General features: G+C 72.4%; 91 protein-coding genes, 1 pseudogene and 1 riboswitch (2 of these 93 cut by a window edge). Of the genes and pseudogenes, 55 read left to right on the top strand and 37 right to left on the bottom strand.

Annotation, left to right across the window (positions count from 1 at the left end):
• The 4 genes from ABZ842_RS15515 to ABZ842_RS15500 all read left to right on the top strand — a co-directional run.
• A protein-coding gene (locus ABZ842_RS15515) for a tetratricopeptide repeat protein (protein WP_361537169.1) crosses the window boundary here: on the top strand, nt 1-528 show its 3' portion. The gene continues 450 nt to the left of window position 1, outside the view; only the last 528 of its 978 coding nucleotides appear in the window; its start codon lies beyond the left edge, outside the window; it ends in the stop codon at nt 526-528.
• A 579-nt stretch (nt 529-1,107) separates the two neighbouring features.
• A complete protein-coding gene (locus ABZ842_RS15510) occupies nt 1,108-1,761 on the top strand; it encodes a DUF6230 family protein (RefSeq protein ID WP_361537168.1) in 654 nt (217 codons plus the stop codon).
• Nucleotides 1,762-1,889: 128 nt separating this feature from the next.
• Nucleotides 1,890-2,438: a DUF6114 domain-containing protein gene (locus ABZ842_RS15505; protein ID WP_361537167.1), complete on the top strand. Its 549-nt coding sequence runs from the start codon at nt 1,890-1,892 to the stop codon at nt 2,436-2,438.
• Nucleotides 2,428-3,897, top strand: a complete 1,470-nt coding sequence (locus tag ABZ842_RS15500) for a hypothetical protein (protein WP_361537166.1) — start codon at nt 2,428-2,430, stop codon at nt 3,895-3,897. The genes ABZ842_RS15505 and ABZ842_RS15500 overlap by 11 nt, the downstream gene beginning before the upstream one ends.
• 72 nt (nt 3,898-3,969) lie before the next feature.
• Here ABZ842_RS15500 and pyk read toward each other — a convergent pair whose 3' ends face one another.
• The 3 genes from pyk to pta form a co-directional block, all read right to left on the bottom strand.
• Nucleotides 3,970-5,394 carry a pyruvate kinase gene (pyk, locus tag ABZ842_RS15495; protein WP_361537165.1) on the bottom strand — a complete coding sequence of 475 codons (1,425 nt, stop codon included), beginning with the start codon at nt 5,392-5,394 and terminating at the stop codon, nt 3,970-3,972.
• Between the two features lie 74 nt (nt 5,395-5,468).
• Nucleotides 5,469-6,701, bottom strand: a complete 1,233-nt coding sequence (locus ABZ842_RS15490) for an acetate kinase (RefSeq protein ID WP_361537164.1) — start codon at nt 6,699-6,701, stop codon at nt 5,469-5,471.
• An 80-nt stretch (nt 6,702-6,781) separates the two neighbouring features.
• On the bottom strand, nt 6,782-8,926 hold the full coding sequence (pta, locus tag ABZ842_RS15485; RefSeq protein WP_361537163.1) for a phosphate acetyltransferase: 2,145 nt from the start codon (nt 8,924-8,926) through the stop codon (nt 6,782-6,784).
• A gap of 469 nt (nt 8,927-9,395) precedes the next feature.
• On the opposite strand from pta, the gene ABZ842_RS15480 reads away from it, so the two are divergent.
• Nucleotides 9,396-10,421: a 6-phosphofructokinase gene (locus ABZ842_RS15480; RefSeq protein ID WP_361537162.1), complete on the top strand. Its 1,026-nt coding sequence runs from the start codon at nt 9,396-9,398 to the stop codon at nt 10,419-10,421.
• Nucleotides 10,422-10,528: 107 nt separating this feature from the next.
• Here ABZ842_RS15480 and ABZ842_RS15475 read toward each other — a convergent pair whose 3' ends face one another.
• From ABZ842_RS15475 to ABZ842_RS15455, 5 genes are all read right to left on the bottom strand, one after another.
• Nucleotides 10,529-11,608, bottom strand: coding sequence for an NlpC/P60 family protein (locus tag ABZ842_RS15475; protein WP_361537161.1), 1,080 nt, complete (start codon nt 11,606-11,608; stop codon nt 10,529-10,531).
• A gap of 31 nt (nt 11,609-11,639) precedes the next feature.
• Nucleotides 11,640-12,122, bottom strand: coding sequence for a poly-gamma-glutamate biosynthesis protein PgsC/CapC (locus ABZ842_RS15470; RefSeq protein WP_361537160.1), 483 nt, complete (start codon nt 12,120-12,122; stop codon nt 11,640-11,642).
• Nucleotides 12,123-12,194: 72 nt separating this feature from the next.
• On the bottom strand, nt 12,195-13,838 hold the full coding sequence (gene pgsB / locus ABZ842_RS15465) for a poly-gamma-glutamate synthase PgsB (protein WP_361537159.1): 1,644 nt from the start codon (nt 13,836-13,838) through the stop codon (nt 12,195-12,197).
• A 6-nt stretch (nt 13,839-13,844) separates the two neighbouring features.
• A complete protein-coding gene (locus tag ABZ842_RS15460; protein WP_361537241.1) occupies nt 13,845-16,106 on the bottom strand; it encodes a HAMP domain-containing protein in 2,262 nt (753 codons plus the stop codon).
• Nucleotides 16,107-16,373: 267 nt separating this feature from the next.
• The gene (locus tag ABZ842_RS15455) at nt 16,374-17,498 is read right to left on the bottom strand and encodes a CapA family protein (RefSeq protein ID WP_361537158.1); all 1,125 of its coding nucleotides are present in this window, start codon (nt 17,496-17,498) and stop codon (nt 16,374-16,376) included.
• Between the two features lie 71 nt (nt 17,499-17,569).
• Here ABZ842_RS15455 and ABZ842_RS15450 point away from each other — a divergent pair, with 71 nt between their 5' ends.
• Nucleotides 17,570-18,580 (top strand): hypothetical protein, encoded by a 1,011-nt coding sequence (locus tag ABZ842_RS15450; protein WP_361537157.1) that lies wholly within the window; start codon nt 17,570-17,572, stop codon nt 18,578-18,580.
• Nucleotides 18,581-18,789: 209 nt separating this feature from the next.
• Complete coding sequence (locus ABZ842_RS15445; RefSeq protein ID WP_361537156.1) at nt 18,790-20,985, top strand: VCBS repeat-containing protein; 2,196 nt, start codon at nt 18,790-18,792, stop codon at nt 20,983-20,985.
• 183 nt (nt 20,986-21,168) lie between these two features.
• Here ABZ842_RS15445 and ABZ842_RS15440 read toward each other — a convergent pair whose 3' ends face one another.
• Nucleotides 21,169-22,074 (bottom strand): S1 family peptidase, encoded by a 906-nt coding sequence (locus tag ABZ842_RS15440; RefSeq protein WP_361537240.1) that lies wholly within the window; start codon nt 22,072-22,074, stop codon nt 21,169-21,171.
• Nucleotides 22,075-23,388: 1,314 nt separating this feature from the next.
• Here ABZ842_RS15440 and ABZ842_RS15435 point away from each other — a divergent pair.
• The 3 genes from ABZ842_RS15435 to ABZ842_RS15425 all read left to right on the top strand — a co-directional run bounded on the left by ABZ842_RS15435 (nt 23,389) and on the right by ABZ842_RS15425 (nt 26,927).
• Nucleotides 23,389-24,576, top strand: coding sequence for a helix-turn-helix domain-containing protein (locus ABZ842_RS15435; protein ID WP_361537155.1), 1,188 nt, complete (start codon nt 23,389-23,391; stop codon nt 24,574-24,576).
• A gap of 99 nt (nt 24,577-24,675) precedes the next feature.
• Nucleotides 24,676-25,875 (top strand): hypothetical protein, encoded by a 1,200-nt coding sequence (locus tag ABZ842_RS15430; protein WP_361537154.1) that lies wholly within the window; start codon nt 24,676-24,678, stop codon nt 25,873-25,875.
• Complete coding sequence (locus tag ABZ842_RS15425; protein ID WP_361537153.1) at nt 25,872-26,927, top strand: hypothetical protein; 1,056 nt, start codon at nt 25,872-25,874, stop codon at nt 26,925-26,927. Before ABZ842_RS15430 ends, ABZ842_RS15425 begins: the two co-directional genes overlap by 4 nt.
• Nucleotides 26,928-27,362: 435 nt before the next feature.
• Here the strand turns inward: ABZ842_RS15425 and aac(3) are convergent, their stop codons facing one another.
• The 3 genes from aac(3) to ABZ842_RS15410 all read right to left on the bottom strand — a co-directional run bounded on the left by aac(3) (nt 27,363) and on the right by ABZ842_RS15410 (nt 30,752).
• On the bottom strand, nt 27,363-28,217 hold the full coding sequence (gene aac(3) / locus ABZ842_RS15420; RefSeq protein WP_361537152.1) for an aminoglycoside 3-N-acetyltransferase: 855 nt from the start codon (nt 28,215-28,217) through the stop codon (nt 27,363-27,365).
• Between the two features lie 53 nt (nt 28,218-28,270).
• Nucleotides 28,271-28,966, bottom strand: coding sequence for a response regulator (locus ABZ842_RS15415; protein ID WP_361537151.1), 696 nt, complete (start codon nt 28,964-28,966; stop codon nt 28,271-28,273).
• Nucleotides 28,967-29,057: 91 nt separating this feature from the next.
• Complete coding sequence (locus tag ABZ842_RS15410) at nt 29,058-30,752, bottom strand: ATP-binding protein (protein ID WP_361537149.1); 1,695 nt, start codon at nt 30,750-30,752, stop codon at nt 29,058-29,060.
• A 186-nt stretch (nt 30,753-30,938) separates the two neighbouring features.
• Here ABZ842_RS15410 and ABZ842_RS15405 point away from each other — a divergent pair, with 186 nt between their 5' ends.
• Complete coding sequence (locus ABZ842_RS15405) at nt 30,939-32,324, top strand: cation:dicarboxylase symporter family transporter (protein ID WP_361537147.1); 1,386 nt, start codon at nt 30,939-30,941, stop codon at nt 32,322-32,324.
• A 128-nt stretch (nt 32,325-32,452) separates the two neighbouring features.
• Here the strand turns inward: ABZ842_RS15405 and ABZ842_RS15400 are convergent, their stop codons facing one another.
• A complete protein-coding gene (locus tag ABZ842_RS15400) occupies nt 32,453-33,025 on the bottom strand; it encodes a DUF4240 domain-containing protein (RefSeq protein WP_361537145.1) in 573 nt (190 codons plus the stop codon).
• 201 nt (nt 33,026-33,226) lie between these two features.
• On the opposite strand from ABZ842_RS15400, the gene ABZ842_RS15395 reads away from it, so the two are divergent.
• From ABZ842_RS15395 to trxA, 3 genes are all read left to right on the top strand, one after another.
• Nucleotides 33,227-34,129, top strand: coding sequence for an NAD(P)-binding domain-containing protein (locus ABZ842_RS15395; protein WP_361537143.1), 903 nt, complete (start codon nt 33,227-33,229; stop codon nt 34,127-34,129).
• A gap of 61 nt (nt 34,130-34,190) precedes the next feature.
• On the top strand, nt 34,191-34,598 hold the full coding sequence (locus ABZ842_RS15390) for a MerR family transcriptional regulator (protein ID WP_361537141.1): 408 nt from the start codon (nt 34,191-34,193) through the stop codon (nt 34,596-34,598).
• The gene (gene trxA, locus ABZ842_RS15385; protein ID WP_361537139.1) at nt 34,595-34,930 is read left to right on the top strand and encodes a thioredoxin; all 336 of its coding nucleotides are present in this window, start codon (nt 34,595-34,597) and stop codon (nt 34,928-34,930) included. Before ABZ842_RS15390 ends, trxA begins: the two co-directional genes overlap by 4 nt.
• A 26-nt stretch (nt 34,931-34,956) precedes the next feature.
• On the opposite strand, the gene ABZ842_RS15380 is transcribed toward trxA, so the two are convergent.
• Nucleotides 34,957-35,736 carry a leucine-rich repeat domain-containing protein gene (locus ABZ842_RS15380; protein ID WP_361537137.1) on the bottom strand — a complete coding sequence of 260 codons (780 nt, stop codon included), beginning with the start codon at nt 35,734-35,736 and terminating at the stop codon, nt 34,957-34,959.
• 223 nt (nt 35,737-35,959) lie between these two features.
• On the opposite strand from ABZ842_RS15380, the gene ABZ842_RS15375 reads away from it, so the two are divergent.
• Entirely contained in the window at nt 35,960-38,221 is a 2,262-nt protein-coding gene (locus ABZ842_RS15375; RefSeq protein WP_361537135.1) for a UvrD-helicase domain-containing protein, read from the top strand.
• A 308-nt stretch (nt 38,222-38,529) separates the two neighbouring features.
• Here ABZ842_RS15375 and glgB read toward each other — a convergent pair whose 3' ends face one another.
• The 6 genes from glgB to ABZ842_RS15345 form a co-directional block, all read right to left on the bottom strand.
• Nucleotides 38,530-40,947 (bottom strand): 1,4-alpha-glucan branching enzyme, encoded by a 2,418-nt coding sequence (gene glgB, locus ABZ842_RS15370; RefSeq protein WP_361537133.1) that lies wholly within the window; start codon nt 40,945-40,947, stop codon nt 38,530-38,532.
• A gap of 53 nt (nt 40,948-41,000) precedes the next feature.
• Nucleotides 41,001-42,389, bottom strand: a complete 1,389-nt coding sequence (locus ABZ842_RS15365; RefSeq protein WP_361537131.1) for a maltokinase — start codon at nt 42,387-42,389, stop codon at nt 41,001-41,003.
• A gap of 182 nt (nt 42,390-42,571) precedes the next feature.
• Complete coding sequence (gene treS, locus ABZ842_RS15360) at nt 42,572-44,278, bottom strand: maltose alpha-D-glucosyltransferase (protein ID WP_361537129.1); 1,707 nt, start codon at nt 44,276-44,278, stop codon at nt 42,572-42,574.
• Entirely contained in the window at nt 44,275-46,263 is a 1,989-nt protein-coding gene (locus tag ABZ842_RS15355; protein WP_361537127.1) for an alpha-1,4-glucan--maltose-1-phosphate maltosyltransferase, read from the bottom strand. The genes treS and ABZ842_RS15355 overlap by 4 nt, the downstream gene beginning before the upstream one ends.
• Nucleotides 46,264-46,514: 251 nt before the next feature.
• A complete protein-coding gene (locus ABZ842_RS15350; protein WP_361537124.1) occupies nt 46,515-46,637 on the bottom strand; it encodes a hypothetical protein in 123 nt (40 codons plus the stop codon).
• Nucleotides 46,634-47,563 carry an NmrA family NAD(P)-binding protein gene (locus ABZ842_RS15345; protein ID WP_361537121.1) on the bottom strand — a complete coding sequence of 310 codons (930 nt, stop codon included), beginning with the start codon at nt 47,561-47,563 and terminating at the stop codon, nt 46,634-46,636. Before ABZ842_RS15345 ends, ABZ842_RS15350 begins: the two co-directional genes overlap by 4 nt.
• Before the next feature lie 120 nt (nt 47,564-47,683).
• Here ABZ842_RS15345 and ABZ842_RS15340 point away from each other — a divergent pair, with 120 nt between their 5' ends.
• From ABZ842_RS15340 to glgP, 6 genes are all read left to right on the top strand, one after another.
• Nucleotides 47,684-48,664, top strand: a complete 981-nt coding sequence (locus ABZ842_RS15340; RefSeq protein ID WP_361537119.1) for an AraC family transcriptional regulator — start codon at nt 47,684-47,686, stop codon at nt 48,662-48,664.
• An 88-nt stretch (nt 48,665-48,752) separates the two neighbouring features.
• Nucleotides 48,753-50,189 carry a 4-hydroxyphenylacetate 3-hydroxylase N-terminal domain-containing protein gene (locus ABZ842_RS15335; RefSeq protein WP_361537117.1) on the top strand — a complete coding sequence of 479 codons (1,437 nt, stop codon included), beginning with the start codon at nt 48,753-48,755 and terminating at the stop codon, nt 50,187-50,189.
• Entirely contained in the window at nt 50,186-52,009 is a 1,824-nt protein-coding gene (locus ABZ842_RS15330; RefSeq protein ID WP_361537115.1) for an MFS transporter, read from the top strand. Before ABZ842_RS15335 ends, ABZ842_RS15330 begins: the two co-directional genes overlap by 4 nt.
• A gap of 126 nt (nt 52,010-52,135) precedes the next feature.
• Nucleotides 52,136-53,398, top strand: coding sequence for a monodechloroaminopyrrolnitrin synthase PrnB family protein (locus ABZ842_RS15325; RefSeq protein WP_361537113.1), 1,263 nt, complete (start codon nt 52,136-52,138; stop codon nt 53,396-53,398).
• Nucleotides 53,395-54,690 (top strand): FAD-dependent monooxygenase, encoded by a 1,296-nt coding sequence (locus ABZ842_RS15320; protein WP_361537111.1) that lies wholly within the window; start codon nt 53,395-53,397, stop codon nt 54,688-54,690. Before ABZ842_RS15325 ends, ABZ842_RS15320 begins: the two co-directional genes overlap by 4 nt.
• A gap of 532 nt (nt 54,691-55,222) precedes the next feature.
• A complete protein-coding gene (gene glgP, locus ABZ842_RS15315; protein WP_361537109.1) occupies nt 55,223-57,862 on the top strand; it encodes an alpha-glucan family phosphorylase in 2,640 nt (879 codons plus the stop codon).
• Between the two features lie 91 nt (nt 57,863-57,953).
• Here glgP and ABZ842_RS15310 read toward each other — a convergent pair whose 3' ends face one another.
• Together ABZ842_RS15310 and ABZ842_RS15305 are read right to left on the bottom strand one after the other, a co-directional pair.
• Nucleotides 57,954-59,543, bottom strand: coding sequence for a histidine kinase (locus ABZ842_RS15310; RefSeq protein ID WP_361537107.1), 1,590 nt, complete (start codon nt 59,541-59,543; stop codon nt 57,954-57,956).
• Between the two features lie 31 nt (nt 59,544-59,574).
• Nucleotides 59,575-60,273, bottom strand: a complete 699-nt coding sequence (locus ABZ842_RS15305; RefSeq protein WP_361537105.1) for a response regulator transcription factor — start codon at nt 60,271-60,273, stop codon at nt 59,575-59,577.
• Nucleotides 60,274-60,832: 559 nt separating this feature from the next.
• Here ABZ842_RS15305 and ABZ842_RS15300 point away from each other — a divergent pair.
• The gene (locus ABZ842_RS15300; protein ID WP_361537103.1) at nt 60,833-61,222 is read left to right on the top strand and encodes a class I SAM-dependent methyltransferase; all 390 of its coding nucleotides are present in this window, start codon (nt 60,833-60,835) and stop codon (nt 61,220-61,222) included.
• On the opposite strand, the gene ABZ842_RS15295 is transcribed toward ABZ842_RS15300, so the two are convergent.
• The 5 genes from ABZ842_RS15295 to ABZ842_RS15275 form a co-directional block, all read right to left on the bottom strand.
• Complete coding sequence (locus ABZ842_RS15295) at nt 61,132-62,565, bottom strand: pentapeptide repeat-containing protein (RefSeq protein WP_361537101.1); 1,434 nt, start codon at nt 62,563-62,565, stop codon at nt 61,132-61,134. The genes ABZ842_RS15300 and ABZ842_RS15295 overlap by 91 nt on opposite strands.
• 91 nt (nt 62,566-62,656) lie before the next feature.
• Nucleotides 62,657-64,690, bottom strand: a complete 2,034-nt coding sequence (locus tag ABZ842_RS15290) for a M4 family metallopeptidase (protein ID WP_361537099.1) — start codon at nt 64,688-64,690, stop codon at nt 62,657-62,659.
• Between the two features lie 731 nt (nt 64,691-65,421).
• Complete coding sequence (locus ABZ842_RS15285; RefSeq protein ID WP_361537097.1) at nt 65,422-66,375, bottom strand: sugar phosphate isomerase/epimerase family protein; 954 nt, start codon at nt 66,373-66,375, stop codon at nt 65,422-65,424.
• Nucleotides 66,372-67,664, bottom strand: coding sequence for a hypothetical protein (locus ABZ842_RS15280; RefSeq protein ID WP_361537095.1), 1,293 nt, complete (start codon nt 67,662-67,664; stop codon nt 66,372-66,374). Before ABZ842_RS15280 ends, ABZ842_RS15285 begins: the two co-directional genes overlap by 4 nt.
• Nucleotides 67,661-68,002: a helix-turn-helix transcriptional regulator gene (locus tag ABZ842_RS15275; RefSeq protein ID WP_361537093.1), complete on the bottom strand. Its 342-nt coding sequence runs from the start codon at nt 68,000-68,002 to the stop codon at nt 67,661-67,663. The genes ABZ842_RS15280 and ABZ842_RS15275 overlap by 4 nt, the downstream gene beginning before the upstream one ends.
• Before the next feature lie 124 nt (nt 68,003-68,126).
• Between ABZ842_RS15275 and ABZ842_RS15270 the strand changes: the two genes are divergently transcribed.
• Nucleotides 68,127-68,936 carry an aminoglycoside phosphotransferase family protein gene (locus ABZ842_RS15270; protein ID WP_361537091.1) on the top strand — a complete coding sequence of 270 codons (810 nt, stop codon included), beginning with the start codon at nt 68,127-68,129 and terminating at the stop codon, nt 68,934-68,936.
• Between the two features lie 40 nt (nt 68,937-68,976).
• Here ABZ842_RS15270 and ABZ842_RS15265 read toward each other — a convergent pair whose 3' ends face one another.
• On the bottom strand, nt 68,977-70,839 hold the full coding sequence (locus ABZ842_RS15265) for an ABC transporter ATP-binding protein (RefSeq protein WP_361537089.1): 1,863 nt from the start codon (nt 70,837-70,839) through the stop codon (nt 68,977-68,979).
• On the bottom strand, nt 70,836-72,656 hold the full coding sequence (locus ABZ842_RS15260) for an ABC transporter ATP-binding protein (protein WP_361537087.1): 1,821 nt from the start codon (nt 72,654-72,656) through the stop codon (nt 70,836-70,838). Before ABZ842_RS15260 ends, ABZ842_RS15265 begins: the two co-directional genes overlap by 4 nt.
• Before the next feature lie 195 nt (nt 72,657-72,851).
• Between ABZ842_RS15260 and ABZ842_RS15255 the strand changes: the two genes are divergently transcribed.
• The 13 genes and pseudogenes from ABZ842_RS15255 to ABZ842_RS15195 form a co-directional block, all read left to right on the top strand.
• Nucleotides 72,852-73,790, top strand: coding sequence for an ABC transporter ATP-binding protein (locus ABZ842_RS15255; protein WP_361537085.1), 939 nt, complete (start codon nt 72,852-72,854; stop codon nt 73,788-73,790).
• Entirely contained in the window at nt 73,787-74,551 is a 765-nt protein-coding gene (locus ABZ842_RS15250; RefSeq protein WP_361537083.1) for an ABC transporter permease, read from the top strand. The genes ABZ842_RS15255 and ABZ842_RS15250 overlap by 4 nt, the downstream gene beginning before the upstream one ends.
• Nucleotides 74,552-74,589: 38 nt before the next feature.
• Entirely contained in the window at nt 74,590-75,987 is a 1,398-nt protein-coding gene (locus ABZ842_RS15245) for a sensor histidine kinase (RefSeq protein ID WP_361537081.1), read from the top strand.
• Nucleotides 75,980-76,624, top strand: a complete 645-nt coding sequence (locus ABZ842_RS15240) for a response regulator transcription factor (protein WP_361537079.1) — start codon at nt 75,980-75,982, stop codon at nt 76,622-76,624. The genes ABZ842_RS15245 and ABZ842_RS15240 overlap by 8 nt, the downstream gene beginning before the upstream one ends.
• 196 nt (nt 76,625-76,820) lie before the next feature.
• The gene (locus ABZ842_RS15235; protein ID WP_361537077.1) at nt 76,821-78,083 is read left to right on the top strand and encodes an Ig-like domain-containing protein; all 1,263 of its coding nucleotides are present in this window, start codon (nt 76,821-76,823) and stop codon (nt 78,081-78,083) included.
• A gap of 340 nt (nt 78,084-78,423) precedes the next feature.
• The gene (locus ABZ842_RS15230) at nt 78,424-79,554 is read left to right on the top strand and encodes an Ig-like domain-containing protein (protein ID WP_361537239.1); all 1,131 of its coding nucleotides are present in this window, start codon (nt 78,424-78,426) and stop codon (nt 79,552-79,554) included.
• A gap of 196 nt (nt 79,555-79,750) precedes the next feature.
• Nucleotides 79,751-80,512, top strand: a complete 762-nt coding sequence (locus tag ABZ842_RS15225) for an enoyl-CoA hydratase-related protein (protein WP_361537238.1) — start codon at nt 79,751-79,753, stop codon at nt 80,510-80,512.
• 356 nt (nt 80,513-80,868) lie between these two features.
• Entirely contained in the window at nt 80,869-81,387 is a 519-nt protein-coding gene (locus ABZ842_RS15220; protein WP_361537075.1) for an ATP-binding protein, read from the top strand.
• A gap of 422 nt (nt 81,388-81,809) precedes the next feature.
• A complete protein-coding gene (locus ABZ842_RS15215; protein ID WP_361537073.1) occupies nt 81,810-82,601 on the top strand; it encodes a polysaccharide deacetylase family protein in 792 nt (263 codons plus the stop codon).
• A gap of 122 nt (nt 82,602-82,723) precedes the next feature.
• On the top strand, nt 82,724-83,860 hold the full coding sequence (locus ABZ842_RS15210; RefSeq protein WP_361537237.1) for a hypothetical protein: 1,137 nt from the start codon (nt 82,724-82,726) through the stop codon (nt 83,858-83,860).
• A gap of 143 nt (nt 83,861-84,003) precedes the next feature.
• Nucleotides 84,004-84,711, top strand: coding sequence for an ADP-ribosyltransferase (locus ABZ842_RS15205; protein WP_361537071.1), 708 nt, complete (start codon nt 84,004-84,006; stop codon nt 84,709-84,711).
• A gap of 111 nt (nt 84,712-84,822) precedes the next feature.
• A complete protein-coding gene (locus tag ABZ842_RS15200) occupies nt 84,823-85,038 on the top strand; it encodes an EF-hand domain-containing protein (RefSeq protein ID WP_361537069.1) in 216 nt (71 codons plus the stop codon).
• Between the two features lie 95 nt (nt 85,039-85,133).
• Nucleotides 85,134-86,068, top strand: a pseudogene (locus ABZ842_RS15195) (MFS transporter); the annotation flags it as partial.
• Nucleotides 86,069-86,128: 60 nt separating this feature from the next.
• On the opposite strand, the gene ABZ842_RS15190 reads toward ABZ842_RS15195, so the two are convergent.
• Entirely contained in the window at nt 86,129-86,947 is an 819-nt protein-coding gene (locus ABZ842_RS15190; RefSeq protein WP_361537067.1) for an alpha/beta fold hydrolase, read from the bottom strand.
• 137 nt (nt 86,948-87,084) lie between these two features.
• On the opposite strand from ABZ842_RS15190, the gene tsaD reads away from it, so the two are divergent.
• Together tsaD and ABZ842_RS15180 are read left to right on the top strand one after the other, a co-directional pair.
• Nucleotides 87,085-88,155, top strand: a complete 1,071-nt coding sequence (gene tsaD / locus ABZ842_RS15185; RefSeq protein ID WP_361537065.1) for a tRNA (adenosine(37)-N6)-threonylcarbamoyltransferase complex transferase subunit TsaD — start codon at nt 87,085-87,087, stop codon at nt 88,153-88,155.
• Nucleotides 88,156-88,474: 319 nt separating this feature from the next.
• Entirely contained in the window at nt 88,475-90,172 is a 1,698-nt protein-coding gene (locus ABZ842_RS15180) for a helix-turn-helix domain-containing protein (protein ID WP_361537063.1), read from the top strand.
• Here ABZ842_RS15180 and ABZ842_RS15175 read toward each other — a convergent pair.
• Entirely contained in the window at nt 90,169-90,666 is a 498-nt protein-coding gene (locus ABZ842_RS15175; protein ID WP_361537061.1) for a hypothetical protein, read from the bottom strand. The two genes, ABZ842_RS15180 and ABZ842_RS15175, sit on opposite strands and share 4 nt — an antisense overlap.
• Nucleotides 90,667-91,063: 397 nt before the next feature.
• On the opposite strand from ABZ842_RS15175, the gene ABZ842_RS15170 reads away from it, so the two are divergent.
• A complete protein-coding gene (locus ABZ842_RS15170) occupies nt 91,064-91,297 on the top strand; it encodes a hypothetical protein (protein ID WP_361537059.1) in 234 nt (77 codons plus the stop codon).
• A 71-nt stretch (nt 91,298-91,368) separates the two neighbouring features.
• On the opposite strand, the gene ABZ842_RS15165 is transcribed toward ABZ842_RS15170, so the two are convergent.
• From ABZ842_RS15165 to gcvT, 4 genes are all read right to left on the bottom strand, one after another.
• A complete protein-coding gene (locus tag ABZ842_RS15165; protein ID WP_361537057.1) occupies nt 91,369-92,736 on the bottom strand; it encodes an L-serine ammonia-lyase in 1,368 nt (455 codons plus the stop codon).
• A 181-nt stretch (nt 92,737-92,917) separates the two neighbouring features.
• A complete protein-coding gene (gene glyA, locus ABZ842_RS15160) occupies nt 92,918-94,177 on the bottom strand; it encodes a serine hydroxymethyltransferase (protein WP_361537055.1) in 1,260 nt (419 codons plus the stop codon).
• 61 nt (nt 94,178-94,238) lie between these two features.
• Nucleotides 94,239-94,616 carry a glycine cleavage system protein GcvH gene (gene gcvH, locus ABZ842_RS15155; RefSeq protein WP_361537053.1) on the bottom strand — a complete coding sequence of 126 codons (378 nt, stop codon included), beginning with the start codon at nt 94,614-94,616 and terminating at the stop codon, nt 94,239-94,241.
• Between the two features lie 159 nt (nt 94,617-94,775).
• On the bottom strand, nt 94,776-95,903 hold the full coding sequence (gene gcvT / locus ABZ842_RS15150) for a glycine cleavage system aminomethyltransferase GcvT (RefSeq protein ID WP_361537051.1): 1,128 nt from the start codon (nt 95,901-95,903) through the stop codon (nt 94,776-94,778).
• A 168-nt stretch (nt 95,904-96,071) separates the two neighbouring features.
• Nucleotides 96,072-96,165: riboswitch (glycine riboswitch) on the bottom strand.
• 233 nt (nt 96,166-96,398) lie between these two features.
• Here gcvT and ABZ842_RS15145 point away from each other — a divergent pair.
• From ABZ842_RS15145 to ABZ842_RS15090, 12 genes are all read left to right on the top strand, one after another.
• Entirely contained in the window at nt 96,399-97,178 is a 780-nt protein-coding gene (locus ABZ842_RS15145; RefSeq protein WP_361537049.1) for an AAA family ATPase, read from the top strand.
• Between the two features lie 55 nt (nt 97,179-97,233).
• Nucleotides 97,234-98,022, top strand: a complete 789-nt coding sequence (locus tag ABZ842_RS15140; protein WP_361537047.1) for an enhanced serine sensitivity protein SseB — start codon at nt 97,234-97,236, stop codon at nt 98,020-98,022.
• Nucleotides 98,023-98,267: 245 nt separating this feature from the next.
• Nucleotides 98,268-99,062, top strand: coding sequence for an enhanced serine sensitivity protein SseB C-terminal domain-containing protein (locus ABZ842_RS15135; RefSeq protein WP_361537045.1), 795 nt, complete (start codon nt 98,268-98,270; stop codon nt 99,060-99,062).
• A gap of 486 nt (nt 99,063-99,548) precedes the next feature.
• Nucleotides 99,549-100,553, top strand: a complete 1,005-nt coding sequence (locus ABZ842_RS15130) for an ABC transporter permease (protein WP_361537043.1) — start codon at nt 99,549-99,551, stop codon at nt 100,551-100,553.
• A gap of 122 nt (nt 100,554-100,675) precedes the next feature.
• The gene (locus tag ABZ842_RS15125; protein WP_361537041.1) at nt 100,676-102,454 is read left to right on the top strand and encodes an ABC transporter substrate-binding protein; all 1,779 of its coding nucleotides are present in this window, start codon (nt 100,676-100,678) and stop codon (nt 102,452-102,454) included.
• Between the two features lie 176 nt (nt 102,455-102,630).
• Nucleotides 102,631-103,629, top strand: coding sequence for an ABC transporter permease (locus ABZ842_RS15120; RefSeq protein WP_361537039.1), 999 nt, complete (start codon nt 102,631-102,633; stop codon nt 103,627-103,629).
• Complete coding sequence (locus tag ABZ842_RS15115; RefSeq protein WP_361537037.1) at nt 103,626-104,744, top strand: ABC transporter ATP-binding protein; 1,119 nt, start codon at nt 103,626-103,628, stop codon at nt 104,742-104,744. The genes ABZ842_RS15120 and ABZ842_RS15115 overlap by 4 nt, the downstream gene beginning before the upstream one ends.
• An 8-nt stretch (nt 104,745-104,752) precedes the next feature.
• Entirely contained in the window at nt 104,753-105,970 is a 1,218-nt protein-coding gene (locus ABZ842_RS15110) for a dipeptide ABC transporter ATP-binding protein (RefSeq protein ID WP_361537035.1), read from the top strand.
• Between the two features lie 43 nt (nt 105,971-106,013).
• Nucleotides 106,014-106,673 (top strand): trimeric intracellular cation channel family protein, encoded by a 660-nt coding sequence (locus tag ABZ842_RS15105; RefSeq protein WP_361537033.1) that lies wholly within the window; start codon nt 106,014-106,016, stop codon nt 106,671-106,673.
• A 46-nt stretch (nt 106,674-106,719) separates the two neighbouring features.
• Nucleotides 106,720-107,565 carry a thioesterase family protein gene (locus tag ABZ842_RS15100; RefSeq protein ID WP_361537031.1) on the top strand — a complete coding sequence of 282 codons (846 nt, stop codon included), beginning with the start codon at nt 106,720-106,722 and terminating at the stop codon, nt 107,563-107,565.
• A 15-nt stretch (nt 107,566-107,580) separates the two neighbouring features.
• Nucleotides 107,581-108,618: a YafY family protein gene (locus tag ABZ842_RS15095; RefSeq protein ID WP_361537029.1), complete on the top strand. Its 1,038-nt coding sequence runs from the start codon at nt 107,581-107,583 to the stop codon at nt 108,616-108,618.
• Nucleotides 108,619-108,754: 136 nt separating this feature from the next.
• Entirely contained in the window at nt 108,755-109,918 is a 1,164-nt protein-coding gene (locus ABZ842_RS15090) for a cysteine desulfurase family protein (RefSeq protein ID WP_361537027.1), read from the top strand.
• 199 nt (nt 109,919-110,117) lie between these two features.
• On the opposite strand, the gene ABZ842_RS15085 is transcribed toward ABZ842_RS15090, so the two are convergent.
• A complete protein-coding gene (locus ABZ842_RS15085) occupies nt 110,118-110,852 on the bottom strand; it encodes an N-acetylmuramoyl-L-alanine amidase (RefSeq protein WP_361537025.1) in 735 nt (244 codons plus the stop codon).
• 60 nt (nt 110,853-110,912) lie between these two features.
• Between ABZ842_RS15085 and mnmA the strand changes: the two genes are divergently transcribed.
• Nucleotides 110,913-112,037 (top strand): tRNA 2-thiouridine(34) synthase MnmA, encoded by a 1,125-nt coding sequence (gene mnmA / locus ABZ842_RS15080; protein WP_361537023.1) that lies wholly within the window; start codon nt 110,913-110,915, stop codon nt 112,035-112,037.
• A 212-nt stretch (nt 112,038-112,249) separates the two neighbouring features.
• Here mnmA and ABZ842_RS15075 read toward each other — a convergent pair whose 3' ends face one another.
• On the bottom strand, nt 112,250-113,047 hold the full coding sequence (locus ABZ842_RS15075) for an alpha/beta fold hydrolase (RefSeq protein WP_361537021.1): 798 nt from the start codon (nt 113,045-113,047) through the stop codon (nt 112,250-112,252).
• Nucleotides 113,048-113,250: 203 nt separating this feature from the next.
• On the opposite strand from ABZ842_RS15075, the gene ABZ842_RS15070 reads away from it, so the two are divergent.
• The 3 genes from ABZ842_RS15070 to ABZ842_RS15060 form a co-directional block, all read left to right on the top strand.
• Complete coding sequence (locus ABZ842_RS15070; protein WP_361537019.1) at nt 113,251-113,790, top strand: TIGR00730 family Rossman fold protein; 540 nt, start codon at nt 113,251-113,253, stop codon at nt 113,788-113,790.
• A 110-nt stretch (nt 113,791-113,900) separates the two neighbouring features.
• Entirely contained in the window at nt 113,901-114,590 is a 690-nt protein-coding gene (locus tag ABZ842_RS15065; RefSeq protein WP_361537017.1) for an SDR family oxidoreductase, read from the top strand.
• An 82-nt stretch (nt 114,591-114,672) separates the two neighbouring features.
• On the top strand, nt 114,673-115,343 hold the 5' portion of the coding sequence (locus ABZ842_RS15060) for a methionine synthase (RefSeq protein WP_361537015.1). Its footprint extends 328 nt past the window's final position; the window shows 671 of its 999 coding nt (coding positions 1-671); the start codon lies at nt 114,673-114,675; its stop codon lies off the right edge, out of view.

The following is a 115,343-nucleotide window of genomic DNA, read 5'->3' as shown; positions in this document are numbered from 1 at the left end:
GACCAGCTCATCCAGGTCGCCGAGCAGCGCTTCGGCCTGACCGGCATCGCGGTCGCCGCGGAGGGCGGCGAGGGCGAAGGTCCCGCCGCCCCGGCCCCCGAGCCGGTCGGACCGTACGACGCGGCGCTGGCCGCGGCCGTGCAGGCGCTGGACGCGGGCGACTTCGCCGGCGCGGTGCAGGCGTACAAGAACGTGCTGTCGGAGGACCCCGGGAACACCGAGGCGAAGCTGGGGCTCGCCCAGGCCGAACTGCTCGGCCGGGTCAAGGACTTGGACCCGAACGAGGTGCGACAGGACGCGGCGGCCCGGCCGGACGACGTGGCCGCCCAGGTCGCCGCGGCCGATCTGGACCTGGTCGGCGGGCACGTGGAGGACGCCTTCGGGCGGCTGGTCGAGACCGTGCGCCGGACCCGCGGTGAGGACCGGGACGCGGCGCGCGTACGGCTGTTGGAGCTCTTCGAGGTGGTCGGGGCCGACGACCCCCGGGTGACCGCGGCCCGTTCGGCGCTGGCCCGCGCGCTGTACTGAGTACCGTAGGAGTGCGCCGTTTTTTGGCGCAGTGACGAAGCACCGCCCCTCTTTGTCAAATCTTGGCAAAGAGGGGTGCTGTTACTCGCAGTAAATCAACTCGCTCCGGCTGTCCGCCTTTTGGTGCTCTTGCCCCGCTATGCCGTGGAGAGCCGGTGCACCCTGTGTGCCTGCGCGGGAACACGTGGCCGGTGTGTGGTTATCGGGTCGTTACTCGTCAGTAATGAAGCCCCTTGTGTCGAGGCCGTGAATGGACCACGATCGGCGACGCTCGGTCCAATACTGCACCGGCCCGGCTCCCCGGCCGTGCCCGCGGTCCTGGGTCCCCACCGGGCCGGCCGGCACACCGCCGGACGCGGACAGGGGGGTTCCTGCCGAACGGCAGGGCCTGTCCGACCCGAGGTTGCGCATGACGCGTCAGGCGCGATCAGTGGTTGTCGCTCGGGGGTGATCGCCGGTGTTTCGGTCGCGGTACGCGCCTGGACTCGCGGGCGCTCTTCTTCCCGGGGACGTAGCGCTTCTCCCACCTCGTGACGGACGGGTCCGTCTCGGGGTGTACGTCCGAGAAGGAGGAAAGTCATGGAGTCGATGACTCGTGGCGGAACCAGATGGAAGCGGTTCGCCCTAGTCATGGTGCCGAGCGTGGCGGCCACGGCCGCCATAGGCATCGGGCTGGCACAGGGGGCGCTCGCCGCGTCCTTCGCGGTGTCCGGCCAGGAGTTCAAGGTCACGGCAGGCAAGCTCGACGGCACCGGGTTCGCGCAGTACGGCGGCCTGGACATGGGCTACAAGAAGATGGACGGCGACGAGAAGACCCAGCACCCGGTCGCCATCTCGACGTTCCAGTCGGCGACCATCAAGAACATGTGCCAGTCGGTCGTCACCGACGTGCCGTTGTTGGGGAAGATCACGCTCCAGCTCCGTGCGGGCGAGGGGAAGAAGACGGTCGAGGCGGAGAACCTCTACCTCGACATCTCCGAGCTCGACGGCGACGCCAAGTTCACCAACATTGACATCGGTGTCGCGGCGAAGGACACCGACTCGCGCAAGGGCGGCAAGGGCCCGATCGTGAAGGACAAGGTCCTGCCCAACAGCTTTGCGCAGCAGGCCGATCGAGCCGTGCTGACCGGCGTCAAGCAGAAGGCGTGGGCGACCACCGCCGGCACCTTCAAGCTGGGCGGCCTGAAGATGCGTCTGCACAAGGGCGACGGCCCGAAGGTCGAGTGTTACTGACGGTCGACCGCCCGGGCGGGCGGTGACGCCTCAGGGGGCTTTTGAAAGATCCGTCAGAAACCCCCTCACGGCGCCGGCCGCCCGCCCACTCTCCACCCAGCGACACCAGTTCCAGGGAGCTGTTTTCCATGAGCGCCGACTCCATGGCCACGGGGCGAAACGAGCACTACACCCGGACCCTCTGGCGAAGGTTCCGCGACTGGCGGGGCCAACGGCCGTTCTGGGCGGGGCTGTTCACTCTCATCGGCGGCATCCCGATCGCCTACTTCCCCTACGCGAGCCTGAAGTTGGGGCATCTGACGCTCTCCATGTCGACGACCGCGGGCGCGGGCTCGCTGATCATCGGCGTGCTGTTGGTCACCCTGGGGCTCACGATGTGGTTCCACCACATCGTGCGGGTGTTCGCCGGGGTGGCCGCCATCCTGCTCGCCCTGATCTCGATCCCGGTCGCCAATCTGGGCGGCTTCGTGATCGGCTTCGTCTTCGCACTGCTCGGCGGTGCGCTCTCCGTCTCCTGGGTGCCCGGGAAGCCGATCGTGCACGAGGCGGAGCCCGTCGCGCCCCCGGAGCGGGCCGAGACGCCCCCGGCCGCGCTGGCGCCGATGAGCGCGGAGCCGGTCGACCCGCACGAGAAGACGACCATCGACCCCCACGGCGGGAGGAACAGTGCAGGGTGACGTCACACCGCTGACCGGGGCCGGGACGGGTGCCGACGGCGATGGGGCGCGGGGCAAGAAGGGCCCTCGGCACGCCGCCCCGAAGAAGTCGCTGTTGAGCAAGCTCCAGCGGCCGGCCGGGAAGGCGATAGCCCTGGCGGCCATGCCGACCGCCGTCTTCGTCGGAATGGGCCTCACCCCCAAGGCGGCCCTCGCCGACAACAAGGACATCCCCTTCGCGCCGGGGCCGTGCGTGACCCGGTCGGACGAGCCGCACGCAACCGAGAAGCCGGAAGAGTCCAAGAAGTCGACGAAGCCCGGGGAAAGCGCGTCCCCGAAGCCGTCGGAGAGCGCGAAGCCTTCGGACGGGCCGGAGCGGGAGCCGGATCCGGCGCCGGGGGAGTCCGCCGCCGCTGACCCGGACGGGGACGACGGGCGGGACGGGCAGGACGGGCACGCGGGGGACGACGGGCGGGACGACGCGAAGCCCGGCGAGCTGCCCTCGGCGGCGCAGGCCGCGCAGGACGCCACGGCGACCGGCGCCGGAGCCAACTCGTCGTCGCCGCCACCGAAGGCCACGCCCGGCGAGACCAAGGCCCGCGACCCCTGGGACCCGTTGGGGGTCGGGGACGCGTTGCGGGACTTCTTCGGCGTGGGCGACAAGGGCAAGCAGACGCCGCCGCCGACGACCCCGCCGCCGAAGCCCCCGCCGAAGGCGACCCCGCCCCCGGCGGCCGACCCGAAGCCGTCCACCGAGCCCCCGAAGAAGCCGGACGCCGCACGGCCCGCCGAGCCCGACACCGTACGGGAGCCGGCCGACGAGGACGAGGACTCGGTCGCCGCCGGCGCCGACGGGACCGAGGAGGCCATCCGCAAGGCCGCCGAGGAGGCCGGGGCCGAGGTCGAGGAGCTGGCCGAGGACGCCAAGGGGCTCGAACCGAAGAAGGACGGGGACATACCCGACGGGGCCAAACCCCGCTTCCCGTGCCCCACCCCCGACCCCGAGGCGCTGGCGGAAGCCGAGTTGGAGCCGGGCATCCCCGACCTCCCCGACAAGCCGTGGATCCTCAAGAGCACCAAGCTCACGCTGGCGGGCCTGGACTACAAAGGCATCGTCGAAGTGCGGACCGGTGGCGGCACGGTCAAACCGGTGCTGAAGTTCACCGCGAGCAGCATCGACATCAGGGACCTGCACCAGCTGGTGGACGGCCCCGGAAACACGACGATGCACGTGGCGGCGGACGAGGGGTCCACCTCCACCATCCGCAACGGCACCGTGACGATGTACACCGAGGAGCTGAAGGGCGACCTCTTCGGGATCATCCCGGTCACCTTCAGCCCCGAGAAGCCGCCGCCGCTGAACGTACCGCTGGCGATCTTCACGGACGTGACGGTCCGCCAGGCCGGCCAGTTCGGCGGCACGCTGACGGTGCCCGGCCTGCACAACTATTTCACACCGGGCGACTACGACGCCACGTAGCTGCACGTGATACGGCGGTGCCCCGGTCCGCACCGGACCGGGGCACCGCCGTGAATGCCTTCGGGCCGGCCGTCAGGCCTTGGAGCCCAGGTGGTGCACCCGCACCATGTTCGTGGTGCCCGGGACGCCGGGCGGCGAGCCGGCCGTGATGATCATGGTGTCGCCGTCGTTGTAGCGCTGGAGCTTGGACAGCTCCGCGTCCACCAGGTCCACCATCGCGTCGGTGTTGTCGACGTGCGGCACGACGAAGGACTCCACGCCCCAGCTCAGCGTGAGCTGGTTGCGGGTGGACTCCTCGGTGGTGAAGGCCAGGATCGGCTGGCAGACGCGGTAGCGGGACAGCCGTCGCGCCGTGTCGCCGGACTGGGTGAAGGCGATCAGCGCCTTGCCGTCCAGGAAGTCCGCGATCTCACAGGCGGCGCGGGCCACCGAACCGCCCTGGGTGCGCGGCTTCTTGCCCGGCACCAGCGGCTGCAGGCCCTTGGAGAGCAGTTCGCCCTCCGCCGCGGTGACGATCTTCGACATCGTCTTGACGGTCTCCAGCGGGTAGGCGCCCACCGAGGACTCCGCGGAGAGCATCACCGCGTCCGCGCCGTCCAGGATCGCGTTGGCGACGTCGGACGCCTCCGCGCGCGTCGGCCGCGAGTTGGTGATCATCGACTCCATCATCTGGGTCGCCACGATCACCGGCTTGGCGTTGCGGCGGCACAGCTCGATGAGGCGCTTCTGCACCATCGGGACCTTTTCGAGCGGATACTCGACGGCCAGGTCCCCGCGGGCCACCATGACGCCGTCGAAGGCCATCACGACGTCCTGCATGTTCTCCACGGCCTGCGGCTTCTCGACCTTGGCGATCACCGGAACGCGCCGGCCGACCTCGTCCATCACCTTGTGGACGTCCCGGACGTCACCGGCGTCCCGGACGAAGGAGAGCGCGACCAGGTCGCAGCCCATCTCCAGACCGAAGCGCAGGTCCTCCACGTCCTTGTCGGAGAGCGCGGGCACGTTGACCGCGGCGCCGGGGAGGTTGATGCCCTTGTGGTCCGAGATCACGCCGCCCTCGACGACGATGGTCTTCACCCGCTGGCCGTCGACCTCCACGACCCGCAGTTCGACGTTGCCGTCGTTGATGAGGACCTGGTCGCCCTTCGCGACGTCCCCGGGCAGGCCCTTGTAGGTGGTGCCGCAGATGGTGCGGTCGCCGGGCACGTCCTCGGTGGTGATGGTGAACTCGTCACCGCGCACCAGCTCGACGGGTCCCTCGGCGAAGGTCTCCAGACGGATCTTGGGGCCCTGGAGGTCGATGAGCACGCCGATCGCCCGGCCGGTGTCCGCGGAAGCCCGCCGTAGGCGCTCGTAGCGGCCCTGGTGGTCGGCGTGGTTGCCGTGGCTCATGTTGAAGCGGGCCACGTTCATCCCGGCCTCGATGAGCGCTTTCAGCTGCTCGTACGAGTCGACGGCGGGGCCCAGTGTGCAGACGATTTTGGAACGGCGCATAAGGCGGATCCTATCGGTTTGTTTCGACTCGGAATATTCCGTCTAGCGGAAGATACAAATGGGCGGACATTCGCTCAGGCGAGTGAATTGGCGGAGACCAGATCGAATGTCTGACGTGCGATCTCCAACTCCTCGTCCGTGGGGACGACCGCCACCGCGACCCGGGCGTACACCGGCGAGACGATCCGCGCCCGCGACGACCGCTCGGCGTTCAGCTCCCCGTCGACGACCAGTCCCAACTCTTCGAGGCCCGCGATCGCAGCCTCCCGCACGAAGGCCGCGTTCTCGCCGACGCCGGCCGTGAACGCGACCGCGTCCACCCGGCCGAGCACCGCGTAGTACGCCCCGATGTACTTCTTCAGCCGGTGCACGTAGATCTCGAACGCCAGCCGCGCCCGCTCGTCGCCCTCGTCGATGCGCCGGCGGATCTCCCGCATGTCGTTGTCGCCGCACAACCCCACGAGCCCGCTCTTCTTGTTCAGCAGCACGTCGATCTCGTCCGTCGACATGCCCGCCACCCGCTTGAGGTGGAAGGTGACCGCCGGGTCCACGTCGCCCGAACGGGTGCCCATCACCAGGCCCTCCAACGGAGTGAGCCCCATCGAGGTGTCCACGCACCGGCCGCCGGCCACCGCGGACGCGGACGCGCCGTTGCCCAGGTGCAGCACGATCACGTTCACCTCCGCCGGGTCCTTGCCCAGCAGCTTCGCCGTCTCGCGCGAGACGTACGCGTGCGAGGTGCCGTGGAAGCCGTAGCGGCGGATCCGGTGTGCGTCCGCCGTCTCCACGTCGATGGCGTACCGGGCCGCCGACTCCGGCATGGTGGTGTGGAACGCGGTGTCGAAGACCGCGACCTGCGGCAGGTCGGGGCGGAGCGCCCGCGCGGTGCGGATGCCGACGACGTTCGCCGGGTTGTGCAGCGGGGCCACCGGCACCAGCCGCTCGATCTCCGCCAGCACCTCGTCGTCGACGACGGTCGGCGCGGTGAACTTCAGCCCGCCGTGCACCACCCGGTGGCCGATCGCCGCCAGCTCGGGCGAGTCCAGCCCCAGGCCGTCCGCCGCCAGCTCCTCGGCGACCGCCTTCAGCGCGGCCTCGTGGTCGGCGATCGGTTCGGTGCGCTCGCGCGGCTCCCCGCCGTCGCCCGGGGTGTGCACCAGTCGGGACGTCCGCTCGCCGATCCGCTCCACGAGCCCGACCGCGAGCCGGGCGCCGTCCCCCATGTCGAGCAGCTGGTACTTGACCGAGGAGGAGCCGGAGTTCAGGACGAGGACGCGGGAGGGAACGGGGGCGGGGGGCGTGGTCACGGTCGTGGGGCCTTCTGTCGGGGGCGGGTTTCGGGGCTTCGGGGTCTTCGAGGCGTACGGGACGGGGTACGGCTGCGGGCCTACGCCGGCGCGGCGGCCGACGACCGGGCCGGGCGCGCGGGCTGCTCGGCCCCCGGCTCCGGCTGCGCCTGGATCGCGGTGATCGCGACCGTGTTCACGATGTCGCCGACCAGGGCGCCGCGCGACAGGTCGTTCACCGGCTTGCGCAGCCCCTGGAGCACGGGGCCGACCGCCACCGCGCCCGCCGAGCGCTGCACGGCCTTGTACGTGTTGTTGCCGGTGTTCAGATCGGGGAAGATCAGCACCGTCGCCCGGCCGGCGACCTCGGAGTCCGGCAGCTTGGTCGCGGCTACGGTCGGCTCCACGGCCGCGTCGTACTGGATCGGCCCCTCGATCCGCAGGTCCGGGCGGGCCCGGCGGACCAGCTCGGTGGCCTCCCGCACCTTGTCCACGTCCGCGCCGGAGCCGGAGGTTCCGGTGGAGTACGACAGCATCGCGATGCGCGGTTCGACGCCGAAGCGGGCGGCGGTCGCGGCGGACTGGACGGCGATGTCCGCGAGCTGCTCGGCGTTTGGGTCCGGATTGACCGCGCAGTCCCCGTACACCAGCACCTCGTCCGCCAGGCACATGAAGAACACGGAGGAGACGATCGAGGCGCCCGCGCCGGAGCCGTCGGCCGCCTTCCGGGTCTTGATGATCTCGAACGCCGGGCGGATGGTGGCCGCGGTCGAGTGGACCGAGCCGGAGACCATGCCGTCGGCCAGGCCCTCCTCCACCATGAGGGTGCCGAAGTAGTTCACGTCGGCCACCACGTCGTACGCCAGCTCCACCGAGACGCCCTTGTGGGCGCGCAGCTCGGCGTACCGCTCGGCGAAGGGCTGGCGCAGCTCCGAGGTGTGCGGGTCGATCAGCTGGACGGCGGACAGGTCGATGCCGAGGTCGGCGGCCTTCTTGCGGATCGCGTCCGGGTCGCCGAGCAGGGTCAGGTCGCACACGTCGCGGCGCACCAGCACGTCGGCGGCGCGCAGCACCCGCTCCTCGGTGCCCTCCGGCAGCACGACGCGGCGCCGGTCGGCGCGGGCCTGCTCCAGCAGCTCGTGCTCGAACATCATCGGGGTGACCCGGCCGCTGCGGGCCACCGCCAGCCGGTCCAGCAGCTCGGCGGAGTCGACGTGCCGCTCGAAGAGTCCGAGGGCGGTCTCCGCCTTGCGCGGGGTTGCGGCGCTCAACTTGCCCTCCAGACCGAACAGCTCGGTCGCGGTGGGGAAGCTGGTGGCGGCGACCGAGACCACCGGGGTGCCGGGGGCCAGCCGGGACGCCAGGGTCAGCACCTCGTCCCGGGGCCGCTCGTCGAGGGTGAGCAGCACGCCGGCGATGGGCGGGGTGCCGGCGGAGTGCGCGGCGAGTGCGCCGACGACCAGATCGGCCCGGTCGCCGGGGGTGACGACCATGCAGCCGGGGGTCAGCGCGGTGAGGAAGTTCGGCAGGGTCGCGCCGCCGAAGACGAAGTCGAGGGCGTCGCGCGCGAGGCCGGAGTCGTCGCCGAGCAGCACCGTGCCGTTCAGGGCGTGGGTGATCTGGGAGACGGTGGGCGCGGAGAGCGCGGGCTCGTCGGGCAGGACGTAGCAGGGCACGGGGAGGCGGGCCGCCAGCCGCTCGGCTATCTCCGTGCGGTCGGCGGGCGCCACGCGGTTGACCGTCATGGCGAGGATGTCGCAGCCCAGCGCCTCGTACGCGCGGAAGGCGTTGCGGGCCTCGGCGCGCACCGACTCCGCGCTCTGGCCCCGGCCGCCCACCACGGGGACCACGGAGGCGCCGAACTCATTGGCGAGCCGGGCGTTCAGCGCCAGCTCGTCGGGGAGCTGGGTGGCGGCGAAGTCGGTGCCGAGCACGAGGACGACCTCGTACTCGCGGGCCACCCGGTGGAAGCGGTCCACCAGGTGGGAGACGAGCTCGTCGGTGCCCCGCTCGGCCTGGAGCGCGGACGCCTCGTGATAGTCCATGCCGTACACGGACGCGGGGTCCTGGGCGAGCCGGTAGCGGGCCCGCAGCAGCTCGAACAGCCGGTCCGGCCCGTCGTGCACCAGGGGCCGGAAGACCCCCACCCGGTCCACCTGGCGGGTCAGCAGCTCCATGACCCCCAGCTCGACGACCTGGCGGCCGTCCCCCCGGTCGATTCCGGTCACGTACACGCTGCGCGTCACGTGCGCCCTCCGTCCGCCCGTCGTCACTCGACGTTGCAGTCACTCGATGTGGCAAAAACCGAAGAAAAACCGCTGGCGCGCGGCTTTCCCCCTTGACAATACCTCTCGAAGTGGACTAGGGCGTGCGTCGGGGGTCGGCCCGGGTGAGCACGATCGCCCTTGCGCCCCGCGGTCCCGCCGTGCGGCGAGCTGCGCTACGGCGTCTGCGACCCGTCTGTGGCTGTTCGCGCAGTTCCCCGCGCCCCTGTTTCGCTTCCCCGGTCGGTTGCCTGCGCGACCAGCCACACTCATCCGCAGAGAACACAGCACCCGCAGGGACACGGCGAGGTCTGGGGCGCAAGGGGACGGGCGAGCCCGCCAGAACCGGGCCGCAGACGAGGTGACAGAGCTCGCCGCACGGCGAGACCGTGGGCGTGGAACAATTGATTCTCGGCTCAGACGCCCCACTACGAGCAGGAGACACAGCGCGATGCGTATCGGAGTGCTGACCGCCGGGGGCGACTGCCCCGGTCTCAACGCGGTGATCCGCTCGGTCGTCCACCGGGCCATCACCGGGCACGGCGACGAGGTCATCGGCTTCGAGGACGGCTTCAAGGGCCTCCTCGACGGGCATCACCGGCCCCTCGACCTCAACGCCGTCAGCGGCATCCTGGCCCGCGGCGGCACGATCCTCGGCTCCGCGCGCCTGGAGCGCAGCAGGCTGCGGGAGGCCGCGGAGAACTGCGGCGAGATCCAGCGGCAGTACGGCATCGACGTGCTGATCCCCATCGGCGGCGAGGGCACCCTCACCGCGTCCCGGATGCTCGCGGACGCCGGCATGCCCGTCGTCGGCGTCCCGAAGACCATCGACAACGACATCTCCGCCACCGACCGCACCTTCGGCTTCGACACCGCCGTCACGGTCGCCACCGAAGCCATCGACCGGCTGAAGACCACCGCGGAGTCGCACCAGCGCGTGATGGTCGTCGAGGTGATGGGCCGGCATGCGGGGTGGATCGCCCTGGAGTCGGGCATGGCGGGCGGCGCGCACGGCATCTGTCTGCCCGAGCGGCCCTTCGAGGTCCAGGACCTGGTCAAGATGGTCGAGGAGCGGTTCGCCCGCGGCAAGAAGTTCGCCGTCATCTGCGTCGCGGAGGGCGCGCACCCCGCGGAGGGCTCGATGGAGTACCGCAAGGGCGAGATCGACCAGTTCGGGCACGAGCGCTTCCTCGGCATCGGCAACCGCCTCGCGGTCGAGTTGGAGCGCCGCCTGGGCAAGGAGGCCAAGCCGGTGATCCTCGGCCACGTGCAGCGCGGCGGAGTGCCCACCGCGTACGACCGGGTGCTCGCCACCCGCTTCGGCTGGCACGCGGTGGAGGCCGCGCACCGCGGCGACTTCGGCAAGATGACCTCGCTGCGCGGCACGGACGTGGTGATGGCGCCGCTGGCGGACGCGGTGAAGAAGCTGAAGATGGTCCCCGAGGACCGGATGAACGAGGCGGAGTCCGTCTTCTGACGCGGCCCGCTGGACGCACAAGGGGCGGGACCATCCCTTCAGATGGTCCCGCCCCATTTTTGTGCGCCCGGCGCCCGGCGCCCGGCAATCGGTGACCGGGCGTCAGGTCACAGGCGCTTCGCGCTGCGCAGCGTCTTCGCGTAGTAGCCGTTGCCGTCCAGTCGGGAGACCCCGCCGACGTCGCCGATGGTGGGTCCGTTGACCTCCTCGCGGCTGGAGACGAAGATCAGATGGCCCTCGGTGTCGTGGCCGAGGACGATGCCGACGTGGTCCAGCCGCTCCTTGGTGCGGGCGTCCAGCTTGAAGAACACCAGGTCACCGGGTTGCAGTTGATCGATCGCGGTCGGGCGGTCCGCGGGCGTGATGCCCTTCAGCGGCAGCACGTCCACACCCACCTTGGACCGCGCCATGCCGTTCGCGGTGCGCGGCAGGCCGTCGCCGGAGCTGTCCGAGGACATCAACGGATAGCGCCCGCGGAAGCCGATCACCATCCGTATGTAGCCCGAGCAGTCCAGGGACCGGGCGCGCATGGACTCCGGCGTGCCGCTCTTGCCGTCCCGGAACGGGTAGGACTTGCCGAGGTAGTCGTAGAAGTCGGACTGCTCAAGTCGCAGATCGCCGTCCTCCGCGCCGGTGGTGTTCAGCGGGCCGAAGTTCGCGTCGCCCGCCACCAGTCGGCCCTGGTCGTCCTTCTTGTCCGGGGCGCCCTGCACGTACTGGAAGGCGTACGCGAAGAGGTCGTCCTCCTTGCTGTCCGCGTACTGGGCGTACCACTCCTTGAACCACTTCTCCTTCTCCGCGCCCTCGACCCAGGGCTTGGGCAGCAGCCGCACCCAGTCCGTGGTGGAGACCTTGGAGCCGGTGGAGGCCGGTTCGGCGAAGGTGCGCGCCGGGCCGGTCAGCTTCGCCGTCTGCGCGCCGTCGGTCAGCACCGCCTTCACCCGGCCGTCGCCGCCGCGCAGCACGCTGCGGGCCGGGTTCTCCAGCCGGGTCCAGCCCTCCTCGCCCTTGGCGTCGGAGGCGCCGGTGGTGCCCTTCATCCCGTTCAGGACGCCGACGTTGCGGATCTCGGTGATCCCGTCGTCCTCCTGCTTGCGCAACTCCAGCGTGAGGTAACCGGACGCCCCGACGAGCCCGAGGACCGCGAGGACCGGCAGTACCCGGCGCGACTTCTTCTTCAGTGCCATCGAACTTCCTCGATTCTTCGGGTCTTCGGGCTCAGACGGCGGGCATGACGCCGAGCAGCAGGCCGGCCGCGACGACGATGTACGCCATCATCGAGACGGAGGCCGTCGCGAGCAGCGTCGGCACCTTCGGCTGGCGCACCAACTGGTAGGCGATCAGGCCGGGGACGATGAAGCCGAGCGTCTCGTTCCCGTACAGCAGCGGGAACTCGATGGACAGCACGATCATCACCGTCGACTGCAGCAGCACCCCGAGCAGGACCACCGCGGCGAACAGCCGCTTCCCGTACAGGATCATGACCCGCTGCATCAGCTTGGTGCCGGCGTAGGTCAGTGCGGTGACCCCGACGACCATGGCCGCGCGCTGGAGGTCCTCGATGAGGGTCAGCGCGAGCCACCCCGGCGTGATCATTCCGCCGGGGGAGAGGTTGGTGGTGAGGTAGCACAGCAGGGAGAAGAACAGACCTATGGCGATGCCCAGGGCAGCCATCTCGGGGGTCAGGGCGGCAGTGGTCAACTGGGGCTCCGGGCGGGTGTTGCGAGGCAGGGCGGACGGGACGTGCGACGGCGGCCGGCGGCCGTCCGCTGGTCAGGTGCGGTGGTGCGGAGGCAGTTGATCGCTCTCGTAGCTCTCGTAGCCCTCGTGGGGCCCGTGGCTCTCATAGCTCTCGTGGGCCTGCTGGGCCTGGTGGGTCGGACGCTGGCGGTGGCCGAAGGGGTCGAAGGGCTCTTCGGCCCGCGCTTCGGGGCGCTCGTCGGCCGTCTGCCACGCCCGCCCGTCCCACGAGCCGCCGGCGGTGGGCGGCGGCGGCACCGGCTCCAACCGGTGCTCGTCGGTCGGCTGGGTCGGGATCCGCACCACCGGGATCTCCTGGGTCTGGGACGCCTGGTAGCGCTCCTCGTACGCCACCGGGTACGGGGCGTAGGGGTCCAGCCGCGCGGGTTGGGCGGCGACGACCGGAGCGGGCTGCTGCTGCTCGTGCTGCCCCTGCTCCTGCCCCTGCCCCTGCGCCGGCTCCGCACCGGGCCCGGCGCCGGGCGTCGCGCCGCTCTCGTCGGCGGGGAGTTCGGCCAGGTACTCCAGCAGCTCCTCGCCCTGGCCGTGGATGTTGCCGATGGCGACGAGCGAGGAGCCGTCGGGCATCTTGTCGAGCATGGCCGGCATGAACTCCTCGGCCGCCCGGCGCTCGCCGCCGAGGTCGACCGCCCGGTCCCGCCACTCGGCGGGGACGGCGTCGATCGCGCTCTTGGCGGGGTGTCCGATGACGAAGACGTGGTCCGGCTTGAGGTCGGGGATCAACTCGCCCATCTGCCCGTTGCGCTCGACGCGGTCGGGCCGACAGTTGATCACCACGTTCAGCGGACGGTTGATGGCGCCGAGGTCCAGTAGCTGGTTGACGTTCATCAGCGTCGACTCGGGGTCGTTGGCCGCGAAGACGTTGGCGAACGCCAGCCGCTTGCCCTCGGGCGTGACGTAGCGCTCCACGGAGAGCACGCCCGGGTCCGGCGGGGCGTCGTACATGCCCTGGAGGGCCACCTGGCGCTCCACGCCGAGCAGTTCCGCGACGGTGAGCGCGATCGCCACGTTCTCCTTGAACGTGAACCAGCTGAAGCCGCGCAGCTCCTCGTCGCTGACCGTGTCGGGATCGGCGTAGATCAGCTGGCAGTTACGGGCGTCCGCCTCCTCCTGGAGGATGTCGAAGCGGTCCTTCTCGGCCGTGACGCAGATGCCGTCCTGCGGCATCGAGCGGCACAGCGAGCGGGCGACGTCGTCCAGGGTGGGGCCCATCTCGGCGAGGTGGTCCTCGCGCACGTTGCACAGCACGCCGATGGTGGAGCGGATCAGCTTGCTCTGGTTGACCTCCTGGAGCGCCGGCATGACCGCCATGCACTCGATGACCAGGGCGTGCGGCCGGTAGGTGGCGGCCCGGCGCACGATGCCGATCTGCTCCACCACGTTGGCGATGCCGAACTTCCGGTAGACCGGCTCCTCGGTCGCGTCGGGGTGGATGAAGCGCGCGGCGGTGCCCGTCGTCTTCGCGACGGTGACCAGGTCACCGCCGCGCAGCGCCCCCGCGCACAGCCGGGTGATGGACGACTTGCCGCGGATGCCGTTGACCAGCACCCGGCTGGGGATGGAGTGCAGGGCGGCGTAGTGCCTGCGCTGCTCCACGATCCCCGCTATGAGCAGGAACACCGCACCGGTCAGCAGGACGAAGTAGAGGTAGAGCACGGCCGGTCACCTTCCGCCGGCGCCGGGCTGGACCTCCGCGGTCCGGCGCGCCTGGTTGTGTCTGTGGGCCTGCGCCTGCTGACGCAGTAGTTCGAGGCTGCGGACGACCGCGCCCACCTCGTCCGCGTAGCGCGGGTAGAGCACGGTCTTCAGGTCGCCGTCGGCGAGCTTCTCCGCGCTGGTGGCCAGGGCCCGCAGCGGTCGTACGACCACCAGGTAGATCCAGCCGAGGCAGAAGACGATCGCGGCCAGGCCGAGCATGCCGGCGAGCACGCTGCGGTCCTCGCGCTCGTACGGGGCGATCTGGAAGCGCTCGGCGTTCTGCCAGCTGACCACGGTCCAGCCGATGTCGGCGGTGATGCCGCCGCCGGAGAACGGGGCGGCGGCGGCCACGGTGACCTTGTCGCCGTCGCGCAGCAGCAGACCGGTCTCGACCGGGTCCGCGCCCACTCGTACGCCGGCCGCGTGCACGACGTCGGTCAGCGCTTCGCGGGGCAGCTTCTCGAACGCCAGGAAGCCGTCGCTGCCGGCGATGGTCAGGCCCTCGGTGTCCACCACCCGGACCTCGCCCAGGCCCGGCCTGGTCAGCAGGGAGTTGAGGAACTCCACCCGGATCTCGCCGACCAGGGTGGCGCCCTTGCGTTCCGACACCGGTGCCGCGGCCTGGACCACGGGCTCCTTGCCGCCCTTGCCCGTCACCCGGACCAGCGGCTGGTCCTTGTCGGTGCTCCAGTCGGCCGGGTCGCCGCCGACCCGCGCGCTCACCTCGCCGTCGGCGTCGACGACGTACAGGGCCCGGTAGCGGGTGTGCTTCTCCAGGGCCTTCTGGAGGGTGCGGGTGGTGGCGGACGCGTCGTCCGCACCGATCAGATGGGAGGTGGAGACGAGGTCGGCCTGTGCTTCGTTGAGCGCCCTGCGGACCCGGTCGGCGATCAGGTCCGTACGGTCGCGCTGGTCGTTCACCATGGTCATCGGCACGCTGACCGATCCGTCGGTGCGGTTGAGCAGCAGTCCGACGGGCACGCACCACACCAGCAGCAGGGCCAGCGTCAGGGCGAGCGGTCCGCGGCTGCCGATGCGGATCTTCTTGCGGCGCGGTGCGTCGCCGGCGCCCGCGGCGGCAGCGTTTTCGTTTTCGCTGTCGAGCTGTTGGCGCAGCCGCTCCAGGGCGGCGCCGATCCGGGCGGCCTCGCCCCAGCGGGGCACCGTGACGGGCCGGGTCCGATCGCCCCGGGCGAGCCGGCGGGACTCCAGGAACAGCCGCAGCAGGGGCCGTTGGACGGTGGTCCACAGCACGGCCGCGGCGAGCAGCCCGAGCGCGACGAGGATGCCGGCCGCGATCAGCCCGTACAACTCGCGGTCGGACTCCCCGGTCTCCTCCTGCACGACGGGCAGCAGGGAGACGACGGTCAGGCCGAGGCCGGCGGCGACGCTCTTCTTCTCCTCGGGGTTCGACGAGGCGAGCGAGGCGTAGCCGGCGAGGGCGACGCGGCCGTTGTACTCGTTGCCGACGAGCGTGCCGCTGACGCCGGGGTAACCCCCGGAGCCGGGCTCCTTGGCGCGCACGGGGTGCTTCTCGGTCCGTACGGCCGCCTTGTCCGAGAGCTGGCTCATCTGCTTCTGGAGGAACGCGAGTTCCTTGCGCTCCTGGTCCGAATTGAGCGCTTCGGCCCGCTCGAAGCCAGCGGTGGCCAGCACCTCGCCTTCCTCGGAGACGACCGCCATGGTGCGGAACTGGCCGAGGTTGATGGCGGGCACCGACAGACTGCTGGAGGCGAGCAGCAGCTGCTGCGGCCGGTCCTTCCAGTCCAGCACCGCCATGATCATCAGGCGCACGTCACCGGTCTCCAGGCGCACCATCCGCGGGGTGAGGGCCCGCTTTCCGGTGAGGACGTCCTTGTCCAGCCAGGCGAGCGGGATCGTCTCCCCGCGCGCGGCGAGCACTTCGCCGCTCTCCACGTCCAGCACCGTGGTGCCGGTCCACTTCTGGTACGTGCGGCCCAGGTCCGACAGGATGCGCTCGGGCTTCACCGGCTCGCCGGCGCTCAGCGCCTTCGCGGTCCGGTCCAGGTCCGCGACCCGCTCGTCGACCGAGGCGCGCATGGCGATGGCGCCGTCCTCCGCGAAGTGCTGCTGCGAGGAGAGCACCGCCTTCGGGGCCACCGCGTCCTTGCTGGGACCGAGGACCTTCGCCGTCAGCGCGGCGAGGGCCAGGATCAGTACGCACAGCACCGCGATCGGCGGACGGATGCCGCCGAGCAGGGGCATGTCCGCGCGCTTGCGGCTGCGGCGCCGGCCTCCCCGTACGGCGTACGCGGCATTGCTCGGTTTCACTGGTGCTCTTTCCTGGTTCCTACGGGCTGCGGCTCGGGTGCCTGCGGATGCCGGCGCGCGGCTGTCCGCCTGCGCGCACGTGGGGCGCCGCCGGAGGGCGTCGGTCCTGCGTCAGTCCTGCGCTGGCCCTGCGCTGGCCTTTGTGGCGGCCTCGCGCTGGCCTTGCGCCGGGTCCGACGCCGACCCTTCGTCGGTCCTTCGTCAGTCCTTCAAGGAGAGTTCGGCCAGGCCGTCGCCGCCCGGTGCCCCCCGGTTGAAGAGGAAGCCGCGGGTGCGGTCGATGGCGAGGCGGTAGCGGGCGAGCCGGGCCTCGTTGAGCTCGCCCGGGTTGTCGAGCACCCCTCGGACGTCGACGAGTCGGTGGGCGTCGACGGCCCCTTCGGGCGCCTTCTCGCCCACCTCCACCTCGGGCGGGATGTCCACCAGCGTGGTGCGGTAGCGGGCGGCGACGTCCCAGCCGGACGTCGTCTCCTTGAACTCGAACCAGCCGATCGCGCCTTCCTCCGTCATCCCGGTGGGGGAGGAGTGCCGGGCGATCTGGTTGCCGAGGCTGTAGGCGACCCAGGTGCCGTTCAGCTTCTGTATCGGCTGCACCACGTGCGCGTGGTGCCCGATGATCAGGTCGATCCCGGTCTCCGTGGTGATGCGCTCGGCGAGCTCCAACTGCGGGACGCTCGGTTCGTTGTAGTGCTCAAGCCCCCAGTGCACCGAGAGGATCACCACTTCGGCGCCCTGCTTGCGGGCCTTCTCCTCGGCCTGCTTGATCTCCTTGGTGCTGATCCGGTTGAAGGCCCAGCGTTCCTTCTCGGGGGTCGGGTTGAGGAAGGACTCCCACGAGTAGGAGAGGTGCGCGACCTTGACGCCCTTCACCGTTCGGATGTTTATCTTCTCGGACTCTTCACGAGTGCGGGACGAGCCGGCGTAGCCGAGCCCCACCTCGTCCATGGTGTCCAGGGTGCGGCGGATGGCCTTCAGGCCGTGGTCGTACGTGTGGTTCGAGGCGGTCGAGCAGGTGTCGTAGCCCACGTCCTTGAGGGCCGTGAGGATCTGCGGCGGCACCAGGAACTCCGGGTACCCCTCGAAGGGCCCCTTCGGCGTGGCGACGGGCGTCTCCATGTGGCAGATGCCGAGGTCGGCCTTGCTGATCACGGGCTCCACGCCGGCGAGCATGGGGCGGAAGTCGAGCCCTTCCTCGCCCTTGCCGGTCTTCTTCGCATCCGTGGCCGCCTGCTCGACCAGCTCGGGGTGGATGAGAACATCACCCGCGGCGGCAACGGTGAACGAGCGACCGCCCGGCTTGCTCTGCGACTCCGAGGAGGTCGACATACAGCCGGTGGTGAGTACGGCGAGGGCCGCCGTCACTGCCAGCGCACGACCTATAGGGAGAGAATCACAGAATGTCACCGGCAGATTTTCCCATGCCGCCGAAGATCGACTGTCCGCCGGGCATCACAAGATCATCACTTTCTGTTCGACTGATCGTTGTTGCGGGGGCCGTCGGGACGGCCCTGGCGCTGGTCGGCTGCCAGGCGGAACCGAGCGATGAGAAGGCCGACAAGTCGGGGTCGCGGGAGCTGGTGGACGTCAACGATCGGATCGTCAGGTACGCAGGCCAGGCGGAAAGTCGGGACTCCTACAAGCCGCCGGGCGACAAGGACCGGGAGCGCATCGCGCGCGGCGTCGGACACCTCCTCGACGGCGACCGGAAGAAGGCCGAACAAGTCCTCGACGACGCGGGCTTCCGTGTGACGAGACTCACTGACGCCGTGTCCGGGAAGCGATACGACGAGGTTTCAGCCAGTAAGTCCGGAAATAGCGCCCGGTGGGGACGGCTCTACCTCAACGCCGACGCCAAGGTCCGCTGGAGCGTGCAGGTGCCCCACCCGGTGGCCGACCGCGACACCGAATCCCTCGGCGCGCACCTCATGGAGAACACCCCCGGCGGCGCGCTCGTCGTCGCCGGCGCGCACCGCGACGCCGGCAAGGGGGGCGCGGCGGACGTGGCGCACCGCACGGACAGCGTCTTTCACTCGATCGTGACCGAATTGCAAAAGCGCCGAATTCCGGGAATCCAATTGCACGGCTTCGCAGAATCGTCGAAACGCCCCTATGAGGCGATCCTCTCCACCGGCGCCGTGCCGACGGTGACGCAGGACGTCACGGACTTGGCCGACCTCCTCGCCGACAAGGGCTTGCGGGTCTGCCGCGGCTGGTCCGACCGGTGCGAGTTGGAGGGGACCACGAACGTCCAGGGGAAGGCGGCGAAGCGGCACGGGGCGACGTTCCTCCACGTCGAACTCGCCCCGAAGGCGCGGGGCAAGGGCAAGGACGCGAAGGAGGCGCAGGAGGCGCTGTCCGCGGTGCTCGCGGGTTGGTCCGGTACGAAGGAGCCTGACCCGAAGAAGTAGGGCCGGCCGTCGCGACGGCATCACGGAGCTTTGTTGCGTCGGATAAATCACCCGGGACAGTTGTCAGTTGCTGCTGTTACTGTCCGGGAACACTCTTCGTGGGGGGGAGCGCGGCTCGGGGTCAATCCGGGTGCTGTTGCGTCGACGTGCCGTGGTGCCGTCGTGCTGTCGTCTTCCGCCACGACCGCAGCCGGACCATCGGAGGAACTTTGAGACGTACCCCTCAGCCCCAGCGCGCGACCGTACGCCGCATCCTCGGCGCCTCGCTCGCACCCGTACTCGCGCTGGGCGCGGTGACCGTCGCAGGGGTCGGCGCTGCGCCGGCCGCGGTGGCGGCGCCGAACGCCGTGACGCCCAAGGGCGTCGCCGGCCCGTGGAGCGACCCCGTCGCACTGACCGGCACCACCGACGTCGTGGACGTCGTCGACGTGAAGACCAGGGGCAACGGCGACGTCGTGGCCGTCTACTACCGGGAGATCGCCGGTACGTGGGACCACGAACTGCGGGTGGCGGTGCGGCCGGCCGACAGCGCCACTTGGGGCGAGGCGACGGTCCTGGACACCATGGACAAGGGCCGAAACGGCATCCAACTGCTGCCGGCGCCGGACGGCTCCATCACGCTCACCTGGGTGAAGAAGACCAGTACCAACACCATTCGGACCTCGACGCTGCCCGCGGGCGGCACGAGCTGGTCGGCTCCGGTCGACGTCGTCCAAGGAGTGGACACGCACGGGGCCTTCCTGGCCTTCGGCCCTTCGGGCCGGGCCGCGCTGGCCTGGACCCGGTCCCAAGACCGGTCCATCGAGGTCCTCGTTTCGGAGCGCGCCACCCCGGGCGGGGAGTGGGGACCGGCCCGGCGCGTCGACGCCACACCCGTCGGCATGGGCGGGTCAACACCGCAAGTGCTCTTCGCCGCCGACGGATCGCTGACCGTCGCCTGGTCCGAGACCGGCCCGGACGACGGCACCGTCGTGATCGCCGAGAAGGCGGCCGGCGCCACGGAGTGGGCCGCGCCCCGCACTCTTGCCGGGTCCCTGACCTACCTCGGATGGGTTCGTGCGGGTCTGGGGCCCGACGGCACGGCCGTCCTCACGTGGAACAGGTCCGTGGACGGCACCCGGGTGGCGGAAGCGGTCGTGCGCCGTGCCGGCAGCGACCAGTGGGGTCCGGTCGAAAGGATCGGGCCGGCCGAAGCGCCCGTGGAATCGCAGCCGCTCGTCGCGTCCAACGGCGAGATCACGCTCGTCTGGGTCGACATGCGCGACGGCAGCGGTTACGGCACGCGCACCTCCACCCGTTCGACCGGTGGTGTCTGGTCTCCCGTCCAGACGCTCTCCACGGAGTACGTGCCCGAGCAGTTCGACGCCGAGATCGGCCCCGACGGCACCGTGCACGCGGGCTGGGTCCAGGAGGCGGCGGACGGCACCGGCCGGATCTTCCAGCACGCCGCGCGGGTCAACGGCGCGTGGACGACGCCGAAGACGCTCAGCAGGAAGCCGTCGGGCGTGGCCATCGGTCAGGTCGTCGGCGGTCCCGAGGGCCGTACCACCGCGGTGTGGCACGAGTCGACCGGTGACTTCACCGGCCAGTTGTGGGCCGCGGGGACCGGGCTGCCCGGGGGCGAGCCGCCCGTGACGCCCGCCGTGCGCCGGGACCACGTCGGAGACGACGGCTTGGTCGACGTCTTCGCGCAGACCTCCGCCGGTGCGCTCACCGTGTACCGGGGGAACGCCACGGGCGGCTACAACGCCAAGGTCCAGGGCGGCACCTGGCCCACCACCTCCACGCTGGTCCCGTACGGGGACCTGGACGGCGACGGGGCCAACGAGGTCCTGGTGCGCGACGCGGCCGGCGGGCTGAAGGCGTACCGCCCCGCGCGCGGTGCCGTCGTCACCCCCAACAGCCCGTCCGTGACGGTCGGTTCGGGTTGGGGCGGCTTCGACGCGCTGGTGGCCTCCGGTGACTTCACCAAGGACGGGCGCCCGGACCTGGTCGCCCGCGACGCGGCCACCGGCGACATGTACCTGTTCGCCGCCACCGACAAGGGCGGGTTCAGCCGCGTCGGGCGGATCGGCACCAACTGGAAGGCGCTGACGGTCGTGGGCGCCGGTGACCTGAACGGGGACGGGCAGGCGGACCTGCTGGCCCGGGACGCCGCGGGCGCCCTGTGGCGGTACGACGGCACCGGCGCCGGCACCATCCGCCCGGGCGTGAAGATCGGCACCGGCTGGGGCGGCTTCACCGCCATCGTCGGCGCCGGGGACCTGACGAAGGACGGCAAGGACGACGTGGTGGGCCGCAACGCGGCCGGCGAGCTGTGGCGGTACGACGGCACGGGCGCCGGCACGGTCCGCAACGGCGTGAAGATCGGCACCGGCTGGAACGGCTTCAGCAAGGTCTTCTGACCCGACCTGATCCGTGGTCGACCGCGGTTGACCACGGATGACCGTGGTCGACCGCGGTTGAATCCGGCACCGCCCCCGGCGCGGCCCGTACGCCGCGCCGGGGGCGGTCACCGAGGTCGGACGATCGGTGACTGCTGCCCGGGGGGCCGGGAGGGCGAGTCACCGTATTGCGACCGCGGGGGCCTAGAAGACGCTGAGGCCGTACAGGCCCAGCGGCCGGGTGACCGGCTCGTAGAACGTGGTGCCGCCGACGGAGCAGTTGCCGCTGCCGCCGGAGAGCAGGCCGTACGCGGTGTTGCCGGCGAAGAGCGGGCCGCCGCTGTCACCGGGCTGGGCGCAGGCGTTGGTCTGGATCGTGTTGTACACCAGCTGGCCGCCGCCGTAGTTGACGGTGGCGTTCAGGCCGGTGACGGTGCCGGTGCGGTAGCCGGTGGTGCTGCCGGAGCGCTCGATGCGCTGGCCGAGGCCGGGGGAGCCGGCGTTGATGATGTCGCGGTAGGTGCCGTTGTAGAGATAGACCCGGCCGTCGGCGGCGGCGGGGTTGCCGTGCTGGATGACCCCGTGGTCGTACACCGGGAAGACGGTCTGGCCCGGCACGGCGGTGCCGATGTTCCAGCTGGGCCGCCCACTGGTGCAGTGGCCCGCGGTGAGCGCGTAGAACTGGCGCGCCGAGTTGACGACGTTGAAGCCCAGGGAGCAGCGGACGCCGGCCGCCGTGATGGCCTCGCCGCCGGCGATCAACCGGCTGAACTTGCCGGCGGTGCGCTTGATCTCCAGCGCCCCGGCCTGCGCGCCGGCCGCCTTCTTGATCTTGGCTATCTCCGCTGCGGACACGGTGCTGTCGGCAGTGACGACGACCTTCCCCGACGCCTTGTCGGTGAACCACGCGGTGCCGCCGACGTCGGCGCCGAGCACCGCGTCGCTGGCCTGGGCGAGCTGGGTCGCGGTGGCCTTCGCGCCCGAAGGCGCCTGGGCCGCCACGGCGGTGGGGGCCACCAGCGCGGACACGGTCGCCAGGCTGGCGACGACGGTGGCGGCACGGGCTCTGCGGGCGAAGGAGCCCGTGGACAGGAGCGTCTTGACCTTCACATGTCCTCCGATGAGGGGGTTCTGGGCCCGTACGCATCGGGCCCACGTCACGTGATCGGCAGGCCCACGGACCGTGCGGGAGTCCTGGGGCTGCGTCATCGATGTGGGGATCCTCTGCGTGACCGGTCCCTGCCAACAAGTTCGGCTTTCGGACGCTCTGGCAAGGGGCTTCTGGCACATGACGCGGGTTGGCAGGAAGGCGCTCTTGCCGGGAGCGGAGTTCGGCGCGGGGGCGTGCGTCGGCGTGACGGTCCCTCAGGTTCGACGTGTCAGCGCCCTACGGATTCCGGTGCGCCCCCGCGCGGCGTGCGTTCGGGTGATTCGCGCCACCCGTGGTGATCTCTGGTGATCCTTGATGATCTCTGGCGATATCAGGGATGGGTAAAGGTGTGACTGCTCAGAGTCGGGTCGGCGTCATGTCGACGTCGTGTCGGCGTCGGCCGTGGTGGCCGCCCGTCCGCCCCGTCGGGGTGCATGGCTGATTCGTGAAGACGGCGTGGAGCATTCCGGTACGTCGTGTGGTGTGGTGGTGGAGTTAGGGCCGACGGTGCGCGAGTCGTCGATCGCGGGCGGGAAGTCCGTCGAAAGGTCGGAGCGCTTCGTGTGCCTGGCGGCGGGAAATGTACGCAGTGGGCCGGACGCCGTCGAGTTCGTATGGGGCGGATTGCCCTCCTTGTCGCATCGGCTCCCATGTCCGGTTCGGCGCCCTCGTCGGCGGGGGCGCCGCTTCCGCGTTTGCCGGAAGGAATGCGCCCTGATGCTGACGGGGCGTCAGTGGCGGCTGGCCTCACCTGTGGCTTCACCCTAGACCTCGCTTGTGGCCTCACGTGGGGTCACGCCGGACCAGCGGCGAACTGGTGCCGAATCGGCGGTGAGCCGGCGGCGCACCGGCGCCCGAGCCGCGCCCCGGCAGCGTTCGCGGGGAGTCCGTGAGCGGCCGTCCGGCGCCCCCGCTCCGTGGGTGCCGCGGGGACGAAGGGCTGCGGCCGGGCCCGTACGGACCGCGCCCCAGCCACTCGCCCCCGCATTCCCCCGTTCCCCCGTGTCCCCGTGACGCCGTCCCTCTTCTTCCCGGAAGGTCGGATGCGTGCGACCGGCGATCGACGCTTCCCGGCCCGCGGTCGGCGGGATGGCGCAGATCACTCTTGAGCCGCACCGGCCACATGACAAGGGTGGAGCCCGTCCGGGACACTTCTGGGACATGTCCCGATGCTGTCCCGGCTGGTCAGCGCAAGGACAGAGATCGGAGGACGGATGGATGCCGGCCGACGGAGCGCTCCCGATCCGGAAGACGCCCGCACAGCTGCGGAGTTCGTGGCCAGGCTCCACGCGCTCAAGGAGTGGTCCGGTCTGACCTACCGCGAACTCGCCCAGCGGGCGGGCGCGGTGGGCGACGTGCTGCCGCGCTCGACCGTCGCGAACATGCTCAGCCGCTCCACCCTGCCGCGCGAAGAACTGGTGGTCGCCTTCGTCCGGGCCTGCGGCAGCGGCCCCGACGGCATCGACTCCTGGCTGCGGGTGCGCAAGGAACTGGCCCGCCGGGAGCGCCAGTCGACGGAGGTCCCCGAGTACGGGGCGGGTGGCGCCCTCGCGGCCGGTGGCACCGTCGCCGTGGACGAGCCCGCCGAGCCCGACAACGCTGTCCGGGGCGCGGCCGAGGGGCAGAGCTCCGACGGCGAACCGGCTGGCTCTGGCCCCGGGGGCGGTGCGGCCCCCGCTGCGGCCGACACATCGGACCTCGTCCCGGACGCCGTGGCCGAAAGGGTCGTCGAAGGCGCGCCGGGCGACGACGCCCGTGGCGCGGACGGCGCCGCCGGGGGCGCCGTCGATCGGAACGGGCCGGCCGAGGAGTCTCCATCCGTACGCACTGGGCCCACCCGGCTTGCCAAGCCCTCCAGACGGACCCTCTTACTCGTCGTCTCGGCCGTCGTCGCCATCGGGGCCGTCCTCGCGACGCTCGTGTACGTGATGCGCGACTCCGGTGGCGACGCCCCCGGCCCACCCCAAAACGGCGCGGTCCGACCCTCGTTCTCGATGGGCGCCGCGATGCTCGAACCGGCCCCCGGCAAGGTGTTCATCCGCCCCGCCGGCTCGCGCTGGTGCCTGGGCGAGCGGAGCGACGACAGCGGCCAGATTTTCCAAGTCTCCTGCGAGAGCAAGATCCTCCCCGACTTCCGCATCGAGCTTAGCCCGAGCGGCTGGTGGCGGATCGAGAACTACCACCCCGTCCACGGCGAACGCTGCACCGGCATCACGGGCCGAAGACCGGAGAGCGGCTCCGTCTTCACCAACCAGAAGTGCAACCAACGCGGCGACGGAGAGCTCTTCCGCATCGAGCCGGTCACCGAAGCCGGCCCGGGCGTCTACACCATCCGCCCCGCGCACCCCGGCGCCTGCATGACCCTGGAGACCGCACCCGACGGGATCAGCGCCCACGTCGTGCTGCGCCCGTGCCGCGAGGGGCGCACGGGACAGCGGTTCGTGCTGGAACGCAGATCCTGAGCCGTGGCATCACGTGATCCCGGCTCCGGCGGCGCGGACCCGTTGATAGCCTCCCGTCCCGATGTCGGACGCGACGGCCGGACGTCAGGGAGGAACACCGTGCGAGGCGCGGACGGCGGGCCGCTCGCCGAACGGCGACAGTGGCGCCCCCGCACCTGGGGCGCGCTCGCGCTCGCCGCGCTGGTGCTCGTCGGCGCCGGCACGTATGCCGTACGGGCGCACACCGCACGCCAACAACTCGCCGACAACCGCACACAGTTGGCGGACGCGTGCCTCGGTCTGCTACCGGCGGAGCACTTGAGGCCGCACCTCCCCAACGACAGCGCGGGCCGCCTCGTCGAGTACGGCACCCTGCTGCACCCCGCCCAGGAGAGCGGGGCGCTGTTGGACTGCCGGCTGTCCTGGGGCGGGGTGACCGCACAGGTGCGGGCCACCGCGCCGCTGCGGCCGGGGTCCGACGCCCCCGACTCCGCGCAGCCGCCCGACGCGGCCTTCCCGCTGGCGCTCCCGGCGAACGCGCTCGGCAGCGCCGACGGCGACGACGACACGGCCGCCGCCGTCCTGGTCGTCACCTGCCCCAACGGCCTCGCCCGACGCACCGGGCGCAGCACCGACCTCCAGGTGCGGGTGAGCCTGCCGCTGGCGCGACCGGGCGAGCCCGAAGCCGCCGACGGGCCCACCCGTACCCAAGCGGCCCGTACCGCCGCAGCCGTCGCCGACCGGATCGCCGCACGCGAGGACTGCGGCGGCACTCCGCTCGGCGAACTGCGCACCGCACCGGCACGGGCGGACGCGTCCCTGTGCGGTTGGCTGGACTCCGACGCCCTCGGGCTGGCCGGCACCTGGACGCCACGGCCGACCGGACCGTACGCCACCCGCACGGGTCGCTGCGCACTGCGCGCCGAGCCCGCGCCGCAGCGCGCCGGCGACCTCGTCGCGGTCGAGGCCACCAGCGCGTCCGGCACGTGGTCCCGCGACCTCGCGGAGCACCGGCAGGGCGCCGCGGAACTCCAGTTGGGCAAGGACGGTTCGCTGCTGTGGCGCGGCGGCGACGCTCCGCCCCGCTTCGTGGCGTGGGCGACCGCGCGCTGCGGTGGCGCCCCCACCTTCCACCGGGTGGTCCTACGACCGCACTTACCGCGCAGCGAGGGCGCGGTGGACGTCCGGCTGCCGCGCGAGCGGGTCGCCGAGCACCGCCGGCTGGCGCGCGCCGTCCTCGACCGCTACCTGACGGCGGAGGGGGCGTGGCCGGACCGCGCCGGCTGTCGCGACACCCAAGTGCTGGGGGAGACCCGGTGATCGTCCTCGACGACCCGGGTGAGGAGGTCCGTCCGACCGCCCCGGAGCCGGCGCGGCGACGGCCCGCGGGCCGTTCCCGTACGGCCGTCCTCGGTGCGCTCGCCGGCCTGCTGGCGCTGCTCACCGCCTGGTTGACGCTCGGCGACGGCCTCGATCGGTGGCGGGGCGAGCCGGTCCTGGAGTCCGCCTGCGACGGACTGCTGCCGGTGGCGGCGGCGCGGGCCGTCCTCGGCGGCGGCCGGCTCGCCGAGCGGCGCGACCTGCCGTCCGCCACGGACGGCGCCCGGGCGGACCTGCGGTGCGTGGTCGCCCGCACCGGCGAGGGCGGGAGCCGGGTGGACGTCGCCGTGCACCGCCCGGCGCGGGGCGCGGACACGGTCGGGACGCCGGCGTACCCGGGGGCCGAGGCCCGGTGGCCCGTACCGCTCGGGCCCGGCTGGGACGGCTTCTTCGCCGGCAGCACGCGAACGGAACCGCGGGCGCTCGCCGCGACGGTCGCCGTGCTGGTCGCGTGTCCGCGCCGCGCCGCGGACCTGCTGGTGACGGTGGAGGGCGTCCTCGTCGACGGCGCCGTCGACAACCCGGCCGACCGTCTGCGGCTGGCCCGCCTCGCCACCGGCACGGCGCGCGCGTCCGCGGACCGCTTCGACTGCGGGGCGCGCCTGGGCGCGGACCCCGCGGCCATCGCGCTGCCGCCCGGGCCGGACGAGGACGTCGCCCCGTCCGAGGCCCGCGGCGCCTGCGCCGGCGTCCCTCCCCCGAGCGGTACGGCCCGGGCCCGCGAGACCGGCCCCGGCGTCGCGCTCCGCGAGCACTGCGAGCTGACTCCACCGGGCGCGGACCACCTGCGGTACGAGTTGGACGCGTATTACGGCCCGTACGCGGAGGCGGCGCGGGAGGGCGCGCGGGAGGGCGAGTTGGTCGCGGAGGCGGGGTGCGCGGTGTACGTGCTCCGCTCGCTGGAGTCAGGTGCGGACGGGGATTACGCGCGCCGAGCGCTGGACGCGTTCGCCACCCGATCGCCGCCCCGCGCGTGCGCCCCGCGCCCCTAGCAACCCGCCGTTCCCCTGCGGGAGCGTTGCCGTCTGCGGCCCGGTGGGGCTTGTTCGCGCAGTTCCGCCCCCTACGCCCAGAGGGCGTGGGGGCACCCCCACCTACGCCCAGAGGGCGCGGGGGCCCAGGCCCTGAGCGCCGTCTTCCTACCGGAAGTAATGCCACCTGCGGCCCGGTGGTGGGCTTGTCGCGCAGTTCCGCCCCCTCGGCCCCAGAGGGCCTGGGGGGACCCCCAGCGCCACCTGATTCGCTCGGCCCGTCGCATATCTGCGGGTATACGGGTCAAGCCCACCCACGGCCCGCAGGTGAGTGGCGGGGGCAGTGAAACAGGTGGCGCTGGGGGTCCCCCCACGCCCTCTGGGCGTAGGGGGCGGAACTGCGCGATCAACCACCCACCGGGCCGCAGACGGCAACGCGCGGGCGGCCCGAGCCTGCTACGGCTTGAGGCGGAGGCGGGTTTCGAGCCAGGGGACCGCGAAGGCCATGAGGGCCGGCGCGTCGAAGACGTAGCTTTGCGCGGCGCCCACCAAGCCCCCGCTCCCAACCCCCGCTCCCAGCATCTCCCGCGCGATCACCTCGAACGGCCACGTCCCCTCCGGCACCACCGACGAGTAGTCGAACGCGGCGTCCTCCGAGTCGATGTCGCGAAAGCGCCGCCAGACGCGCTCGCCGTCCACGAGGATCGGCTGCTCGTACTCCACGAAGCGCTTGCCGGGGGCGTCGGCCAGGGCCTCCGCGTGGTGCAGGATCGTGAGGGAGTCCAGGGGCGCGCCCAGCAGGAGGACCCGGCCGCCGCGGGCGACGAGGCGGGCGAGCGGGCTGTCGGGGCCGTGCGGGTCGTCCCAGGGGTGGTCGGACATCAGCTCCGCCGCCGCCGCACCCACCGCGGCGAAGCTGGCGTCGGGGTGCCGGCTGCGCACCGCGCCCGGCCAGTGGCGCAGCGCCTCCGGGAGCCGGCCGTTGTTGTGGTCCGCCTCGCTGAGGTCCGGGTCGTACGCGGGGTGCTCGGCCCGCAGGGCGTCCTGCCAGGCCGCCGGCCAGTCGGTGAAGTCGTAGGGCGGGGCGTCGTTCCAGCCGCAGGTCACCATCAGGGTGCCCCGCTCGCCCACGACGTCCAGGAGCGCGTTGATCACCGTCGAGGTGCCGCCCGCCACGTAGCCGATGGCGGACATCTGAGTGTGGAACATGACGGTGTCGCCGTCGGAGAGGCCGAGCGCTGACAGGTCGCGGCGGAGCCGACTGCGGGTGACCGGACCGTCGGAGCGCTTGAGCAGTTCCAGTTCGTCCATGGATGGGACGCTATCCGTCGCACGGGGAGCGACGACAACGGATTACGGCGTCGTCAGCCACCGGTACTGGAGAGCCACCGGTACTGGAGCTCCGGGCGCCCGATCTGGCCGTACTGGGGACTGCGCGCCGCCCGCCCCTGGGTGACCAGGTGTTCCAGGTACCGGCGCGCCGTGATGCGGGAGATGCCCACGGCCACGCCCGCCTCCGCCGCCGTCAGCCCGCCCGGCGCCTGACGCAGGCTGCGGGTGACCGCCGTCAGCGTCGGACCGCTCAACCCCTTCGGGAGCGCGCCGCCCTCCGGCGCCCGCAGCGTCGCCAGCGCGCGGTCCACCTCCTCCTGGCCGCTCGCCTCGCCCGCCGATGCGCGGAAGTCGGCGTACCGGCTCAGCCGGTCGCGGAGCGTGGCGAAGGTGAAGGGCTTGAGGACGTACTGCACCACGCCCAGCGACACGCCCTCCCGGACGATCGTCAGGTCCCGCGCCGAGGTCACCGCGATCACGTCCGCCGAGTGGCCAGCGGCCCGCAGCGAGCGCACCAGCGCGAGACCGTGGCCGTCCGGCAGGTAGAGGTCGAGCAGCAGCAGGTCGACCCGGGTGCGCTCCAGCACCCGCACCGCCTCGGAGCGGGAGTGCGCGACGCCGGCGACGCGGAAGCCGCTGACCCGGCCGACGTACAGCGCGTGCGCGTCCGCGGCGACGGGGTCGTCCTCGACGACCAGGACGCTGATGGGCTCGTCGCTCGCGCTCATGGGTGGTGCACCTCCGCGGTGGGCAGCGGCGATCGTACGACACGGCACCGGGCGCCCCCGGAGCCCGTCCCCGCCGGTCGGGACCGCCCCGTCACGCCGACACCCGCGATCCCAGCGGCAGCCGTACGGTGAACTCCGCGCCGCCGTCCGGGCCTTCGGCCAGCGTGACGGTGCCGTGCGCCCGGTGGACCGCCTGGCGGACCAGCGCGAGACCGAGGCCGCGGCCCGGGCCGTGGGTGGACCAGCCCCGGTCGAAGACGTCGTCCGTACGGGCGGGGTCGATCCCGGCGCCCGTGTCGTGCACCCGCACCAGCAGCTCGTCGGCCTCGGCGTACGCGGTGACGGTGACGCGGGCCCTCAGGGCTCCGGGGCGGTCGGGGCGGTCGGGGCGGTCGGGACGGTCGGGGGAGGCGGCCGGGAGCCCGCCGGCCGCCGCCTCGGACGCGGCGTCGACGGCGTTGTCGATGAGGTTGCCGAGGATCGTCACCAGGTCCCGGGCGGACAACGCGGTCGGCAGGACCCCGTCGTCGATCCGGCTGTCCGGGGCCAGCACCAGCTCCACGCCCCGCTCGTTCGCCTGCGCCGCCTTGCCCAGCAGGAGGGCCGCGAGGACCGGTTCGCCCACCGCGCCGACGACCCGGTCGGTGAGCACCTGGGCGAGTTCGAGCTCCGCGGTGGCGAAGGCGACGGCCTCCTCCGCCCGGCCGAGTTCGATCAGGGAGACCACGGTGTGCAGCCGGTTGGCGGCCTCGTGGGCCTGGGAGCGCAGGGCCTGGGTGAAGCCGCGCTCGGAGTCCAGCTCGCCCAGCAGCGACTGGAGCTCGGTGTGGTCGCGCAGGGTCACCACCGTGCCGCGGCGCTCGCCGCCGACCACCGGGCTGGTGTTGACGACCACGACCCGGTCCGCGGTGAGGTGCACCTCGTCGACGCGGGGCTCCGCGGCCAGCAGCGCCCCGGTCAGCCCCGGCGGCAGGCCCAGCTCCGTCACGGGCCGGCCCACCGCGTCCCCGTCGAGGCCGAGGAGTTCGCGGGCGCCGTCGTTGACGAGGGCGATGCGGCGCCGCCCGTCGAGCATCAGCAGTCCCTCGCGCACCGCGTGCAACGTGGCCTGGTGGTAGTCGTGCATCCGGCTCAGTTCGGCCGCGTTCATGCCGTGGGTGTGCCGGCGCAGCCGGGCGTTGGTCACGTACGTGCCGACGCCGCCGAGCGCGAGGGCGCCGCCCGCGACGACGAGCAGCCCGAAGACCTGCTCGCGGACCTGCTCGCTGATGGAGTGGATGGTGATGCCGGCGCTGACGAGGCCGATGACGCGCCGGTCGCCCGCGTCCTGCCCGTCCTCGTCCTGCCCGTACCCGTACACGGGGACGACCGTGCGGATGGAGGAGCCGAGCACTCCCGCGTACTTCTCGCTGTACACCTCGCCGCGCAGGGCCTGCTCCGTGTGGCCGAGGTAGGTGCGGCCGATCTGGGCGGGCTCGGGGTGGGTCCAGCGGGTGCCGTCGGGCGCCATGATCGTGATGAAGTCGACGCCCGCGTCCCGGCGGACCCGCTCCGCGTACGGCTGGAGCGTCGCGGTGGGCTGCGCGGTGCCGATCGCGGCGGCGACGGAGGGGGAGCCGGCGACGGCCGCCGCGGTGGCGGTGGACTGGCGGCGGGCGGTGTCCTCCGCCTGGGAGCGGTCGGTCACGTAGGCGAACAGCGCGCAGCCCGCGACGATCACCGCGACGAGGACGACCTGCATCGCGAAGAGCTGGCCCGCGAGGCTGCGGGGGCGGGGTATGCGCATGGAGACAGTCTGCCCTTCGAATCATGACTTTTGATATGGGGTGCCAGATTCGTCACCCGGCTCGTTTGGGCGTGGGCGGGCTCGGTCGTGAACGAAATGCACGCAACGGTGACCCGGGTCACAGCGTGATGGATATTCGCCGAAATCCATACGGGACATGGAACGGCACACATTCGAGGAGGACCCGTGGCTGCAGCAGCAGGCAGAAGGGACCGCACGCACTACCTGTACATCGCTGTGATCGTCGCCGTGGTGCTCGGCATCACCGTCGGTTTCGCGGCCCCGGGAGTCGCCGTCGAGCTGAAGCCGATCGGCACGGGCTTCGTCAACCTGATCAAGATGATGATCTCGCCGGTGATCTTCTGCACGATCGTGCTGGGCATCGGGTCGGTCCGCAAGGCGGCCAAGGTCGGCGCGGTCGGCGGGCTCGCGCTGGGCTACTTCGTCGTCATGTCGATCGCCGCGCTGGCGATCGGTCTGCTCGTCGGCAACGTGCTGGACCCGGGCAACGGCCTCCAGATCACCGAGGAGGCGAAGGAGGCCGGCGGCAAGGCGGCCGAGGGCGGCGGCGAGTCGACCGCCGACTTCCTGCTGGGGATCATCCCGACGACGCTGGTCTCCGCCTTCACCGAGGGCAAGGTCCTGCAGACCCTGCTGGTCGCGCTGCTGGCCGGCTTCGCCCTCCAGGCCATGGGCAAGTCGGGCGAGCCGGTGCTGCGCGGCATCGGGCACATCCAGCGGCTGGTCTTCCGCATCCTGGCGATGATCATGTGGGCGGCTCCGGTCGGCGCGTTCGGCGCGATCGCGGCCGTGGTCGGCGAGACCGGCGTGGACGCCCTGAAGTCGCTGGCCGTGATCATGATCGGCTTCTACATCACCTGTGGACTCTTCGTCTTCGTGGTCCTCGGCGCCCTGCTGAAGCTGATCGCCGGGGTCAACCTGTGGTCGCTGATGAAGTACCTGGGCCGGGAGTTCCTGCTGATCGTCTCCACCTCGTCGTCCGAGTCGGCGCTGCCGCGGCTGATTGCGAAGATGGAGCACATGGGCGTCAGCAAGCCCGTGGTCGGCATCACCGTGCCCACCGGCTACTCCTTCAACCTCGACGGCACGATGATCTACCTGACGATGGCCTCGCTGTTCATCGCCAACGCGATGGGCGACCCGCTGAGCGTCTCGGAGCAGATCTCGCTCCTGGTCTTCATGTTCATCGCGTCCAAGGGTGCCGCCGGCGTCACCGGCGCGGGCCTGGCGACCCTCGCCGGCGGCCTCCAGTCGCACCGCCCCGAACTGGTCGACGGCGTCGGCCTGATCGTCGGCATCGACCGCTTCATGAGCGAGGCGCGGGCGTTGACGAACTTCGCGGGCAACGCGGTCGCGACCGTGCTCGTCGGCACCTGGACGAAGGAGATCGACAAGGAGCGGGTGGAGGCGGTGCTCGCCGGCCGCATCCCGTTCGACGAGAAGACCCTCCTCGACGACGGGCACGGCGCCCCGCCCGCGGACGACGACGCCTCGGCCGCCTCGGACGTCCCGGAGCCGCGCGAGGAGAAGGGCGTCCCCGCGAAGGTCTGACCCCGTCGGCCCGGGAGCCCCACCCCTTCCCCTCCCGCGCCGCTTCCCACCCGCGCCCACTCTCCGGCTTCCCCCATGGCGGAGGGTGGGCGCGGGCGCGTTCGACACCGGGCCGGAACGCCGGCCGCTCAGGCTTCGTCGTCGTCGAGGAACAGCGCCGAGAGGCGCGGGAAGCGGCGGTGCATCTCCGCCTCGTCGTCGAAGTCGAACTCCTCGCCCATGTCGACGGGCGCCGGCCGCTGCTCGCCGCCGGCGGCCCGGCGGCGGGTGCACGCCTCGTAGAAGTCCTCCCCGCCGGTGACGCGCTCGTACGCGGCGCGCGGCGCGTAGTTCACGCCCTCGAAGAAGATGTAGTCGACGCCGCCCACGGTGGCTTCCCCTGCGACGACGGGGTGTTCGGCGAGCGCGTCGGGGCCGGCCGCCGCCTTCTCGTACCACTCGCGGCCGAGCGCGACCAGGCCGGCCCGGAAGTCCATGAAGCTGTCGTCGGAGCAGCCGCCGCCGATGAGGTAGGCCGCGGCCCACACGTCCCACCGGTAGACCGCCGCAGTCATCTCCTCGAAGCGGTCCTCGAAGTCGAGGACGTCCGAAGCGGGCCGGGCGGCGAGGGTGTCGACCAGGGCGGCGTCGAAGGGCTCGCCCGCCGCCGCGGCGGTCGACCGGGCGGTTTCGACGACGTGCCAGAACTCCGTGAGATCCATGGGGCGGAACTCTGCCACCCGGGTCTGACAACCACCCCTGACAGCCGTTCTGACAGCCGTTCTGACAGCCGTGCTGACGACCGCCCCTGACCGCCTCCCCGCCCGCCGCGGACGGCTGACCTCGATGATTACCCCGGGGTGCGTTGCGCACTTCCAAGTCAGTACTTGTCCGGGCCGAAGACCGCGCCAACGATGGCGACCATGAGCACCGAAGGGAACCACAGCACCGCACGGCAGGAAGCCGTCACCGTCATCGGCCTCGGCGGCATGGGCCGCGCGCTCGCCGGCGCGTTCCTCGCCGCCGGACACCCCACCACCGTGTGGAACCGCACCCCCGGCAAGGAGGGCGACCTCGTCGAGCGGGGCGCCGTCGTCGCCGCCAGCGCCGAGGAGGCGGTACGGGCCGGCGGGCTGACCGTGGTGTGCCTCCTCGACTACGACGCGTCCGACGCGGTCCTCGAACCGCTGGCCGACGCCCTTGCCGGCCGCACCCTCGTCAACGTCACCTCCGACGTGCCCGAGCGCTCCCGACGCACGGCCGCCTGGGCCGAGCGGCACGGCATCGCGTACCTGGACGGCGCCGTGATGGTGCCCGTCGACATCGTCGGCACGGAACACGGGCTGCTGTTCCACGCCGGCCCGCGCGAGGTGTTCGAGCGCCACGAGGACACCCTGCGGGCTCTCGGCGGCCGGACCGAGCACGTCGGCGCTGACCACGGCCGGGCCGCCGCCTTCGACCTCGCGCTGCTGAACTTCTTCTACGCGTCCATCAGCGGCATGATCAACGCCTACGCGCTGGCCAAGGAGGAGGGCGTGGACGCGGCCGACGTCGCCCCGTACATGGACACCATCGCCGCGATCCTGCCGCCCATGCTGCCGGCGAACGCCGCCGCGGTCGACAGCCGCACCTACGGGGCCGGGGGCGGCGGCCTCGGGATGATGGCCGCGGCCGTCGATCACGTCGCCCACCTGACGCACAGCCACAAGCTGGACCCCGCACAGATCGACGCAGTCAAGCGGATGACGGACCGGGCCAAGGAACTCGGGCACGGGGACCACATCTGGGCGGCGACGTACGAGGCACTGCTCGCCCCGCGACGCTGAGCGCCCCTCGCCGCCTCGCCCCCTTGCCTTGACGTCGGCGTCAAAGTCTAGGTTCGCCCACATGAGAATCGGCGAACTGGCCGAGCGCGCCGGGACCACCACCCGCACGCTCCGCTACTACGAGAAGCGCGGACTGCTGCCCGCGCGGCGCGCGCACAACGGCTACCGCGCCTACGACGAGAGCGATCTGCGCCTCCTCCAGGAGATCAAGACGCTCCGGGACTTCGGGTTCGAACTGGAGGAGACCCGGCCCTTCGTGGAGTGCCTGCGGGCGGGCCACCCCGCCGGCGACTCCTGCCCCGCCTCCCTCGCCGTCTACCGGGCCAAGATCAGCGAACTGGACGGGCTGATCGAACGGCTCCGGTCGGTGCGGGAGCGGGTGGGCTCCCAACTGGCACTGGCCGAAGCGGAAACGCTCGACTGCCCGACGCCCCGCTGCGCCTGGGGCTTCGACGAGGGGGCGCTGTGACGCGGACGACGGGCGTGCCGGACGTGACGGACGCCGACTTCACGACGCAGGTGCTTCAGTCCCCGATTCCGGTGCTGGTGCAGTTCACCGCGGTCTGGTGCGGGCCGTGCCGGATGCTGAAGCCCGTCCTCGCGGACATCGCCCGCGAGCAGACGGGGCGGCTCAAGGTGGTGCAGATCGACGTGGACGCCAACCAGCAGACGACCCATCGCTACACCGTGCTCGCCACGCCGACCCTGATGGTCTTCCGCGACGGCGAGCCGGTGCTGTCGACCGTGGGGGCCAAGCCCAAGGCCCGTTTGCTACGGGAACTGGCCGACGTCCTCGACTGACCCGCCCGCAAGCCGCGCCCCACGCCCTAGCTGAGCAGCACCACGCACCCCCGCCGCTCCAACTCCGCGACGATTCCCGGATCCGGCGCCCCGCCCTCCCAACGGTCGTTCCACCGCAGGTCCAACTTCTCCAGTGCGGGCATGCGGGCCACCCAGGAGGGCAGGGCGCGCAGCCGGTTCGCCCGCAGGTCGAGCGAGCGCAGCAGCGGGAGGGACGCCAGCGCCGGGGGGAGCTCGACCAGTGCGTTCTCCCGCAGCTCCAGCTGGCGCAACTCCCGCAGCCGCGCCGCCGAGTCCGGCAGCCCCGTCAGCGCGTTGCCGCGCAACCACAGCTCGCGCAGCGCCGTCAGACGCCCGAGCCCGGACGGAAGCTCCGTGAGGGAGCAGTGCTGCGCCCGCAGTTCGACCAGCGCCGCCATCGCCCCGATCTCCTCGGGGAGCGCGGTGAGCGGGTTCTCGCCGACGTTGAGGTAGCGCAGCTCGGTTAGCCGGCCCAGCGACGCCGGCAGCTCGGACAGCCGGTTGTCGTGGAGGTAGAGGAAGCGGCTGAGCGAGCGCAGCGCGCCGATCTCCACCGGGAGCGAGACGAGCGCGTTGTGGCCCAGGTCCAGGGTGCGCAGCCGCCGCAGCTCGCCGATGCGCGGGGACAGTTCGGTCAGACCGTTGTCGGCGAGGATCAGCACCTGGAGGTCGGTGCGGTCCCAGACGGAGTCCGGCGCACGGCCGAGGTCCCGTCGCCAGAGGTTCAGCTCGTGGAGCGGTGCGCGTTCGCGGACGGGGCGTTCGCCGTCGGATTCAGAGGACACGGCACCCTTTGTAACAAAAAATCCCCCGCCGATTCGGCCGAGGGTTTTCGTGACTGCTTTGCTCTGCGTATATTGGTTGTTTGCCTGTTCTTCCGCCGTCATCTCGATCGACTCGATGGAGAGAAGCGGAAATGTTGCGAACAGGTGACACCATATCGCGTCAGGAGCTGAATTGTCAAACGGGGAATGCGAGAAAGACCGGCACGCAGCGGACAGTGCGGAATTGGCGCAGGAGCAGCAATTCCTTTCCACCGTCTACACCCGCCTCGAAGAGCTCCGCCGCGAGGCCGAGGACACCGTACGGGCTTCCCTGGCCCAACTCGGCACCGGCCGGCAGGCGCGCGTCGAACGCGACGTGCGCACCTTCGAGCGCTCCGCCCACCTCGCCGCGTTGAACGCCGTGGAGTCCGGACTCTGCTTCGGCCGGCTCGACTTCAAGGACGGCACGGTCCGCCACATCGGCCGCATCGGCATCCGTACGGCCGGCCCCGACCTCACCCCCCTGCTCGTCGACTGGCGCGCCCCCGTCGCCCGCCCCTTCTACCTCGCGACCGGGTACGAGCCCATGGGGCTGCGCCGCCGCCGGCACATCAGCACCCACGAGCGCACCGTCACCGCGCTGCACGACGAGGTCCTGGACCTGAGGGAGACCGGCCGCACCGGCTACGAGGACCACGACGCCGACTCCGTGCTGCTCGCCGCGGTCTCCGCCGCCCGCACCGGTCGCATGGCGGACATCGTGCAGACCATCCAGGCCGAACAGGACCGCATCATCCGCGCCCCGCGCCAGGGCGTGCTCGTCGTCGAGGGCGGCCCCGGCACCGGGAAGACCGCGGTCGCGCTGCACCGCGCCGCGTACCTCCTGTACGCCGAGCGCGAGCAACTCGCCCGCCGGGCCGTGCTGATCGTCGGCCCCAACCCGGCCTTCCTCGGCTACATCGGCGAGGTGCTGCCGTCCCTCGGCGAGACCGGCGTCCTGCTGTCCACCATGGGCGAACTCTTCCCCGGCGTGCACGCCACCGGCGTCGAGCCGCCGGCCGCCGCCGAGGTCAAGGGGCGCGTCGAGATGGCCGCGGTGCTGGAGCGGGTGGTGCGCGACCGCCAGCGGCTGCCCGAGACCATCCCGGGCGCGCCCGGCGCGGACCACGAGTCGCAGGGCACCATCCCGGAGCCCGCCCTGCTCGTCGACCACGAGCAGTACGGCACGCTGCGCCTGCACCGCGAGATGGCGTACGAAGCGCGGGACCGCGCCCGGGCCACCGGGCTGCCGCACAACCTGGCCCGGCCGCACTTCGCGTTCCGGATCATCGACGCGCTCACCGCGGAGCTCGTCGACCGGCTCGGCGCCGACCCGTACGGCGGGCCGAACCTCCTCGGCCCCGACGACGCCGCCCAGATCGGCAAGGAGGTCGCCACCAGCGCGGAGGTCCACGCCGCCATCGACGAACTGTGGCCGGTGCTCACCCCCGAGCAGGTCGTCACGGACTTCCTCGCCGACCCCGAGGGCTACCTGACCGACGACGACGCGCTGCTGCTGCGGCGCGAGGGCGGCCCCTGGACCCCGGCCGACGTGCCGCTCCTCGACGAGGCCGCGGAGCTGATCGGCGTCGACGACAGCGCCGAACGCGCCGCTCAGGAGGCCGCGCGGCAGCAGCGGATCGCCTACGCACAGGGCGTGCTGGACCTGTCGGCGGGCTCGGAGACGTACGAGTTCGAGGACGAGGAGTCCGAAGTCCTGGCCGCGCACGACGTCATCGACGCGGAACGGATGGCCGAGCGGCACGAGGAGGCCGACCACCGCAGCGCCGCGGAGCGCGCCGCGGCGGACCGCACCTGGGCCTTCGGGCACATCATCGTGGACGAGGCGCAGGAGCTGTCGCCGATGGCCTGGCGGCTGCTGATGCGGCGCTGCCCGACGCGTTCGATGACCCTGGTCGGCGATCTCGCCCAGACCGCGGAGCGCTCCGGCGCCGGCACCTGGCAGCAGATCCTCGGGCCGTACGTGGGCGACCGCTGGACCCTCGCCCGGCTCGGCGTCAACTACCGCACCCCCGCGGAGGTCATGGCGCTCGCCGCGGCGGCGCGCAGGGCCACGCACCCCGACTTCGAGCCGCCGCGCTCGGTGCGGTCGACGGGCGTCGAGCCGTGGCGCGAGCGGGTCGCCGCGGACGGCCTCGCCGCGGCGGTGGCGGCGGCGGTGCGCCGCGAGACCCCGGACGAGGGCCGGCTCGCGGTGATCGCCCCGGCCGACCTGCACCCGCTGCTCGCCGGGGCGGACCCGGCGCTCGCGGGCGGCGCGGTCGACCTCACCCGGCGGGTGGTGCTGCTGGAGCCCCGCGCGGCGAAGGGCCTGGAGTTCGACGCGGTGGTCCTCGTCGAGCCGTCCCGCTTCGACGACAGCGACCTGTACGTGTCGATGACCCGAGCAACCCAGCGACTGGGCCTGCTGCACGTGTCCCCGCTCCCCCCGGGCCTGACCCCCTGACGACTCCGCCGTTGCGGCGACGGAAGCGTTGGTCTCCGCGGCCCGGTGGTGGGCTGTTCGCGCAGTTCCCCGCGCCCCTAAACTCCTTGCCCCTGCCCCGCAGATACATGACGGGGGGAGCGAAACAGGGGCGCTGGGGGTCCCCCCAGGCCCTCTGGGGCCCGAGGGGGCGGAACTGCGCGACAAGCCACAGACGGGCCGCAGACGCCATTGGTGCGCACTCGCTACGGCGGGACCGCGCCCGTTTGGCAACGGCCTCGCAGGGGCCAGGCTCGGCGCTCGGTGGGGCAGCCCGCGTGAGGAGGGGGCTACGACGGGCGGAGCCAGAGCGTGGCGAGGGGCGGCAACGTCAGCAGCACACTGGAGCCGCGGCCGTGGGACGGCGTCGGCTCCGGGAGCACCGTCCAGCGCTCGCCCGACCCGTTGCGGATGCCGGCACCCCCGTACCGCGACTCGTCCGTGTTCACGCACTCCTCCCACGCCGGGATCCACTCCGGCACCCCCAGCCGGTACCCCTCCCGCACCACCGGTGAGAAGTTGCTGACCGCGACGAGCGGATTGCGGGCCGCGTCGAAGCGGACGTACGCGAAGACGTTGTCCTCCGCCGCGTCCGCGTCGATCCACGCGAAGCCCTCGGGCGCCGAGTCCCGCTCCCACAGCGCGGGCGTGGCCCCGTACACCGCGTTCAGGTCGCGCACCAGGTGCCGCACCCCGCGGTGGTCGGGCTCGGCCGCGTACGAGGGGTCGAGCAGCCACCAGTCGGGGCCGTGCGACTCCGACCACTCCGCGCCCTGGGCGAACTCCTGGCCCATGAAGAGCAGTTGCTTGCCCGGGTGGGACCACATGAAGCCCAGGTAGGCGCGGTGGTTGGCGCGCTGCTGCCACCAGTCGCCCGGCATCTTGCCGACCAGCGACCGCTTGCCGTGCACGACCTCGTCGTGCGAGATCGGCAGGACGTAGTTCTCGCTGTACGCGTACACCATCGCGAAGGTCATCTCGTTGTGGTGGAACTTGCGGTGCACCGGCTCGCGGACCATGTACTCCAGCGAGTCGTGCATCCAGCCCATGTTCCACTTCAGGCCGAAGCCGAGGCCGCCGCCGTCGGTGGGGCGGGTCACCCCGTCCCAGGCGGTGGACTCCTCCGCGATGGTGACCACCCCCGGACAGCGCCGGTAGACGGTGGCGTTCATCTCCTTGAGGAAGGCGACCGCGTCCAGGTCCTCCCGGCCGCCGTGCGCGTTCGGCGTCCACTCGCCCTCCTCGCGGGAGTAGTCGAGGTAGAGCATCGAGGCGACCGCGTCCACCCGCAGCCCGTCGATGTGGAACTCCTCGCACCAGTACACCGCGTTCGCGACGAGGAAGTTGCGGACCTCCTTGCGGCCGTAGTCGAACTCCAGCGTGCCCCAGTCCGGGTGCGCGGCCCGCGCCGGGTCGGCGTGCTCGTACAGCGGGCGCCCGTCGAAGTCGGCCAGCGCCCACTCGTCGCGCGGGAAGTGCGCCGGCACCCAGTCCATGATCACGCCGATCCCGGCCCCGTGCAGCGCGTCGATCAGCCGGCGGAAGTCGTCGGGGGAGCCCATGCGGGAGGTCGGCGCGTAGAAGCCGGTGACCTGGTAGCCCCACGAGCCGCCGAAGGGGTGCTCCGCCAGCGGCATCAGCTCCACGTGCGTGAAGCCCAGGTCCTTGACGTAGGAGGGGAGCTGCTGGGCGAGCTGGCGGTAGGTCAGCCCGGGCCGCCAGGACGCCAGGTGGACCTCGTACACCGACATCGGGCCCTCGTGCACCGGACGCTCGGATCTGCGGGCCAGCCACTCGGCGTCCTGCCAGACGTGGTGCGAGGCCGTCACCACCGAGGCGTTCGCGGGCGGCACCTCGGTGTGCCGGGCCATCGGGTCGGCGCGCAGGGTGTGCGTGCCGTCCGGGCGCATGATCTCGAACTTGTACAGCGCGCCCTCGCCGATGCCGGGGACGAACAGCTCCCACACCCCCGACGAGCCCAGCGACCGCATCGGGTAGCCGCCGCCGTCCCAGTAGTTGAAGTCGCCGGCGATCCGCACGCCCCGTGCGTTGGGCGCCCACAGCGTGAACCGGGTGCCGGCCACGCCCTGGTGGACCAGCGGATGCGCGCCCAGCGCCCGCCACAGCTCCTCGTGCCGCCCCTCGCCGATCAGGTGCAGGTCGAGCTCGCCGAGAGAGGGCAGCAGCCGGTACGGGTCGTGCGTCTCGACCTCGTGGACGCCCCGCCCGTCCGGGGTGTCGTACGTGATCAGCAGCCGGTGATCGGGCACCGTGCGGCCCGGCAGCAGCGTGCCGAACAGCCCGTCGCCGTCGTCGTGCAGCGGCACCCGTGACCCGTCGGGGGCGAGCAGGGCGACCCCGCGCGCGTACGGGCGCAGTACGCGCACCTCGACGCCGTCGGGCCCGACGTGCGCCCCGAGCACGGCGTGCGGGTCGTGGTGCCCGCCGCCGAGCAGCCGGGCGCGCTCCTCGGGCGCGAGGGGCGGCGCCGCGGGCACGCCCGGCCGGGGGGCGGCCTGTTGCCGCGCCGCGCGGGCGGGCGCCTTCCGTACCGGCGGCGCCGGGCGCGCCGGCTTCGCCGCGCCCGAGCGGGCCGGCCGCGCGGCGGCGGCCTGCTGGACCGTCGGCCTGGGCACGGACGTGGGCGCCGGGGCGCTCGCCGCCTCGGTGTCGGGGGTGTCGTGGTACGGGGGGCGTGCGGGGGTCACGGGTACGGGCCTCCTTGGAACACAACGGGGGAAGAGGGGTGCGGGGCGGGGCTTCAGGCGAAGGCGGCCAGCCGGTCGATCGCCGCCATCGGCACCGGGAGCCAGTCGGGGCGGTGCCGGGCCTCGTACACCACCTCGTACACCGCCTTGTCGGTCTCGTACGCGCGCAGCAACTCGGGCTCGGCCCGCGGGTCGACGCCCGCGGCCTCGGCGTAGCCCTCGCAGTACGCCACCCGGCAGCGCTCCGCCCACGCCGGGTTCCACGGGCGGTGCGTGCGGGCCGCGTAGTCGAAGGAGCGCAGTATCCCGGCGACGTCCCGCACCGGCGGTTGGGGGCGGCGGCGCTCGGCCAGCGGGCGCGCCGGCTCGCCCTCGAAGTCGATCACCGACCAGTCCCGGTCCGCGTACAGCGCCTGGCCGAGGTGGAGGTCGCCGTGGACGCGCTGGACGCGCCAGCGGCGCCCGGCGTCCCCGAGGTCCGCCAGCGCGTCGAAGGCGGTGCGCAGCCGGGGCGCGTACGGCAGCAGTCCGGGCACCGCCCGCACGGCCTCGTCCAGCCGGCGGGCCATCGCATCGGCCAGCCGTCCGGCCCGGGCGCGGTCGAGGGCGAGCGTCGGCAACTCGGCCGCCAGCGCGGTGTGCACCTCGGCGGTGACCCGGCCCAGGGCCCTGGCCTCCGCGGTGAAGGGACGGCCGGTGGCCAGCGCCTCCAGGGCGAGCTGCCAGCCGTCCTTGGAGCCGCGCAGATACGGCTGGAGCACTCCGAGCGCGTACGGGCGGGGCGCGGCCGTCTCGTACCAGGCGACCGGTACCGGCACCCGCGGGCAGCCGGCGCGGGCCAGCGCCAACGGCAGCTCCAGGTCGGGGTGGGGGCCCGGTTGGACGCGCCGCAGCACCTTGAGGACGTACTCGTCGCCGTACACCAGCGACGAGTTGGACTGCTCGGCGTCGAGCGGGCGCGCGGCCAGCCCGCCCGGTACGGCGGGGGCGTCCTCGAACTGCTCGAAGCGCAGCGGTCCGAGGGTGCCGGGGGTGCGCAGCCGCTCCAGGACCAGCTCCGCAAGGCGCGCGTCAAGGAGCCCTTCGTACACCGTGCGGTCGGCGAGCGGGCCGGCGGCGGGGCGGCCGATCAGCGCGGGGGCGAGGTGCGGCGGCAGAACGTCCCGTACGCCCAGCAGGAGCTGGTAGCAGTCGTCCGGGGTCGAGGACGCCCCCTGGTGCACCGTCACCAGCAGGTGCAGCAGCCCCGGTCCCGCGTCCGCGCCGGTCACCGGCAGCAGCTCGGTCGCCGACACCAGCGAGAAGCCGGTGATCGACCGGCCCTTGCCGGCGAACCAGCGTTGGCGGGGCAGCCAGGACCGCAGCAGCGGGGCGAGCGAGGGGAGCAGCGGTACCAGCGGGAGTCGGCCTACGGGAGTGCGGGTGGCAGCAGTCTCCGACATGGCATCGCGTCCTTTCCCCGAAATATACCCTTTTGTCACATATGCGGAGAGTGTCGCGGATCATGGCGTCCACTGTCCGGCGGCGCGCGGGGCGGGCGCTCAGAGTGCCCGGTGCGGGGGTGGGGCGTGCGGGTGCGGACGCCCGGCCGTGGTCGAGACCGCCCGGCCGGGCGTCGTGCGGATCAGCCGGCGGCCCGGTCCTGGCGCAGCCGGAACCAGTAGAAGCCGTGTCCCGCGAGGGTGAGCAGGTACGGCCACTGGCCGATCGCCGGGAAGCGGACCTGGCCGATGAGCTCGACGGGCCGCCGACCGGCGAACTCCCGCAGGTCCAGCTCGGTGGGCTGGGCGAAGCGGGAGAAGTTGTTGACGCACAGCACCAGGTCGTCCTGGTACTCCCGGGTGAAGGCGAGCACCGCGGGGTTGGAGGAGGGCAGCTCGGTGTAGGCGCCGAGGCCGAAGGCCGGGTTCTGCTTGCGGATCTCGATCATCCGCCGGGTCCAGTGCAGCAGCGACGACGGACTGCTCATGGCCGCCTCGACGTTGGTGACCTGGTAGCCGTAGACCGGGTCCATGATGGTCGGCAGGTACAGCCGCCCCGGGTCGCAGGAGGAGAAGCCGGCGTTCCGGTCCGGCGTCCACTGCATCGGGGTGCGCACCGCGTCCCGGTCGCCGAGCCAGATGTTGTCGCCCATGCCGATCTCGTCGCCGTAGTAGAGGATCGGCGAGCCGGGCAGCGACAGCAGCAGGGCGGTGAACAGCTCGATCTGGTTGCGGTCGTTGTCCAGCAGCGACGCGAGGCGGCGGCGGATGCCGATGTTGGCCCGCATCCGCGGGTCCTTGGCGTACTCCGCGTACATGTAGTCGCGCTCTTCGTCCGTGACCATTTCGAGGGTCAGCTCGTCGTGGTTGCGCAGGAAGATGCCCCACTGGCAGTTCTTCGGGATCGCCGGGGTCTTGGCGAGGACTTCCGAGACCGGGTAGCGCGACTCCCGGCGCACCGCCATGAAGATCCGCGGCATCACCGGGAAGTGGAAGGCCATGTGGCACTCGTCGCCGCCCGCCGCGTAGTCGCCGAAGTAGTCGACGACGTCCTCCGGCCACTGGTTGGCCTCGGCCAGCAGCACGGTGTCGGGGTAGTGGGCGTCGATCTCCTTGCGCACCCGCTTGAGGAACTCGTGGGTGCGCGGCAGGTTCTCGCAGTTGGTGCCCTCCTCCTGGTACAGGTACGGCACCGCGTCCAGCCGGAAGCCGTCGATGCCCAGGTCCAGCCAGAACCGCAGGGCTGAGACGATCTCCTCCTGCACCGCCGGGTTCTCGTAGTTGAGGTCCGGCTGGTGGGAGAAGAAGCGGTGCCAGTAGTACTGCTTGCGGACCGGGTCGAAGGTCCAGTTCGACGACTCGGTGTCGACGAAGATGATCCGGGCCTCCGGGTACTGCTTGTCGTCGTCGGCCCAGACGTAGTAGTCGCCGTACGGCCCGTTCGGGTCGGTGCGGGACTGCTGGAACCACTCGTGCTGGTCGCTGGTGTGGTTCACCACGAAGTCGATGATGACGCGCATGCCGCGCTGGTGGGCGGCGTCCACGAACTCGACGAAGTCGGCCAGGTCGCCGAACTCCGGCAGGACGGAGGTGTAGTCGGAGACGTCGTAGCCGCCGTCCCGCAGCGGCGACTTGAAGAACGGCGGCAGCCAGAGGCAGTCGACGCCCAGCCACTGCAGGTAGTCGAGCTTGGCGGTGAGGCCCTTGAGGTCGCCGACGCCGTCGCCGTTGCTGTCCTGGAAGGAGCGCACCAGGACTTCGTAGAAAACGGCCCGCTTGAACCAGTCGGGGTCGCGGTCCTTCTCGGGGGTGTCCTCGAACAGGTCGTGGACGGGTTCATTGACGATCATGATGTGGGTGACCCTCCGATCGGCGGGGACGGTCGCAGAGCCACGACGTGCGCGGGCGTGCTGCCCGGCTCAAGGCGCACATAGGCGGCTCTGCCCCAGTGATAGGTCTCACCGGTGAGCAGATCGCGCACCGGGGCGGTCTCGTGCCATGCGAGCCCGAGTCGCGGCATGTCCAACGAGACCGTGGCCTCCTGGGTGTGGTGGGGGTCGAGGTTGGCGACGACGAGCACGGTGTCCTGGCCCGCCCGCTTGGAGTACGCGATCACCGAGGGGTTGTCGGTCGCGTGGAAGTGCAGGTTCCGCAGCTGTTGGAGCGCGGGGTGGCGCCTCCTGATCCGGTTGAGGGCCGTGATCAGGGGGGTGATGGTGCGCCCCGAGCGCTCCGCCGCCGCCCAGTCGCGGGGCCGCAGCTCGTACTTCTCGGAGCGCCGGTACTCCTCGCTGCCCTCCCGCAGCGCGGTGTTCTCGCACAGTTCGAAGCCGGCGTACACGCCCCAGGAGGGGGAGAGGGTGGCGGCCAGCACCGCCCGCACCTCGAAGGCCGGACGTCCGCCGCGCTGGAGGTAGGCGTGCAGGATGTCGGGGGTGTTCACGAAGAAGTTGGGGCGCAGGTAGGCGGAGGTCTCCTCGGACAGCTCGGTCAGGTACTCCGTCAGCTCCTGCTTGGTGGTGCGCCAGGTGAAGTACGTGTACGACTGCTGGAAGCCGACCGCGGCCAGCGTGCGCACCATCGCGGGGCGGGTGAACGCCTCCGCGAGGAAGATCACGTCGGGGTCGGTGCGGTTGACCTCCGCGATGACCTGCTCCCAGAAGACGACGGGTTTGGTGTGCGGGTTGTCGACCCGGAAGATCCGCACCCCGCGACCCATCCACAGCCGCAGCACCCGCAGCGTCTCCTCGACCAGGCCGCGCAGGTCCGCGTCGAAGGCGATCGGGTAGATGTCCTGGTACTTCTTCGGCGGGTTCTCCGCGTACGCGATGCTGCCGTCGGCCCGGTGGGCGAACCACTCGGGGTGCTCGGCGACCCAGGGGTGGTCCGGGGAGCACTGGAGCGCGAAGTCGAGGGCGACCTCCAGGCGCAGGGCGCGCGCGGTCTGCACGAAGTGCGCGAAGTCCGCGGGGGTGCCGAGGTCGGGGTGGAGCGCGTCGTGGCCGCCGTCGGGCGAGCCGATCGCCCACGGCACGCCGACGTCGTGGGGGCCGGCGGTCAGGGAGTTGTCCGGGCCCTTGCGGTGGCTGGTGCCGATGGGGTGCACCGGCGGCAGGTAGACGACGTCGAAGCCCATCGCGGCGATCGCCGGCAGCCGCTCGGCGGCGGTGCGGAAGGTGCCGGAGACCGGGGGGCGGCCGGGGGTGACCACAGCGCCCTCGGAGCGCGGGAAGAACTCGTACCAGGAGCCGAAGAGCGCCCGGCGGCGCTCCACCAGGAGCGGCAGGGGGCGGGAGATGGTGACCAGTTCGCGCAGCGGGTGGCGGGCGAGCGCCCGGCGGGCGTCCGAAGCGAGCGCGGCGGCGAGCCGGGTCTCGGGCTCCTCGGTGTCGTCGCGCAGCGCGTCGACGACGGCGAGCACCGCCTCGCGGCCGTCCCGCTTCGGCACGCCGCCGGCGGCGCGTTCGTACAGCCGCGCGCCCTCTTCCAGCACGAGCGCGGTGTCGATGCCCGCGGGCACCTTCACCTCGGCCTCGTGCAGCCAGTCGGCGAGCGGGTCGCTCCACGACTCCACCGCGTAGCTCCAGCGGCCCTCGACGTCCGGGGTGACGTCCGCGCCCCAGCGGTCCGAGCCGGGGGCGAGTTCGCGCATCGGGGTCCAGGGGCCCGGGCGACCGCCGGGGCCGCGCAGTACGACGTTGGCTCCGACGGCGCCGTGGCCTTCGCGGAAGACCGTGGCGCCGATCCGGAAGGTTTCGCCGACGACGGCTTTGGCGGGCCTCCTCCCGCAGTCGACCAGGGGACTGACGTCCAGGACGGGGATGCGACCGATCATGAGCTCACCTGTGCGGGCTGTGCGGGCGGGGACGGGTGACCGGCTGAGGAGGTGTCGGAAATGTAGTGATGTGCCGGTTTTGTTGAAGTCTCCTGATATTTGTAACGTTCCGGTAGGAGGCTCACGGGCCGGGTCCTCGGGTGCCCCCGTCCGCGTTCACTCGGTGGGCGCAAGGAACCGGCCGGGACGGGCGCACACGCCCGAGGGCCCCGACGCACGATGCGTCGGGGCCCTCGGGCAGGTGTGTCTGATTAAGCCTGCGTCAATTCCCAGCTCGGCTCCTTGGGGCCGATGGCGAGCGCGCCGGCCGTACGGGTCGCGCCGGGCGCGCCGGTCGTACGGGCCGCGCCGGTCCGGTCGAACGCGTCGGTCATGCCATCTCCTCGATCCACATGTGCCACGGCTGGCGGTCCACCCACTCCTCGACGGCCGCGGGCTTCACGGACAGGGCCGTCGACGAAGCGCCGCCGTCGCCGGCCATCAAGTTCGGCTCCAGGCCCGAGGCCATGTAGTGGTACAGCCCGGACACCCCGGCCGCCGCCTCCGGCCCGAGGATCTGCGACAGCCCCTGCTCGAAGACCTCCGGCGCCAGCGGCACGTACCGCACCTCGCGGCCCAGGCCGCGGGAGAACGCCGCCGCCAACTCGCCGCCCGTCAGCGACACCGCGCCGCCGATGTCGAAGGTGCGGCCCGCGATGCCGTCCACCGTCAGCGCCGCGAACACCGCCTCCGCGAGGTCGCGGTGCGAGATCCACGCCGTCGGCGCGGCCTCGGGCAGCGGATACGCCAGCACGCCCTCGGACAGCAGCGCCGGCCCGTTCCACGGACTGAACAAATTGTCGAGGTACACGGGCGGACGGACCACGACCAGTTCCACGCCGCTCTGCGCCAGCCCCTCGCGGAGCACGGTTTCGGCCAGTCGACGCGTCTCGAAGGCGACCACGTTCGTGGTCCGGTCCGGCACGCGCGTGTTGGCGTTGTAGACCAGCCGCAGCACCCCGGACTCCCGCGCCGCCTTCGCGATGTGCTGCGCGTACCGCATGACCGTCTCCGCCTGGTACACCAGGGGCATCACGACCGCCGCGTGGGTCGCGCCCTCGAAGAGCTGGCGCACGTCCTCGTACCGTCCGAGGTCGCCCTCGCCGAACGAGACCCCGGGCAGTTCCGGACGGTCCGCTTCGGCCTTGCGGCTGAGGGTACGGACCTGGTGGCCCCGCTCCACGAGCAGCCGCGCTGTCGCACCTCCTTGGAAGCCGGTCGCCCCCACGACCGCCACGCGCATCGGAATGTGATCGGACATGTGTCTGAAGAGCCCTTCGATAAGGTTGAGGTCGCTGCCGGGTACGGCTCTTTCCAGGCTCGCGGCGGCGGCTTCGGCCGATCAATTAACAAACCGGGTCGGAGGTTGAAGGATCGTCCAATGGACTCAGTTGAGACTGCCGCGACCGAAGGCGACGACCTTCTCAGCGAGCTGATGAAGCCCCTGCGCCTCACGGGCGTGTTCGACAGCCGCTGGAACGTCCGCGCTCCGTGGGCCATCGAGGGCGACGCGGAGGAGAGCTGTGCCGTCCTGCACTTCATCACCGAGGGCGCCTGCTGGATCACCGCGGACGGACGCACCCCGTTCCGGCTGCACGAGGGCGATCTGGCGGTCTTCCCGACCGGCACCGCGCACCGGCTCTCCGACCACCCCGAGCGGCGCGGCGGCGTCGCGCTCGGCAGCATGCTGCCCGAACGCGAACCGGGCACGTCCGGGGAGATCAGGATCGACGGCGACGGGCCGGTCAGCCGGCTGCTGTGCGCCGGACTGCACTACGACGAGTACGCGGCCACCGGCCTGTACCAGGCGCTGCCCTGGGCGCTGGTGATGGACTGCTCCCAGGTCGACCAGGAACCGCTGCTGCGCGACACGCTGCGGCTGCTGGCCGCCACGGACCGGCCGGTGGGCCCGGGGGACCGGCTGGTGACCCTGCGCGCCTTCGAGATGGCGCTGGTCCTCGCGCTCCGCCCGCTGCTGCGGGAGCTCGCCGACAACCCCTCGGCGCTGCCCGTGCTGCGCCACCCCGGCATCAGCAAGGCCATGGTGATCATCGCCACTCGGTTCGCCGAGCCCTGGACGATCGAATCGCTGGCCAGGGAGGTCGGAATGTCCCGATCCGCCTTCACCGCCGCCTTTCGGGAGCTGGTCGGCGAGGCGCCCGCCCGGCACCTGACCGGCCGCCGGATGCAGGAGGCGGCGAGACTGCTCGGGGAGACGTCCGCACCGCAGTCCACGGTCCCGCAACGCGTCGGGTACCAAAGCGCGGTCGGATTCCACTTGGCGTTCCGGAAGTGGTTCGGCATGACGCCGGGCGAGTATCGAGCGGGGCGCCCCTCATCTGCGCGCCTGGCCGGTTCTTAATCACCGCTGGACGGTCGTTCATTGCTCACTGTCCCCGGCGGGAGCCAGGCTCGGTTTTGTCGGGGGACGGTCCGTTTGAGGAGAAACGTTGATCAGGTCTGGCCGGCACTACCTCGATGCCCTGCGCGACGGGCGAGAGGTCTGGCTCGACGGCGAGCGCGTCAAGGACGTGCCGAGCCATCCCGCCTTCCGCAACACTGCTGCGTCCATCGCCGGGCTCTACGACCTGGCCCACGACTCCGCCCACAGCTCCGTGCTGACCAGCGACGGAGTCCACCGCGCGTACGTCGTCCCCCGGACGCAGGCGGACCTGGTCGCACGGCGCGCGGCGTACAAGGTGTGGGCCGAGGCCAGCTACGGCTTCCTGGGGCGTACGCCCGACTACATGGCGAGCGGCGCCGCCGGCTTCGCCGCGCTGCCCGCGCTGTTCACCACCGACTCCTTCGACGGCGCCGCCAACGTCCTCGCCTACCACCGAAGACTCGCCGAGAACGACCTGTACTGCGCCTTCACCATCACCAACCCCCGCTCCGGCACGGGCCCGGACGACCTGCTGGTGAAGGCGGTGGCGGAGCGGGACGACGGCATCGTGGTCAGCGGGGCGAAGACGATCGGCTCCGGCGCCGTCTTCTCCGACGAGGTCATCGTCGGCACGATCGAACCGCTCGCGCCGGACGCCGTCGACCAGGCGCTCTGCTTCAGCGTGCCCACCGACACCCCGGGCCTGAAGTTCGTCTCCCGCACCTCCTACGAGGCACAGGCCCGCAGCACCTTCGACAACCCGCTGTCGTCCCGCTACGACGAGAACGACGCGCTGCTGGTGTGCGAGAACGTCTTCGTGCCGTGGGAGCGGGTGCTGACCTACCGCAACGTGGCGGCCACCGCCGCGATGTGGTGGCAGACGCCCGCGTACCTCAACTTCGTCCACCAGGCCGCCACCCGGTTCTGGACCAAGCTGGAATTCCTCACCGGGCTCGCGATCCTGGTGACCCGCTCCAACGGCACGTACGAACTGCCGGCCGTCACCCAGGCCGTCGGCCGGCTGCTGGGCATGGTCGCCCAGGCCAAGGCGTTCGTGCTGGCGGCGGAGGCCGACCACGAGCCCGTTGACGGCGGCGCCGGCGGAGTGGCGCCGGGCCGGGAGATCTCCCACGCCCAGCGCATCATGGCCGGCGAGCTCTACCCGCGCGCAGTCCAGGAGGTGAAGGGGCTGCTCGGCGGCTCGGTCTTCCAACTCCCGGCGTCCGGGGACGACCTGCTGCACCCCGAGTTGGGCCCGGTCGTCGAGCGCTATCTGCGTGCCCCCGGCACGCCCGCCAAAGACCGGGTCAAGCTGCTCAAGCTGGCCTGGGACGCCCTCGGGTCGGAGTTCGCCGCGCGCCACGAGCAGTACGAGCGCTTCTACCACGGCGCGCCCCACGTCTCCCTGACGATGCAGACGTGGGCGGGCGGCGCCGAGAACAGCGAGCGGCTGGCCCGGGCCTGCCTGGACGGATACGACCTGGGCGCCGGGGCCGGCACGTGACCCCTGACACCCCTCACGGCGACCCCGTCGACCCCGTCGACCCCGCCGGGACCGCCCCGGGCGGACGTCCGCCCGGCCGGGTCAACGGCAGCCGGGTGCCGCACGGCGGGGACCGGGTCGGGCGGACGTCCGACGGGGCACCGCCCGAAGCGGCCACGGGCACCGCGGACGGGCGGCCCGGTGACGCCGGGGGGCGCCACCGAGCCGCCGCTCAACACGAGGCCGACGCGGCACGGGGTAGCGCCGCACCAGAGGGAGACGCCTCAGCGGAGAGCGCCACACCGGAGAGCGCCGCCCGCGCCGGACGCCGGACCAGGGCCGCCCTGGCGCTGCTGGCCTCCACACAGCTGCTGCTGATCATGGACACCGCGATCATCAACGTCGCCCTGCCGTCCGTCGGCAAGGACCTCGGCGCGGACTCGGCGGCGCTGTCGTGGGTGGCGAACGCCTTCCTGATCACCTTCGGCGGCCTGCTGCTGCTCGCCGGCCGCACCGCCGACCTGCTCGGCCACCGACGGCTGTACCTGACCGGGCTCGGAGTGCTCACGGGTGCCTCGGTCGTCGGTGCGCTGGCCGGCAGCACGGAGCTGCTGATCGCGGCCCGCGCGGTGCAGGGCGTCGGCGCGGCCTTCGCCGCCGCCGCCGCCTTCGCGCTGCTGCTGAACCTCTTCCCGCACGGCCCCGCGCGCCACCAGGCGCTCGGGGCGTTCGCCGCGATGGGCGGACTCGGCGGCGTCGCCGGCACGGTGCTCGGCGGCGTGCTCACCGACATCCTCGGCTGGCGCGCCACCTTCTGGCTCAACGTCGCCGTCGCCCTCCTGCTCGCCGTCGCCGCGCTGCGACTGCTCGACGAGGGCGGACGCACCGGCGCCCGCGGCTTCGACCCCGTGGGCGCCTTCGCCGCCACCGCCGGGCTCGGCCTCGTCGCGTACGCCCTCGTCGGCGCCGGCGACGCGGGCTGGACCAGCGCCCGCACCCTGGTCGCCGGGGGCGCGGGACTCGCCCTGCTCGGCGCGTTCGCCCTCGTCGAGTGCAAGATCGCACACCCGCTGGTGCCGCCCGCCGTGCTGCGGCGGCCCGTGCTGCGCCGGGCGAACGTGCTGTCAGCGCTGGCACAGATGGCGCTGTTCCCGATGTTCTTCCTGGTCAGCCTCTACCTCCAGAGCGTGCTCGGGCAGTCGCCGCTGGTGGGGGGATTGGGGCTGCTGCCGCTGTCCCTGGTCGTCGTCGCCGTCGCCCCGCAGGTGGGCGCGGTGATCGGCCGCATCGGGCTCGGCGCCACCATGACCGTCGGCTTCGCCCTGCTGGGCGCCGGACTGGTCTGGCTGGCGCTGGCGCTCAGACCTGACGGAACGTTCTTCTCCACGGTGTTCGCACCCAGCCTGGTCCTCGGAGTGGCCCTGCCGCTGGTCATGGTCACCACCAACGTGGCGGCCACCGCGGACGCCGCGCCCAAGGAGACGGGACTGGCGTCCGGTCTGATCAACACCAGCCAGCAGTTCGGCTCGGTCCTCGGGCTCGCGGTCCTGGTCGCCGTCGCCACGGCGGGCACCGCCGGAACCGACGCACCCGTACCGACGTCCGGCTTCCGCAACGCGCTCCTGGTGGGCGCGGGCATCGCCGCGCTTGCCGTGCTGCTGGCGCTGCGTCTGCGCAGCTCCACAGCGGGTACCCGGCCGTCCGGAGCGGTGCGCTCCGCGGCCGGCCCGTCTCCCGCAGCCGAATCCGGGGCCCGGACCAGCCCCGGCCGCGCGCCCTTAGCCGGGCCCGCCACCGATCCCGCGGTCCACCCGGACCGCGTCGGCGGAGCCCCGGAGTAACGGCGCACGGAAGGACGTGCGGCGCGCACCACGAAGGACGGCGGGGGGCCGTCCGGTGTGCGTCCCGTCCACGTTCCGTCACGGCGTCCCCGGGGCGCCGTGCATGTCATTCCATCCGGTTTCTCGATGTACATCGACGTGTCCGAGGGGGGACTCCCGATGGCCCTGTACGACCTTGTCGCACCCGATCTCGCATTGCGCGGCGAGCCGTACTACCGCATTGCCGAGATACGCGGCGCCGATCCGCTCGACGCCGACGAACTGCTCGCCCGCGTCCCGCAGATGAACGCGGCACGCGACGTGCCGGCGCTCACCCGCGCGCTACGCACCCTGGTGCCCGAGCCCGAACGGGTGGCGCGCTACGGCGTCCCCGAATCCCTCGCCGCCATGCGCGACCTCGGTATGCTCCTCGGCTCGCTCAAACGACACGGGGTGCAGCCGGTCGCGGCCGTGCCCCAGGTCCTGCCCGTGCTGCAACGGCTCGGCAAACTCACCTCGATGGTGCCGCGCGACACCGTGCACCACTACACGACCTGGAACCCGCTCGGCGTACGCCAGCGCACCTACACCGGCCACCGCATGGAGACCGACCTGCAGGCGGCGGTCCGCATGGTCTTCCCCGGGCTCGTCGCCTCCCTCGACTCCTGTGCCGCACTGGCCCGACTGGAGCCGTACGACCCCGGTTTCGCCATCGCGCTGGACCGCACCGCGCACCACGTGCAGTCGATGGTCGACTCCATCGACTTCACCGTCACCAACGTCTCCCCGGTCTTCTTCGCCACCGAGATGCGGCCCTACTTCGAGGAGATCGACGTCGACGGCGTCGACTTCCTCGGCCCGGCCGCGGCCCAGGTGCCGCTCTGGCTGGTCGACCTGACGCTGTGGCAGTGCGACCGCAGCGACCGGGCGTACGACGACTTCCTCGCCGACTCCGTCCGCTACAGCCTGCCGGCCTGGCGCGACCACTACCACGCCCACCGCGGCGCCACCTCCGCCGTCTCCAAGCTGTCCGCCGCCTTCAGCTGGGAGGGCGGCGACCGCATCCCGGCCCAGCTCGCCCGCTCGGCGCACGCCCTCGCGCGGGTGCTGCGCATCCTCAAGGCGTTCCGGGCCCGCCACATCACCATCGCCCGCAAGGCGTACGCGGAGGAGGTGCGCCAGTACGACATGGGCAGCGGCGGCGCGCCCATCGCGCTGCTGCGCACGGTGCTCGACCTCACCCGGGACAACGAGACCCTGGTGCGCCGTGCCGCGGAGCCGGAGCGCGGCCCGGAGGTCCCGGACGGCGAGGAACGCCCGGTCTCCGACGGACGCCCGCGGTTGGACGGACGTCCGGGGTCTGACGGACGTCCGGAGTTCGACGACGCACCACAGGAGCCGACCCCATGACCCACTTCATGATCGCCGGCGGTGGCATAGCCGGCCTCACCGCGGCCCTCGCGCTGCACCGCGTCGGCTACGAACGGATCACCGTCGTCGAGTCCGCCCGGGAGATCCTCCCGGTCGGCGCGGGCCTGAACATCATGCCGAACGCGGTCCGCGAACTCGACGGACTCGGCCTCCTGCCGGAGCTGGAACGGCGCTGTCTGCCCACCCGCGAACTGCGCTACTACCACAGCAGCGGCGGCCTGGTCTCCCGCGAGCCGCGCGGACGCGGCGCCGGCTACCACTGGCCGCAGCTCTCCATCGCCCGCGGCGAACTCCAGGCCGTCCTCGCCGACGCCGTCCGCGAACGGCTCGGCCCCGGCGCGCTCGTCGGCGGCGTCCGGGTCACCGCCGTCGAACAGCCCGAGAGCGGTCGCCCCCGGGTGCGGATCGAGCACCGCGACGGCACCCGCCGCGGCAGCGCGTCCCTCGGACCCGACGTGCTGATCGGCGCCGACGGCATCCGCTCCACCGTGCGCGGCTGCCTCCACCCCGAGGAGGGCGAGCCGCCGTGGAACGGCGTCCTCGTCTGGCGCGGCACCTCCCGGGTGCCGGCCGCGAGCATCGGCACGTTCATGTTCATCGCGGGCGACGACGCCCGCAAAGCGGTGGTCTACCCGATGACGGAGGTCGACCCGGTGACGGACACCGTCCTGGTCAACTGGGCCCTCGCGATGCCTGCGGCGCTCGCGGACGGGCCGGCCGCGGATCCCCGGGGCGCGTACCGCGGGGACTGGAACCGGCCCGTCCCCGTCGAACGGTTCCGCCACCACTACCGGGGCTGGGAGTTCGACGGCGTCAGCGTCGAGGAGGTGCTGGGGCACGCCGTCGGCGCGTACGAGTACCCCATGGTCGACCGGGAGCCCCTGCCGCGCTGGTCGTACGGCCGCACCACGCTGATCGGGGACGCGGCCCACGCGATGTACCCCATCGGCTCCAACGGCGCGACCCAGTCCGTCATCGACGCGCTGGCCCTCGCGCACGCGCTGTCGCAGCACGCGGACCCGGCGGACGCGCTCACCGCGTACGACGCGGACCGGCGTCCCGCGATGACCGCGCTGCAACGGGCCAACCGGGAGCTCGGGCCCGAGGTCGTGATCAACCTCGCGCACCAGCGGGCGCCGGGCGGTTTCACCGACATCGACGACGTGGTCCCGGCGGAGGAGCGGGCGGAGATCGCGGCGAAGTACGCGCGTGCGGGCGCGTTCGACCCCGCGACGGTAAACCAGGGCTCCCCGTACGCCCCAACCCCCTGAACCCCGGGCCCCCGCGGACACCTGCGCCGTTCCGCCTGCGGCGTGCGCTGGTCCGTACAGGTCGTCTGTGGTTGCTCGCGCAGTTCCGCCCCCTGTGCCCTGCGGGCACGGGGGGCACCCCCGCCTACGCCCAGGGGGCGTGGGGGACCCCAGCGTCCCTGCGGACACCTACGCCGTTCCCCTGCGGGCTGCGTTGGTCTCCGCGCCCCGGTGGGTGGCTTGTCGCGCAGTTCCCCGCGCCCCTAAAAGCCCTTGCCTCAGCCCGCACACGGATGGCGGGGAAAGCGAATCAGGGGCGCGGGGAACTGCGCGAACAGCCCACCACCGGGCCGAGGTGACCAACGCAGCCCGCTGGGGAAACGGCGAGGGCGTCTCGGGCGCGGGCAACTACGCGCGGCCCGCACACAGCCAACGCACGCCGCAGGCGAAGGCGCGGCCACACGGGTGAAACCGTCGCGCGAGGCGCCGGCACGTGGCGCGGGGACCGTCGTGCGTCCGCTGGGATGCGGGTCCACCCTGCGAGGGTGGACCCGTGAAGGCCATTCGTCGGTTCACCGTCCGCCCCGTCCTGCCCGCCCCGCTGCGCCCCCTCAGCGACCTCGCCCGCAACCTGCGCTGGTCCTGGCACACCGAGACGCGCGAGCTCTTCCAGGCCGTCGACCCCGACGGATGGCGCAGGGTCGGCGGCGACCCGGTGCGGCTGCTGGGGTCCGTCTCCGCCGCCCGCCTCGCCGAACTCGCCGGCGACCGGCGCTTCCTGCGCCGCCTCACCGCCGCGGCCGGTGACCTGGACGACTACCTGCACGGCCGCAGGTGGTACCAGACCAACGACCGGGCCGCCGAGTTCCCCGCCGCCATCGCGTACTTCTCGCCCGAGTTCGGCGTCACCGCCGCCCTCCCGCAGTACTCCGGCGGCCTCGGCATCCTCGCCGGCGACCACCTCAAGGCCGCCAGCGACCTCGGTGCCCCGCTGATCGGCGTCGGGCTGCTCTACCGGCACGGCTACTTCCGCCAGTCGCTCTCCCGCGACGGCTGGCAGCAGGAGCACTACCCCGTCCTCGACCCGAACGAACTGCCCCTCACCCTGCTGCGGGAGCCGGACGGCACCCCCGCGCAGATCGCCCTGACCCTGCCCGCCGGCCGCTCGCTGCGCGCCCACGTCTGGGTCGCGCACGTCGGCCGGGTGCCGCTGCTGATGCTGGACTCCGGCGTCGAGGAGAACGGCCCCGGCGAACGCGACGTCACCGACCGGCTGTACGGCGGCGGCAGCGAGCACCGGCTGCTCCAGGAGATGCTCCTCGGCATCGGCGGGGTGCGCGCCGTACGCGCGTACTGCCGCCTCACCGAACACCCCGAGCCGGAGGTCTTCCACACCAACGAGGGCCACGCCGGCTTCCTCGGCCTGGAGCGCATCCGCGAACTCGGCGGCGCCGGGCTCGACTTCGACGCCGCGCTGGAAGCCGTCCGCGCCGGCACCGTCTTCACCACCCACACCCCCGTGCCCGCCGGCATCGACCGCTTCGACCGCGACCTGGTCGCCCGGCACCTCGGCGAGTCCGGGGCGCTGCCCGGCGTCCCCGTCGACCGGGTGCTGCGGCTGGGCACCGAGACCTACCCCGACGGCGACCCGCGGGTCTTCAACATGGCCGTGATGGGCCTGCGGCTGGCGCAGCGCGCCAACGGCGTCTCCACCCTGCACGGCGCCGTCAGCCGCGGCATGTTCGCCGGCCTGTGGCCCGGCTTCGACGCCGACGAAGTGCCGATCCGCTCCATCACCAACGGCGTCCACGCCCCCACCTGGGTCGCCCCCGAGGTGTTCCGGCTCGGCGCCCGCCAGATCGGCGCCGGCCGCGCCGAGGACGCCCTCACGGTCGGCGGCTCCGACCTGTGGAACGCGGTCGTCGACATCCCCGACGCCGAGATCTGGGAGCTCCGCCGCGAACTGCGGGAGCAACTGGTCATCGAGGTCCGCAGCCGGCTGCGGACCTCCTGGCGCCAGCGCGGCGCCGGGGCGGCCGAACTCGGCTGGGTCGACGGCGTCCTGGACCCGGACGTCCTCACCATCGGCTTCGCCCGCCGCGTCCCCTCGTACAAGCGCCTCACGCTGATGCTGCGCGACCGCGACCGGCTGCGGGCGCTGCTGCTGCACCCCGAACGCCCCGTCCAGATCGTCGTCGCCGGCAAGGCGCACCCCGCCGACGACGGCGGCAAAAGGCTCGTCCAGGAGCTGGTGCGGTTCGCCGACGACGCCCGCGTACGGCACCGGATCGTCTTCCTGCCCGACTACGGCATGGCGATGGCGCAGAAGCTCTACCCCGGCTGCGACGTCTGGCTGAACAATCCGCTGCGCCCCCTGGAGGCGTGCGGCACCAGCGGCATGAAGGCCGCGCTCAACGGCTGCCTCAACCTCTCCGTCCTGGACGGCTGGTGGGACGAGTGGTACGAACCGGACTTCGGCTGGGCGATCCCCACCGCCGACGGCTCCGCCGCCACGGACGAGGAGCGCCGCGACGACCTGGAGGCCGCGGCGCTCTACGAACTCGTCGAGAACCGGATCGCGCCCCGCTTCTACGACCGCGGGCCGAACGACCTGCCGCAGCGCTGGATCGAGATGGTCCGCCGCACCCTCGCCACCCTCGGCCCCAAGGTGCTGGCGGGGCGGATGGTCCGGGAGTACGTGGAGCGGCTCTACACCCCCGCGGCCCGCGCCCACCGCGCCCTCGACGCACCCGCCGCGGGCGAGGTGGCCGCCTGGAAGACGCGGCTGCGTTCGGCCTGGCCGAAGGTGGCCGTCGACCACGTCGAGGCCGTCGAGCACGCGCCCAGCGGCAGCGCGGAACTGGGCGCCACCCTCGCCCTTCGGGTGCGGGTCGCCCTCGGCCCGCTGCGGCCGGACGACGTGGAGGTCCAGGCCGTCGCCGGCCGGGTCGACGCGGACGACGCGATCGCGGACGCCCGGCACTTCCCGCTGAAGCCCACCGGCGGCCCCGACCTGGAGGACCGCTGGATCTACGAGGGCCCGCTCGCCCTGGACCGCACCGGCCCCTTCGGCTACACCGTCCGCGTGCTGCCCGCCCACCCCCTGCTGGCGTCCCCCGCGGACCTGGGCCTGGTCACCCTCCCCGCGGACACCCCGGGCACGGTGGAGCCCCCGGCCCAACCCCTGCGATAGCCCGTGCGCGGTGGTGCCGTGACGAGCTCGCAGCGACGGCCTGCGGCCCGTAGGGCAACGACGCGGGTGTCCAGGGGGCGCCGGAAGCCCCCTAGCCGTCGCGGTGCTCCTCGTTGGGGACGTCCCGCACCACCGTCTTCGACGACAGACGGCCGTCCGTGAAGCAGAAGCGGAAGGTCGGGGTGTCCTGCAGGACGTCCTTGCGGTAGTAGGCGCAGCGGTCGGCGTCGCGCGGTTCCGGCGGCAGGCCCGCAGGGCGGTCGGGCAGTGCCCGTGCGGGCAGTCGGGCGACGACGTGTTCCTCCCGGTCGCCGACCCGCACCGCGTCGTAGTCGGCGCGGTGCACGACCGTACGCATCCGGGAGTACTGGTCGAAACCGAGCATCACCACCCCCAGCACCACGCCCGCCGCCACCGGGACGGCGATCGCCTGCCGCAGGCCCCGGCGCACCCGGCGCCGCGCCAGGTCCCACTCGCGCGCCGAGGTGGGCGCGGGCGGCGGGGCGGGAGAAGCGCCCGCGGTGGCAGGCAGTCGGGCGCGGACGGCGAAGCCGTCGCCCGAGCCCGGGCCGTGGGTGAGCCAGCCGCCGGCGAGCCGGGCGCGCTCGTGCAGTCCGACCAGGCCCGTGCCGCCCGACGGAGCCGCCGGCGCGGGGGAGGGGGAGGGGGCCGGGTCGTTGGTGACGGTGACCGCGACCTCGTCGGACGTACGGACGACCCGGACGGCGACCGCGGCGCCGGGCGCGTGCTTGGCCGCGTTCGTCAAGGACTCCTGGACGATGCGGTGCACGGCGCGCGCGGCCATCTCCGGCAGCGGGTCGCCTTCGCCCTCCTCGTGCAGCGTCACGGCGAGCCCGGAGGTGCGGGCCCGCTCCACCAGGGCCCGCACCGGCTCGTCCCGCGGCGTGACCGGCACGCCCTCGTCGTCGCCGCGCAGCACCCCCACGATGTCCCGCAGCCGCGCCGTCGCGTCCCCCGCAGCCTGCCGCAACTCGCGGGCCGCGCCCCGCTGCCGCTCGTCCAGCCCGCGGTCCACCTCCAACGCGGCGGCGCGCAGCGCGATCAACGACAGCTCGTGACCGAGGGAGTCGTGCATGTCCCCGGCGATGCGGGAGCGCTCCCGCAGCCGCGCCCGGTCGGCGACCGCGCGCTGCTCCCGTTCCATCCGGTCCGCCAGCCGCCAGCCCGCCGCGCCCAGCTCCACGTACTGCCGCACGAACCGCCCCAGCAGCCACGGCACGACGACCGCGAGCAGCAGCGCCGCGACCAGGGTGAACCAGGACCAAGGCTCCTGTTCGAGCACCAGCACCACGGCGAGGCCCGCGAGCGCGACCGCGGCGAACAGGACGAGCGCGGGCCGCGCCCGGGCCGAGCGGCGTCCGGCGAGGAAGCCGAAGGCGACGAGGGCGACCGCGTACTGCGGGGTGATCAGCTGGCTGCCGTGCACGGCGCTCAGGCCCAGCGCCACCACCAGCGCCGCCAGCGGGCGCCGTCGGCCGACGGCCACGGCGGCGCCGAGCAGGGCCGCGCCCGCGGCGCTCGCCCACCAGGACCCCAGCCAGGAGCCGGCCCACCGGCCGGGGCCGTAGCCGTCGCCGTTGAGCAGGACGGGTGCGCAGACCAGAACCCACAGTGCGAGGTCCAGGGCGCGGCGGCGCAGGGCCTGACGGTCTCGGTGCATGCCCTCCACCTTGCCCCAAGCGTCCGGGGCGCTACGTCGAGGTGACCAGCCCCGCCTCGTACGCCAAGATCGCCAGCTCTACCCGGTTGCGTCGCCCCACCCGGCCCAGGACCGCGCTGACGTGCGCCTTCACCGTGCCTTCGACGACGTGCAGCTCCGCCGCGATCTCCGCGTTCGACAGCCCGGCGCCCACCAGCGCGACCACCTCGCGCTCCCGGCCGGTCAACGGCTCCAGGGTGCGGCGCGCCTCGGCGGATCGGGACAGCCGGCCGCCGCCGAGCTGGGCGATCACCCGCTGCGCCACCTGCGGCGACAGATACGCGGCGCCGTCCGCGACCGCCCGCACCCCCGCCAGCAGCTCCAGCGGGTCGCCGGACTTGAGGAGGAAGCCGCTCACCCCGCAGTCCAGGGCGCGCGCGATGTACTCGTCCTCGGAGAACGTGGTCAGCATCACCGGCGCCACGTCGGGCGCCAGTCGGCGCAGTTCGGCTGCGGCGCGGAGGCCGTCGAGCCCCGGCATCCGGACGTCGAGCAGTGCGACGTCCGGCCGGTGCGCCAGCGCCAGCTCGACCGCCTGCCGCCCGTCCGCGGCCTCGGCGACGACCTCGATCCCGGGCTCGCTCGCCAAGATGGCCCGCACGCCGGCCCGGACCAGGGCCTCGTCGTCCGCGAGCAGGACGCGCACGGGCGGGGTGGGGTCGGGCGGGGTCGTGACGTCGACGGCGCTCATGCCCGCCAGCCTATGCGGCCCCCGAAGCCCCACCCGGGCCCCACGTGGCCCTACCGCCCCGGCAGGCGCGGCTGCGCCGTGGCGCGCGTGCGGTCATGGTGTCTGCGGCCCGTCTGTGGCTTGTCGCGCAGTTCCGCCCCCTGTGCCCTGCGGGCACGGGGGGACCCCCAGCGCCCCTAAACCCTCGTCCGTCTGCGGCCCGGTGGGTGGTGTGCTCGCAGTTCCTCCCCCTGTGCCCTGCGGGCACGGGGGTACCTCCGCCCCAGCCCGCAGGCGAGTGACGGGGGAAGCGAAACAGGGGCGCGGGGAACTGCGCGACAAGCCCACCACCGGGCCGCGGAGACCAACGCACCCCGCAGGGAAACGGCGGCTACGTCCAGAGGCGCAGGTGAGCGCGGCCTACGACGACGCGCGGGACCGCGTGGGCAGGGCAAGTCGCAAGACCCTCCACACCCTTTGGTGCCGGGTGGGTAGGGATGCGGGGCAACTCCACGATGAGGGCGCGCGCACCGTCGCCGCGCCAGACGCTCGGGAGGCTTCGACGACCAACGACCCGTCCGTGCACCACACGACCGAGACCGCGGACGGCGCGGCCGTCGACGGGAACATCCACGTCGGCTACTGGGACGACCCCGCGGACGGCGGCTCGCTCGACCAGGCGACCGACCGGCTCACCGACCTCGTGGCCGGGCGGCTGGCCGCCGTACCCGGCCAGCACCTGTTGGACGTCGGCTGCGGAACCGGGCGGCCCGCGCTGCGCATCGCCCGGGCCACCGGCGCCCGGGTGTCGGGGGTCTCGACCAGCGAGGAGGGCATCACGCTGGCCCGCACCCGGGCAGATGAGCCCCCCGCCCCGCGTCAACTGCCGCGCTTCACCCGCCCCCGTACCGCGAGCACGGCCAGACCCACCAACACCGGCTCGGTGAAGCGCGACACCATCTCGATGTAGCCGCCTGCGGTCGTCAGGTCCTGGCCGCTGGTGCGGAACACCACGGAGTTCAACGTCACCGTGAGGGCCTTGTCGAAGCGTTCGCCGGTGAAGCGCTCCCCGTACGGCTTGGTGAGCTCGGGCTCCGGCTTGTCCAGCACCGTGATCGGCTTCCCGTCGTCGGCGGTGACCTGCCGCACCTCCTGCCGGGGCGTGTCGTCCGGCAGCCCGAACCCCATCAGCAGCACGACGGTGGTGAGCATGGCCGCGGCGAGCCAGCCGAGCGCGCGCGACGCCCGCAGGCCGTACCCCGACAGCAGCCAGTACGCGTCCAGCAGCCAGCGCTCGGCCCGTCGGTGGTCGTGGCTATGGCGGCGCATCTCCATCTCGCCGTAGTACAGGTCCGCCGCGCCGGGCTCGTCCTTCGCGTCCTCGCGGGCCTTGCGCAACTGCCGGTACACGGTGGTGAGGGTGGCGAGCCCGGGCGGCTCGACCTGCGACGGCTCGCCCCAGCCGGCCCGTGCCCGGGCGCGCCGCTCCGGCCAGGCGCGCCACGCCCGCTCCTCGGCGACCACCAGCCGTCGGGTGCGCCAGCCCGGCGGCGCGGTGCCGAGCGTCCACCGGCCCTCCAGGTGGAGCTGGTCGAGGTGGAACGAGCCGGCGAAGCGGCAGTGCGTCAGATCGGTGTGGGCGAGCGAGAGCAGCGAGGCGTCCACGCCGCGCAGCGAGCGGATCCGTACGCCGGGGTCGACGCCGGCGAAGCCGGACTCGTCCGCCCCGGGGAAGGGCGAGGGGCGGGCGGCGACGGCAACGGGCTGGAGGAACACCGCGTCGGTCAGGTCCACGTCCGCGTACCGCAGGGCCACGGTGGACTTCTCCTCGAAGCGCGCACCGCTGAGGTCCACGGCGCGGGCGCAGATGCCGAGCCGCACGGGGGAGCGGAAGGTGGTGCGGGAGAGGTCGAGCGTCCCGGTCACCGTCGTCGCGGAGAGGGAGACGTCGGTGTGGAACGTGCACTGGCTCAGGTCCAGGCCGGCCGGGAAGGAGCTGCCGGTGAAGTCGACCGGGCCCGTGAAGTCGGCCTCGCTGAAGTACGCCGTGCCGCCGACGACGGTGCCGTGGGCGAAGCCGAAGTGCCCGAAGGAGGGTTGGCCCTCGGCGTTGCACACCGCGTACGCGATCCGGTCGAACAGCTCCGCCGGCACCCGGCAGTTGCTCAGGTCCACGTACTCGCCCGGTGCCATGTCCGCGAGCCAGTGGTTGATCTGCTCCTCGCTCAGGTGCTCGGGGCACCTGCCCTCGTGTACGGGCGTGCCCGGGCAGTCGGACGCCGCGCAGCGGGCCCCCGTTGGCGATATGACCATGCGCGGATCCTGCCAGGCGGCGCGCGAACGCGCCCGGGCGGACGAGGGGTTCCACCCGGGCGCGCGGTCCTGTAATCGCTCGCGCCGTGCGTCAGAAGGTGAGCTTGACGCGGTTGATGTACCCCGTGTCCTGGGCCGCGCGGTCCTGCACCCGTAGCTTCCAGGCGCCGTTGGCGACCTCGGAGGAGGCGTTCACGGTGTACGTCTCCTGGACGTTGTCGGCGGAGTCGCCGCTGGAGAAGGGCTTCAGCGGGTAGACGGTGCCGTCGGGGGCGAGCAGGTCCACGACCAGGTCGCCGCGCCAGGTGTGGATGACGTCCACCTCGACCGCGAGGTCGGCGGGGGCGTTGCCGGCGACGCCGGTGACGTTCACCGTCGAGGTGACGGCCGCGCCGTTGTCGGGAATGGCCACGTCGGTCGCGTTCTCGAAGGAGGGGCCGGGGTCGGGGTTGCCGCCGCCGGGGCGGGCGCCGACGTTGATGCCGGCCCAGGCGTCCGTGACCGCCTTGACCTCGGGGCTGGTGGCGCCGTACAGCTCGGTGGCGACCGCGATCGTGCCGGTGCGGGCGGCGGCGTAGTTCGTGGTCGAGGTGAACTTCGTGGTGAGCGCCTTGAACCAGATCAGTGCCGCCTTGTCGCGGCCGATGCCGACGACGGGCAGGTTGTCGGAGGTCGGCGAGTCGTACGTGACGCCGTTGACGGTCTTGACGCCGCTGCCCTCCGACAGCAGGTAGAACCAGTGGTTCGCCGGGCCGGACGAGTAGTGGACGTCGATGCCGCCGATGCCGGAGTACCAGGAGTCCTTGGACGAGCCGTCCTTGCTGGGCTTGTCCATGTAGCGCAGCGGGGTGCCGTTGCCCCGGATGTCGATCTCCTCGCCGACGAGGTAGTCGCCCGGGTCCTGGGCGTTGCCCGCGTGGAACTCGACCGCGGCGGCGAAGATGTCGGAGGTGGCCTCGTTCAGACCGCCCGACTCGCCGCTGTACACCAGCTTCGCGGTGTTGGAGGTGACGCCGTGCGTCATCTCGTGCGCGGCGACGTCGATGGAGGTCAGCGGCTTGGCGTTGCCGGCGCCGTCGCCGTAGGTCATGCAGAAGCAGGCGTCCTGCCAGAAGGCGTTCACGTAGTTGTTGCCGTAGTGGACGCGCGAGGTGGCGCCGACGCCGTCGCCGCGTATGCCGTTGCGGCCGTGCACGTTCTTGAAGTAGTCCCAGGTCAGACCGGCGCCGAAGGCGGCGTCCGCGGCGGCGGTCTCGGGGTCGGCCGGCTGGCCGTTGCCCCAGACGTCGTCCGGGCCGCTGAAGAGGGTGCCGGTGCCGGAGGTGCCGCGGTTGAGGTTGGTGGTGCGGTGGTTGCCGCGCTGTGCGTCGATCAGTTGGTACGAGCTGCCGGACGGGGTGGAGCCGAGCTGGACCTGGCCGCTGTACTGGGTGTTGCCGGTGCCGGTCTCCACCGCCTGCCACTCGTACAGCTTGGCGCCGGTGGTGGCGTCGGTGACGACGTGCAGTTCGTTCGGGGTCCCGTCGTGCTGGAGCCCGCCGACCACGGTCTCGTAGGCGACGACGGGCCGGTCGCCCTGGGCGAGCCAGATCACCTTGCGCGGCGCCTGCGCGGCGTCCGTGCGGGTGGAGCCCTCGGCGGCGGCGCGGGCCAGGGCCTGGCGCTCGGCGGTGGTGGCGCTGACGCGGGCGGTGGTGTCCGCGCCGGCGAGCGAGGTGCGCGAGGCCCGGCCGACGGACTCGGTGGCCCCGGCCCCGGACTTCGCGACGACCAGGTCGCCGCCGAGGACGGGCAGGCCCTGGTAGGTGCGCTCGTAGCGGGTGTGGGTGGTTCCGTCACGGTCCTGCGTGACGTCGCGCACCAGCAGCTTCTCGCCGGCGGTCAGGCCGAGTTCCTTCGCGGTGGCCGCGGCGCCCGAGGTCTGCGCGCGGATCAACTCGGCGCGCTGGGCGGGGGTGAGCGCCCGGGGCAGCGAGCCCGGGTCGGCGGCCGGCTGGGCCGCGCGGGGCGCGGCGGCGTCGGCCGTCGGAGCGGCCGAGGCGCCGGACTGGAGGCCGAGGGCGAGCAGGGCGGCGGTGGCGACGAGCGCACCGGTCGCCGTGGCACGGCGGGGCGTGGGTCTCACGCGTACTCCTTCTGCGAGTCCTGCGAGGGGGGAACCGGGCGGCGGGGAGGCGCTGTCCGGGCAGAGCGGCGGAGCGTGTGTGGTGCGAGTGAGGTGAAGAGTGTCAGCGGCGACACATTCCTGTCAGGGTCGCGTCAAAAGAATGGCCGGAAGCGTCCGTTCGTCGATGTGTCGTGTTCGTTGAGCGGACGTTTCTGGCGTGCCATGGGCCGGTAAAGGAGGAGCAAGACGCTGGCAAGGGGCGGGTACGGCGCGGGCGCCACGGGCTTGCGGGCGCGGGCCCGACGGCGGTGGGCGAACGCCGGCCCGCCGTCGCGGTATTCGAACAGAGCGGGTGGACGGCGGGGCGGGGGCGAGGCGTCGGGGCGGTGGCAAAGTGGCCGGTTCCCGACGGGCGGTGCGGGTGGGTCAGGCGATGGTTCCGGTGACTCCTGGGACCTAGTCCGTGCCCGCGAGGCCCCGTGCGGCGTGCGCCGTGCGCCGTGCGGCGTGCCGCGGTGTGGCGTCTGCGGCCCGTCTGTGGTTGTTCGCGCAGTTCCTCCCCCTGTGCCCTGCGGGCACGGGTGCACCCCCACCTACGCCCAGAGGGCGTGGGGGGACCCCAGCGCCCCAAACACCGCCGCCTCAGCCCGCAGACAAACGACGGGGGCAGCGAAGCAGGGGCGCGGGGAACTGCGCGACAAGCCCACCACCGGCCCGCAGAGACCAACGCTCCCGCAGGGAAACGGCGGCTACGCCTGAGGTTTGCCCGTGACGAGCGGTCGCAGGTGCTCGGCGGCGATCTTGAGTCCCTCCTTGGTCCGCTCGACGGTGCCGCCCCAGACGGGGTCCTCGTGCTCGACCGCGACGGTGCCCGCGTAGCCGGCCCGACGCAGCCGGTCGAGCAGCCGCCGCCAGTCCAGCGAGCCGCGGCCCGGGACCCGGTACCGCCACCACCCGACGTCCGTCGGCCCCCGGCGGCCCACCGTCTTGCCGAAGACGCCGTAGCGGGTGCGCGCCGCCCCGTCGATCTCCACGTCCTTGGCCTGGACGTGCGCGACCGCGCCGCGGGCCAGGGCCTGGTCCAGGGCCGCGACGGGGTCGATGCCCAACCACGGCAGATGGGACGGGTCGTACGCGAGCAGGAAGCCGGCACCCCGGCCGCCGAGGTCGGCCATCCACTCCCACAGCTCGGGGGAGTACGCGAGGTTCCCCGGGTACCCGTCGGGGTGCCACCCCTCCATCGGGCAGTTCTCCGCGAGCAGCCGTACGCCGCGCTCGCCGGCGTACGCCAGCAGCGGCGGAAGGATTCGCTCGGCCAGCGCGACGTTCTGGGCCACCGAGCGCGTCACGTCGCGGCCCACGAAGGTGGTGACGTACGGGACGCCCAGCGCCGCCGCGGCGTCCACGCAGGCCCTGAGGTGACGGTGGACGCGCTCGCGCCGAGCGGGGTCGCCGTGCAGGTTGTTGTCGCAGTACGTCACCGCGGGCACGGTCAGGCCGTGCCGGTCCAGCAGCGCGTGGACCCGGTCGACGTCGGCGCCCGAGAAGTCGACGACGTCGAGGTGCGCGGCGTGGTGGAGGTGGCTGCCGCCCTTCGGCCAGGCCGCCACCTCCAGGGCCCGGTACCCGGCGCCGGCGGCCCAGGCCGCGCTCTCCGCCAAGGTCAGGGAGGGCAGGCAGGCGGTGAGCAGTCCGAGCTTCACCGGCGCGTCCCCGATCCGTCGAGCACCGCGATCCAGTGCCGGGTGTCCCGGGTGCCGGGGTGCTGGGGCCCGTGCCTGCGCAACTGCCGCCGCTCGACCCCGCGCAGCTCGGCGAGCGCCCGGCGGCGCACGAGCCCGGTGCGGCGCGGGGCGGCCAGGGCGCGGGCCACGGCGAGGTACTTGCCGGTCTCCCAGGTGTCCGGGTGGCGGGCGCCCTGCACCCGTCTGCGGTCCGCCAGCAGCGGCCCGAGGACTTCGCGGGCCCGGGCGCCGTCCCCGGACAGCACCAGCACCTTCCCCTTGGAGTGCCGGGCGTCCAACGTGTCGGGGTCGTCGGCGCCGAGCGCCCGCGACCGCTCCGTGACGACCGTGTCGTACCCCTGCTCGGCCTCGTCGGCACGGCCCTGGCAGGCGATCGACCAGGACCGCATGCACAGCAGGTGCAGCCGTAGCCCCAGCCAGTCGCCCGGCAGCCGCGCCAGGCGCGCGTCGAGGGCGCGGAACTCGGCCTCGGCCTCCTCGAAGCGGCCCAGGCACACCAGGGACCAGGCCAGCAGCCGGCCGGTGCGGATGACCCCCGGGACGTCGGGCCCCAGGGTGCGGACCTCGTCCGCGGCCAGCGCGCGCAACAGCGACTCCGCCCGGCTCGGACGGCCGCGTTGGACGAGCGCGTGCGCATGGGCGCGACGCACCTCGAAGGACGCCGGATGGGTCGGGCCCAGGCTCTCCACCAGCGGGAGGGCGGCCAGGGCGAGGCTCTCGGCCCGGTGCTCGTCCCGGTCGTCGACGTACGCCTCGCAGGCCGCGGCCGTCGCCGTCAGGATGCGCGCCGCGGTCTGCGGCTGATGGGCCCAGGCCGGCTGTCGGAGCAGTTCGTGCAGCCGGGTCGCCACCGCGCCGAACTCCTTGCGGTGGCCCCGTCGGCGCGCGCGGAGGTCCGCGACGCGCTCCGGGCCGGGCGGCTCGGCCTCGGCGAGCGCGGCGGCCATCTGCGTACCGCTGCGCCTGAGCCAGGCGGAGAGGGCGTAACGGGTCGCCCGTACCAAACGGGTCAGCGGGCCGGCCTCCTCGTCCGCGAGGATGTAGTGGACGTCCGGTAACCAGGTCTCCTCGTGGATCTCGGCGCGCCACTCCACCGACACCTGGCGGGCGGCCAGCCGCAGGATCGCGAGGGGCAGCAGCTTGAGCCGCGCCTCGGCCTCCTGGCCGAGCAGACTGCCCGCGACCGCGCACGCCAGCGCTCCCAACGGGGCGAGGGCGAGACCGAGTGCGACGGCGAACGCGTTCACCGGGCCCCTCCTTCCGGCAGCGGCGCGCCGTGGCCGTGCGCGGCGGGCGGGCGCAACTGCTCGCTGAGCGCGGCGAGTTCGACCCGGGCGACTTCGGCACCGTCCCGCGTGAGCCGGTACATCCGGCGCGCGGGGCGACCGGCCGCGGACGGATCGATGTCCTCCTGCTCCTTGGTCAGCCAGCCCGCCGCCTGGAGCCGGGCCATGATCGGGTAGAGCTTTCCGCTGGGGAAGCCGGTGACCTGCATCAGCTCATAGCCGTAGCGGGGGCGGGAGGGGTCTTCGAGGAGGATCCGCAGCACCTTGGCCACGGCGACGGTCATCCGAACGGGAGGCATGGTAAGAGTTTTACATAGGGTGTGGTGTGATCGCCACGCCAACTCCCTTGATCCGCAGCCCTGTTGGGTGCGGGCGCCGGAATTCGGTGGCGGCCTCGCCTCCGCCGGCCTACCGTGCACCCCCGTGAAAGCTGATCGCGGAGAAGAAGAGCTGGCAGGTCACGGGGGAGAACGGCTGGCCGGCGGAGGCGTCAACGACGTCGTACGGATCGGTACGACGGTGCGCCGGCCCACCGGCCCGTGGACGGCGACGGTCCACGCCCTGCTCGACCACCTGCGCGACCGCGGCTTCACCGCCGCGCCGCGCGCCCACGGCATCGACGCCGAGGGCCGTGAGGTGCTGGACTTCCTGCCCGGTCAGGTCGCGCACTACCCGCTGTCCGACCAGGTGCGCACCGACGCCACGCTCCGCGCCGTCGGCAAGCTCCTGCGCAGCTACCACGACGCCACCGCGGACTTCGTCCCGCCGCCGGACGCCGTCTGGTACGGGCCCGTGCGCGAGCCCGCCGAAGTGGTCTGCCACGGCGACGTCGCACCGTACAACTGCGTCTTCGACGACGGCGGGACCCTCGCGCTCATCGACTTCGACACCGCCCACCCCGGCCCCCGCGTCTGGGACCTGGCGTACGCCGCCTACCGCTTCGTGCCGCTGACGCACCCGGACAACGAGGACTTCCACCTGCCCGTCGCCGAGCAGGCCCGCCGGCTGCGCCTGCTCGCCGACGCCTACGGGCTGGACGCCGACGACCGCCGAGTGCTGGCCGCCACCGCGCGGCAGCGCCTCGACGCTCTCGTACGCCACATGCACGAGCGGGCGGACGCCGGGAGCGCCGCGTTCGCCGGGCACATCGCCGCCGGACACGACGCGCTCTACCGGTCGGACGCCGCGCACATCACGCGCCACGAGGCCCGGCTGACGGCCGCGCTGCGGTGACGGAGCGGGCGGCCGGCGAAACCGCGGCCGGGCGCCCGCCTCAGACCAGGCTGTCCCGCCACGCCCGGTGCAGATCGGCGAAGCGGCCCCGGCCCGCGATCAGTTCGCCCGGTGCGCCGTCCTCCACGATCCGCCCCCGCTCCATCACCAGCACCCGGTCCGCGACCTCCACCGTCGACAGCCGGTGCGCGATCACCAGCGCCGTGCGCCCCTTGAGGACCGTGTCCATCGCGCGCTGCACCGCCTGCTCGCTGGGCACGTCCAGGGAGCTCGTCGCCTCGTCGAGGATCAGCACCGCGGGGTCGGCCAGCAGCGCCCGGGCGAAGCCGATCAGTTGGCGCTGGCCCGCCGAGACGCGACCGCCGCGCTTGCGCACGTCCGTGTCGTAGCCGTCCGGCAGCCCGCTGACGAAGTCGTGCGCGCCGATCGCCCGCGCCGCGGCCTCGATCTCCGCCCGCGTCGCGTCCGGGCGGCCGATCGCGATGTTCTCCGCGATCGTGCCCGAGAACAAGAACGCCTCCTGGGTCACCATCACCACCCCGCGCCGCAGGTCGGGCGTGGCGAGGTCCCGCAGGTCCACCCCGTCGAGCAGCACCCGGCCCTCCGTCGGGTCGTAGAAGCGGGCCAGGAGTTTGGCGAGGGTGGACTTGCCCGCGCCGGTGGAGCCGACGACCGCCACCGTCTGCCCCGCCGGGACCGTCAGGTCGAAGCGCGGCAGCACCTCGCCGCCGGTGCGGTACGCGAACCGGACGTCGTCGAAGACGACCCGGCGGCCCGGCCGGTCCTCGGTCGTCGACGCCGGCAGCGGCACCGGGGAGGTCGGCTCCGGCACCGTGGGCCGCTGTGCGAGCAGCCCCGCGATCTTCTCCAGCGACGCCGCCGCCGACTGGTAGGAGTTGAGGAACATGCCGAGCCGGTCGATCGGGTCGTACAGCCGCCGCAGGTACAGCACGGACGCGGCGAGCACGCCGAGGGCCAGGGTGTCGCCGGCGACCCGCCAGGCGCCCCACAGCACGATCCCCGCGACCGCGGTGTTCGCGACCAGCCGGGAGCCCAGCACGTACAGGGCCATCTCCAGCAGCGCGTCGCCGTTGCTGCGGGCGTGGACCGCGTTGAGGCGGCCGAACTCCGCGTCGTTCGCCCGCTCGCGGCGGAAGGCCCGCACCGGCCGGATGCCGTTCATCGTCTCCGCGAACTTCACGATCACCGCGGCGATCGCCGTCGAGCGGCGGCTGAAGATGGCACCGGCGCGGCGCTGGTAGAGCCGCACCATCACGAGCAGCGGAACGAAGGACGCCACCGCCACGCCGCCCATGCCGAGGTCGAGCCAGAGCAGCATCACGGAGATGAAGAAGAACGACAGGGCGACGTCGATCAGCTCCTGCAGGCCCTCGTCGAGGAGTTCCCGCAGCGACTCGACGTCCGTCGTGGACCGGGAGATCAACCGGCCCGAGGTGTAGCGCTCGTGGAAGTCCAGGCTCAGCACCTGCGCGTGCTTGAAGATCCGCCCGCGCAGGTCCAGCAGCACGTCCTGGCTGAGCCGGCCGGACGTGGCGATGAAGAGGTACTGGAGCAGCCCGGAGCCCAGGGAGGCGACGGCGTACCCGATCGCGACCGCGACCAGCGGGCCGTAGTCGTCCTCGCGCAGCGCCGGTACGCCCCGGTCGATGGCGTACGCGACCAGCAGCGGGCCGGCCTGCACCGCGGCCTGCTGGAGCAGCAGGACCACGGCGATGCACCACACCCGGGGCCGGTGCGGCGCCAGCAGCGACCGCAGCAGGGAGCGGGTCGCGCCCTTGGGCGTCGGCAGGTCGTCCCGGTCGAAGGGGTCGACGCCGCTCGGGGGCGCCTCGGCGCCCTCCGCCGGAGCGGACGGCGCGGCCGGTGAGGCGGTGGACGTCATCGGGGGCTCCCTTCCGGCCGGCCGCGGTCGACCCCGGTGCCGTGGTCGGCCCCGGACATCAACCAGGCGTACTCGGCGTTCGTACGCAGCAGTTCCTGGTGGGTGCCGACGGCGGCTATGCGGCCCCCGGACAGCAGCGCCACCCGGTCCGCGAGCAGCACCGTCGACGGCCGGTGGGCGACCACCAGCGCCGTGGTGTCCGCGAGGACGCGCCGGAGTGCGGCTTCCACCAGGGCTTCGGTGTGGACGTCGAGCGCGGACAGCGGATCGTCGAGCACCAGGAACCGGGGCCGGCCCACGACCGCGCGGGCCAGCGCCAGGCGCTGGCGCTGACCGCCGGACAGGCTCAGCCCCTGCTCGCCGACCTCCGTGTGGACGCCGTCGGGCAGGGACGTGACGAAGCCGGCCTGGGCGACTTCCAGCGCGCGCTCGACGGCGTCCGGGCTGGCCGACTCGGCGTCCGTGCCCATCAGGACGTTCTGCGCGACGGTGGTGGAGAAGAGGGTGGGCTCCTCGAAGGCCACCGCCACCAGGCCGCGCAGCCGTTCGCGCGGCATCGTCGCGATGTCCTCGCCGTCCAGCGTGATCCGGCCCCCGGTGACCTCGTGGAGACGGGGGACGAGCGCGGTGAGCGTGGTCTTGCCGCAGCCCGTGCCGCCCACCAGGGCCATCGTCTCGCCGGGGCGCACGTCCAAGTCGATGCGGTCCAGTACGGGCACGGAGTCGGCGGGCGCGTCGGGAAAGCGGAACCGTACGCCCTCGAAGCGCAGCCCGCCGCCGGCGTCCGCCTCGGCGGCCTTCTCCCCTGCGGGGTCCGGGGTGGACTCCTGGGGCTCGTCCATCACCTCGAAGTACCGTTCCGTCGCCGTCGCGGCCTCCTGGCACATCGCCAGCAGGAAGCCGATCGACTCCACCGGCCAGCGCAGCGCCAGCGCCGTGGACAAGAACGCCACCAGCGTGCCCGCCGACAGGTCCCCGTCGGCGACCTGGACCGTGCCCAGCACCAGGGTGGCACCGATGGTGATCTCCGGTATCGCCGTGATCACCGCCCAGATGCCCGCCAGCAGCCGCGCCTTGACCAACTCGGTCCCGCGCAGCTCCTCGGCCATCTTCCGGAAGGCGCGCGCCTGGCTGCGGTTGCGCCCGAAGCCCTTCACGATCCGGATGCCGAGGACGCTCTCCTCCACCACGGTCGTCAGATCGCCGACCTGGTCCTGGGCGCGCCGCGACGCCAGCCCGTACCGCGCCTCGAAGTAGCCGCAGAGCACGATCAGCGGAATGACCGGGATGAGCATCATCAGCCCGAGCGTCCACTCCTGCACCATCAAGATCGCCAGTCCGACGACGATCGTCACCCCGTTGACCAGAAGGAAGGTCATCGGGAAGGTCAGGAACATCCGCAGCAGGCTCAGATCCGTGGTGCCCCGCGACAGCAGCTGGCCGGAGGGCCACCGGTCGTGGAAGGACACCGGCAGCCGCTGGAGGTGCCCGTACAGGTCCGCCCGCATCGCCGCCTCGACGCTCGCCACCGGCCGGGCCACCAGCCAGCGGCGGAACCCGAACAGCACCGCCTCGGTCACCCCCAGCGCCAGCAGCGCGAACGCCCCCAGCCACACCCCGCCCTGGTCGCCGTCGGCGACCGGACCGTCCACCATCCACTTCAGGACGAGCGGGATCACCAGGCTCAGACAGGACGCGACGATCGCCACGCCGGCGGCGGTCAGCAGCCGGGCGCGCACGGGGCGCACGTACGGCCACAGCCGTAGCAGGGTGCGCACGACGGAGCCCTGCGCAGCAGGGTCAGGGTGAGTGGGCATCAGCAGCGAGCCTACGGTTCACCCCTGACTCACCACACCTCGATTTCCGGGTGGCGGTCGTCACCCCGCGTGCGCGCCCGGGGCCGCTCCCACGGTCGCGCCCGGGTCGCACCCCGGCATCAACCGATCGGCTGATGCGGATCCGAGCGCGATGGGCGATGTGGCCGCCGCACCCCGCGGGACATCCTCGTTGCCATGACGATGGTGCAGGTGGCGGGCCTGAAGAAGGCGTACGGCGGGCGGACCGTGGTCGACGGCGTGAGCTTCGCCGTCGACGAGGGGGAGATCTTCGGCATCCTCGGGCCCAACGGGGCCGGCAAGACGACCACGGTGGAGTGCATCGAAGGGCTGCGCCACCCCGACGCCGGCACGGTGCGCGTCGCCGGGATCGACCCGGTGGCCGACCGCCACCAGCTCACCCGCGTCCTCGGCGCCCAACTCCAGCAGAGCGAGCTCCAGGCCAAGCTGACCGTGCGGGAGGCGCTGGAGCTGTACGCCGCGTTCTACCCGTCGCCCGCGCCCTGGCGCCCGCTCGCCGAACGCCTCGGCCTCGACGACCGGCTCGACGTGCGCTTCGGCGGGCTCTCCGGCGGTCAGCAGCAGCGGTTGTTCATCGCGCTCGCCCTCATCGGCAATCCGCGCGTGGTCGTCCTCGACGAGCTCACCACCGGCCTCGACCCGCGCGCCCGCCGCGACACCTGGCAGCTGATCGAGGAGGTGCGGGCCCGCGGCGTCACCGTCCTGCTGGTCACCCACTTCATGGCGGAGGCCCAGCGGCTGTGCGACCGGATCGCCGTCATCGACCGGGGCCGGCTGGTCGCCGTCGACACCCCGACCGGGCTGATCGGCCGCTCCTCCTCCGCGACCGTCATCTCCTTCACCCCCTCCGCCCCGCTGGACGAGGGGGCGCTGAACGAGCTGCCGGCGATGACGTCCGTCGTCGCCCGGGGCGAGCGGATCACCATCCACGGCACGGACGACACCGTGAACGCCGTCGTCGCCCTGCTCGCCCGGCTCCGCGTCACCGCGCACCAACTGCGCGTCAGCGAGGCCAGCCTCGACGACGCGTTCCTCGACCTCACCGAAGAGCGACCCGGCAGGCCCGGCACCCCCGAAGAGGCACCGCTGACATGACCCGCACCGCGAGCACCACCGCATCCGCGTCCGCCGCCGTCCTCAAGACGGAGGCCAGACTCTTCGCCCGCGAGCCCGGCTCGGTCTTCTGGGTCGTCGCCTTCCCGTCCCTGCTGCTGACCGTCCTCGGTCTGGTGCCCTCCTTCCGGGAGCCGTCCGACGAACTCGACGGGCTGCGCACGATCGACCTGTACGTCCCCGTGGCCGTCCTCCTCGCCATGATCATGTCCGGCTTGCAGACCATGCCGCCGGTGCTCACGGGCTATCGCGAACGCGGCATCCTGCGCCGGCTGTCCACCACCCCCGTACGTCCGATCTCCCTGCTCGTCGCCCAACTCGTCGTCAACGGCGCCGTCGCCGTCGCAGCCGCCGTGCTGCCGATCGCCGTCGGACGCCTCGCCTACGACGTGGCCCTGCCGAAGCAGCCCGTCGGATACGTGCTCGCGCTGCTGCTGGCCGTCGCCGTCGGCGTCGCCCTCGGCGCGACCATCAGCGCCGTCACCCGTACGCAGAAGGCGGCGACGGCCCTCGGCACGGCCGTCGCCTTCCCCACCATGTTCACCGCGGGCTTGTGGATCCCCGTGTCGGCCATGCCCGACGCGCTGGCCGACGCGATCGGTTACGCGCCCTTCGGCGCCGCCGCCCACGCCCTGACCCGCGCCGCCGACGGCTCCTGGCCCACCGCCCTGCACCTGGGGGTGCTGGCCGCCTGGACACTCGTGCTGACCTGCGCGGCGGCCCGCTGGTTCCGGTGGGAGTGACGGTGTCGAAGCGCCGGGGCGCGGGGGACACTGCTGCCATGACCGGTACCGCGACCCCGTCCCAGCCGCCCGCCCGGGACGCGCCGGAGGTCCGGGGCATCCAGGATGTTCCGGATGTCCCGGCCGCGGGTCGCGTCCCCGCCGGGTACCCCGGTGCGAGCCTCGCCGAGGTCCGCTGGGCCCAGTTCTTCCGCTACGGCCCCTACCTGGTGCTCGGCCTCGCCACCCTCCTCGCCGTCGTCTCGGCGGACGACATCATGAGCCGGACCGAGGTGTACGCCGCGGGCGTGCTGCTGGTGCTGGTGCTCGCACTCCAACTGTGGTGGAGCTTCGCCAGCACCGCGTACGAGGACCGGGTGAACGCCACCGTCCTCACCATCCCCCCGCGCGGTCAGGCGGGCACCGCGGGACAGGTCTACTACGCGCTGCGGACCCTGCTCGCCTTCGCCCTCACCTGGGCCAACCCGTTCTTCGCGATCTACGCCGTCATCGGCTACTTCGACGCCTCGCACCTGCTGCCGGTCCGCCGGCTGCGGCTGGGGCTGCTGGCCACCACGGTCATCATGGCCGGCTCCCAGTCCGGCGGGCTGCCGCCGCAGTCCAGGTCGCAGTGGATCGCCTTCCTCGCACTGTTCGTGCTGAACGCCTTCTTCTGCCTGGTCTTCGTCCACATCGGCGGACACGAGGAGGACGCACTGCGGCAGAAGGCCCGGGCGTACCGCGAGTTGGAGCGCACCAACGCCCGGCTCACCCAGGCCCTCGCCGAGAACGCGCACCTACAGGCCCAACTCCTCGTCCAGGCCCGCGAGGCGGGCGTCGCCGACGAGCGGCGCCGACTGGCCGCCGAGATCCACGACACCATCGCCCAAGGCCTCGCCGGGATCATCGCCCAACTCCAGGTCGTCACCGTCACCCGGGACGAGGAGACGGCCCGCGAACACCTCGCCCGCGCCGCCGACCTCGCCCGCTCCAGCCTGCGCGAGGCCCGCCGCTCGGTGCACAACCTCAGCCCCGTCGCCCTGGAGCACGACACCCTTCCGCAGGCGCTGGAGAAGACCGTCGCCGAGTGGTCCAAGAGCTCCGGGGTCGCCGCCCGGTTCACCGTCACCGGCACCGAGGAGCCGCTGCACGCGGAGGTCGAGGCGACGCTGCTGCGCATCGCCCAGGAAGCCCTGGCCAACACCGCCCGGCACGCGGGCGCCAGCCGCGCCGGGGTCACCCTCTCCTACCTCGGCGACGAGGTCATCGTCGACGTCCGGGACGACGGCCGCGGCTTCGACCCGCTCGCCGTGCCCGCCCGCTCCGGCAGCGGCGGCTTCGGCCTGGAGGGCATGCGGTCGCGCGCCGAGCGGATCGCGGGCACCGCGCAGGTGGAGTCGGAGCCCGGGCAGGGCACCGCCGTATCCGCTCGCGTACCGTTGGTGCGCCATGGCTGACTCCGTCATCTCCCTGATCGTGGTCGACGACCACCCCGTCGTCCGCGACGGGCTGCGCGGCATGTTCGAGTCGTCCGAGGGCTTCGCCGTCCTCGGCGAGGCGGACAACGGCGTCACCGCCGTGGAACTCGCCCTGCGCATGGACCCCGACGTCGTCCTGATGGACCTGCGGATGCCCGGCGGCGGGGGCGTCGCCGCCATCGCCGAGCTGACCCGCCGGCGCGCCCGCGCGAAGGTCCTGGTCCTCACCACGTACGACACCGACTCCGACACCCTGCCCGCGATCGAGGCGGGCGCCACCGGCTACCTCCTCAAGGACGCGCCGCGCGAGGAGTTGTTCACCGCTGTGCGCGCGGCGGCCGAGGGGCGCACCGTGCTCTCCCCGGCGGTCGCCTCCCGGCTGGTCTCCCACGTCCGCGCGCCGCGTGCGGACGGCGTCGGCGAACACCTGTCCGCGCGCGAACGCGAAGTGCTGGTGCTGGTCGCCAAGGGCACGTCGAACAAGGCGATCGCGGCGGAGCTCTTCATCTCCGAGGCCACCGTCAAGACCCACCTGGGCCACGTCTTCGCCAAGTTGGGCGCGAAGGACCGCGCGGCGGCGGTCGCGCTCGGCTACGAGCGGGGCATCCTCGGCTGATGCCTTGCGCCCGCGCGCTTGCGGTTGCCTCGGCAGGCGCGGTCGCGCCGTGGGTGGCTTGACGATCGTGGCGACCGGGCCGCAGACGCCGTCACCGCACAGCGCCGCGGCGCGCGGGTTGCGTTCCGTCCGCTTCGTCCCGCTCTTCGGGGATCCGGCCACGTTTCCACGTCGGGCCCGCGGTCGTTGAGCGGGCGTGAGACGAAACGTACTGAAGCGGGCGGCCCGCGGCACCCGGGCAGCCCTGACCCGTACCGGACTGGTGGCACTCGCGGGAGCGGCGGTGGGGCTCGCCGGCTGCACCGCGGACGGGGGCGCGGAGAAGGAACCCGGGGCCGTCGCCGAGCCCCTGACCTCGGGCGAGGCGATCCGGGTCCGGCCCGAGGACGGCGCGCAGGACGTCGACCCCAAGAGCCGTCTTGAGGTACGCCTGACCAGCGGCCGGCTGGAGCGCGTCACGGTGACCCGGATCGAGAACGAGACCCCCACGCCCGTGCCCGGCACCGTCTCCGAGGACGGGCTGCGCTGGCGCCCCAAGGGGGACGCCCGGCTCGTCCTCGCCGCGAAGTACTCCGTCGACGCCGTCGCGCTCGACGGCCACGGCCGCCGGGTCGCCCGGCACACCACCTTCACCACCAAGGTCCCCGAGAGCCGTTTCATCGGCTACTTCAAGCCCGAACACCGCTCCACCGTCGGCACCGGGATGATCGTCTCCTTCGACTTCAACCGGAAGATCACCGATCGGGCCGCCGTGCAGCGGGCCATCAAGATCACCTCGGATCCGGCGGTGGAGGTCGCCGGCCACTGGTTCGGCGACCAGCGCCTGGACTTCCGTCCCGAGCGGTACTGGGAGCCCGGCACCAAAGTCACCGTCGACGTGCGGCTGCGGGACGTGGAGGCCGCACCGGGCGCGTACGGCATCCAGGACAAGAAGGTGACCTTCACCGTCGGCCGTGCGCAGACCTCGCTGGTGGACGCCGAGGCGAAGACGATGGAGGTGCGGCGCGACGGGCAGCTCATCGCCACCCTGCCGATCACCGCGGGCGCGCCGAACGCGATGACGTACAACGGCAAGATGGTCGTGAGCGAGATGTACGACGTGACGAGGATGAACGGCGCCACCGTCGGCTTCACGGACGACGACGGCAAGGGGGAGTACGACATCAAGGACGTGCCCCACGCGATGCGGCTGACCAAGACGGGCACCTTCCTGCACGGCAACTACTGGGCGAGCCCCGAGACCTTCGGCGCGGCCAACGTCAGCCACGGCTGCGTCGGACTGCGCGACGTGAAGGGCGGCAGCGGGGACACCCCCGCCGGCTGGTTCTTCGACCGGACCCTGGTCGGCGACGTCATCGAGGTGGTCAACTCCCACGACAAGCTCGTGGAGCCGAACAACGGGCTGAGCGGCTGGAACGTGGACTGGAAGGCGTGGAAGGAGGGTTCGGCGCTGCGCTGACGCCCCCGGAGCGCCCCCCCGTCGATCCGCAGCCCCGCAGGGGCCGTTGGTACGGAACGGTGACGGTCGTGGAGCCGTCCCACGACGCCCGCCGTGATTCCCTTTCGATGTGTGCACGTGAGGTTGCACGGGGGAGCGGGTCACGGCGGGCGCCGGGCCGGGCGAGGGGAGAACGACCATGGACGGGCGCGGCATATCCACGGGACCGGCGGACTCCGCGGACTCTGCGGGGTCGATGGGGCCTGCGAGTTCTGCGGACTCTGCGGGGCCTGCGGTCGCGACGGCGGGTCGGCGGCGCCGCCGGTCCGCCGCGCTGCTCGCCCCGCTCGCCGCGGCGCTGATGGTGCTGGTGACGGCGTGCGGCAACTCCGGCGGTGACGGCAAGGGCACCAGCGTCGCGAACGCCGCCTCGGCCGCCGTGGTCACCGTTGCCCCCGACAACGGCGCCACCGCGGTCGCCACCAGCGGCGCGCTGAAGGTCAGCGCCAGCGAGGGCAAGCTGACCAGCGTCACCGTCCAGGACGACGAGGGGCGCAAGGTCCCCGGCGCGCTCTCCTCCGACGGCAGGAGCTGGCTCCCCTCGCACCACCTCGCGGGCGCCACCAAGTACCGGGTGCACGCGGTCGCCAAGGACGGTGACGGCCGCGAGTCCGCCAAGGACGTCTCCTTCACCACCCTGGTGCCGAAGAACACCTTCACCGGCCACTACACCCCCGAGAACGGCTCCACGGTCGGCGTCGGGATGCCGGTGTCCCTGCGCTTCACCCGCGGCATCACCGACCCGGAGGCCGTGGAGAAGGCCATCGAGGTGACGGCCGTGCCGGCCGTCCCGATCGAGGGCCACTGGTTCGGCAACGACCGGCTCGACTTCCGCCCGGAGGCGTTCTGGAAGCCCGGCACCAAGGTCACCGTGAAGCTCAACCTGGACGGCGTCGAGGGCCGCCCCGGCGTCTACGGCAAGCAGGCGAAGAGCTTCGCCTTCACCGTCGGCCGCAGCCAGGTCTCCACGGTCGACGCGAGCGCCAAGACCATGACGGTCGTCCGCGACGGCCAGCAGATCAAGACGATCCCGATCACCGCGGGCGCCCCGGCCACCACCACGTACAACGGCACGATGGTCATCAGCGAGAAGCACAAGGTCACCCGGATGAACGGGGCGACCGTCGGCTTCGGCGGCGAGTACGACATCAAGGACGTGCCGCACGCGATGCGGCTGTCCGACTCGGGCACCTTCCTGCACGGCAACTACTGGGCGTCGGCCGGCACCTTCGGCGCCCAGAACGTCAGCCACGGCTGCGTCGGACTGCGCGACGTCCGCGGCGCGGGCGACGCCGGCACCCCGGCGGCCTGGTTCTACGACCGCTCGCTCCTCGGTGACGTGGTGGTCGTCAAGAACTCCAAGGACAAGCAGATCGCCCCGGACAACGGCCTCAACGGCTGGAACATGCCCTGGTCGGAGTGGACCAAGTAGCACCACCGCGCCGCTGGAGGCGGCGGCGGGAGGCGGACGGTGGGGGCGAGGGGACGCCGTCGGTGTGAGCCAGCGCACCGGCGGCGTCCTCGTTAGCGCCGGTTAACCTGCTGCCATGACCTCAGCATCGACCCCTGCGTCGACCCCTGCATCGGCCTCCGAGTCGACCTCGTCGACCTCCGCGCCCGTTACCACCGTGAGCCTCGAAGTCTCCGACGGCGTCGCCACGATCCGGCTCGACCGCCCCCCGATGAACGCGCTGGACATCGCGCTCCAGGACCGGCTGCGCCAGTTCGCCGAAGAGATCGGTCGGCGCGACGACGTGCGGGCGGTGATCCTGTACGGCGGGGAGAAGGTGTTCGCCGCCGGTGCGGACGTCAAGGAGATGCACTCGATGGACCACGCCGCGATGGTGGTCCGCTCCCGCGGGCTCCAGGAGGCGTTCACCGCCGTGGCGCGGATCCCGAAGCCGGTGGTGGCCGCGATCACCGGGTACGCGCTGGGCGGCGGTTGCGAACTCGCGCTCTGCGCCGACTACCGGATCGCCGCGGACGACGCCAAGCTCGGCCAGCCGGAGGTCCTGTTGGGGCTGATCCCGGGCGCCGGCGGCACCCAGCGGCTGGCACGGCTGGTGGGCCCGTCCAAGGCGAAGGACCTGATCTTCACCGGGCGTCACGTGCGGGCGGCCGAGGCGCTGGAGCTGGGCCTCGTGGACCGCGTGGTGCCGGCGGCCGAGGTGTACGAGCAGGCCCGGGCGTGGGCCGGGAAGCTGGCCAAGGGGCCCGCGCTCGCACTGCGCGCGGCCAAGGAGTGCGTGGACGCGGGGCTGGAGACGGACATCGAGACCGGTCTGGCGATCGAACGGAACTGGTTCGCCGGGCTGTTCGCGACGGAGGACAAGGAGCGCGGGATGCGCAGCTTCGTCGAGGAGGGGCCGGGCAAGGCGGTCTTCCGCTGACGTCCGCCCGCGGCGCGACGCGTTGACGTCCGCCCGCCCCACGGCCCCGGAAACCGCCGCCGCCCCGCCCCCGGAGCTCTGAAGTGTCCCCGCTCCAGGGGAGTTGGGGCGGTGGCGTTGGCCGGTAAGGGTGAGTCTTCCTTATTGCTGCCTTAAGACCACCTTAAGGCTCGTGCAATCCCACAAGGCTTCGCAGAGACCTTGTTGACAGGGTGTCAACGCAGTTCACGGTGGGCACGACGGTCCCTATGGGGTCCATGTCATATGCCAACAGGCCCTCCCGGAATCGCTCGTTCCGGGAGTCGTATTCCGCAGGTTCGGTCACGGAAACCGCTCCTGGCAGCCATGATGGGGGCATGGCGGGCCTCGAAGGTGTGGAACAGCCGCGGCAGCGCGGCGGCGTGACCGCTACGCGGTGGGTGACGGCCATCGAGGACGAGCAGGCGCACAAGGCGCTGGAGCTCTTCGGGGACCCGACCGAGGCCGAGGTCCTGTTGCCGTCCCGGCCGGAATCCGCCGCCACCGCCCGCCGGCTGACCCACACCGTGGTCGTACGGCAGTGGGCGCTCTCCGCGCAGCTGGCCGAGTCCGCCGTGCTGCTCGTCTCCGAACTCGTCGGGAACGCGGTCCGGCACACCGGCGCCCGGGCCTTCGGGCTCAGCATGTCGCGCCGCCCGGGCCGGATCAGGGTCGAGGTCCGCGACCCTTCGCGCGGGCTGCCCTGTCTGCTGCCCGTGCAGCCGCTGGACGTCAGCGGGCGCGGGCTCTTCCTCGTCGACGAGCTCTCCGACCGCTGGGGCGTCGACCTGCTGCCGCGCGGCAAGACCACCTGGTTCGAGATGCGGGTCCCGCAGCGCCACCCCCCGCAGCCCTGAGCCCGGGGTTGGCGCGGTCCGCAAACCAGAAGCCCCCGCGCGAGCCGGTGTGCGGCCAGACGGGGGGCTTCTGGTGAAGGGGCGCGGCAAAGGGGGTGTGTCCGCGACCGCTGTCGACGACCGAGCCCGGGTCAAGGGCGGTCGTGCTTCCGACTATGGCAGACGGGGGCACGTCCCCCAAACTCCACAATCCCCCAAAGGCGAGCAAAGCGGGCACGTCTCATGAAGATCTCAGGTGATATGGCGCACTGGCCTCATAAACATCGCCATGGCCCTGCCATTGGCGAACAATTCCCTGTTTCGGCGTGGATGCGCGCGCCTCGCCCGGGAGGCGTATCGGGGCGCTCGGGAGCACTGCGCGAAACTACCTGAATCGGTCTAATCAGTACTTTTTTCGTACTGGCTGTCTAGCGTCCTCTGCTATGACCCCGACCGACCGCCGCCGCGTCCTGCGCGCCGGGGCGGGGGCCGCCGTCGCCGGCGCCCTCGCCGCCGGCTGTGCCGACGGCGGTCGCGCCCCGAAGCCGCCGACGACCTCCCGAGCGGCGGCCAGCGCCCCCGCCGCCGCGGCCGGCCGGCCGCCCGTCGCCCCCGCCCCCCGGCGCTTCCCGGGCCAGCCCGCCCAGATCGCCCACGGCCCGGCCGACCGCGCCCGGGTCGCCCTCACCTTCCACGGCGGAGGCGACCCGGCCACCGCCCGGGCCGTGCTCGCCGAAGTCGAACGGGCCGGCGCCAAGATCACCGTGCTCGCCGTCGGCACCTGGCTCGACCAGCACCCCGACATGGCCCGCCGGATCCTCGACGGCGGCCACGACCTCGGCAACCACACCCTGAACCACGTCACGATCAACGAGCTGCCGCAGGAGGAGGCGTACGCCGAGATCACCGGGTGTGCCGACCGGCTGCGCCGCCTCACCGGCTCCATCGGCACCTGGTTCCGCCCCTCGCGCACCGAATCCGCGACCCCCCTGGTCACCCGGCTCGCCCAGCGCGCCGGCTACCCCCACGTCCTCTCGTACGACCTGGACTCCCTCGACTCCACCTCGCCCGGCGCCACGGCCGTGACCCGCACTGTCGCCGGGCAGATCCAGCGCGGATCGGTGGTCAGCCTGCACTTCGGCTATGCGGACACGGTCGCCGCACTGCCCGCCCTCCTCGACGACCTCCACCGCCGCGGACTGCGCGCGGTGACCACCACGGAGCTGCTGAGCTGATGCGCTGCCCCTCGACATCCCCGTCCCCGCCCCCCTCGCCCCTGCCGTCCGTGCCCCGCCGGGCCCGAGCCCGTCGGCCCGGCCTGCTCTCCCGGCGCGGCCGGGTGCTCTGCGCCGGTGCCCTGCTCGCCCTCGTCGCGGGCTGCGGCGCCGACACCGGCCAGTCCGTGCGGACGGACGCGTCCAAGGCCGCCGCAGCGAAGAAGGCCACCCGGCCCGCCGCCCCGCCCGGGCTGCCCGGCATGCCGCCGGTGCTCGACCCGAAGGACATCTACGCGGCGGACCGCCCCGGCGCGCTCTCGCCGGTGGTGAAGGGCTTCCCGACGAAGGTGTACGTCCCCAACACCAACTCCAACACCGTGTCCGTGATCGACCCCGCCACGTACGAGGTGGTGGAGACCATCGACGTCGGCGTCCAGCCGCAGCACGTCGTCCCCTCCTGGGACCTGAAGACCCTGTGGGTGAACAACAACCGCGGCCACACGCTCACCCCCATCGACCCAGCCACCGGCAAGGCCGGCAAGGAGGTCGAGGTCCACGACCCGTACAACCTCTACTTCACGCCCAACGGCAAGTACGCCGTGGTCATGGCCTCCATGGACCGCGAGCTGGTCTTCCGCGATCCGCACACCATGGACCGGGTCAAGACCACCCCCGTGACCTGCTACGGCGTCAACCACGCCGACTTCTCGGCCGACGGGCGGTACTTCGTCGTCTCCTGCGAGTTCTCCGGCGAACTGCTGAAGGTCGACACCGAGAAGATGGAGGTCGTCGGACAGCAGAAGCTGCCCTTCGAGGGGGCCATGCCGCAGGACGTCAAGCTCTCCCCGGACGGCAAGACCTTCTACGTGGCCGACATGATGGCGCACGGCGTGTGGGTGCTCGACGGGGAGAAGTTCACCACCCCCACCCTGCTGCCCACCGGCGAGGGCGCCCACGGGCTCTACATCAGCCGCGACTCCAAGGAGATGTACATCCCCAACCGCGGCGAGGGCTCCGTCTCCGTCTTCGACTTCCCGCAGAACAAGCTGACCAAGAAGTGGTGGCTCCCGGACGGCGGCAGCCCCGACATGGGCGGGGTCTCCGCCGACGGCAAGGTGCTCTGGCTCTCCGGCCGCTACGACTCCGAGGTGTACGCGATCGACACCAAGACCGGCAAGCAACTGGCCCGCATCCCGGTGGGCGACGGCCCCCACGGGCTCGCCTTCTACCCCCAGCCCGGCCGCTACTCCCTGGGGCACACGGGCGTCTTCCGCTGACGTTCGCCGTGCTGACGGGTTGACGGGTTGACGGATTGACGTGCTGACGCGGCGAACACCCCTGCGTCAGCAGGGCGCCCCAACTCGCCCACCCACAGGTGATGTTCCCCGGCCCGGTGGTCGCCGGCCGGGAAGGTGATCCCATGATCACCACTCGACTGCGGCGCCGGGCCGCCGTTCTCGTCCTGTCCCTGTCCGCCGTCCTCGTCCCCGCCGCGGCCTCGTCGTCCGCCACCCCGGCGACGGAGGGCGCGAAGGGCGCCGGGACCGCCGTGCCCGCGCAGGCGACCCGCGCCGCCGCCCCCGCCAACTCCTGTCCCCCGGTCGCGGACCGCCTCCACGCCGCCGCCGACCGCCGCGTCGACGTCGCCCGCATCACGCCCGCCCCCGCCTGGCGCGCCAACTGCCTCCAGCTCTACCGCACCGACGGCCGCGGCCCCGAGATCGTCTTCGAACAGGGCTTCCACCCCAAGGCGCCGCTGGACGGCCAGTACGACCTGGAGCAGTACGTCCTGGTCAACCAGCCCTCCCCGTACGTCTCCACCTCGTACAACCACGACCTGTACAAGTCCTGGAAGAACGGCTGGAACTACTACATCGACGCCCCCGGCGGGGTCGACGTGAACGAGACCATCGGCGACACCCACAAGTACGCCGACCAGGTCGAGGTCGCGTTCCCCGGCGGGGTGGCGCGCGAGTTCATCGTCGGCGTCTGCCCGGTCGACAAGGTCAAGAAGGTCGAGATCATGGACGAGTGCCGGGACAACCCGCACTACGAGCCGTGGCGCGCGGGCGTCCCCGCCGCGAGCGTCGAGACACCCGCCAAGGTCCCGGCCCTCGCCGCGCGCTGACCGCACCGCGAAGCCCCTGCCCGGCCCGCAAGCGAGGCCCTTGGGCCGTCGGAGTGATTCGGACCGATAATCTGACCCCCGTCAGTAGTGCACCGAGGAGGGGCAGAGGAAGTGGCGGACAAGGAAGCGGCCCGCAGGGCGTTCGACCGGTACGACCTGGACGGCGACGGTCTGATCACGGCGTCCGAGTACAAGAGCGTGATGGCGCAGCTGGGCGACTTCAACGTCACGGAAACGGTCGCCGAAGCGGTGATCAGGTCGAAGGACGCCAACGGCGACGGCATGCTGACCTTCGAGGAGTTCTGGAACTCCTTCAGCAAGGGCTGAGCGACGCGTACGGAAGGGCGGTCACCGCGCGGTGGCCGCCCTTCCGCATGCCCCCGCCCCGGCCGCCGACCGGCGTCCGCGAGCCGGTCGGCGAGGGCGTCGGCGGCGGCAACTTCGCCTCCTCCATGGCGAACGTCAACGCCTTCTACCCGCAGCGCCTCAAGGGCTGGGCGCTGGGCGTCAACGCGGGCGGCGGCAACCTCGGGGTGCCGGCCGTGCACCTGGTCGGCCTGCTGGTCCTCGCCACGGCGGGCGCGGCGCACCCGCGGCTGGTGCCGCTGGTCTACGTGCCGCTGATCGTGCTGGCGGCGCTGGGCGCGGCGCTGACGATGGACAACCTGACGCAGCTGAAGAACGACCGGGACGCACTGCGCGAGGTGGTGCGGGAGCCGCACGCCTGGGTGATGTCCCTGCTCTACATCGGCACCTTCGGCTCGTTCATCGGCTTCGGCTTCGCCTTCGGGCAGGTGTTCCAGGTGCAGTTCCACGAGGAGTTCGACACCCCGGTGAAGGCCGCGTACCTCACCTTCATCGTCATCGGCTCCTGCTGGGTTCGCTGACGCGTCCCGTCGGCGGGTGGCTCGCGGACCGCTGGGGCGGAGCCGCGGTGACGCTCTGGACCTTCGTCGCGAGGGTCGCCGGCACGGCCGCGGTGCTCGTCGCCTCCCACCGGGACTCGCTGCCGCTGTTCCTGGCGGGCTTCGTGGCGCTGTTGGCGCTGAGCGGCGTCGGCAACGGCTCGACGTACACGACGATCCCGGCGCTCTTCCAGGCCAAGGCGCGGGCCGCGGTCGCCTCCGGCGCGGACGCGTCCGCCGCCGAACGCGACGCCCGGCGGCGGGCGGCGGCGCTGATCGGGCTGGCCGGGGCGATCGGCGCGTTCGGCGGGGTGCTGGTGAACGTCGCGTTCCGGCAGGCGTTCTTGACCAGCCGCAGCGGGGACGCGGCGTACTGGACCTTCCTCGTCGCGTACGTGGTGTGCGCGGCGGTGACGTGGGCGGTCCATCTTCGGCGGGGCGCGGCGCGCTGACGGCCGGCGGGAGGCCATCGTGTGACCGGCACGTTCAGGAGGTCGGGTGACCCGGCCCGTTCAGGAGGTCGGGGCAGCGCCGTCGACCTCGCTCCAGAACGCCCGGACCCGCGCGTTGAACGCCTCCGGCGACTCCTGGAACGGCTGGTGCGCCTCCCCGGCGAGGACCTCGAACCGCGCCCCCGGGATCGCGTCGGCCACGATCCGCCCGAGCCGCGGCGGCGTCGCGATGTCGTGCTCACCGGCCAGGACGAGCGTCGGTGCGGTGATGCCGGGGAGCCGATCGAGCGTGTCGTGTCGGGCGAACGCCGCCAGCTGCCGTTGGAACGCCGTCGCGGACTGCGGGTGCGCAAAGGCGAGCGCCTCGTCCACCGTCCGCTGCACCGTGCCGTCGGCATGGGCGCGCGGCGTGTAGATCCAAAGGAAGAACGCCTCCAACATGGCACGCTCGTCGGGCGCCTCGGCGACCAGCCAGTGCCAGAACCGGGTCATGTTGTTCAGATAGGCGTCGGCCCGCGCCCACGTGCTCGTGAGGACGAGGCTGCGGACCGCCGCCGGCCGACGCAACGCCAACTCCTGGGCGATCGCGCTCCCACCGGAGAACCCGACGACGTGCGCCGCGCCGACCCCCAACGCCCGCAGCAGCTCCGCGGCGTCGTCGGCCATCCGCGCCACGGACAGCTCCCCGTCGGGCAGCGGCGTCCGCCCGGCCCCACGGTTGTCGAAGCCGATGACCCGGTACCGGTCCGCCAGCCCGTCGAGCTGCGCCGCCCACGCCTCCACGGGATCGCCCAGACCGGCGACGAGCAGGACGCCCGGCCCCTCGCCGCGGCTCTCCGCCCAGATCGTGGTCCCGTTGGCTTCGACGTACTCACCCATGGATGCACCTCCGAAGTGCGGTCGCCCGTCGGGCCCGCCGTTGTCCTCCGTCCTCCCCGGCCCGGCGCCGCCGCGCACCTCGGTACGCTTGTTGCGAACTCCTTTCAAGTGCGTATGTATGGCGAAAGGGGCCCGCGATGGGTTCTCCTCCGGTGGTGCTGGGCATCGAGTCGTCCTGTGACGAGACCGGGGCGGGGATCGTCTCCGGCGGACGGCTGCTGGCGCACGTCGTGGCGTCGAGCATGGACGAGCACGCACGCTTCGGCGGCGTGGTGCCCGAGATCGCCGCCCGCGCCCACCTGCAAGCCTTCAACCCGGTCGTGGCCGAGGCGCTCGCCCAGGCGGGGCTGGGGGTGCGGGACGTGGACGCCGTCGCGGTGACGACCGGACCCGGGCTGTCCGGGGCGCTCCAGGTGGGACTGGCCGGGGCGAAGGGGCTGGCGTACGCGGCGGGGGCGCCCCTGTTCGGCGTGCACCATCTGGCCGGGCACGTGGCCGCCGACACCCTGGAGCACGGGCCGCTGCCGAATCCGTGCGTGGTGCTGATCGTGTCGGGCGGCCACACCTCGCTGCTGCTGGTGCGGGATCTGGTGCGGGACCCGATCCTCCATCTGGGCGACACCGTGGACGACGCGGCGGGGGAGTGCTTCGACAAGGTGGCCCGGGTCTTCGGGCTGCCGTATCCCGGCGGTCCCGCGATCGACCGCACCGCCCGCGGCGGCGACCCGTGCGCCGTGGCGTTCCCCCGTCCGCTCACCGGCCCGCGCGACGACCCGTACGCCTTCTCCTTCTCCGGGCTGAAGACCGCCGCCGCGCGCTGGGCCGAACGGCACCGGCTGCGCGGCGAGGAGATCCCGCTGGCCGACGGCGCCGCCTCCCTCCAGGAGGCCGTCGCCGACGTGCTCACCCGCAAGGCGCTGGCGGCCTGCCGGGCGTACGGGGTGAAGACGCTCGTCGTGGTCGGCGGAGTGGCCGCCAACTCCCGGGTGCGCGCGCTGGCCGAGGAGCGGTGCGCCGACGCCGGAGTCGAGCTGCGGGTGCCGCCGCTGACCCTGTGCACCGACAACGGGGCGATGATCGCGGCCGTCGGCGACCTGCTGGTGCGCGCGGGGGCGAGCCCGGCGCAGCTGGACGTGTCCATCGATCCGTCCGCGCCGTTGGAGTACGCCGCCCTGCACCCCGTCGCCCGGGCCTCTTGCGCGGTGTGACCGGGCATCGCGTCCGGTTCGCCGGGATCCTCGGCGGTGTGAATTCCGGTCGGGTGCGCGCGGGGTCCCCGCCGGTCGAAGGCGCCCGCCGACCCGTTCGGTAGCCTGTTCCCCCGTCCGGGGCGTCCCGGGCGAGCCGCCGGCCGGACCCGGCGGCGGTCCGGGACTGTGAAAGCGCCGGAACGACTGGGCGGCCCGGAACGGCCGGGCTGTCCGGGACGCGCGGGCAGCGGCTGCGACGCGTGCGGCAGGGCCGCGCGCGAAGGCCGGCACACAGTCACATCCGTGGACGGGGATCCAGGCGAGGGGGGACGTACGCGTGGCTTCGGGCGGCGCCGACGAGAGCGGCGGAACGGAACGGCTCCACGAACTCCTGCGCCGGGTGCGCCGTCAGCAGTCCGACGACGCCGACCCCGACCCGCGCGATCTGGTGGAGTGGCTGGGCACCGAGCTCGGCGCGGACGTCGCGCTGGTCGACGGCGCGGGCACGGTCGAGGCGGCGGGAGCTGCGTTCCCCCGGCAGCTCGTGCGCACGCTGAGACCCCTGCTCGCCCGCCTGTCGAACGGCGCCCTGGACACCGCGGTCACCGATGCGCCCACCGAAGCCGGCGTCGTACAGGTGCGTCTGGAAGCCCTCGGCGACCGGGCCCCGCGCCCCGTGCTGGTGGTGGCCGGCCCCGACGCGCTGAGCCAGGAGGCCGCCCTCCTCGCCTCGCACACCGGCGGGCTGATGATGCTCATGCGCCGCGCCAACCGCGCCGACGCCGCCTCCCGCGCGTACCACCGCAAGGCGGGACAGGTAAGGCTCGCGGTCTTCATGGCGCTGATGGCCGGGGACCCGGTACTGGCCCGGCGGATGACCGCGGGCGCCGTCCCGGACCTGCTGGACGCCGGCTGGCTGAGGGTCCAACTGCTGCGCTGCCACCCGGAGGACCGCGACCGCATCGTCCGCGACCTCCAGGACGCCGCCGGCTACCACGGCCCGGCCCTGATGGTGCGCTGCCCCGTCTACCACGACCACGTGATCTGTCTGATCGCCGAGGGCACGCAGGAGCAGCCCGACGGCCCCGCAGCCGCGCTGCGGCGCCTGGTGGAGGAGCACGGCCACTACGCGCTCGGCGTGAGCGACCCGCACCCCCTCGACGGCACCGCCGACGCCTACGAACAGGCCCGCCACACCCTGGCCGTCGCGCGCCGGGCCCCCGGCCGGGTCGCGGTCTCCGGCGGCGGGGTGTCGCTGGGCCGGGTGCTGCCGACCGGCCCGGCCGTGACCTGGGCCCGGGACGTCCTGCGACCGCTGGGCACGGTCCCGAAGCTGACCCACGAGATAACCCGGCTGTCGCTGTCCTTCCCCCGGTCCGGCGTCGCGCGCCTGCTGGGCGTCAGCCGCAACAGCGTCGCCGCGCACCTCGAACGCGCCGGACAGGCACTCGACCTGGACCTGGGCGACGTCCGCTCGCGCGCGACGCTCGCGCTGGCCCTGTCCGTACCGGGGTACGGGTACGCGTACGGGTACGGAGGCGGCGAAGCGGACGCGAGAGGCGAAGGGGACGGGAGGCACGGGAGAGGCGAAGGGGACGGGAGCGGGAAAGGGGACGGGGCGCGCACCCCCGTGACGCGCCCCGTCCCGGACCTGGACGACCTGCTGCGTACCCCAACCGCAGCGGCCTGGGCCCGAACCTTCCTCGCTCCGCTCCCGAACGGCCCCCGCGACCTCCGGGGCACCCTGGGCGCCTGGATCGACGCCAACACGGACGCCCGTCGTGCCTCCCGCGACCTGGGCGTCGGGCGCAACACGGTCGGGGACCGCCTGCGCACCGCCGGCCGGCTGCTCCACCGCGACCTGCTGGGTACCCACTCCGGTGTCTACGACCTCGTCCACGCCTTCACGGCCGAGGCCCTTGCGGCCGAGGGACTTGACCCTGAGGAAGTCACGAGTGAGGGAGCTACGAGCGAGGGACTCACGGCCGTCGCCGGCGCCGCCGGACGCCAGACGGACGGCCCGCCGCAGGGTTAGAGCCGCGGCGAACCGGTGAGCGCCCACGTGTAGCCGCCCTTGCCGTCCGCGTCGAGGTCGTAAAGGATCTTTCCGTCGGCGCTGAGGCCCTTCTGGTTCTCGGTCTTGTGGATCTTCGTCTGGCACTGGATCGTCCCGGAGTCGGCCCGGTTGATCTCCGCGGTGATGTCGCAGAGGGAGACCTTGACGTCCGCGTCGTTGCGTTCGAGCCGGACCTGGATGTCGAAGTTGTCGAACTTCCGCACTCCGCCGCCATCGGTCCAGTAGCCGTCCACGCTCGCGATCCAGCCGTCGGTGCGGGGCGCCACGCACAGCGTGATGTTCACGTCCGTGTTGTACCCGGAGGTGGGGAACTCCTTGACCTGGTGCGCGGAGCACGCCCTGATCGGCCCCGGCGCAGCCTGCGCCGTCGAGTTGCCCGCGATCAGGATTCCACCGGCGGCCAGCGCCATGACGAGCGTGCCCCTGGACAGGGCGGTAACCGTCTTCTTCACGTGCTTCCCCGTGTTCTTTCGAAAGTCCGCCGCCACAGCGCGCGGACCGTGCTGATGGTGCGGTCGGAGCGCCCCCCGGAGCGGTCCAACCGGTCAGTGACGCTATGCGGCGGCCGGGCCCGCCACCACCAGGCACGATGCTCAATTCCAGCGGGTGGAGGGTGCACGGTGCTCTGAGGGCTGGGCGCAGCGGTGGCACGGGCCGAGCCGGCGGGCGGGCGGGCGGAGGAGTGCACCGCGTCCGCGGGCCCGTATCAGCGGGAGGTGGAGGCGCACTTGGGCCTGGTGGTGGACGGGCGGCAGTCGGTCGCGGACTGCGAGGTGATCCGGGCGTTCCGGGTGAAGTACGAGATCGAGCCCCGCGGAGGGGTAAGCGGGGCTGTACATCCACCGGGCGGTGGTGTTCGAGCGGGCCCTGGCGGAGGCGGACACGATCGAGGGGTGTCCGGACACGGCGGGGGTGGTGGTGTGCGCGCTGCGCAAGGGCGTCGACACCGTGACGGTCACCGGAGGCGGCGACTCCGCCACCCACACCGCCACCGACCCCACCACCATCAAGGGCAGCGAGAACTGCAAGAAGCCCAAGGACAACAAGAAGCACCACCACCACCACCGCCCCGACCACCGGTGACGCCCAGAAGGCCCCGACGCACAGCGCCGGGGCCTTCACCTAGAAGCAGGGCCCCACCCGCCCCCGCCACCTCAGCACTCGATGATGTTCACCGCGAGCCCGCCCCGCGCCGTCTCCTTGTACTTGACGGACATGTCCGCCCCCGTCTCCTTCATCGTCTTGATGACCTTGTCGAGCGAGACGAGGTGGTTCCCGTCGCCGCGCATCGCCATCTTCGCCGCCGTGACGGCCTTGACCGCCGCCATGCCGTTGCGCTCGATGCACGGGATCTGCACCAGGCCGCCCACGGGGTCGCAGGTCAGGCCCAGGTTGTGCTCCATGCCGATCTCCGCGGCGTTCTCCACCTGCTCCGGGGTGCCGCCCAGGACCTCCGCGAGGGCGCCCGCCGCCATCGAGCAGGCGGAGCCGACCTCGCCCTGGCAGCCGACCTCGGCGCCGGAGATCGAGGCGTTCTCCTTGAAGAGCATGCCGATCGCGCCGGCCGCGAGCAGGAAGCGGACCACGCCGTCCTCGTCGGCGCCGGGGACGAAGTTCACGTAGTGGTGCAGCACCGCGGGGATGATGCCGGCGGCGCCGTTGGTCGGGGCGGTCACCACCCGGCCGCCCGCTGCGTTCTCCTCGTTCACCGCCATCGCGTAGAGGGTGATCCACTCCATCGCGCGGGCCAGCGGGTCGCCCTCGGCGCGCAGTTGGCGGGCGGTGTTGGCGGCGCGGCGGCGGACCTTGAGGCCGCCGGGGAGGATGCCCTCGCGGGTCATGCCGCGCGTCACGCAGGACTGCATCACCCGCCAGATCTCCAGCAGGCCGACGCGGATCTCGTCCTCGGTGCGCCACGCCTTCTCGTTCTCCAGCATCAGTGAAGAGATGGAGAGTCCGGTCTCCTTGGTGAGCCGCAGCAGCTCGTCGCCGGTGCGGAAGGGGTACTTCAGCACGGTGTCGTCGAGCTTGATGCGGTCCTCGCCGACCGCGTCCTCGTCGACGACGAAGCCGCCGCCGACCGAGTAGTACGTCTTCTCCAGCACGGTCGCGCCCTCGGCGTCGTACGCCGTGATCGTCATGCCGTTCGCGTGGTACGGCAGCGCCTTGCGGCGGTGCAGGACCAGGTCCTCGTCGGCGTCGAAGGCGATCTCGTGCGCCCCGAGGAGGTTCAGCCGGCCCGCCGCCCTGATCGTCGCCACGCGCTCGTCGGCGCCCTCGACGTCGACCGTGCGCGGGGAGGCGCCCTCCAGGCCCAGCAGCACCGCCTTGGGGGTGCCGTGGCCGTGGCCGGTGGCGCCCAGGGAGCCGAAGAGCTCGGCGCGGACCGCGGTGGTGTGGGCGAGCAGGCCCTCGTTCTTCAACCGCCGGGCGAACATCCGGGCCGCACGCATCGGGCCGACCGTGTGCGAGCTGGACGGGCCGATGCCGATCGAGAACAGGTCGAAGACCGAGATGGCCACGGAGAACTCCTAGCGGGTTGGTAGACGCCGTTGTCTGCCGGCAGTGCAGGCGGTGCAGAGCGGTGCGGGCGGTGCGTGTGGGACGGATGCGGAGGAAGGGGCGGGGGGTGACGTACGAGCGGGGGCACCGGCTCACCGTTCAGTGTGCGCGATGCCCCCGCACCTCGTACAAACGTACGGGTTACAGGCCGGGGTACAGCGGGTGCTTCGCCGCCAGCGCCGAGACCCGATCACGCAGCGCCGCCGCGTCGTACGACGGCTTCAGCGCCTCCGCGATCACGTCCGCGACCTCGCGGAAGTCCTCCTCGCCGAAGCCGCGGGTGGCCAGCGCCGGGGTACCGATCCGCAGGCCCGAGGTAACCATCGGGGGCCGCGGGTCGTTCGGGACGGCGTTGCGGTTGACCGTGATGCCGACCTCGTGGAGCCGGTCCTCGGCCTGCTGCCCGTCCAGCTCGGAGTCGCGCAGGTCCACCAGGACCAGGTGCACGTCCGTGCCGCCCGACAGCACCGATACGCCGTGCTCGGTGACGTCCTCGCGGACCAGCCGCTCGGCGAGGATCCGCGCGCCGTCCAGGGTGCGCTGCTGGCGCTCCTTGAACTCCTCGGACGCGGCGACCTTGAAGGAGACCGCCTTCGCCGCGATGACGTGCTCCAGCGGGCCGCCCTGCTGGCCGGGGAAGACCGCGGAGTTGATCTTCTTCGCCAGCTCGGCGGTGGAGAGGATCACGCCGCCGCGGGGGCCGCCCAGCGTCTTGTGCGTGGTCGTGGTCACGACGTGGGCGTGCGGCACCGGGTTCGGGTGCAGCCCGGCCGCCACCAGGCCCGCGAAGTGGGCCATGTCGACCATCAGGTACGCGCCGACCTCGTCCGCGATCCGGCGGAAGGCGGCGAAGTCCAGCTGGCGCGGGTACGCGGACCAGCCGGCCACGATCAGCTTCGGGCGGGACTCCTTGGCCAGCTTCTCGACCTCGGCCATGTCGACCTGACCGGTGGCGTCGTCCACGTGGTAGGCGACCACGTCGTAGAGCTTGCCGGAGAAGTTGATCTTCATGCCGTGGGTCAGGTGCCCGCCGTGGGCGAGGTTCAGACCCATGATCGTGTCGCCCGGCTTCAGCAGCGCGAACATCGCCGCCGCGTTGGCCTGGGCGCCCGAGTGCGGCTGCACGTTGGCGTGCTCGGCGCCGAAGAGCTCCTTGATGCGGTCGATCGCGATCTGCTCGACCACGTCGACGTGCTCGCAGCCGCCGTAGTAGCGGCGGCCGGGGTAGCCCTCGGCGTACTTGTTGGTCAGGACCGAACCCTGGGCCTCCATGACCGCGACCGGAGCGAAGTTCTCCGAGGCGATCATCTCCAGGGTCGACTGCTGTCGGTGGAGCTCGGCGTCGACGGCGGCGGCGACGTCCGGGTCCAGCTCGTGGAGAGGGGTGTTGAGAAGCGACATGTGTGAGTCCCTGTGTCCCTTGATCCCTGTGTGCTGTCTGTGGTCGTACGGAGTGTGACCGTCAGCCCGCGGCGAACGCGGCGTACTCGTCGGCCGTGAGCAGCTCGTCCTGCTCGCCGGTAACCCGCACCTTGAACAGCCAGCCGCCCTCGAAGGGGGCGCTGTTCACCAACGACGGGTCGTCGACGACGTTCTGGTTGATCTCCGTGACCTCCCCCGACACCGGCGAGTACAGGTCGCTGACGGACTTGGTGGACTCCAGCTCGCCGCAGGACTCGCCCGCGGTGACGTCGTCGCCCACCGCGGGGAGCTGGGCGAAGACGACGTCACCGAGCGCGTTCGCGGCGAACTCGGTGATCCCGACCGTCGACACGCCGTCCTCGGCGGCCGACAGCCACTCGTGCTCCTTGCTGTAACGCAGCTGCTGGGGGTTGCTCATGACCTGAATTCTCCTGTATGCGGAAAGGGCGGATGGACGGACGGGCGGCGCACTGACGTGCCGCTGGTCACTTCCCGTGGCCGGGCAGGACAGCCGCCGAAGGGAACGAGAGGGGAATGGGGGCGCAGGGGGGCGGAGGGGGGCGGAGGGGGCCGTGGCTCACTTCTGGCGACGGTAGAAGGGGAGCGCCACGACCTCGTACGGCTCGTGCGCGCCCCGGATGTCGACCGCGACGCCCGCCGTCCCCGGCTCCGCGTGCGCCGCGTCGACGTACGCCATCGCGATCGGCTTGCCGAGGGTCGGGGACGGCGCGCCGGAGGTGACCTCGCCGATCACCGCGCCGTCGGCGACCACCGGATAGCCGGCGCGGGGCACCCGCCGGCCCTCGGCGACCAGGCCGACCAGCTTGCGCGGCGGCGCGGACTCGGCGCGCGCGGCGGCCTCGGTCAGCGCGGCGCGCCCCACGAAGTCGCCCTCCTTCTCGAACTTCACGACCCGGCCGAGACCTGCGTCGAACGGGGTGAGCGCGGTCGTCAGCTCGTGCCCGTACAGCGGCATGCCCGCCTCCAGGCGCAGGGTGTCCCGGCAGGACAGCCCGGCCGGCACCAGGCCCACGGGCGCCCCGGCCTCGGTCAGCGCCCGCCACAGCTCCTCGGCGTGCTCCGGCGCGACGAAGAGTTCGAAGCCGTCCTCGCCGGTGTAGCCGGTGCGGGCGATCAGCGCGGGCACGCCCGCGACCGTGCCCGGCAGGCCCGCGTAGTACTTCAGGCTGTCGAGGTCGGCGTCGGTGACGGACTTCATGATGCCGGGGGACGCCGGGCCCTGGACGGCGATCAGGGCGTACGCGTCGCGGTCGTCGCGCACCTCGGCGTCGAAGCCCGCGGAGCGCTCGACGAGGGCGTCGAGGACGATCTGGGCGTTGCCCGCGTTCGCGACGACCATGTACTCCGCACCCCCGGTGCGGTACACGATCAGGTCGTCGAGGATGCCGCCGTCCTCGCGGCAGATCATCGTGTAACGGGCGCGGCCGGCGCCGACGGTGGAGATGTTGCCGACCAGGGCGTGGTCCAGCAGGGCGGCGGCCTGCGGGCCGGTGACGGTGATCTCGCCCATGTGGGAGAGGTCGAAGAGCCCCGCGGCGGTGCGCACGGCGTTGTGCTCGTCGCGCTCGCTGCCGTACCGCAGCGGCATGTCCCAGCCGGCGAAGTCGGTCATGGTGGCGCCCAGCGAGCGGTGCAGCGCGTCGAGGGCGGTGCGGCGGGGGGCGGTGTTCGCGGACGGGCTCATGGACGCTTCTCCCAGGACATGACGGAAACACATGACGACGAGGACGATCCTCCCCATCTGTCATCGGAACCTGAGAGGTTCGTCGCGATCGTACGTACTGATGGGCGTACGGTCGTGACTTGCACCTTGGGTGGAGCCGGCTGATGCGGCCCGCTTTTCAGATCTGCCTCGTCGCACGCGGTACGGGGCCTGAGAGATTCAAGGGAGGAACTTGCTCCTTCGGCGCCCGGCGGACGTGCCGGGACTCTCCCGCGTGGATTCAAGCGGCCGGTATGCAGTTGGCGCGCACATCATTGCACGCGCGGGCGGGAAGGGGGAGTGCGGACCTGATCGTCCGCGGTCCCGTGCGTTCCGGAGCGCGCCCGGAGCGCATCCGGACCGGCGCGCAACACCGGGCGCGGTGGATCACCGAAGAAATCAGTGGCGGCGAATTACCATTTCTTTACGCTCCATGGGCATGTGTGTGGGTGACCTGAACCGGGGGAGGAGGGTGTGATGACGTTGCAGCACTCCGGTGCCTACGCCAACACCGCGGGGGTGCCCGCACAGCCACAGGTGCCCGTGCGGGAGCGGGTGGGGGAGCCAGCGCCGCCGACACCGGCACCGGCACCGGCTGCGGTTTCGGAAGCATCCGCCCCACGAGACCTACAGGACCTACGGGACCTACAGGATCTACGAGACCTACGGGGCCGCTCGGGGCGCAGCCCGCGCTCACTCACCTTTGCGGCGGGCGACGTCGTCGTGGTCTCCGGGCTCCCCGGCAGCGGCAAGTCCACCCTGATCAGACGCACGTTCCGGGGCCCGCGCATCGACTCCCAGGACACCCGCGACCGCTGGGACACGGCGATGCCGCACTTCCTGCCGTACGCCCTGTACCGCCCCTTCGTCCGCGTCGCGCACTACGCCGGGCTGCGCAAGGCGCTGCGCTCGGGCCGCAGCGTCGTCGTCCACGACTGCGGCACCCAGGCGTGGGTGCGCCGCTGGCTCGCCCGCCAGGCCCGGCGGCGCGGCACGGGCCTGCATCTGTTCCTGCTGGACGTCCCGCCCGAGGTGGCCCGGGAGGGCCAGCGCGAGCGCGGACGCGGAGTCTCCGGTTACGCCTTCGCGCGCCACCGCCGGGCCGCCGGCCGGCTGATCGCGGACGCGGAGGCCGGTGTCGTCCCGCCCGGCTGCGCCTCCGTGACCCTGCTCGACCGCCCGGCAGCCACGACCCTCACCCGCATCGCCTTCCGCGGCGCACAGCCGGCGCGCGGCGGCGAGGTGGACACCCCCTAGAGTCTTTGCGGTCGAGTCGGGGAGAGGCCGGGGAGAGGTGCGGAGCGGGATGGGCATGACGGGACCGATGGAGCTGCTGGAGACGGGCGCGTGGCCCGCGAACGAGTTGGAGCGGGCGCTCGCCGCTTCGCTGGGCGACCCCGGGGCGGGCGCACGGCTCGTCGAGGTGTTGGGCCGCAGTGAGATATGGGTGCCGCTGCCGCAGGGCGGCGCCCCGGACAGCCGCGAGCTCGACCTGCCGATGATGGAGATCGACGGCGCCGCGTACGTACCGGTGTTCAGCTCCGAGCAGCAGTACCGCAGCTGCGTCGGCGACTACGTCTCGTACGTCGTCGCGCCGGCGCGGGAGTTCGCCCGCGGACTCCAGCCGCAGGTGGGCATCGCGGTGAACCCGGGCGGCACGGTCGGCGTCCCGCTGCCGCCGCCCGCGGTCGCGGAGCTGTGCCGCGACGGCCGGCCTCCGCTCGGGGACGCGCTCCCCGGCGGCGACCTCGGCGCCGGCTCGGCGAGCGGCGGCCGGGTGCGGCTGTTCGAGCCGGACTGGCAGGAGGACCCGGTGGAGTTCCTGAGCGTCGCATCGGAGGAGTTCCAGGGCGCGGGCGTGGTGATGACCGCGCGTCGGGCGCTGGCCTCGATCGAGGGCGGCGACCCGTCGCTCTTCATCGGCGTCCAGCTCTCCGCGTGGGGGCCCGCCGAGCAGTCCGCCCCGCTCGACGCGCTGGGGCGCGCCCTCGGCCGCGTCCAGGCACCCTGGCCGGTGAACCTGGTCCTGCTGGACGTCGCACAGGACCCGGTGGGCGAGTGGATGCTGGCGAAGGTCCGCCCCTTCTACGAGCGGCGGTAGCGGCGTCACGGGCCGACGCGGGGGCGCGGGCGGACGCCGGGCTCCACACGGGTGGACACAGCGCTTCCACGAGCGGATGGCGGGCCCCGTGGGCGGCTCCGCGGGCCCGACGCGGGTGAAGCACCCGAGAGGGGCCGCGTGCTGTCGGGCGTCCCGTTTAAGCTGGCTCCGTCACCACCGGTTGTTCCACGGGGCGAGCAGCGGGGCAGGTTCGAGACAGGGTCGGCACGAAGGGGCGGAACAGGGTGAGCGCGTCAGGCACCGCGGCGACCGGGCAGATCGAGCACATGCTCCGCCAGGTGACCCCCGGACGGTACGACGCGTACGAGGCGCTGCTCCAGGCGCTCGCCGACCCGAGCGCCGGACGCATCTGGATGCTCCTGTGGCACGGCCGCCCCGGCTCCCCCGACGCCCAGTACGGAAACCTGGAGGTCGACGGCGTCGGCTACGCCCCCGCCGTCACCTCCGCCCAGGAGCTCTCCGTCTCCGGCTGGAACCGCGCCCACGAGGTCGTCACCGGGCTCGACGCGGCCCGCGCCCTCTTCCCCGACCGTTGGGGCATCTGGCTGAACCCGCACGCGCCCGGCGGCGGCGTCGGCATCCCCTGGCCCGACCTGCGCAGGATCGTCACCGGCCTCGACCGGATGCCCGCGGGGCCGCTGCGGCTGTCCGAGCCCGCCCTGGAGATCCCGCACTTCTACGCACTGCTGTCGCGCAACGCGCACCACACGCCCGCGGTGCGCTCGCTGCGCCGCGCCTGGGTGCAACCCGCGCTGGGCGCCCCGTACCTGGCCATCGGCCTCGACCTGTACGACACCGGCCGGCAGTCCGTGGACGCGGTGCGGGCGATGATGCAGCAGTCCATCACGGCGGTGCCCGAGGGGCTCCCGGTGTCGACGGTGGCGCTGTCGGACGAGTACGACCCGGTGGGGATGTGGCTGCGCGCCAACGCCCGACCCTTCTACGACCGGGACGCCCACGGCGGCGCGCCCGGCGCCGTCCCCGGCGGCTACGGCTATCCGCCGGTGGCCGGTCACTGACCGACCGGGCCCGGCTCCGGCTTCCGCAGCAGCACCCCGCACGGGACCTCTCGTTGGGAGACGGTCCCGTTTTCTCTGCCCAACTCCCTCATGTGTGAACTGAATTTAGGGAGCATCCCCACCTGGGCCCTTGGAATCACAGGTGAATCGGCGGGAATTGCAGGGAATGCAATTCACCGATTATCGGACGTTGGCTCAACTCCCCCTGGTGAAGGGGAAGATGGGCCCCGCTCAGCCCGTGCCGCCGTCCGGATAACGGAATCCCTCTACGCGCATCACGTTTGAGCAACCATTGCCCTGGGGGTCTGGCGGCTGATCGCGCGACCGTTGAAGACTCCCGCACCAAGGGGAGATTCGCCCGGGTGTACGGCCGGGTAACACGTACATCTCGTACCAACTGCTCCTCGCGCACCAGAAGTTGAAAACGAGCCGCTACAGCGGCGGGTACGGGCCGGTCACCTCCGGCCGGGAGGGGTCCCCACCACGATGACGGCACCAATGCACGACACGGGCACGGAAGCGGACAAGACCGCGTCCACCGATGTCGCGGCGGCTGTAGTCAGGAAGTCGGTCGAGGGTCGGTCGCTGCGGCAGATCGCCTGGTCACGGCTGAAGCAGGACAAGCTGGCGCTGGCCGGCGGCATCGTTGTCATCTTCCTGGTGCTCGTCGCGATCTTCGCTCCGCTGATCGTCGACCTGTTCGGACATCCGCCGAACAAGTTCCACCAGGACAAGCTCGATCCGCTGTTCAACACCCCCAAGGGCTCCTTCGGCGGCATCAGCTCAGAGCACCTGCTGGGCGTCGAGCCGAACAACGGCCGGGACGTCTTCAGCCGGATCGTGTACGGCGCCCGGATCTCGCTCCTGGTGGCCTTCCTCGCCGCGGTCGTGGCCGTACTGCTCGGCACGATCTTCGGCATCATCGCCGGCTACTTCGGCGGCTGGGTCGACGCGATCATCAGCCGGGTCATGGACATGCTGCTGTCCTTCCCGCAGCTGCTCTTCATCATCTCGCTGGTCGCCGTGCTACCCAACGACCTGTTCGGACTGACCGGTTCGAGCGTGCGCATCGCGATCCTCGTCTCGGTCATCGGCTTCTTCGGCTGGCCCTACGTCGGCCGCATCGTGCGCGGCCAGACCCTCTCGCTGCGCGAGAAGGAGTACATCGAGGCCGCCCGCAGCCTGGGCGCCGGATCGCGCTACGTGCTCTTCAAGGAGCTGCTGCCGAACCTGGTCGCCCCCATCACCGTCTACGCCACGCTGATGATCCCGACGAACATCCTCACCGAGGCCGCGCTCAGCTTCCTCGGCGCCGGCGTCCGTCCGCCGACCGCCTCCTGGGGCCAGATGCTCTCCACCGCGGTGAAGACCTACGAGGCCGACCCGACCTTCATGGTCATCCCCGGTCTGGCCATCTTCATCACGGTGCTGGCCTTCAACCTCTTCGGCGACGGCGTGCGCGACGCGCTCGACCCCAAGGGCACCCGGTGACGGCCCGCGACGGCCACGGACGGTCGCACACAACTGAACGTGCCCCTGCCACCCCGGTCAGGCGGCTCCCGAATGGTCTCCCGGCGTCGAGCAGGGACCGCGCTACTCCGGAGGTTGTAACCATGACTCCCCAACGTTCGTCGAGGGCCAGGCGGGTCGCCGGTGCGGCCGTCGTCGTGGCCGCGCTCACGGCCACCGCGGCCTGCGGCGGCGGCGACAACGACGACAACGGCGGCGGTGGCGGCAAGGCGGCCGGATTCAACGCCGGCGTCAAGGGCATCGCGAACCCGTCCACCAAGGCGGGCGGCACGCTGAAGTTCATCGGCAAGCAGGACCTGGACTCCGCCGACCCGCAGCGCCAGTACTACGGCATGGCCTGGGACTTCAGCCGGTTCTACTCGCGCCAGCTGGTCACGTACGCCACCAAGCCGGGCCCCGCCGGCGCCGAGCTGGTGCCCGACCTGGCCCAGGACAAGGCCGCGATCACCAACGACGGCAAGACGTACACGTACAAGCTGCGCGAGGGGATCACCTGGGAGGACGGCTCGCCGATCACCTCCAAGGACATCAAGTACGGCATCCAGCGCATCTGGGCCACCGACGTCATCACCGGCGGCCCGCAGTACCTGCGCCAGGTCCTCGACCCGGGCAACACCTACAAGGGCCCGTACAAGGACACCACGCCCGACAAGCTCGGGCTGCAGGCGATCCAGACGCCGGACGACAAGACCATCGTGTTCAACCTCCCGAAGGCCAACGGCGACTTCGAGCAGATGCTCGCCATGCCCGCCGGCTCCCCGGTGAAGAAGGAGAAGGACAACGGCGCCCAGTACCAGCTGAAGCCCTTCTCCTCGGGCCCGTACAAGTTCGAGAAGTACGAGCCGAAGAAGAGCATCAGCCTGGTCCGCAACGACAAGTGGGCCAAGGCGTCCGACCCGGTCCGGCCCGCGCTGCCGGACAAGGTCACGGTGACGATCAACTCCAACATCGAGGCGATCGACGAGCTGCTCATCAAGGGCGAGTACGACCTCGACCTGAACGCCACCGGCATGGGCCAGGCCGGCCGCGGCAAGGCGCTCAAGGAGAGCAAGGACAACGTCGACAACATCCAGACGGCCTTCGTCCGCTACGTCGACTTCGTCACCGCGCTGGAGCCCTTCAACAACATCGAGTGCCGCAAGGCGGTCATCTACGCGACCGACTTCGCCTCGATCCAGCAGGTCCGCGGCGGCCCGCAGGCCGGCGGCGACATCGCGCCCAACATGCTGCCGAAGGACGTCAAGGGCGCCGACGACTACGACCCGTACGGCGTGCTGGAGCGCAAGGGCAAGCCGGACGTGGCCAAGGCCAAGGACGCGCTGAAGAAGTGCGGCAAGCCGAACGGCTTCACCACCAACATCAGCGCCCGCAGCAACAACCCGCAGGAAGTCCCGGCCGCCGAGGCCCTCCAGGAGTCCCTGAAGGCCGTCGGCATCACCACCCAGGTCGAGGCGATCGACGGCGCCGAGTCCGCCAGCATCACCGGCTCCCCGGCCGTGGTCAAGCAGCGCAACCTCGGTCTGATCATGAGCGGTTGGGGCCCGGACTTCCCGACCGGCCAGGGCTTCTCCCAGCCGATCATCGACGGCCGTTTCATCTCCGAAAACGGCAACTACAACATGTCGCAGACGAACGACCCGAAGATCAACAAGTTCTTCGACGACGCGCTGCTGGAGACCGACCCCAACAAGGCCGGTGAGATCTACAAGCAGATGAACCACGCGGTCTCGGACCTCGCCGTCCAGATGCCGCTCGTCTACGAGAAGAACATCACCTGGCGCAGCTCGCGGCTGACGAACGCCTACTCCACCGGCGCGTACAGCGGTCGCTACGACTACATCTCGCTGGGCGTCGTCAAGTAGTCCTCACCCCTCCCGAGGATCCCCGGTGGTGACCCGCTGCCCCGAGCCGCGGGTCACCACCGGCACCACACCGCCAACGCCCAAACCGCCAGTCCCGAAGGGCAGGTGATGGCCTCGGGCGACGACCCCCACGACCCGAAATCCGGGCTCCCGGGGCCGCCGCCGGGCCGCGCACAGTGCTTGCTTACGTCATCCGGCGATTGTTCGCCGTCGCCATGATGCTGTTGGTCGTGACCCTGACGACCTTCGTCATCTTCTTCGTGCTCCCCAAGTGGGCCGGGTCCGATCCCGCGTACCTGTTCGCGGGCAAGCAGGCCGACCCCGCCGCGATCGAGGGCATCCGGAAGAAGCTGGGCCTCGCCGACCCGGTGCTGGTGCAGTTCTGGAACTTCGTCCAGGGCATCTTCGCCGGCCGTGAGTACGCCAACGGCGCGGACGTCACGAAGTGCCCTGCCCCCTGCTTCGGCTACTCCTTCCGCACCGAGCAGGCCGTGTGGCCGCAGCTCGCCGACGCCATCCCGGTCACCCTCTCGCTCGCGGCCGGCGCCTGCCTGCTCTGGGTCGGCGGCGGCGTCGCGGCCGGCGTCGTCTCGGCGCTGCGCCGGGGCACCCTGTGGGACCGGGCCGCGATGACGGTCGCCCTCGCCGGCGTTTCGCTGCCCATCTACTTCACCGGACTGATCTCGCTCGCCGTCTTCAGCTGGCAACTCGACTGGGTCAGCGGCGAGTACGCACCGCTGGAGCAGGACCCCGCCCAGTGGTTCCAGACCCTCGTCCTGCCGTGGATCACCCTGGCGTTCCTGTACGCGGCGATGTACGCCCGGCTCACCCGCGCCACCATGCTGGAGATCATGGGCGAGGACTACATCCGCACCGCCCGCGCCAAGGGGCTCACCGAGCGGGTCGTCATCGGACGGCACGCGATGCGCTCCACCTGGACCCCGGTGCTCACCCTGCTCGGACTCGACCTCGGGGCGCTGCTCGGCGGTGCCGTGCTCACCGAGTCCACGTACAACCTGCCCGGGCTCGGCAAGCTGGCGATCGAGTCCATCAACTCCAAGGACCTGCCGCTGATTCTCGGCGTCACCCTCTTCGCGGCGCTCTTCATCTGCGTGGCGAACCTCGTCGTGGACATGTTGTACGCCGTCGTCGACCCACGAGTGAGGATCGGATGACCGACCTGAACAAGTCCGGGGCCGCCACCGGCCCGGCCACCGCCCCCGGCGAGGTCGCCGCGGCTGGCGCGCCCGCCCCCAGCGCCTTCCTCGAAGTGCGCGACCTCAAGGTCCACTTCCCGACCGACGACGGCGTGGTCAAGTCCGTCGACGGCCTCAGCTTCCAGTTGGAGAAGGGCAAGACCCTCGGCATCGTCGGCGAGTCCGGCTCCGGCAAGTCCGTCACTTCGCTCGGCATCATGGGCCTGCACACCGCCGGCCAGTACGGCCGCCGCAAGGCCCGGATCTCCGGCGAGATCTGGCTGGACGGCCAGGAGCTGCTCGGCGCCGAACCGGACGAGGTGCGCAAGCTCCGCGGCCGGAACATGGCGATGATCTTCCAGGACCCGCTGTCCGCGCTGCACCCGTACTACACCATCGGGCGGCAGATCGTGGAGGCGTACCGGGTCCACCACGACGTCGACAAGAAGGTCGCGCGCACCCGGGCGATCGAGATGCTCGACCGGGTCGGCATCCCGCAGCCCGACAAGCGGGTGGACAACTACCCGCACGAGTTCTCCGGCGGCATGCGCCAGCGTGCGATGATCGCGATGTCCCTGGTCAACAACCCCGAGCTGCTGATCGCCGACGAGCCGACGACCGCCCTGGACGTCACCGTGCAGGCACAGATCCTCGACCTGATCAGGGACCTGCAGAAGGAGTTCGGCTCGGCGGTCATCATCATCACCCACGACCTGGGCGTCGTCGCCGAACTCGCCGACGACATCCTGGTGATGTACGGCGGCCGGTGCGTGGAGCGCGGCCCCGCCGAGCAGGTCTTCTACGAACCGCAGCACCCCTACACCTGGGGGCTGCTCGGCTCGATGCCGCGCATCGACCGTGACCAGACCGAACGGCTCATCCCGGTCAAGGGCTCGCCGCCCAGCCTGATCAACATCCCCGACGGCTGCGCCTTCAACCCGCGGTGCCCCTACGCGGACGTACCGAAGGACAACGTGACGCGCACCGTCCGCCCCGAACTGACCGAGGTCGGCAGCCGGCACTTCTCCGCCTGCCACATGGCGCAGGAGGAGCGGACGCGGATCTGGACCGAAGAGATTGCGCCCAAGCTGTGAGTGACAACGTGAAGATTCCCCACCAGGCGGCGGAGACCGGATCGGCCACCGCGCCGGACGCGCTGCTCAAGGTCGAGGGGCTGGTCAAGCACTTCCCGATCCGCTCGGGTCTGTTGCGCAGGCAGACCGGCGCCGTGCAGGCGGTGGACGGGCTCTCCTTCGACGTGCGCCCCGGCGAGACGCTGGGCGTGGTGGGCGAGTCGGGGTGCGGCAAGTCCACCATGGGGCGGCTGATCACCCGGCTGCTGGAGCCGACGGGCGGCCGGATCGAGTTCGAGGGCCACGACATCACGCACATGGGCGTCGGTCGGATGCGACCGCTGCGCCGTGACGTCCAGATGATCTTCCAGGACCCGTACTCCTCGCTGAACCCCCGGCACACCATCGGCACCATCGTCTCCGCGCCCTTCAAGCTCCAGGGCATCACTCCGGAGGGCGGGGTGAAGCAGGAGGTCCAGCGGCTGCTGGAGCTGGTGGGGCTCAACCCGGAGCACTACAACCGCTATCCGCACGAGTTCTCCGGCGGTCAGCGCCAGCGCATCGGGATCGCGCGGGCGCTGGCGCTGAAGCCGAAGCTGGTGGTGGCGGACGAGCCGGTCTCCGCGCTGGACGTGTCGATCCAGGCGCAGGTGGTGAACCTGCTCGACGACCTCCAGGACGAGCTGGGGCTCACGTACGTGATCATCGCCCACGACCTCTCGGTGATCCGGCACGTCTCGGACCGGATCGCGGTGATGTACCTGGGCAAGATCGTGGAGCTGGCGGACCGCGCGTCGCTGTACCAGTCGCCGTTGCACCCGTACACCAAGGCGCTGCTGTCCGCGGTGCCGGTGCCGGACCCGCGCAGGCGCGGCGCGAAGAGCGAGCGCATCCTGCTCAAGGGCGACGTGCCCTCCCCGATCGCACCACCGACGGGCTGCCGCTTCCACACCCGGTGCTGGAAGGCGACGGAGCTCTGCACCACGAAGGAACCGCCGCTGATCGAGCTGCGCCCGGGCCAGCAGGTCGCCTGCCACCACCCGGAGAACGCACCGGACCAGGCGCCCGACGAGTCCCGGCTGGCATCGGCCAAGGAGGCGATCGAGGTGGTGACGGCGGTCTCCAAGTCCGCGGAGGCGGCCGAGACGCCGACCGAGGACGCCGCGGCCGAGGCGGCCGAGACGGCGCAGGGAGACGGAGGAGTCGAAGGGGGCGAAGGGGGCGGAAGGAGCACCCCGGAGAAGTAGCCGCCGGTCCGGAGCACCGGGGCAAAGGCGGCACAATCGTCCGGTGCTCCAAGAACTGTTCACGCCCTCCGTCCAGCACGCGCTCGACCTCGCCGGAATCTTCGTCTTCGCGATCTCCGGTGCACTGCTCGCCGTCCGCAAGAACTTCGACGTCTTCGGCATGGCGGTGCTCGCCGAGGTCACCGCGCTGGGCGGAGGGCTGCTGCGTGATCTGATCATCGGGGCCGTCCCGCCAGCCGCCTTCACCGACCTCGGATACTTCCTGATGCCCCTGGTCGCCACGGCCCTCGTCTTCTTCCTCCACCCCGTCGTCGAACGCATCCAGACCGGGGTCAACGTCTTCGACGCCGCCGGCCTCGGCCTCTTCTGCGTCACCGGCACCACCAAGGCGTACGAGTACGGGCTGGGGCTGACCTCGTCGGCGGCGCTGGGCGTGGCGACCGCCGCCGGCGGCGGTGTGCTCAGGGACGTACTGGCCAACGAGGTGCCGTCCCTGCTGCGCTGGGACCGCGACCTGTACGCCGTCCCGGCCATCGTCGGCGCCGCGATGGTCGCGCTCTTCATCCAGTTCGACACCTTGAACGGGTTGACCAGCGGATTCGCCGCACTCACCGCCTTCGTGCTGCGGCTGCTGGCCATTCGCTTCCACTGGCGCGCCCCGCGCGCCTGGAACCGCCGCTCCACGGCGGTCGAAGAGGTCTGAAGGTCAAAAGCTACCGCTTAGTATGTCCCTGATGTACCGTGCCGCTATGGCACAGGCAGTTCAGGCATCCATCGGCGACAGCGAGTTCGACCGCGACACCGCCGTCACCCTGCGCACTCCGGGCGTCTACGACGCCCAGCTCTCGGCGGGCTGGTCGATCGCCCACGCCGTCAACGGCGGCTATCTGCTGGCGGTGATCGGCCGAGCCCTCGGGGAGGCCCTACCGCACCCCGACCCCTTCACGACCTCGGCCCACTTCGTCAGCGCGAGCACCCCCGGCCCCGCGGTGATCCGCACCCAGACCGTCCGCACCGGCCGCACGCTCTCCACCGGCCAGGCTTCCCTCTTCCAGTACGACGAGGACGGCGCCGAGGTCGAGCGGATCCGGGTGCTGGCCACCCACGGCGATCTGAACGGCCTCACCGACGACGTCCGCACCTCGGCGACCCCGCCCTCCATAGCCCCCCACGACAAGTGCTTCGGCTCGGCCGATGCACCCGACCCCGAGTTCGCCGAGAAGTGGGCGATCCTGGGCCGCCTGGACATCCGGCTCGACCCGACGACGATCGGCTGGGCCGTCGGAGCCCCCTCCGGCAAGGGGGAGGTGCGGGGCTGGTTCGGCCTCGCGGACGGCCGGGACGCCGACCCGCTCTCCCTGCTGCTCACGGTCGACGCCTTCCCCCCGACCTCCTTCGACCTCGGGCTCAAGGGGTGGACCCCGACCGTCGAGCTGACCACCCACATCCGCTGCCGCCCGGCACCCGGGCCGCTCGGCGTCGCGATCTCCACCCGCAACATGGCCGGCGGCTTCCTGGAGGAGGACGCCGAGATCTGGGACAGCCGGGGCCGCCTGGTGGCCCAGTCCCGACAACTGGCGAAGGCCCCCCGCTGACCCCATCCACCACCCGTGAAATCAGACCGCCTGCTCTCGATCCTGCTGCTCCTCCAAACCCGCGGTCTCGTCCCCGCCTCCGAGCTCGCTGAGCGCCTGGAGGTGTCCGTACGCACCATCTACCGCGACGTCGAGGCGCTGTCCGCCGCCGGCGTCCCCGTCTACGCAGAACGCGGCAGACACGGCGGGATCACCCTGCTCCCCGGCTTCCGCACCGATGTGACAGGTCTCACGGAGGACGAGTCGCGGGCGCTCTTCGTCCTGGCCGCCCAGGGCACCCACGCCGCCCTCGGACTGGACGCCGCTCTCCGCTCGGCCCTGCGCAAGGTGATGGCCGCCCTGCCCGAACCCCACCGTCCCGCAGCCGAGCTGACGAGCCGCCGTATCCTGGTCGACCCCGCCCGCTGGCTCTCCCCGCAGCCACCGGCCGTCGACCTGGACGTGCTGACCGCGGCCGTCTTCGCCGACCGCCGGCTGCGCCTGAGCTACCGCCGCAACCGGTCGGCCCCGCCCGACGACCATCTGCTCGACCCCTACGGCCTGGTCGTCAAGGCCGGGATCTGGTACCTCGTCGCCGACGAGGAGGGGGCGCCCCGACTGTTCCGGGCGGACCGGGTGGCCCGCGCCGCGGTCGTCGACGAGGACGTGCGCCGCCGCCCCGGCCTCGAACTCGCCGAGGTCTGGGAGACCCTGCGCCATCGACTGGAGGCCCGGCCGCCGCAGATCACGGTGACGGCGCTGGTGCACCGCGACAGGCTGGAGCTCTTCCTGCGCCTGCACGCCCACCGCATCCTCAGCGACCACCACGAGCAGGCCAAGGAGCCCGGAGACCCCCAAGCCACCAAGGGCGCAGAGGGCGCCGAGCGCGTAGAGGGTGCCGAGGGCGCAGAGGGTGCCGGATGGCACCGACTGGAGCTCGGCTTCTCCGCGCTGGGCGAGATCGGCACCCTCCTCACCTTCGGCTCCTCCGTACGCGTCCTCACCCCACCCGAGGCCCGGGAACACCTCGCCCGCACCGCCGCCGACGTGGTCGCGCTGTACGGGACCGGGTGAGCCGGCGCCGCCCGTATCCAGCGCCGAACCCCCGCCGTGCACCCGGCCCGTGCGGTGCTCCCGCACGTCCTGCCCTTCCGTACCTCCCTGCGCCGCGTCCGCGCCCCCCTTCCTGCCTCGTAGAATCGAGGCCACCATGGCTTACCTCGACCACGCCGCGACGACTCCGATGCTTCCGGAGGCCATCGAGGCGATGACTGCGCAGCTCACCGTCACCGGCAACGCGTCCGCGCTGCACGCCGCCGGGCGGCGTGCCCGACGCACCGTCGAAGAGGCGCGCGAGACCCTCGCCGACGCACTCGGCGGTCGCCCCAGCGAGGTGGTTTTCACCTCGGGCGGGACCGAGGCGGACAACCTCGCCGTGAAGGGCCTCTACTGGCAACGGCGGGACGCCGATCCCGCGCGCACCCGGGTGCTGGCGAGCCCCGTGGAGCACCACGCCGTCCTCGACGCCGTGGACTGGCTCGGCGACCACGAAGGCGCCACGGTGGAGTACCTGCCCGTCGACGCCTACGGGCGGGTACACCCCGAGGCCCTGCGCGAGGCCATCGAGCGCAATCCCGACGATGTCGCCCTCGCCACCGTCATGTGGGCCAACAACGAGATCGGCACCGTGATGCCGGTCGCCGCGCTCGCCGACGTGGCGAACGAGTACGGCGTCCCGCTGCATGCGGACGCGGTCCAGGCCGTCGGCCAGCTCGACGTGAGCTTCGCCGACTCCGGGCTCGCGGCCATGACGGTCTCCGGCCACAAGATCGGCGGGCCGTACGGGATCGGCGCGCTACTCCTGGGCCGGGACTACGCTCCCGTGCCGGTACTCCACGGAGGCGGGCAGGAGCGCCACGTGCGCTCAGGGACCCTGGACACCCCTGCCATCGCCTCCTTTGCCGTGGCCGGCAAGCTGGTCGCCGAACGCCGTGAGGAGTTCGCGCGAGAGATCGGCTCCCTTCGGGACCAGCTCGTCCGTGCCGTACTGGACGCGGTGCCGGACGCGGTCCTCGGTGGCGACCCCGAGGACCGACTGCCCGCCAACGCGCACTTCACCTTCCCTGGATGCGAGGGCGACTCGCTGCTCCTGCTCCTGGACGCACAGGGCATCGAGTGCTCCACGGGGTCGGCCTGCACCGCCGGGGTTGCCCAGCCCAGCCATGTCCTCCTCGCGACGGGCACCGACCCTGACCTGGCGCGAGGGACCCTTCGCTTCACCCTCGGTCACACCTCCACCACGGCGGACGTGGAAGCGGTCGCGAAGGCGATCGGGCCGGCGGTCGACCGGGCCCGAACGGCGGGTCTGACCTGAGTCTGCCCCGTGGTGGACCCGCCCACCGCGGTCTGGCGTCCACACGCCAGAAGTGGAACCGAAGCGTCTGCTTCCCCTCAAGCGGACCTTCGCCGGACCCTTCGCCGGATCCCTCGCCGGCCCCTCGCGGGGCCCCGTCGGACCTTCCCCGACCGGGGATCGGGCCCGTTCCCCGGCCCGCCCCCGCCACGACGGGCAGCTACCCGTTCGCGCTCTTCTTCGCCTCCAGGGCCTGCCGCGCCGCCGGCATCGCCTCACTGACCAGCTTCATGTAGCGGTCCCAGTTCCAGTGCGGCCCCGGGTCCGTGTGGTCCGTCCCCGGCACCTCCACGTGGCCCATGATGTGCTCGCGGTCCACGGGTATCTCGTACCGCGCGCAGATCCCGGCGGTGAGCCGCGCCGAACCCTCGTACATCGCGTCCGTGAAGTCCTGCGGACGGTCCACGAACCCCTCGTGCTCGATGCCGACGCTGCGCTCGTTGAAGGAACGGTTCCCCGCGTGGAAGGCCACGTCCAGCTCGCGGATCATCTGCGCCACGTGGCCGTCCTTGCGCACCACGTAGTGCGTCGCCGCGCCGTGCCCGGGATCCTTGAAGACCCTCAGCGCCGTCGGGAAGCTGCCCTGCACGACGTGGATGATCACCCGGTCGATGCGGTAGTCGTCGGGGCGGTCCGCGAGCCGCCAGTTCGCCCGGGAGGCCGCCGTCCACTCCGCGCCGGCGTGGTCCAGCTCGCCCTCCTTGCGCGGCTTGCTCATGCCGGGCACCTTCCACCACAGCCGGCCCAGCTCGTCCCGGGCCAGCACGCCGCCGCCGACCAGCGCCGCCGCGCTGCCGATCAGCAGCCCCCGCCGACTCAGCCCCGGCAGCCGGCCGCCCTTGGCCCGGTCGCCCCCGTCCCGCTTCCCGCGCCCGCGTCCCGTATCGCTTCCCATATCCCCTACAACGCATACTCGCGAGCTCTTGGTTCTCCGTGACCGTACCCTGGTAGGGCTATGACTGAGACTCCCCAGCGCCCGCTGCGCGTGCTCGCCGCCATGTCCGGAGGCGTGGACTCCGCCGTCGCCGCCGCCCGAGCCGTCGAAGCGGGGCACGACGTGACCGGCGTCCACCTCGCGCTCTCCGCGAATCCGCAGTCCTTCCGCACCGGTGCACGAGGGTGCTGCACCATCGAGGACTCGCGCGACGCGCGCCGCGCGGCGGACGTCATCGGCATCCCCTTCTACGTGTGGGACCTGGCCGAACGCTTCCGCGAGGACGTCGTGGAGGACTTCATCGCCGAGTACGAGGCGGGCCGCACCCCCAATCCCTGCCTGCGGTGCAACGAGAAGATCAAGTTCGCCGCGCTGCTGGACAAGGCGCTCGCCCTCGGCTTCGACGCCGTGTGCACCGGCCACTACGCGACCGTCGTCGTCACCGAGGACGGCCGGCGCGAGCTGCACCGCGCCAGCGACGCCGCCAAGGACCAGTCCTACGTCCTCGGGGTGCTGGACGAGCGCCAGCTCGCACACGCCCTGTTCCCGCTCGGCGACACGCTCACGACCAAGGACGAGATCCGCGGCGAGGCCGAGCGCCGCGGTCTCGCGGTGGCGCGCAAGCCCGACAGCCACGACATCTGCTTCATCGCCGACGGCGACACCCAGGGTTTCCTCGCCTCCCGCCTCGGCACCGCCGAAGGCGACATCGTCGACGAGTCCGGCACCCGGCTCGGCACCCACGAGGGCGCGTTCGGCTTCACGATCGGTCAGCGCAAGGGGCTGCGGATCGGCCACCCCGCGCCCGACGGGAAGCCGCGCTACGTCCTCGACATCTCACCGGTGAACAACACCGTGACCGTCGGCCCCGTTGAAGCGCTGGACGTCATCGGACTGACCGCGATCAAGCCGCGCTGGTGCGGCGCCGAACCGCAGGGCCCGGGGGCGTACACCGCACAGCTGCGCGCCCACGGCGGCGAGACCCCGGTGACGGCCGTCATGGTCGACGGCGAGCTGCGGGTGACCTTCGCCGAAGCGGTGCGCGGCGTGGCCCCCGGCCAGGCGGTCGTGCTCTACGACGGCACCCGGGTGGTGGGCTCGGCGACGATCTCCGCCACGCAGCGCGCCGCGGCTTCCGTGGCCTGAGCGCCCCGGCGGACGTCACCGCAGACGTCACGACGGACGTCACGGCGTCGTTCGTCCGCGGGCACCCCTTGGAGACCGTGCGCGCCGTGCCGGAACCCACCCCCGTGGGGCTCCGGCGCCGCTCACCACGGCCTTCGGTGACGCCCCGGGCTTGGGGCCGGTGACCACGGTGCGCCGGCGCCCGCGCGCCGCGCACGCCGGCGCGGGAGCGCTCACGAGGCGAAGAACGCCGCCACCACGGGCGCCAGCACGTGCGGCGCCACCTGATGCGTCTGCCCCGTCAACGTACGGTGACGTGCGCGCGGCAGGGCCTCCGCCACCAGCCGCATCGCCTCGCGCATCGACGGGGCGCTGGCGCCGCCTTCGATCACCAGCACGCGCACCGCGACTTCGTGCAGCAGGCGTACGGGCACCGCGCCGTCGCCCATGACGGCGTAGTCGTACGGCAGCGTGTGCGCCGCCGCCGTCAACTCGGACCAGAGGGGGAAGTCGCGCATCTGCTCGATCATGTTGCCCGGCGTCCCCAACAGGCCCAGGAAGAGGACGAGTGCCTCGTCGACCTTGCCGCCGTCCACCAGCTCACGGGTGCGCGCCAGATGGTCCGCGTCCGGGCATCCGGGGGGCGGGACCGGGTCGAACGGCGGCTCGTAGACGGAGAGCTGCGTGATCGGCAGGCCCGAGGCCGCGGCCCGCAGCGCGAGCGCGCCCCCCGACGACGTGCCGTGCACCCGGGCCCGACCGCCGGCCTCCTCGATGACGGCGGCCAGGTCCTCGATCTCCCGCTCCACCGCGTACCCGACGGCATCACCGCTGTCGCCCCGGCCGCGCCGGTCGTAGGTGAAGACGCTGAAGTGCGACGACAACAGCTCGGCGAGCGGCGCCTGGGCCGCGGCGGTGTCCAGCGCACCGCTGACCAGCACCACGGCGGGGCCGGCACCGCGCTGCTCGTACGCGATGGGCGTGCCGTCCGCCGAGCGCGCCCTGTTGAGCGTACGGCTCGTGTAGTCCATGGCAGTGCTGACCGGACGGGCCGCCGCAACTCATCGCTGTCGCACGACTTTTTTCAGTTTCTCGCTGCGCCCCAGGTCAGCGCAGGGCTTCCACGGTCCCGCCGCCGGATCGCCGGCGGCCGGACGCCCGTTTATCCACAGGTTCATCCACAGGTTCGACCGCCGTCACCTCGAGGTGTGCCGCGGCCCCGTACGGTGGCGTCATGAACATTTGCGTCTTCCTCTCCGCCGCCGACCTCGACGACCGATACACCACCCCCGCACGCGAGTTCGCCGAACTCCTCGGCAAGGGCGGCCACACCCTGGTGTGGGGCGGCTCGGAGAGCGGGCTGATGAAGGTCGTCGCCGACGGCGTGCGGCACACGGGCGGGCGCCTCGTCGGCGTCTCGGTGGACTTCCTGTCCCACGTGGCCCGCGAAGACGCGGACGAAATGGTCGTCGCCAAGGACCTCGCCGAGCGCAAGGCGCTGCTGCTCGCCAAGTCCGACGCCGTCGTGATCATGGTGGGCGGCACCGGGACCCTGGACGAGGCCACCGAGATCCTGGAGCTCAAGAAGCACGGCAAGCACGACAAGCCCGTGGTGCTGTTGAACACGGCCGGCTTCTACGACGGTCTGAAGGCGCAGTTCCGGCGGATGGAAGAGGAGGGCTTCCTGCCGCTGCCCCTGACGGAGTTGGTGTTCTTCGCCGAGGACGGCATATCGGCGCTGGCGTACCTGGAGGAGTCGGCCGGGATCCAGTAGCCCCGGTCGGCGCAGGCGCAGGCGCAGGCGTACGTGTACGCGTAGGGGAGGGCGCGGCGGGCGCTGCCGCGTTTTCTGTCGGCCGGGGCGCGAGTGCGAGCATGGGCGCCATGAAGACCCATGTGATCACCGGAGCCGGCTCCGGCATCGGTGCCGCCGTCGCCGCCCGGCTCCACGCCCGGGGCGACGACCTCGTACTGATGGCCCGCGACGCCGGACGGGCCAAGGAGATCGCCGCGCGGTACCCGGGGGCGCGCACGCTCGTGGCCGACCTGTCCGACCCCGACCGCATCTCCTGGGCCCTGTCCCACCAGCAGGTGCCGGACCGGGTGGACTCGCTGCTGCACGTCGCCGGCGTGGTCGACCTCGGCCCCGTTGCCGACCTGCGCCCCGTGACCTGGCACCACCAGCTCAACACCAACCTCGTCGCCCCGGCCGAGCTGACCCGGCTCCTCCTGCCGCAACTGCGCGTCTCGCAGGGGCACGTGGTGTTCGTGAACTCGGGCGCCGGGCTGCGGGCGAGCGCCGAGTGGAGCGCGTACGCCGCCTCCAAGCACGGTCTGAAGGCGCTTGCCGACTCCCTCCGGGCGGAGGAGCACGACAACGGCGTACGGGTCACCTCCGTCTATCCCGGCCGCACCGCGAGCCCCATGCAGGCGAAGGTGCACTCGCAGGAGGGCAAGGAGTACGACCCGGCCCGCTGGATCGACCCGGAGTCGGTCGCCACGGCCGTCGTCACCGCGATCGACCTGCCCCGGGACGCCGAGATCAACGACCTGACGGTACGGCCGGGGCGCTGAGCCCGTACCGGCAGGGAGGGCGGAGCCGGAGAGCCGGGACGCCGGGGAGTACCCGTCGTCGAACGGCACGTACGCTGCCGGGGTGAGTGAGAAGCGCGAGTTCAGCTGGGGTCCGGCCACCGGCGTCGGGTCCATGCCCGGGGGCGACGCCCGGGAGGCGGCGAAGACCGTCACGGGGTCCTTCGAGGACTTCCCCCACCTCTTCGAACTGCCCGCCCGGGGCCCCGGTGCGGACATGATCGGACGGACCCTGGGACTCCTCGTCGAGATGTACGCGCACGTCGAGCCCAGCGGCTGGCGCGTCAGCGACCGGCCGGGCCGCGACACCCGTCGGGCCGTCTCCTGGCTCGGCGAGGACCTCGACGCGCTGGAGGAGTTCACCCAGGACTACCGGGGGCCGCTGAAGGTCCAGGCCGTGGGGCCGTGGACGCTCGCCGCCGCCCTGGAGCTGCGCAACGGAGAGTCGGCGCTCGTCGACCCCGGCGCCTGCCGCGACCTCGTCGGCTCCCTCGCCGAGGGGTTGCGCGTGCACCTGGCGCAGGTGCGCCGTCGGGTGCCGGGCGCCCGGCTGGCGCTCCAGTTGGACGAGCCGTCGCTGACCGCCGTGCTGCGCGGGCAGGTCAAGACCGCCAGCGGCTACCGCACGCACCGGGCGGTGGACCGTCAGATCGTGGAAGGGGCGCTGCGGGACGTGATCGGCGACGAGGTCGCCGTGGTGCACTCCTGCGCGCCCGACGTGCCCTTCGCGCTGTT

Source organism: Streptomyces sp. NPDC047315 (genome assembly GCF_040643215.1).
Taxonomy (GTDB): domain Bacteria; phylum Actinomycetota; class Actinomycetes; order Streptomycetales; family Streptomycetaceae; genus Streptomyces.
The sequence above is the reverse complement of the archived record's forward strand: the minus strand, read 5'-3'. Positions and strand labels throughout refer to the sequence as shown.

Excerpts from the sequence above, each read along its gene's own strand:
- ABZ842_RS15510 (WP_361537168.1), top strand. The coding sequence starts at position 1,108 with ATGGAGTCGATGACTCGTGGCGGAACCAGATGGAAGCGGTTCGCCCTA.
- ABZ842_RS15505 (WP_361537167.1), top strand. The coding sequence starts at position 1,890 with ATGAGCGCCGACTCCATGGCCACGGGGCGAAACGAGCACTACACCCGG.
- pyk (WP_361537165.1), bottom strand. The coding sequence starts at position 5,394 with ATGCGCCGTTCCAAAATCGTCTGCACACTGGGCCCCGCCGTCGACTCG.
- ABZ842_RS15480 (WP_361537162.1), top strand. The coding sequence starts at position 9,396 with ATGCGTATCGGAGTGCTGACCGCCGGGGGCGACTGCCCCGGTCTCAAC.
- ABZ842_RS15475 (WP_361537161.1), bottom strand. The coding sequence starts at position 11,608 with ATGGCACTGAAGAAGAAGTCGCGCCGGGTACTGCCGGTCCTCGCGGTC.
- ABZ842_RS15460 (WP_361537241.1), bottom strand. The coding sequence starts at position 16,106 with ATGCCCCTGCTCGGCGGCATCCGTCCGCCGATCGCGGTGCTGTGCGTA.
- ABZ842_RS15455 (WP_361537158.1), bottom strand. The coding sequence starts at position 17,498 with ATGTCGACCTCCTCGGAGTCGCAGAGCAAGCCGGGCGGTCGCTCGTTC.
- ABZ842_RS15450 (WP_361537157.1), top strand. The coding sequence starts at position 17,570 with ATGTCACCGGCAGATTTTCCCATGCCGCCGAAGATCGACTGTCCGCCG.
- ABZ842_RS15415 (WP_361537151.1), bottom strand. The coding sequence starts at position 28,966 with ATGAGCGCGAGCGACGAGCCCATCAGCGTCCTGGTCGTCGAGGACGAC.
- ABZ842_RS15410 (WP_361537149.1), bottom strand. The coding sequence starts at position 30,752 with ATGCGCATACCCCGCCCCCGCAGCCTCGCGGGCCAGCTCTTCGCGATG.
- ABZ842_RS15400 (WP_361537145.1), bottom strand. The coding sequence starts at position 33,025 with ATGGATCTCACGGAGTTCTGGCACGTCGTCGAAACCGCCCGGTCGACC.
- ABZ842_RS15395 (WP_361537143.1), top strand. The coding sequence starts at position 33,227 with ATGAGCACCGAAGGGAACCACAGCACCGCACGGCAGGAAGCCGTCACC.
- ABZ842_RS15390 (WP_361537141.1), top strand. The coding sequence starts at position 34,191 with ATGAGAATCGGCGAACTGGCCGAGCGCGCCGGGACCACCACCCGCACG.
- ABZ842_RS15365 (WP_361537131.1), bottom strand. The coding sequence starts at position 42,389 with ATGTCGGAGACTGCTGCCACCCGCACTCCCGTAGGCCGACTCCCGCTG.
- treS (WP_361537129.1), bottom strand. The coding sequence starts at position 44,278 with ATGATCGTCAATGAACCCGTCCACGACCTGTTCGAGGACACCCCCGAG.
- ABZ842_RS15355 (WP_361537127.1), bottom strand. The coding sequence starts at position 46,263 with ATGATCGGTCGCATCCCCGTCCTGGACGTCAGTCCCCTGGTCGACTGC.
- ABZ842_RS15350 (WP_361537124.1), bottom strand. The coding sequence starts at position 46,637 with ATGACCGACGCGTTCGACCGGACCGGCGCGGCCCGTACGACCGGCGCG.
- ABZ842_RS15345 (WP_361537121.1), bottom strand. The coding sequence starts at position 47,563 with ATGTCCGATCACATTCCGATGCGCGTGGCGGTCGTGGGGGCGACCGGC.
- ABZ842_RS15340 (WP_361537119.1), top strand. The coding sequence starts at position 47,684 with ATGGACTCAGTTGAGACTGCCGCGACCGAAGGCGACGACCTTCTCAGC.
- ABZ842_RS15325 (WP_361537113.1), top strand. The coding sequence starts at position 52,136 with ATGTACATCGACGTGTCCGAGGGGGGACTCCCGATGGCCCTGTACGAC.
- ABZ842_RS15320 (WP_361537111.1), top strand. The coding sequence starts at position 53,395 with ATGACCCACTTCATGATCGCCGGCGGTGGCATAGCCGGCCTCACCGCG.
- ABZ842_RS15310 (WP_361537107.1), bottom strand. The coding sequence starts at position 59,543 with ATGCACCGAGACCGTCAGGCCCTGCGCCGCCGCGCCCTGGACCTCGCA.
- ABZ842_RS15305 (WP_361537105.1), bottom strand. The coding sequence starts at position 60,273 with ATGAGCGCCGTCGACGTCACGACCCCGCCCGACCCCACCCCGCCCGTG.
- ABZ842_RS15295 (WP_361537101.1), bottom strand. The coding sequence starts at position 62,565 with ATGGTCATATCGCCAACGGGGGCCCGCTGCGCGGCGTCCGACTGCCCG.
- ABZ842_RS15275 (WP_361537093.1), bottom strand. The coding sequence starts at position 68,002 with ATGCCTCCCGTTCGGATGACCGTCGCCGTGGCCAAGGTGCTGCGGATC.
- ABZ842_RS15265 (WP_361537089.1), bottom strand. The coding sequence starts at position 70,839 with ATGACGTCCACCGCCTCACCGGCCGCGCCGTCCGCTCCGGCGGAGGGC.
- ABZ842_RS15260 (WP_361537087.1), bottom strand. The coding sequence starts at position 72,656 with ATGCCCACTCACCCTGACCCTGCTGCGCAGGGCTCCGTCGTGCGCACC.
- ABZ842_RS15255 (WP_361537085.1), top strand. The coding sequence starts at position 72,852 with ATGACGATGGTGCAGGTGGCGGGCCTGAAGAAGGCGTACGGCGGGCGG.
- ABZ842_RS15250 (WP_361537083.1), top strand. The coding sequence starts at position 73,787 with ATGACCCGCACCGCGAGCACCACCGCATCCGCGTCCGCCGCCGTCCTC.
- ABZ842_RS15245 (WP_361537081.1), top strand. The coding sequence starts at position 74,590 with ATGACCGGTACCGCGACCCCGTCCCAGCCGCCCGCCCGGGACGCGCCG.
- ABZ842_RS15240 (WP_361537079.1), top strand. The coding sequence starts at position 75,980 with ATGGCTGACTCCGTCATCTCCCTGATCGTGGTCGACGACCACCCCGTC.
- ABZ842_RS15230 (WP_361537239.1), top strand. The coding sequence starts at position 78,424 with ATGGTGCTGGTGACGGCGTGCGGCAACTCCGGCGGTGACGGCAAGGGC.
- ABZ842_RS15220 (WP_361537075.1), top strand. The coding sequence starts at position 80,869 with ATGGCGGGCCTCGAAGGTGTGGAACAGCCGCGGCAGCGCGGCGGCGTG.
- ABZ842_RS15215 (WP_361537073.1), top strand. The coding sequence starts at position 81,810 with ATGACCCCGACCGACCGCCGCCGCGTCCTGCGCGCCGGGGCGGGGGCC.
- ABZ842_RS15205 (WP_361537071.1), top strand. The coding sequence starts at position 84,004 with ATGATCACCACTCGACTGCGGCGCCGGGCCGCCGTTCTCGTCCTGTCC.
- ABZ842_RS15190 (WP_361537067.1), bottom strand. The coding sequence starts at position 86,947 with ATGGGTGAGTACGTCGAAGCCAACGGGACCACGATCTGGGCGGAGAGC.
- tsaD (WP_361537065.1), top strand. The coding sequence starts at position 87,085 with ATGGGTTCTCCTCCGGTGGTGCTGGGCATCGAGTCGTCCTGTGACGAG.
- glyA (WP_361537055.1), bottom strand. The coding sequence starts at position 94,177 with ATGTCGCTTCTCAACACCCCTCTCCACGAGCTGGACCCGGACGTCGCC.
- gcvH (WP_361537053.1), bottom strand. The coding sequence starts at position 94,616 with ATGAGCAACCCCCAGCAGCTGCGTTACAGCAAGGAGCACGAGTGGCTG.
- gcvT (WP_361537051.1), bottom strand. The coding sequence starts at position 95,903 with ATGAGCCCGTCCGCGAACACCGCCCCCCGCCGCACCGCCCTCGACGCG.
- ABZ842_RS15145 (WP_361537049.1), top strand. The coding sequence starts at position 96,399 with ATGACGTTGCAGCACTCCGGTGCCTACGCCAACACCGCGGGGGTGCCC.
- ABZ842_RS15140 (WP_361537047.1), top strand. The coding sequence starts at position 97,234 with ATGACGGGACCGATGGAGCTGCTGGAGACGGGCGCGTGGCCCGCGAAC.
- ABZ842_RS15130 (WP_361537043.1), top strand. The coding sequence starts at position 99,549 with ATGACGGCACCAATGCACGACACGGGCACGGAAGCGGACAAGACCGCG.
- ABZ842_RS15125 (WP_361537041.1), top strand. The coding sequence starts at position 100,676 with ATGACTCCCCAACGTTCGTCGAGGGCCAGGCGGGTCGCCGGTGCGGCC.
- ABZ842_RS15115 (WP_361537037.1), top strand. The coding sequence starts at position 103,626 with ATGACCGACCTGAACAAGTCCGGGGCCGCCACCGGCCCGGCCACCGCC.
- ABZ842_RS15100 (WP_361537031.1), top strand. The coding sequence starts at position 106,720 with ATGGCACAGGCAGTTCAGGCATCCATCGGCGACAGCGAGTTCGACCGC.
- ABZ842_RS15090 (WP_361537027.1), top strand. The coding sequence starts at position 108,755 with ATGGCTTACCTCGACCACGCCGCGACGACTCCGATGCTTCCGGAGGCC.
- ABZ842_RS15085 (WP_361537025.1), bottom strand. The coding sequence starts at position 110,852 with ATGGGAAGCGATACGGGACGCGGGCGCGGGAAGCGGGACGGGGGCGAC.
- mnmA (WP_361537023.1), top strand. The coding sequence starts at position 110,913 with ATGACTGAGACTCCCCAGCGCCCGCTGCGCGTGCTCGCCGCCATGTCC.
- ABZ842_RS15075 (WP_361537021.1), bottom strand. The coding sequence starts at position 113,047 with ATGGACTACACGAGCCGTACGCTCAACAGGGCGCGCTCGGCGGACGGC.
- ABZ842_RS15070 (WP_361537019.1), top strand. The coding sequence starts at position 113,251 with ATGAACATTTGCGTCTTCCTCTCCGCCGCCGACCTCGACGACCGATAC.
- ABZ842_RS15065 (WP_361537017.1), top strand. The coding sequence starts at position 113,901 with ATGAAGACCCATGTGATCACCGGAGCCGGCTCCGGCATCGGTGCCGCC.